Origin of the sequence: Pseudoalteromonas sp. CR1 (assembly GCF_019392235.1) — a bacterium.
GTDB lineage: Bacteria > Pseudomonadota > Gammaproteobacteria > Enterobacterales > Alteromonadaceae > Pseudoalteromonas.
Window position 1 is genome coordinate 1 of record NZ_JAHXRM010000018.1, and the last position, 96,702, is coordinate 96,702.

A 96,702-nucleotide genomic window follows, 5' to 3' on the forward strand; every position below is an offset into this window, starting at 1 on the left:
ATTAAAATCTGCCTTTGGCAGTTACCGAATCTTTATTGTGTGTGAAGATGTTGTCAGTGTGAAAAACAGTTCAAGTTAGGTGGTGACCTAGTTTGGGCTGTTTTATTTTTACAACTTAATTACACCCTATCCCAAATATTTGAAAGCCCTTAAGTAATTAAGGGCTTTTTTTATGCCTATTTACAAACGAGTAAAACATTATATAAATAAATAGTAATCCTTACCCACCTAGCGCCACTGCCAACGTACAAAACTCTCTTTTAAATAACTTAAGCGCAATTATTTACTAGGCAATGTTTTCATACCCTCACACCGTCACTTAATTCAGTGGACTAACTTTACTTATAGACCAATTGGTTTATATGTAATGTTAGCTATTATCGCGAGGTATAAAGTCTAATACGGTTGCATTGATACAATATCTGTCTTCCCCTTTTGGGCCTTCGCCCGGAAATAAGTGACCTAAATGAATTCCTGAACTTTTAGACCTCAACTCTATGCGCTGCATGCCCCAACTGTTGTCTTCATGTTCGGTTACACTATTTTTAACAGGGTGCGTAAACGACAGCCAACCTGTGCCAGAATTAAAGCGATCACGGGTATCAAACAAAGCCTCTCCACTGAGCTTGTCAACAAAGGTACCATCTGGAGTATTTTTAAATATTTTGTATTCTTTACAATAAGGACGATCTGTTTTGGCATTAAATGCGACCTTATAGGCTTCGCTATTTCCTAATTTAAATGCCCCTAGGGCTTTATAAAAAGTATCGCGGTTTGCATAGCCCTGGCGTCCGTATACTTCTTCGCCATTTTCTAAAAATAGAATAGTCGGTGTTGCCCAAGTAGCCGATTTAATCGTTAATCCGTCTAATTGATCGGCAAATCTAAATGATAAAGGAATCGTTCCTTTGTAGTCATTCGCCACCTCTTTTTTAAACTTCTCGCAGTAGGGGCAATAATCGCGTGAGTCTATAACCACAATTTGCTTACCTGCTAACAAGGCAGTGTTGTCTTTAGTTTCATCAGGTACTGGTTCAAAAAAAACACCAGTAGAATGATCAGGACAATAGCCATTAGGATTTTTCTGTAAATAATTTTGATGGTATTCTTCCGCGGCTATAAACCCCTCGAGTGGCTTTATTGCAGTGACTATATCTCCATACCCTGCATTGGTTAATAATTGTTGGTACTGCGCTTTAACCTTGAAAGCAGTGTCACTTTGCTCATTATTGTTCGTTAAAATAATTGAACGGTATTGCGTACCAATGTCGTTACCTTGTTTGTTTAATTGGGTAGGATCGTGACTTTCAAAGTAATTTTTAAGTAACGCTTGTGAGGAAATAATATTGCTGTTGTAAGTAACTTTGACTACTTCAGCGTAGTTGTTTTCGTCAAAACGACGTGATTGCTTAGTAATATTTCTGTAAGTAGCCTCAAAGCCTTTTCCATCAGCATAGCCAGACTCTGCATCAATCACTCCTTCTAGTGCTTCATAGCGTTTTTCTGCGCCCCAAAAACACCCCGATCCTAGTACAAGGGTTTCTACATGCATGCTCGCTTCTACATTGCTTTGTTCTACTTTTTCCATTGATAAAGCAAAAGTGCCTGCGCTAAATATAATGGCAGCGCCCGATAAATATAATAATTGCTGATAATTCATAATATACCTCTAAACAAGTCCGTACTCATTGAGACCATTTAATCTTGATTATTATTTCAAACTACGTGCTTATTTATTACGAGGCTTAAGATATAAAGTTTACTTTTAAACCTCATTGGCAATGAGATTACAGGATTAGTGTATTAACTATTTTGTATAAAATGTTTTTTGTTAGTCTCAAGGTTGTCAATAATTAACTAAATATGTGTTAGGTTTGCTTAATGATGTCCGAATTAGGTTTTACCAATGCAAAACCCTCACGTTTACGCTTTATCAAACAATAGCTTAATGTTTGATGCATCTCATTTAAGCGCTAACGACACTATCAGTATTCAAAAAAAAATTTGGTCTTTAGCAAGCCATTGTAATACAAGTGGGTCATTTATTGACGTTGTACCAGCTATGAACTCACTCACTTTGTATCTTAAGCAAGAAATAGAGTTAGCCAAATGGCATGAAGAATTACTAGATATTTGGAATAACATTAAGCCAAATGAGTTTGTTGCTAAACATCATAAAATTAAGATGCATTACAATGGAGCAGATTTAAACTACGTGGCCAACTTTCATAATTTAAGTATTGATGACGTCATTAATCTTCACAGTGAAGCGCAGTACGCTGTTTTATTTTTAGGGTTTCTACCTGGTTTTGCATACTTAAACGGGTTAAACGAACACCTTTTTACACCAAGACGTGCCGAGCCTCGCCTAAATGTGCCTAAAGGCTCTGTTGCTATTGGCGCTGAGCAAACAGCGATTTACCCTTCAGATTCGCCCGGAGGTTGGCATATTATTGGTTATACTGACACGCCCTTGTTTGATGCAAAGCTAAAAAAACCATGTTTAATACAGCCTGGTGATACGCTCGAATTTATACCTATTTCGGTGGGGAAATAAATCATGATTAAAGTGATTAAAAGTGGCCCATTACTGACCATTCAAGATTTTGGACGCAGCGGATACCGCCATTTAGGCGTTAGTCAGTCTGGTAGCTTAGACCCTTATGCACAAACCATAGCAAACTGCCTTTTAAATAATGATAAAAATGCCGCTGTGCTTGAGGTGACTGTTGGCATGTGCGAACTTGAGTTTGAATGCAACACAGTTATTGCCTTATTTGGTGCTGATTTAAATGCAACACTTGATGAAAAGCCTATTTACCCGGGTTGGACATACAATGTAAAACAAAAAAAAGTGCTTAAGTTTTCAACAGGGAGAGCCGGATTAAGAGCCTACATTGCCGTTAAAGGGGGAATTAAAAGCTCGGTTATTATGAATTCTAAAGCCACTGATTTAAATGCTGGTTTTGGCGGACTAAATGGCAAATCGCTCATAGCCGGTGACAATATTAAAATTACTCCTTACGAATCAAAATTTACTCAATGCGGCGCACTTATGCCGCCAAAACGTAAAATTGTGCGTGTATACCCAAGCCCATACGCAGAGCTTTTCTCCAAACAGATCATTAATGGGTTTACTCAGTCGTCGTTTAAAGTGAGTCACAATAGTAACCGTATGGGCGTAAGACTCCAAAGTGATGATTATTCTTTAACTCACTCACACTCATTACCTTCTCTTGCTGTGAGTCCAGGAAGTATCCAACTGCCCCCAAATGGAGAACCCATTGTATTGTTAAACGATGCACAAACAACGGGAGGTTATCCCTTATTAGGCACCGTCATTGAAGCAGATTTACATCAATTTGCTCAATATAAACCGCTAGATACAATTGAATTTGAATACGTGACGTTTGAACAAGCACTAAAAGCTAAACAAAAACTCAAAGGCCATTTAAACCAGTTAAGCATTGCACTTAAAAGTAGAGGCCTAGGCAATAATGGGGGACGTTAAACCGCGCGTAATTTAATGTAGTTCATTGCACTACTTAGTTACATAAACAAATTCGGCCTGCTTGATTGTCTAATTAATAGTTCAGAGTTTACACAGCAAATTGATGTAAAAATAATCAGAGTTTTGCCCTATTAACCAACAAGGTGCAACGAGTTAAACATTGGTGCATAAATTATTCTTAATTAATTGCAAAAGCTGTGTGACTTGAGTAATTATTTCTGATAAAACAAGGGTTCGCAGTTCAGCAAGTTGGCTGTTCTGCACACATAATAGGAATGAGGAGTTACTATGTGTTCAATCTTTGGGGTATTAGATATAAAATCTGATCCCGCTCAATTGCGTACCCAAGCAATTGAAATGTCAAAATTACTACGACACCGAGGGCCAGATTGGTCTGGTGTTTACGCGTCTGAAAAAGCAGTTTTAGTTCATGAGCGTCTTGCAATTGTTGGCGTATCTAGCGGTGCGCAACCTTTATACAACCCAGAAAAAACGAATATATTAGCGGTAAATGGGGAAATATATAATCACAAAGAGTTAGCTGCGAATTTAGACACTGATTTTACGTTCCAGACGCAGTCTGATTGTGAAGTTATCTTAGCGCTATACAAACAAAAAGGCCCTGAGTTTTTAGATGACTTAAATGGTATTTTTGCGTTTTGCCTATACGATGAAGAAAATGACGCCTACTTAATTGGTCGTGATCATATCGGTATTATACCGCTTTACACTGGCCACGATGAACATGGTAACTTTTATGTTGCCTCTGAGCTGAAAGCACTTTCTCCAATTTGTAAACACATTGAAGAATTCCCCCCTGGCCATTACCTTTACAGTAAAGATGGTGAACTTAAGCCTTATTACAAACGTGATTGGCAAACTTTCGACGCAGTTAAAGATAACAGCGCAGAGTCGGCAGATGTAAAAGACGCATTAGAAGCAGCCGTTAAACGCCAACTTATGTGTGATGTACCATACGGTGTATTACTGTCAGGTGGATTAGACTCATCAGTTATTTCTGCTATTACACAGCGTTTTGCTGCTAAACGTATTGAAGATAACGACGAAAGCGATGCTTGGTGGCCCAAACTTCACTCATTTTCAGTTGGCCTTGAAGGTTCGCCCGATTTAGCGGCGGCTCAAAAAGTTGCAGATATGATTGGTACGGTGCATCACCCTATCATTTTTACTATTCAAGAAGGTATTGATGCGCTTCGAGAGGTCATTTACCACATAGAAACCTATGATGTAACCACAATTCGTGCATCAACCCCTATGTATTTAATGGCGCGTCAAATTAAAGCCATGGGTATTAAAATGGTTCTTTCTGGTGAAGGTGCAGATGAATTATTTGGTGGTTACTTATATTTCCACAAGGCTCCTAATGCACAAGAGTTTCATGAAGAACTAAACCGTAAAGTTTCTAAACTTCATATGTTTGACTGCCTGCGCGCTAATAAGTCGATGGCCGCATGGGGCGTTGAAGCACGCGTACCATTCCTTGATAAAGAATTTGTTGATGTTGCTATGCGCATCAATCCTGAAGCAAAAATGTGCAAAGATGGCAAAATTGAAAAGCATATTTTACGTGAAGGTTTTGGCGGTTATTTACCAGATGAAGTTTTATGGCGCCAAAAAGAACAGTTTTCTGATGGTGTTGGTTACAGCTGGATAGATACATTAAAAGAGTATGTTGAAGAGCAAGTAAGCGATCAAGACCTTGCTAATGCAAAGTTCAAATACCCTATTAATACCCCTGATTCAAAAGAAGCTTACTACTACCGTACTATTTTTGAGTCGCACTTCCCAGGTGACGCATCAGCAAAGTGTGTACCACATGGCAAGTCAGTTGCTTGTTCAACTCCTGAAGCACTTGCTTGGGATGAGTCGTTCCAAAACAATGCAGACCCTTCTGGTCGTGCAGCGGGCGTTCACAACGACGCTTACACAGGTAAAAAATAAGCACTAATTTATACACTGCATAAATTTTATGCAGTGTATAAAACTCCCCCACCCCATTTATTACAGTTTACCTCCCAACCTTAATAGACCACTTAGTTTATAAATAACTCTTTGTTAAATTATAGTTTAAGTTCTAACCTTATAAATATTGCCTGCATATCATTAATTTCTAAAATCGCTATTTATATGGCTAACAATACCCAAAAAACACGATATTTTGACTATTTGTTACTTTAAACGTTTATGCAACCTCATATCATCTGTAAGATAGGAATATTATTAGTTAGTCTTCAAATTATTTTTCATTCTCTGTATATAGACTAATGTATTTAATGGGCGGCTGGATAAACCAGTTATTTATAATTAAAAAAGAGGTATTGCATGAAGGAAAATCATGACAAATATAGTATCGACAATACAGATTACACCGTAGGACAGGATAACGTTCAAAAGTGGGGGTTTGATATTCATAACCCTGTTTTTGGGATCAGTGCGGGCCTTATTATTTTATTTTTAGTTGCCTTACTTGTTACTGAGCCACAAACAGCTAAAACGGCACTAGATACAATTAAATTCGATATCATTAATAACTTCGATGCGCTATTTATGTGGGCTGCTAACTTTTTTGTCGTTTTCTGTTTAGCACTTATTGTATCTCCATATGGAAATATACGCTTAGGAGGAAGTGAAGCTAAACCATCTCATACACGTCTTTCATGGCTTGCCATGTTATTTGCAGCGGGTATGGGTATTGGCCTTATGTTTTGGGGTGTAGCTGAACCTGTTGCTTATTATACTGGTTGGTACGAAACACCGCTAAACGTTGCAGCAAACACGCCAGAAGCAGCAAAGCTAGCTATGGGAGCAACCATGTTTCACTGGGGGCTTCATCCGTGGGCAATCTATGCAGTGGTGAGTTTATCCCTTGCTTTTTTTGCTTACAATAAAGGGCTACCACTATCAATTCGTTCGATTTTTTACCCTATTTTAGGTGATAAGGCGTGGGGATGGCCGGGTCATATTATTGATATTTTGGCTGTTTTGGCGACTTTGTTTGGTCTAGCTACCTCTCTAGGATTGGGTGCCCAACAAGCCTCTGCAGGTATTAATCATGTCTTTGGTTTAGAAGGCGGTATTGGTTCGCAAATATTAGTGATTGTAGGGGTTACTTTATTAGCGGTTATCTCTGTTGTTCGCGGCATTGATGGCGGTGTAAAACTACTTAGTAATATAAACATGCTAATAGCGTTTGTATTGTTATTGTTTGTTTGCCTTGTGGGATTTGCTGTAGCTATGGGCAACATTCCAAATACCGTGATGGGCTATGTTGAAAACATTATTCCTTTAAGTAACCCACATGGCCGTGAAGACGAAACATGGATGCACGGTTGGACTGTATTTTACTGGGCATGGTGGATTTCGTGGTCACCTTTCGTTGGCATGTTTATAGCTCGTGTTTCACGTGGGCGCACTATTCGTGAATTTTTAATCGCTGTGTTACTAATCCCAACCTTAGTAACGGTATTGTGGATGTCTATTTACGGTGGTATTGCAATTGACCAAATTATAAACGGTGTAGGCGCGCTTGGGCTTAATGGCTTAACTGAGGTTCCTTTAGCAATGTTTCAGATGTTAGATGAGCTTCCGCTTGCAAATATATTATCGTTTATTGCGATTGTGCTTGTACTTGTATTTTTTATTACCTCTTCAGACTCTGGTTCGTTAGTCATCGACTCTATTACTGCTGGTGGTAAAATTGACGCCCCTGTTCCACAACGTATATTTTGGGCTACGGTTGAGGGCGCTATTGCCGCAGCATTGTTGTGGATTGGCGGAACACAGGCTATTGAGGCCTTACAAGCAGGTGCAGTTTCAACAGGCTTACCATTTACGTTTGTGCTTTTACTTATGTGTGTGAGCTTGTTGTTAGGTTTAAGAACTGAGCCTAGACCGACTAAATAATAAATTAATAATAATAAAACGCCGCATTTTTTGCGGCGTTTTTATTTGTATGTGTTCAGCTCCATATCTCACACAATGGGGTTTCTTCAGTGTAATGATGGCGTAATTGAGCTTGCAATAGTTCAGCTGTTGCAAGCGCATCAGTTAGCGCATGATGCCCTTCATAAACTGGTAGTGAATAACGTTTGCGACAGTCATTTAGCCTCAACGACCCCAATTTAGAGTTAAATAACTGCCCAATTAAGCCTTGTTTTGCCTTGAGCGCTCTGCGCTCAAGTTCCATGGTATCAACAACCATAAACTCAATATGCTCTCTTAATCGCAATACTAAGGCACTGTTTAAAAAGCCACGTTCGATTGCCGCATAGTGAACAACAATCACCTTAGCACGTAACGCATCAAGCAAAGGAGCAATAATGTTGTCAAAGTCGGGCGCGTTATCTACATCATTATGAGTAATACCGTGGATCACAATAGACGATTCACTTAGGTTTCGTCTTGGCTGAACAAGCCAGTGCTTGCTCTGTTTACAGTATATTCGCGTTAATGTAAAAGGAACTAATCCTACACTCACAATATCATCTGTTTGGCTATTTAGCCCTGTTGTTTCAAAATCTAATGCAACAAAAGAAATCTCTTTTACAGCGGCGTTAGCATTGCTAAATGCCGATAAATAAAACTCTTTTATTAAATTATTTTGCGCATCATCGGCAAGCTGTGCATAACGTATTTTCCAGTTTATTACTTCTTTAAAAAACATAGATTATTTCACACCTGAGTGTGCGCTATAACAAAATTTAAGGTAACTTTGCGCCTTATCTAAAATAGCAAAAGCATCTTTCAAATGTCGCTGTTCGAAAGGAGAAAGTAAATGAGGGTCAAGGTTATTATCGGGTGCTTCACCCTGTTCAATTTGCCATGCCTGATGGCGTATTCGCGTCATTGAAATGTACTCTAACGCATCACGTAAATCTTGCGCTTTACCTTCAGGTAAAACATTGGCTTCTATAATATCTTCTAAGCGATCAAATGAATTTTGCTTACGAGATCCAATTGCAAGTGCATGAACACGCACTACATCACTTAATGGCGCAGTACCGCGTCGTTTTAAGTTCATAGACTTTTGATGTTGTCCGTTGTGCTCGAGAACAAACCCTTTAAAAAAACCAAGAGGAGGTGTTCTATTTCGTGCATTTGATGCCATGTTAGCTAAAAACACTCTGTTACTTGCACTTTGCTTTGCAATAAATGTTTTTAACTCATCAGCCCACTTTGTTTTACCCCACACACCGTCTAAATCAAAAAATATAGAGCTATTAAGCAAAGCCTGTGGTTTAGGCTCAGCAATCCATTGGGAAAATTGCTCAAACCATTGGTCTTGTGTTTTTCGCCACTTTTTAAAGGATGCCATAATTTCACCGTCGCAATAGCTATAGCCACATTGAGCTAATCCATAACAAACAAAGTCACTTAAGTTTTGAAAATATGTATTATGTTTTTCATCGTCATAACTATTATCTAATATGAGTGCATTATCTTGGTCGGTAACAATAAGTTGTTCATCCCTTGCCATAGAGCCTAATGCAATAAAGCAGTAAGGTACTGGCGGCGGGCCGAACTTTTCTTCTGCAAGTATTAACAGTCGTTGTTTAAAGGTACGGCCAATGACAGCCATTGCAGTACCAACCATGTGAGAGTTAGCGTCTTCATTTACCATGCGCACAAATACACGGGGAAGTTGATTTGCATAGTGGGCTAAATCTTCCACAGACTGCTGTGCCAATATACCACGCACCAACAATAAGCTACTCTGCGATTCATAACGCAAAATATCTGATAAAGAAATAACACCTATCGGCCGTTTTTTTTGTACCACTGGAAGATGATGTAAGTTATCTCTGAGCATGGCCAACACAGCTTCAAAAATATAGTCATTTTGATCAAGTAGTACTAAGTTTGTGGACATAATAACGTGTGCAGGTGTGTTGAAAGCAAGCCCCTGCGCCACAACTTTAGTACGTAAATCTTTATCTGTTATTATGCCAACAACTTGCCCGTCATCTTCTTGGGGGTCGTTATTTACGGGCTTATTAACGTCGGTAACTAGCACTGACGATACCGATTCATCAGTCATTAGCTGTGCAATATTTTTTACTGTTTCAGTTGCGTCAACTGTGACAACCTCTCGGTGAAGTAACGATTTAACTTTGGCAGTCGTTAAATCGTTTCCATCGGCTTGTTCTACAATTGCCTGATGCAAACGCACGTTACCATCCGTTTCAAAGTAATCTGCAAATACTTCATATTCATCACAATACTGCAAAAAAATGTCAACGTTTATACAATAAACTAAGGTGTCTTCGAGCGCTGTAGCCGGAAAACGCACCTTTCGATTCATTAGTAACCCCATTTGCCCAAATATTCCTGCGGTGGCCAAACGATTATACAGCTCACCATCACGTCGGTACATTTCAACAGAGCCACTTCTTATTATGTATAAATCAGCTATGTCTTGGCCATATTGTAAAATATCGGTATTAGCCCTGAAGTAACTGACTTCAACTTGTTGGGCAAGTTCATCTAATGCTTTTTGAGGAAGATCATCAAAAGGAGGGTGTTGTGATAAAAATTGCGCTATTTCAATTTGCTCGCTTTGCATTATAGATCCCTACTAATATCCAGTAATGCAATTGTGGGCCTAATTAACCGTTTTTTAAAGAAAAAAGATTAATTAGGCTCATAAAGATTTACTCTGTATGTTCAAGCTCTTGAGCAAGCTGTTTAGTTTCATCCCCTCTTGGCTTAGTAAAACGTGCAAGCCCTAAATAGATGACTGGTGTTAAGTATAAAGTAAATAAAACAGCAAGCGACAGCCCACCAAATACAACCCAACCTATTGCATTACGCGCTTCGGCACCTGCCCCACTTGATAATATTAATGGTAATGCACCAAGCAACGTAGAAACGAGTGTCATAGTGATTGGACGTAACCTAACTAGCGCAGCCTCTTCAACCGCCTCACGCACAGATAAGCCTTGATCGCGAAGTTGGTCTGCAAATTCAACCAGTAAAATAGCATTTTTTGCAATCAGACCAATCAACATTACTAAACCAATTTGAGAATAAATATTGAGAGACGTATTCGTTAAATACAGCGCTAAGATGGCAGAGGTAATACCAAATGGAACTGTTAGCATTACCACTATGGCACTGTTAACACTTTCGAATTGAGCAGCTAATACAAGCAATACAATTAAGAATGCTAAAACGTAAGTTAGAAGGACTTCGTTTGCAGTTTCTTCGAAGGTCAGCGCTTCGCCTTTAAACGCAAGAGTAATGCCCTGAGGCAAAGATTGCTGAGACAAATTACGAATTTGCTCGACTATATCTGCAATCGTCATCCCATCGGGTAATTCCATATCCAATTCAATAGCACGACGCTGAGCATGACGCTCAAGCTCTGCAGCAACGCCCTCTTCACTAATATTAGCTAAGCTACTAATTGGGACTAACCTTCCTTGTGAACTTGCCACATAAAGGTTTGCTAAATCACTTGGATCTTGAATAACTTGGTTTTGCACTTGCAACATAATAGGTATTGATTGGTCACCAATGTTTAAATCAGCAATATCATCACCATTTATGGCGGCACGAAGTGTAATTGAAATATCACTTAGCGATACACCCAACTCTTCGGCTCTTCGTCTATCAATATTTACACGTAATTGTGGTTGTGATGGCTGATAAGATACTCGCACTGGCGCTGTACCTGGAATTGCATTTTCAATTTGTTTTGCAAAGTCTTGCGCAGCAATAAAAATTTGTTGGTAGTCTTGGCCTAATAAAGCAATTTCTATTCCGCCACCTTGGCCTCTTAAATTTAAACTGTTTGAACCCGATGCACGTCCGGCTGCGCCTGGAATTTCACCTAACGGACCACGAATTTTATTAATGATTTCTTGTTGAGTAAATTGGCGGTCATCCCAATGCTTAAGAGGAACCGTTATAAACACTATATTAGGGTCCCATTGCCCAACAACGGTGTAAATAGATTCTATTTCACCACTTTCTACGAAAGGCAACAAAATATCTTCCATCTGCATTGCTTGCCTGTCCATAAAGTTCAAACCTACACCATCAGGTCCTCTGGCAAAAATTCGTATTTTACCCCTGTCCTCTGTTGGTAAAAGTTCGTTATCGAGGTTTAGGTACAATGCACCAGAACCAAAGGCTATTAATATGCACGCTATGAGAACTAACCAAGCACGGTTCAAAACGCTTTTTATAGTTATACTGTAAAGCTTAACAAGCTTATTGCCTACTTTAGCAAACGGGTGGGTGCTTTGTTCTTTCAGTTTTAATTTTGAAGTCAATGCAGGAACAAGTGATAATGCGACAAAACTTGAAATAATAACGGCGCCGGCAAGCACCCCGCCAAACTCTCTAAATAATCGTCCTGCAGTAGAAGGTAAAAAAGCAATAGGAATGAAAACCGCTGCCAATACCGCAGTTGTGGCAACAACCGCAAAAAATACTTCTCTCGTACCTATGACAGCGGCAGCGCGCCGACCAAGTCCTAAGCCTCTTTGACGTTGTATGTTTTCACTCACAACAATTGCATCATCGACTATTAAACCCGTGGCTAGCACAAGCGCTAATAAAGTGAGTATATTGATAGAAAAACCAAGGGTCCAAATAAGAGCAAGTGAACCTATAAGCGCAACAGGTATAGCAAAAGCAGGCACAAGTGTAGCGCGCCACGAACCTATGAATACCCATAATGTTATTACCACTAACAAAACGGTAAGCACTAAGGAGTTGATGACTTCATCAACTGAGCTTCTTATAAATTGCGCGTCATCTGAGGTTAGCGTAAATTCGAGCTCAGGGAATCGTTTGCGCATGTTTTCGAGCAACTGAAGAACTTCATCCGATATTTCAATTGTATTAGACTGTGCTTGGCGAATAACCTCCATACCAATTACGGGTTTGCCATCTAAACGAACCATAGAGCGTGGATCTGCAGGACCAAAATAGACCGATGCAATATCACCTACTCGTGTATCACCGCTTACAATAATATCTGCAACTTCACTAGGTGTAATAGAAGTTGCATCGGCTCTAACAATTACTTGTTGGTCACTTGATTTAAGGCTACCCGCGGGTACATCAAAGGGCGCTTCTCGTAAAACGTCTGCTACATCAGGAATAGTAAGATTAAAACTGCTTAATTTTAGGGGATCTAAACGTACACGTAAAACGCGTTTACGGTCTCCGTTCAACCTTACATCGGCAACGCCTGGTATTGTTAGAAATTGAGGTGCTAAATCGGTTTCGACTCGCTCAGTAAGGGCTTCAAGAGCCAGACTACTACTTGACACAGTGAGCGATACAACCGCTTCTGCATCGTTATCGGCTTTGATAATGGCAACACGCTCCACCTCCTCTGGTAACTCTCGTTGTACACGAGCGACAGACTCTCTGGTTTCGTTAGCTGCATTGTCTAAGTCAACGCCAGGGCGAAATTCAACAACAATACGAGCACTTCCCTCTTCACTTTGTGCACGTATTGATTTAACTCCACTCACCCGGGCTATCGCCCCTTCTAGTTTGCTGGTTACTTCTGTATCAACCGTTTCGGGTGACCCACCAGGAAATGATGCTGAGACTGTTATACGCGGTCTATCAACATCTGGTAACTCTCTAACTTCAATGCCAGCGATTGCAGCTAAACCGGCAATTATAATTAATAGATTTAAAACAACAATAAGAACAGGTCGGCGGATTGCCATTGAAGGGAGATCTTGCATCATAGGGGAATTTTTCATTATTATTCCTCTAAATTACTGACATTGGCGAACGTTAATGCTTGGTTTTCGCGTAGACGTTGCACGCCTTCAACAACCAATATATCGTTCTCATTTAAGTTACCTGAAACTAGCAATCGCCCAGCTAAGCGTTGCTCTATTTTTACATCAATACGCGTAGCTTTTTTATTTATACTTTTCCAAACGTAGGGACCTGTTGCTCCCCACATAAGTGCAGCTTCAGGCACAACCGCGTATGACTCCCCTTGCATTGTAATATTAATTCGAAAGCTCATACCTGGCATAAACTGATCATTTGTATTTTCCAGTTTTGCTTTAACACGTAAGGTACGGGTTTGTGGATTTATTCGCGAATCTAAATATGAAACTTGAGCATTAATGGCTTTTGCACTTTGCCATGGTGTTACTTCCACAATGCCTTTATTTTTTAGCATAGAGACAGCTGACTCAGGTGCGTTAAAGTTGATATACAAACTGCGGGTATCATCAATAGTCGCTATGGCTGTTTGCTCAGTAATGCGATCCCCTTTTTCAACATCAGTAAGCCCCATCACACCATCGAATGGCGCAAGTACTGTTCTATCTTCTAGGTCTGTTTTTGCATTGATAAGTGCAACCTCGGCAAGTGCATGCAGAGTTTTCGCATCATCTAAGTCACTTTTAGGGATTGCCCCTTTTTTGTGACTTTCGCTGAGTCTGTTAAGTGTACGCTGAGTGTCTGCTAGGGTTATTTCTGCTTGTTGAAGGGCTGCTTTTTGCCTACGAGAGTCTAGTTCAACTAAAACATCTCCTTCTTTAACAAAGTTACCCGGTTTAAAGTGAACTGCTGTAACTCTATCACCAACAGCAGGGAATAATATAACGGAATGAATTGCTTCTGCATTTCCTACAGCTTTCACCTCTTCTTTTGTACGTTCCGTTGTTACTTTTTGTACCATTACATTTGCACTTGATGCTGCGGTGCTAAAAATGAATAATAACAAGTAGATATTTAATAGAAGTATGCGCAATTTCAAAGAACCACCTAATAGACAATTTTGTTAACCACTATACGCAGTGTAACAAAACTGTGATCAAAACTAGCCCGTGTTAACGCTGAATGCTCAACTATATAAGATGAATAACAAAATGAAGGCAAAAAAAAGAGCCGTGAAGCTCTTTTTTATTTAATAACTATTACCGATGAATTACTTTGCGCGTTGCGCATCTTTTTGTGCTTTTTTAGCTTCTTTGCGTTGTTGAAGAACAGTTTGTGCTTCATTACCTATATGCCCTTCACCACGAGCTTGAGCAAGTTCAATTTGTTTTTGGCGCTCTGCAAAGCGCGCGCGCTGCTCATCCGTTACGTTATCAATACAATGATGGCATGAAACACCTTCTAGATACTCAGGCTTTTGTTTTTCTTGTTCAGTAATAGGCATACGACACGCATGACACTGATCGTACGATCCCTTTTGTAGGTCATGGTTTACAGCAACGCGATTATCAAAAACAAAGCATTCGCCTTCCCACATGGTTTCTTCTTTTGGCACCTCTTCCAAATACTTAAGTATTCCGCCTTCAAGGTGATAAACTTCATCAAAGCCTTGTTCTTTCATATAGGCCGTTGATTTTTCACAGCGAATGCCACCTGTACAAAACATAGCTACTTTTTTATGTTTTTCTGGATCAAGATTTTCTTTTGCCCACTGCGGAAATTCACGAAAAGTGGTTGTATTGGGATCAACGGCATTTTGAAATGTACCAATTTCAATTTCGTAATCATTACGCGTATCAATTAAAACAACCTCTGGGTCAGAAATTAATGCATTCCAGTCTTGAGGTTTAACATAGCTCCCCACGACTTTAAGGGGATCAATTCCCTCTACGCCCATTGTTACAATTTCTTTTTTTAGTTTTACTTTTGTGCGGTAAAACGGGCATTCGTCGTCATAAGATTCTTTAGTGACAATATTTTTTAAATTTGGCTGCTCATCTAGCCATGCAAGGAGGTTATCAATGCCTTCTCTTTTTGCAGAAACAGTGCCATTTATCCCTTCTGCAGCTAAAAGTAATGTGCCTCGAACTTCGTTTGCTTCCATAACCTCTAATAAAGGTTTACGTAATGCCTCAAACTCTGGCAGACCTACAAATTTGTATAATGCGCACACTACAAAGTGTTCGCTGGTAAGATCGTCTTTATGAACAGCTGTCATTTTATTTCCTATTTTGCCTTAATAAGCCAATATTGGCGTTTACCGAATCGTAAATCCGGCGCATATGGGGCGCGTATTTTACGCTTTTTTAGATTAATTGCAAAAAATAGCAGCATACATTGCTTTTTGCTGTCGGGATAAGCCATGTGTACGCTATAATGCAGCAATTAATTTAAGTTGCACATTGGAGAACATTACATTGCACTTTACTGATCTTGGGATTGATACTCGCCTTGAAACACAATTAGCACATCAAGGGATCACCCAGCCCACAGACATTCAAGCACATGCAGTGCCTACCGCACTTGCAGGGCATGACATTTTTGCTCAGTCGAAGACTGGGTCGGGCAAAACCTTGGCGTTTTTATTACCAGCAGTTCAAAGGGTTATGAAACAAAAAGCACTCAGTAAACGCGATCCACGTGTACTTATTGTTGCCCCTACACGCGAACTAGCCACGCAAGTTTTTACTCAACTACGTTTATTAATAGCAGGCACTGCTATTAAGGCAGTTAAAGTATTAGGTGGTGAGAACTTTAACGACCAAATTAAAGCATTAAGAAACGATCCACAGTTTGTAGTTGCAACACCGGGTCGTCTGGCTGATCATGTGGCTAAACGCTCTTTACAGTTAAGTGGGTTAGAGCTGCTGATTTTTGATGAAGCAGACCGCATATTAGATCTGGGCTTTACCGAACAATTAAAACTAATTAATGACGAAGCAAATCACCGCCTTCGACAAACATTATTATTTTCAGCAACGCTTGACCATGCACAAGTAGATGCGCTTTCGCGTAATTTATTAAAAAAACCAAAACAAATTACGCTTAGCGCTGCAAACGAGCAACATAGCGATATAACGCAAACACTCTTCCTAGCTGACCACCTAGATCACAAGGAAGCGTTATTAGCACACTTTTTAAAGCAAGACGAAGTTGGCCAATGCATAATATTTACTGCCACCCGGGCAGATACAAGTCGTTTGAGCGAAGAGCTAAACAACAAAGGATTTAAATCAGTTGCACTTGCGGGTGATTTAACACAAAGCAAACGCTTAGACATTATGGACTCGTTTAGCAGAGGAAACTTTAAAATATTAATTACCACTGATGTCGCATCTCGTGGCCTAGATTTACTAAGCGTAACCCATGTGATTAACTTCGATTTACCAAAGCATGCTGAAGAATATGTACACCGAATAGGTAGAACTGGACGTGCTGGCTTTAAAGGTACTGCTATTTCGTTAGTCGGCCCTAAAGATTGGGCTAGTTATTTATCAATTAAATCTTTTTTAAATGATGAACTTAAGTTTGCAAGTATTGACGGACTTAAAGCTAAATTTAAAGGCATAAAAGAGAAAAAACCTGCTTCAACGCTTAAAGCTAAAAAAGTAACGCATGTTAAAAAGCCACAAATAAAACGTAAAGCAAAACCCAAAAAACCAGTAGCACCCATTAAAGCCCCTATGAATATCGATGGCGATTCACCAATGCGCCGTAAAAAAAAGCCTGAGCAGGAATAATTATGAGTTACCTTGGAACAACCCAAACACTATTTGTAAAAGAAGTAAGTAATGAAGGCGCTTACTTGGACGGTCATGATTTAGGTGAAGTTTTTTTACCAAAGAGCGAAATCAAAGATGAACTTGAAGCCGGTGATAGCATTAGCGTGTTTATATATTTAGATAACGCTAATTTGCCAACTGCAACGGTTAAAAAGCCACATGCTCAGGTAGGTGAGTACGCCCTTTTACGTGTCAAAGAAATAAATAGTATCGGTGCTTTTTTGGACTGGGGATTAGAAAAAGATGTACTAGCCCCATTTAATGAACAAAAGCCACGCATGCAAGAGGGACATTCTTATTTAGTTCGATTGTACCTTGATAATGCCAGCCAACGCATTTGTGCTTCAACTAACTTTAATCGCTTTTTATCTAAAGATGAACCTGAATACACTAATCTTCAAGAGGTTGATTTAATTGTTGCTGGTAAAACAGATATTGGCTACAAAGTGCTTATTGAAGAATCTCACTTTGGTGTTGTGTTTTACAACATGGTGTTTAAAAACTTATTTGTAGGGCAAAAGCTTAAGGGCTTTGTTAAAAAAGTAAGAGAAGACGGAAAAATTGACGTTGTGCTAGAAAAGCCAGGCATGGGCAAGGTAAGTGAGCTTGGCGATAAAATAATGGAAAAACTTAAAAACGAAGGCGGAATACTCGCTATTGGCGATAAATCTGATCCTGAACTTATCAAAAAAGTATTCTCTACGAGTAAAGCGAATTATAAAAAGGCAATTGGTGGTTTGTTTAAGCAAGAGCTTATTGAAATTGAAGCAAAATCAATTCGCTTGAAATCGAAATAATTAAACAACACTCATTCTATATTTTTATAATGAGTGTTTAACCTAAAATATACTTATAAGGCAATGTGCATTGCGTATATTGCCTTGAATAATCAAGTACTTCCCTTTCTGATTCTAAGTTCAATGGTGCTAGCCTGAACACCTTTTTTTCACACTCTAATTTTTTTTCGTCATGGTTTGTTAAACAAGCACTAACACTTATATCCTGGGCATTCAATGTGTCGGAGTTTCTGTAACAAAGGTGATGTGCGTAGTCTTTCATTGTTTTTTTAAAATCAAACATATTTACAGGATACGCTGAAATAACATCTGTTACTGTTGTAACTCCATCATATGCTTTACTCGAAAACACATATTTATTAAAAGAGAAGCCTGCGATGATAATGACCAATGAACCAATTAATACCTTCAAAATAAAACCCCTCACAACATTTTGATATTATAAATGTAACACAAATTACACATAACGTAAGGGGTTTAGTACTTATTTGCTGTTTTTTGTAAACTATTTTATAGACTCATTAACATCTTGCAGTACTTTTACTGGATTTGATGCATTAGTAATCGGCCTGCCTACTACTAAGTAATCACTACCTGCTTCAATTGCTTTTTTTGGAGTCATTATTCTTTTCTGGTCGCCTGCATCACTACCTTCAGGACGAATACCGGGTGTAACTAGTTTAAAATACTCACCAAGCTCAGCCTTTAAAACACTCGCTTCTTGCGCGGAACAAACAACACCATCAAGGCCTGCTTCCTTGGCTAGTTTTGCAAGGTATATTACCTGCTCCTGAGGTGATTTATTTATACCTAATCGCTTTAATTCTGACTCATCCATACTTGTTAATACAGTAACAGCAATAAGAATTGGGGCTTTATCACCAAACGGTTCTAAAGCAACTTTTGCTTTAGTCATCATTTCGAAACCACCCGATGCATGAACATTTACCATCCATACCCCCATTTTTGCAGCCGCTGTGACTGCCTTTGCGACTGTATTAGGAATATCATGAAACTTTAAATCTAAAAAAACATCAAAACCAAGTTCAATTAATTCTTTTACAAATTCAGGTCCAAAGTATGTAAACATTTCTTTGCCTACTTTTAAACGACAAGTATCGGGCGAAAGCTGTTTTACAAATGCTAACGCTGTTTCTTGATCGTCGTAGTCTAAAGCGATAAGTACTTTTTTTGAATTTTCGAAAGACATAGTTATCCTAATGTATAGCAGTAAAGAGTTTTTGTATATTTTACTTAGTTAGCTTAGCGAACTTACACAAAGTGAATAAAGAGGTTAATTAGTATATTGGCGCTAGTTAAACTTCTAGTCGAATTTGTAAGGGCTCTACAATAATTAAGTATTTAGGGGTTATTAAAATCCGTCTAAACCTCTGCTTGGGACAATGGTTTCCCAATGTTTACAAGAGGGGCAATTCCAATAGATTGTATAACTTGTGAAGCCACAATGCTGGCATTGAAAGTCTGGCTTAGTCGCTATATATGACGTAACAAGTTTGTCAATTTCATTGAGCACTTCTTTTGTATTTTTATTTTGGTCACCCATAAGCTGCAGTAAAAAACTAAAACCTCTGATTGTAGGTTGCCTTTTTAAACTATCAGTTAAAAAATCAAAAGCTTGCTTAGTGTGTCCTTGCTCTAGGAGCGCTTGGCAATGTTTTATTTTTATTAGAACACCACCTTTGTCTAGTAAATCGCTTACTAGTTCATGAAATTGATGCGTTAAGTTAAGTTGTTTATAACTATGCGCTAGCTCATCAATAAATAACGGCGCAAACAACGTAAACTGACAGATTAGTTCACGCCAGTAGTAAATAGCTTTAACGTAATCCTCTTTGGAAAAAGCGATGACACCTAGCTCGTACAAGGGCCTAACTGCTTTATAATTTAAACTAATCGCTTTACGCATAATTTGAGGATTATTATCACTAAGCGCAGCTTCACAATAAAAATTCGCTATGGCTTTAAATTGCTGCTCTTTAGAAAATAATTCGCTATGAGATTCAAACATATTAATGCCTTTATCCCATTCACGAGTTTGCGAATACAAAGTAATAATAGGATCGAGAGCTTCTACGTGCCCTGCTTTGACTAGCCAAACCAAATGTTCTTCTGCGCCATCTAGTAAGCCAGCCATAATGTAATCTTCAGCGAGTTCTAAACGGCTGGTTGCAGCTTGCTGCTCACTTAAGCTAGGGTGTTTTAAGAGGAGTTCATGTATTTTTATTGCACGATCTAGTTCGCCTCGACGACGAAACATTGTGGCAAGAGTGGAATAGTGTTCAACCGAATCAGCGGCAACTTCAAGTAGGTTTATTAAATGTTCTAAGCCTTGATCTTCTTCACGGTCTAATAAAAACTTTAAACCTTTACTGTATTCAGACGTAATTTGTCTATTTAGTTGATGGGCATGATTCTTAGCGCTGTTTTTTCCCATAACCCAGCCATAACCAGCTGCGACAGGTAGTAATAAAAACAAAAGCTCAATCATAATTAGGTGTCTTTATTAGCGTCAGGCTTATTTTTATTTTTTTCAGGTGACAATTGCTTTTTTAACCGGTAGTTTTGCCACTTCAACTGAGAAAACAACTTGAAGCTTATAAAAAAACCTATTAAAACACCTAACAAAAAGCAGATACTTATTATTACAGCTAATGGTAATGTATTACTGGCTATAATATAATTTACTTGTACTAACTGTGGATTTTGTGATCCTAATACAAAGGCACTAATTAGGCATAGTGCAACCAGAATAATTTTCAATACCTTGAACAAGTAACTACTCCGTTATATTAACTAGGCAATGCTCGCATTTACGCGGTCACGTAATTCTTTACCTGGTTTAAAATGAGGTACGTGCTTTCCATCTAACTCTACAGTATCGCCAGTCTTAGGATTGCGACCTGTGCGAGGAGCGCGGAAATGCAAAGAGAAACTACCAAACCCTCTGATCTCAATTCGATCTGAAGAAGATAATGAGCCGGCCATTTGTTCAAGAATTTCTTTTACAGCATTTTCAACATCTTTCACTGGAACGTGTGCATGTTGTTCCGCAAGTGTTTCTATCAGTTCTGACTTAGTCATAGCGTTTCCTTAAAAAAGATATAGGAAGGGCAATAATTGCCCTCCCAACTAAAAACTAATTATAAATTAGTCTTTTTGTGCATTTGCGAAAGCAGCTGCCATTGCGTTTTCAAACACTGGCTCTTCTTTCTTAAGCTTCTCTAGTACTTCTTTCTCTTCAGCTTCGAAAAGAGCTTTAACAGATAAGCTTAAAGTGCGGTTCTTACGATCAACACCAACATATTTAACTTCAACTTCGTCGCCAACAGAAACAACAGTAGTTGCATCTTCAACGCGCTCTTGAGCAATATCAGCTACACGAATGTAACCTTCAACGCCTTCGATAAGTTCAACAGTTGCGCCTTTCGCATCAACTTCAGTCACTTTACCTTTAACAATAGCACCTTTTTTGTTTGCATCAAGGTAGTTATTGAATGGGTCAGCTTCGATTTGTTTAACACCTAGAGAGATACGTTCACGCTCTGGGTCAACTTGCAATACGATAGCAGTGATTTCGTCGCCTTTCTTGAATTCACGCACAGCTTCTTCGCCAGGTGTATTCCAAGAAATGTCTGAAAGGTGTACAAGACCGTCAATACCACCGTCAAGACCGATAAAGATACCGAAGTCAGTGATTGATTTGATCTTACCAGTAACTTGATCGCCTTTGTTTTGTAGACGAGCAAATTCCTGCCAAGGATTAGCAATACATTGCTTAAGACCTAGAGAAATACGACGACGTTCTTCGTCGATTTCAAGAACCATAACTTCAACTGTATCACCTAGTGAAACAACTTTTGAAGGATGGATGTTCTTGTTAGTCCAATCCATTTCAGAAACGTGTACTAGACCTTCAACGCCTTCTTCGATTTCTACGAAGCAACCGTAGTCAGTAAGGTTAGTTACACGACCAGAAAGTTTAGAACCTTCTGGGTAACGACCAGCGATAGCTGCCCATGGATCTTCACCAAGTTGTTTAAGACCTAGAGATACACGAGTTTTATCTTTGTCGAATTTAAGAACTTTAACTGCGATTTCGTCGCCAACATTAACAATTTCTGAAGGGTGCTTAACACGCTTCCACGCCATGTCAGTGATATGTAGTAGACCATCAACACCACCAAGGTCAACGAATGCACCGTAGTCAGTAAGGTTCTTAACGATACCTTTAACTTCTTGGCCTTCAACAAGGTTAGCAAGAAGCTCTTCACGTTCTTGTGAGTTTTCTGATTCGATAACTGCACGACGTGAAACAACAACGTTGTTACGTTTTTGGTCAAGCTTGATTACTTTAAATTCAAGCTCTTTGCCTTCAAGGTGAGTTGTGTCACGTACTGGACGAACATCAACAAGTGAACCAGGTAGGAAAGCACGGATTGAATCAACTTCAACAGTGAAACCGCCTTTAACTTTACCGTTGATAACACCAGTAACAGTCTCTTGCTCTTCACATGCTTTCTCAAGACGGATCCACGCTTCGTGACGCTTCGCTTTCTCACGAGAAAGGATAGTTTCACCGAAACCGTCTTCGATTGCATCTAGTGCAACATCTACTTCGTCGCCAACAGCAACTTCTAGTTCACCAGCAGCATTTTTGAACTGCTCTGCAGGGATAGCACTTTCTGATTTAAGACCAGCATCTACAAGTACAATGTTGTTCTCGATTGAGATTACTGTACCTTTAACGATAGAGCCTTGCTCTGCTTCAAAACCCTTTAAGCTTTCTTCAAATAACTGCGCAAAATTTTCTGACATACGAATATACGTCTCATATATTAATACCAATAAGCAACCATGCTGCATGGGGTTGTTAAAATAGCACTGGCATCCTGCTGGTGCATAAAATGTGTTTAACTTCGTTTAGGAAGTTTTCCCTCAGAAATAGCTGCATCCAATAAAGTCATAACCTTATCAAATACTTGCTGTGCATTTAGCTCGCTAGTATCGAGTTCAATTGCATCTTCTGCAGGAACAAGCGGCGCAACGGCGCGATTCATATCACGGTCATCACGAGCTTGAATGTCCTCTAATAGACCACTTAGTGTAACATCAAGCCCACGCTCATTCAACTCAACAAAGCGTCTACGAGCACGCTCTTGTGCGCTCGCTGTTAAATAGATCTTTAATGGCGCATCTGGGAACACAACAGTTCCCATATCACGGCCGTCTGCTATTAAACCATTTTCGGTTCTAAAAGCGCGTTGACGGCGCAATAGCGCTTCACGAACGCGAGGAAGTGCAGCTACCTTTGATGCAGCTGCGCCCACTTCTTCATTACGAATAGTGGTCGTAACATCCTCTCCCTCTAAAATAACTTTTCCAGCATTAGTCTGGCTATCCACCAAAAACTGCACATCTAAATTTGCAGCCAGCGGTACAAGTGCCTCTTCGTTGTCTAGTGCGATTTGATGGTGAAGTGCTGCAAGGGACAAAACGCGGTAAATTGCACCACTATCCAATACATCCCAACCCAACTTATCGGCTAACAAACGACAAACAGTTCCTTTACCAGAACCACTTGGGCCATCAACGGTGATCACGGGCATTAATAACGCCTGCATTTAAACCTCCTGCAATGCACACCTAAATAATCCGCGGCATTATACGCCAGTTATTAAAATATATCTGCTATTAGTGTGTAACTTTTTATAAATAGTTATAAAAAGCCTATTCACTAACCGATGCTAATACATTGAAAAACGTAGGAAATGTTTTATAGGTACACTTAGGGTCATTGATTGTTATAGGCTTTCCGCCTACTGCAACCATTGCAAAACACATAGCAATACGGTGATCGTCGTAAGTATCAATGGCGACATCATTAAATGTTGATGGGGGAGTTATTTCAATAAAATCTTCACCCTCAACAACTTCTGCACCTACTTTACGTAGCTCTGTGCTCATGGCGTAAAGTCGATCAGTCTCCTTTACACGCCAATTATAAATATTACGAATAGCTGTTGGACCTTTAGCAAACAGTGCAACAGTGGCGAGTGTCATGGCAGCATCAGGTATAGCATTGGCGTCTATGTCGACCCCTTTTAAGTCGCCTTTTCTAACAACTAAACGCTCATCATACCAATCGATTTTTGCACCAACTTGCTCCATCACCTTTGCAAAGCCAATATCACCTTGAACTGATTTAGCGCCCACACCTTTAATTTCTATTTCACCACCAGCAATAGCTGCTGCGGCTACAAAATAAGAAGCTGATGAAGCATCACCTTCAACCATAATACGCTCAAGTGATTGATACTGCTGCCCGCCTTTGACTTTAAATGTTGAATAATCTGAATGTTCAACGATAATGCCAAAACGCGCCATAACGCCTAGTGTAATATCAATGTACGGCTTAGAAACTAAAGTGCCTTTAATTGTAATTTTTGTATCACCCGTGAACAAAGGCGCAGCCATTAATAAAGCGGTTAAAAATTGACTTGAAATACTGCCATCAATTTCAACTTCACCGCCATTAATTTGTCCACCAACAATTTTCAGCGGCGGGTAGTCTTTGTGCTTAGTGTAGGTAATATCACCGCCAAGCACTTGAAGAGCGTCTACTAAATGCCCTATTGGGCGCTCTTCCATACGTGCTTCACCAATTAATTCATACTCACCACTTACAGCCGCAAGCACTGCTGTTAAAGGGCGATATGCAGTGCCCGCATTACCTAAAAACAATGGCTCATTAGGTGTTTTAAATTTTCCACCGACACCGTGCACGGTTGCAACTGTACGGTCATCATTAAGTGTAACTGTTACACCTAAAAGTGCTAAGGCCCCCAACATATGACGAATATCATCACTGTCGAGTAAGTTCTCAACAACTGTTGTTCCGTTCGCTAAAGCAGCCAGTAGTAAAATCCGATTAGATAAACTTTTTGACCCAGGCAATGTCACAGTCCCATTAACACGGGATATAGGCTCTAAACGAAGTTGCTCCATTAGCTATTCTCCTTCGCAAAAGCTGCCATAAAATCAACAAGCGCTTGTACGCCCTCAAGTGGCATTGCATTATAAATACTTGCACGCATACCACCTACTATTCTGTGACCTTCAAGTGCCAATAAACCAGCTTCTTTAGATTGTGATACAAACTTTTCATTTAAGCTTTCATCATTAAGCCAAAATGGTACATTCATACGTGAGCGGCAATGCTTGGCTACTTTATTGGTATAAAAAGGAGACTCATCAATAAAATTATAAAGAAGTTCTGCTTTGGCGATGTTGTGTGCTTCCATCGCCTTTACACCACCTTGTGCTTCTAACCATTCAAACACCTCAGCAGCTAAGTACCATGCAAATGTAGGTGGTGTATTAAACATACTGCCCTGTTTAGCTTCAAGGGCATAATCTAAAATACCTGGTTTTGCTAGTCCTTCACGCTCAAGTAATGTTTTGCGCACAATAACAATAGCGATACCTGATGGACCGATATTTTTTTGCGCACCAGCGTAAATTAAATCAAATTGATTAACGTCGATTTCACGAGATAATATAGTCGAAGACATATCGGCAACAATGGGAGCTGTTGGATGACTTGGTACCTCAAAAATTTCTAAGCCATCTACGGTTTCGTTTGGACAGTAATGAATATATGAGGCATCTGCAGGTAACACCCAGTCAGCCACGTTTTTTATAGAAAATTGCCCATCTGTATCGTTGCGTACATCAACACTAATTGTTGAAGTAAACTTATTAGCTTCGTCTGTAGCGCTTTTAGACCACACTCCATTTTCACAGTAGACCGCTTTTTTATCGGCTTGATGGAGATTAAGGGGTACTGCGCTAAATTGACCTCGACCACCACCATGCATAAATAGAACTTCAAATTCATCACTAATATTCATTAAGCGTCTTAAGCTTGCTTCACATTTTGCAGTTAATGCTAGAAATTCTTTACTGCGGTGGCTAATTTCCATTACAGAAACGCCCATGTCTTGCCAATCTAAGAATTCTTTTTGTGCTTTTTGCATTACCGCTTGCGGAAGCATAGCCGGCCCTGCACAAAAATTATATTTACTCATTACCTTTGCCTCATTCCAGTAATTTATCTACTCAACATGAAAATATTAAATCCACGCTGTATTAATTTTTTTCAACAACATTAAAAAAAGCGGCCAAGGCCGCTTTTTCAATCTCAATTATTCTGAAGGAGGAGTGTCATCCACGACTTCATCTATAACTGTATCTACTGTTTCAACGTCTTCAGTATTAATTAAGTCACTTTCTGTAACTTCAATTTCTTCTATACGTTGTAAACCAACTACTTGCTCTTCGTCAATAGTTCTGATCAAAATAACACCTTGTGTGTTACGTCCAACCGTTGAAACTTCGTTCACACGAGTACGCACTAACGTTCCGCGGTTTGAAATAAGCATTATTTCGTCGTTGTCATCAACTTGAACAGCACCTACTACAGCACCATTACGCTCACTCACCTTAATTGATACAACACCCTGTGTTGCACGACTCTTAGATGGGTAATCTTCAAGCTGAGTTCGTTTACCATAACCATTTTCAGTTACAGTTAATATAGCACCATCAGTTTTTGGTACGATAAGCGATACTACACGTTGTTCGTCGGTCATTTTAATACCACGTACACCGGTTGCCGTTCTACCCATTGGACGAACACCTTTGAAACGAATCTCAGGGTTACCTTCTTCGTCAAGTACTGGGTTACCGTTTTCATCTACAACAGCAGATTCTTCAGCTTCTTTAAAGCGAACAACCTTACCCGCATCAGTAAACAGCATTATTTCGTTCGTACCATCGGTAATATCAACACCAATTAAGCTGTCGCCTTCATTAAGGTTAACAGCAATAATACCGCTAGCACGCTGACGGCTGTAGGCTGTTAATGGTGTCTTCTTAACGGTACCAAAAGCAGTTGCCATAAAGATGTATTTATCTTCTTCGTACTCACGTACTGGCAATATAGCAGTAATACGTTCGTCAGCTTCTAACGGTAACAAGTTTACAATTGGCTTACCGCGGGCTGCACGGCTTGCAAGTGGTAATTGATACACTTTTAACCAATATAAGCGGCCTGCTGTAGAGAAGCACAAAATAGTATCGTGCGTGTTTGCAACTAATAAACGCTCGATGAAATCTTCGTCTTTCATCTTCGTTGCAGACTTGCCTTTCCCGCCACGACGTTGCGCTTCGTAATCAGACAATGCCTGATACTTAACATACCCCTCGTGAGAAAGTGTCACTACAACATTTTCCTCAGTAATCAGGTCTTCAAGGCTAATGTCATGCGCAGCTGCATTAATTTCAGTACGACGTTCATCACCGTATTGCGCCTTAATTTCAACTAATTCATCGCGAATTACTTCCATTAAGCGCTCTGGACTTGCCAATATGTGTAACAGTTCAGCAATCAAATCAAGCAGTGTTTGGTATTCACTTAAGATTTTTTCGTGCTCAAGGCCTGTTAGCTTGTGTAAGCGTAAATCAAGAATCGCTTGAGCTTGTTGCTCAGAAATGAAGTACTGGCCGTCGCGTATACCTAAATCATCAGCCAACCAATCTGGGCGAGCAACGTTAGCTTCACCTGCTTTTTCAAGCATGGCTTTCACATTACCGAGTTCCCACGAGCGAGCAGTTAACGCTATTTTAGCTTCTGCCGGTGTAGGAGACTTACGAATAAGTTCAATAATTGGGTCAATGTTGGCGAGTGCAATTGCTAGACCTTCTAGCATATGAGCACGGTCACGCGCTTTACGTAAATCGAATACTGTACGACGAGTTACTACTTCACGGCGGTGAATAATAAACTCTTCAAGCATTTCTTTTAAATTAAAACACTTGGGCTGATTATTAATAAGCGCAACCATGTTCATGCCAAACACTGTTTGTAATTGTGTTTGCGCATATAGGTTATTTAAAATAACTTCACCTACGTCACCACGTTTAATCTCAATAACGATACGCATACCGTCTTTATCTGATTCATCACGTAATGCGCTGATCCCTTCAATCTTTTTATCTTTAACTAGCTCAGCGATTTTTTCAATCAAACGAGCTTTGTTAACTTGATAAGGGATTTCATGAACAATAATTGTTTCACGACCTGTTTTCTCATCCGTTTCAATATCGGCGCGTGCACGCATGTACACTTTACCACGGCCGGTTTGATACGCTTGTTCAATCCCTTTTTTACCGTTAATAATTGCGGCTGTAGGGAAATCGGGGCCTGGGATGTAATCCATTAATTCAATAATGGTTAAATCAGGATTAACAATAAGAGCTAAACAGCCATTAATAACTTCAGTTAAGTTATGGGGTGGTATATTTGTTGCCATACCTACCGCAATACCAGAAGAACCATTTACTAGTAAATTAGGTACTTTAGTTGGTAAAACATCAGGAATTTGTTCTGTGCCATCGTAATTAGGTACGAAATCAACCGTTTCTTTTTCAAGATCGGCTAATAACTCGTGTGACATTTTAGCCATACGTACTTCGGTATAACGCATTGCTGCAGCTGAATCACCATCAACTGAACCGAAGTTACCTTGGCCATCAACAAGCATATAACGAAGTGAGAATGGCTGTGCCATACGAACTATCGTGTCATAAACTGCGCTATCGCCGTGTGGGTGGTATTTACCGATTACGTCACCGACAACACGTGCCGATTTTTTGTAAGGCTTGTTCCAATCATTACTAAGCTCGTTCATTGCAAACAAAACGCGACGATGAACTGGCTTTAAGCCATCACGTACGTCTGGTAATGCACGTCCTACAATTACACTCATTGCGTAATCTAAGTAGGAGTTTTTTAACTCGTCTTCAATATTGACTGGCAGAATTTCATTGGCGAGATCAGTCATTTGATATCACATTCCTTCAGTAGCAGCTCTTAATAACCCGGTATTGGGTTTTAAAGAGTATTGTTATTATTACTAACGGACATGCTATCACAATTAATTTTAATTTACAGGCGCAAAACTTTGCGATTTATGAATTTAGGCCTATATAATGGCCTCAGATTGACGAGGAAGTATTTTATGACCGAACATCAAAATGTAGATCACGCAGAAATAGCAAAGTTTGAAGCCATCGCAGAGCGTTGGTGGGATTTAGAGGGTGAGTTTAAACCCTTACACGAAATTAACCCGTTACGCCTAGATTTTATTGCAAATAAAGCTCAAGGCTTATTTGACAAAGAAACACTCGATGTGGGCTGCGGTGGCGGTATTTTAAGCCAAAGCATGGCACGTATGGGAGCCAAAGTAACAGGCATTGATATGGGGCAAGAGCCTTTAACTGTCGCCAAGTTGCACAGCTTAGAAACAAATGTACCCGTTGAATATATAAAAGTACCTGCTGAACAATTTGCTGATGAGCACCCTGAGCGCTTTGATGTCGTTACCTGTATGGAAATGCTCGAACACGTCCCCGACCCTGCTTCGATTATTCAAGCGGTTGCTAAACTTGCAAAACCCGGTGCTGACGTTTTTTTTTCTACCCTTAACAAAACTCCTAAGGCCTACTTGTTTGCCATTGTAGGTGCTGAAAAACTATTGAAAATGGTTCCTGATGGAACACACGACCATAATAAGTTTATAAAACCTGCACAACTAATTTCATGGGCCGAAGAAGCGGGCTTAAAAGTACGTGCAAGCTCAGGGCTCTCGTATAACCCCTTTTCTAAACAGTACACACTCAATAGTGATGTTAGTGTTAACTATATTCTTCATTTTGAGAAGTTGGTGTAATGAAAAGCGGACAGTTACCTTCAGCACTTTATCAATATGATGCATTTTTGTTTGATTTAGACGGGACGTTACTCGACACAGCTGACGATTTAGGCGCTGCTCTTAATAGTGTACTGCGTGCAAATGAAACTACTGAAGTAACCAGTGAGGTATATCGTCCAGCAGCGTCTAATGGTGCAGCAGCATTATTAGAAGCTGGCTTTAAAGAGTTATGGCCCTCTCTTGCACAATCACAATTGATAAAGCAACTGGTCGATAACTATGCACAAAACATTGCAAAGCATACCCACTGTTTTGCCGGTATTGAACCACTACTCATTGCACTTGATCACAAAAAGATCAAATGGGGGATCATGACAAACAAGCCCGGTTTTTTAACCGAGCCGCTAGTCGCTGCGATCCCCGCTTTAAAAAATGCTTCGGTTATAATTAGCGGAGACACCCTTGAAGAAGCTAAACCCTCTCCGATGCCTTTACTTCATTGCGCTAAACTCATGGACGTGATACCAGCTCGCTGTTTATACATAGGTGATGCTGAGCGTGATATTCAGGCAGGTAAAGCAGCAGGTATGCCCACAGCGACTGCTTTGTGGGGTTACATTCCAAGTGAGTCAGAAGCATTGACTTGGAAAGCTGATTTTAACTGGTATAGCCCTATTGACGCATTTAACCATATATAGTGCCAATTATAGATATAAACACTATATGTTGTGATTGTGACACTTTATACACAAAGCTTGATGATAAAAAAAGCAGGCGAAATTTATTTTCAAAATGTGTAAATTTAGTCGATCCTGAGTTGATTTTTAAAAATTTCAACTCAAATGAATGATCAAAGGTTAATGCCTACTAACACAATTACGTTATCCCAACGTTATCCACAAATAGGGGCAATTATGCCCCTTGCAAATCAACTCAGACCACACTATCTTGTGATCTCTAAATTGAACAACACCAGATATTGTGGCCAAATGTTATTCAATTAAATTTACCTGATTTGGTAAAACTTATAAAAAATGAGCACTACTTCTCTTTTTGAGACGTACAACATTGGTCAAAAATACATTATCCCCAAGGAATACAGGCAAAGCTATGAACCAACAGTTATCTGTAAGCAAACGTGACGGGCGCAAAGAGCCTCTTGATCTTGATAAGATCCATCGCGTTATAGAATGGGCCGCCGAAGGTTTAAATAACGTTTCGGTTTCTCAGGTTGAATTAAAGTCACATATTCAATTTTATGATGGTATTCGTACTAAAGATATTCACGAAACGATTATTAAAGCGGCTGCCGATCAGATTTCTAAAGAATCACCTGATTACCAATACCTTGCTGCACGTTTAGCTGTATTCCACTTACGTAAAAAAGCATATGGTAAATTTGAGCCTCCGCGTTTATTTGACCATGTAACAAAAATGGTTGGCGATAAGCGCTATGACGCACATTTACTCGCTGACTACACAGAACAAGAATTTGATGAATTAAACGAATACCTAGACCATTCTCGTGATCTAAATTTTAGCTACGCTGCAGTTAAACAATTAGAAGGTAAATATCTAGTTCAAAATCGTGTAACGGGTGAAATATATGAAAGTGCGCAGTTTTTATATATTTTAGTCGCTGCAAGCTTATTTGCAGATTACCCACGAGAAACACGTGTTTCATATATAAAGCGCTTTTATGATGCGGTATCGCTATTTAAAATTTCATTACCTACGCCAATCATGGCGGGTGTTCGCACGCCAACTCGCCAGTTCAGCTCATGTGTGCTTATTGAATGTGGCGATAGCCTAGATTCAATCAATGCTACGTCATCGGCTATAGTAAAATACGTTTCTCAACGTGCTGGTATAGGTATTAATGCGGGTCGCATTCGCGCATTAGGAAGCCACATTCGTAACGGCGAAGCGTACCACACTGGCTGTATTCCTTTTTACAAGCACTTTCAAACAGCTGTTAAAAGTTGTTCGCAAGGTGGCGTACGTGGTGGCGCAGCAACTTTATTCTATCCTCTATGGCACTTAGAAGTAGAAAACCTTTTAGTTCTTAAAAATAACCGTGGTGTTGATGACAACCGCGTTCGTCACTTAGATTATGGCGTACAGTTTAATAAATTAATGTATTCTCGTTTAATTAAAGACGATTATATCACGTTATTTAGCCCATCAGACGTACCGGGTCTTTATGATGCGTTTTTTGAAGACCAAGACGAATTTGATGCGTTATACGTTAAATACGAACAAGACGACTCTATTCGTAAAAAGCGTATTAAAGCAATTGAGTTGTTCTCTGTGTTCGCACAAGAGCGTGCAAGTACTGGCCGAATATACTTACAAAACGTTGATCACTGTAATACACACAGCCCGTTTATAGCGAAAGTAGCGCCAATACGTCAGTCTAACTTATGTTTAGAAATTGCATTACCGACAAAACCGCTTAACAACGTTAACGATGAAGAAGGCGAAATTGCATTATGTACACTGTCTGCATTTAACCTTGGTGCGCTTGAGTCATTAGATGAACTAGAAGAACTTGCTGAACTAGCAGTGCGTGCACTCGATAATTTACTCGATTTCCAAGACTACCCGGTACCTGCTGCTAAAAATGCAACGATGGGACGCCGTACGTTAGGAATAGGCGTAATTAACTACGCCTACTACTTAGCCAAAAATGGTAAGCGTTATTCAGACGGCAGTGCAAATGCACTAACACACAAAACATTCGAAGCGATTCAGTACTACTTGATGAAAGCGTCAAACGAACTTGCAAAAGAACGTGGTGCATGTCCTAAATTTAACGAAACAACGTACTCTCAAGGTATTATGCCAACAGATACGTATAAAACAGACTTAGATAAAATTTGTGATGAGCCACTGCACCTTGATTGGGATGCATTGCGTAAAAGTATACAAGAACACGGTATGCGTAACTCTACACTCAGTGCATTAATGCCATCAGAAACGTCATCGCAAATCTCAAACGCGACAAATGGTATTGAGCCGCCACGTGGTCACATTAGTGTTAAAGCAAGCAAAGATGGTATTTTAAAACAAGTTGTACCTGAGTACGAACGTTTAAAAGACAACTACGAGTTACTTTGGGACATTCCTTCTAATGATGGTTACCTACAGCTTGTGGGTATCATGCAAAAATTTGTAGACCAAACTATTTCTGCAAACACAAATTATGATCCAAATAAATTTGAAGGCGGTAAAGTACCTATGAAAGTCTTATTAAAAGACTTACTTAGCGCCTACAAATTGGGTGTCAAAACTTTGTATTACCATAATACCCGTGATGGCGCATCTGATGCACAAGACGACACTCCAGAAGTGGAAGATGACGATTGTGCAGGCGGCGCGTGTAAAATATAGTCGTTAATTTTATCTTAAGCGGGCATACAGCCCGCTTTGTTCTGATAGTTTTTTGAGTGATAAACATGTCTTATACTACTTTTAGTCGTAATCATAATAACCAAATGCAAGAGCCAATGTTTTTTGGCCAGACCGTTAACGTATCGCGTTACGATCAACAAAAATATCCTATTTTTGAAAAGTTAATAGAAAAGCAATTGTCTTTCTTTTGGCGACCAGAAGAAGTCGATGTGAGTAAAGACCGTTTAGATTTTCAGGCGCTACCAGAGCATGAAAAACACATATTTTTAAGTAATTTAAAATACCAAACATTACTCGATAGTGTACAAGGTCGCTCTCCTAACGTTGCCTTGCTTCCTATTGTGTCTATTCCAGAGCTAGAAACGTGGATAGAAACGTGGGCATTTAGTGAAACAATTCACAGCCGTTCATACACCCACATTATTCGTAACGTAACACAATCACCAGAACTTATTTTTGATGACATAGTTAGTAACGATAAAATTAGCGAACGCGCCGATGCAGTAACAACTTACTACGATGACTTAATTAACTCTGTTTCACTTTACAATCTTTACGGTGAAGGCAAGCACGAAATTAATGGTAAAACAGTGGTTGTTAATTTATTCGAACTTAAAAAGAAACTTTACCTCGCGATGATGTCGGTAAACATTCTTGAGGCAATTCGTTTTTATGTCAGCTTTGCGTGTTCGTTTGCATTTGCTGAGCGTGAACTGATGGAAGGTAATGCTAAAATTATCAAGCTAATTGCACGTGATGAGGCACTTCACCTTTCTGGCACACAGCATATTTTAAATATCATGCAAGATGGTAAAGACGACCCAGAAATGGCAATTGTTGCAGCCCAATGTCGCGACGAAGCAATTAAAATGTTTGTACAAGCTGCTGAGCAAGAGAAAGAATGGGCAGAATACCTATTCAAAGATGGGTCAATGATTGGTTTAAACAAGCATATTTTATGTCAGTATGTTGAATACATTACTAATGCACGTATGACTGCTATTGGCTTACCGGCTCAATTTGAAAACAACAGTAACCCTATTCCATGGATTAATTCATGGCTAGTATCTGATAATGTTCAAGTTGCGCCACAAGAAGCTGAAATCAGTTCATACCTTGTAGGTCAAATAGACTCACAAGTTGATGCAGCTGAATTTGGTGACTTTGATTTATAATGAGCAATGAAACGACTGCAAGTGTAACACTTGCAGAAAACAGCCAGCGCATTGAATATAGCCCTGGCTGCCCCTCTCTTTTACACTGCTTAGAATCTCAAAAAATAGATGTTGCTTATCAATGTCGTGAAGGCTACTGCGGTGCTTGCCGAGCAACCTTAGTGTCTGGTAATGTTCAATATAACGAAGAACCACTCGCATTTGTTCGCGATGGTGAAATACTTTTATGCTGTAGTAAACCCAACGGCGATATACGTATTAATCTAAAATAATAAATACCTTTATAGCAGTAACATTCCTTACTGATCATTATAGTGTTTATTAGTAAAACGATAGTGACCAGTAATTTTATAATCAAATAGCATTTCGCTTAGTTCTGGCCCGCGCCCTATATTATGTACAATTTGAGCTTTTTTACCGCTGTTTGAAGCTTCTGTAACAACCATACCTATGTGAGGTAAGTTACCAGGCAGCTTCCAAGTAACTATATCGCCAACTTTATAATCACGTGAGTTTCTAGAAATGGCCAATTCTATGCCATTATGCTTAAAAAATACTTGAAGGTTTGGTACGCGCCGGTGGTCAATATTTTTATCCGGCTTTTTTAGACCCCAAATTCGCTGAGACGGATATCTAGCAAAATTTGCTCGAATATCTTCATGTACTCTTTGTTGTAAATCAACACCCAATTGACGGTAAGCGCGAATAATAACATCGGTACAAACACCAATATTACTTGGTACATCACCACCGGGATATTTTATTGAATGATAACTGCCGTCATACGTAATATTATGTGTGGTCCTTTCAATCAGCGCTGCGGTTATTTGCTGATTGAAAGAGTTAGCAAGCGTAAAGAAGGGTAAAAATGTAAATAAATATAAACCGTGTTTGAACATAATTCTCCTTTTAAAACGCTACCTTCATGACCATTAATTCTATATGCAAAAATTAAATTGCGCTTTCAATTAGCCTTCTTCTTCAACCAGTGATTCTAACAGGTCATGTATTTCGGCTTTAAGTTCTTTATCTTCAATTTTATTTGCACTAACTTTTGCACTTTGAAGATTTTTTATAGCCTCTTCTTTTTGGCCAAGTTCTAATTGTAATGTTGCCATAGAAAATGCAACCGACGACATATGGTCTTTATTATTAATAGCAATGGATTTTGCTAACGCCTTTTCGTAAGTGGTAATAGCTTCTTCTAACTCTTCTGTAAAATCAGCAAGTGTTTCCCACTGAACAGGGTGATCTTTAGATGTATTTTCGTTTTCTTCACAAATCGCTTTAAGTTTAGAAAAAAGTAACTCAAAGCGTTTACGATCATTTTTATTTGCCGCATTCATTAACTCTTCAGCCAAATCGTGTACCGCTTTGTATACTTTTGTATTCATCATTACGTATCACCCTCAATGTATTTATGCTTAAAATAGCAAAATATAGATTTAAATGGCTAATTAAATATGCCTTTAGGACGATCATACAACATTAAAGTGTGCAGCAAACAATTTAAATGCGAAATAATAACTAAAGTATAAGTGGTTTATAAAATTCTACCCTGTCACAAAAATTCACACTTTTTAAATAACCTTAATTACTTTTATTTTTAAAGCACACCACATGAATTAAATTTATCAACTGCTCATCCATAAGTATAAAATGTTTAAATTAATAAAAATAATAATTTCAAACAATTTGAAGATGGGCTGTTACACTCAAAACTATCAAAAAATATAAAGATAGATAGGCTATGAAAGCGTGTAACCAATGTGGCAAATGCTGTACCAAATATGGTGGTGGTGACCTCGACGTTTCAACAGAAGAAGTGGAAATGTGGGCACTATTTAATCCTGAAATTTATCAATATGTACAAGGTAATCAAATTTGGTTTGATCCCGACACAGGTAATAAACTAAGCGACTGCCCTTTTTTAGCAATTGAGCCTAAAAAAGACAAAAACGCTAAAGATAAGTTCATATGCAATATCTACTTAGATCGACCTGAAGATTGTCGCCAATACCCTAGCCTTATAGCCGAAATGATTCGCGATGAATGTGAAATGATAGAGCCCAGCGATTTAAAAAATCAAAAACGTGCCCAAGACAAACTCAATGTATTAATGATTGATAGTAGATGAATCACAATTTTACCTCAGTGACTTAACACTAATTTTAGTTAATTAAACGCAAAATCATAAGTTATAGTATAACATTGTTGATCCGCTAATTTTGAACTGTTATATTATATCACAACAAGCAATCACAAAATAATTTACTCATGACAAAGTTAACATTAATTTCTTCTGCAATTTTTTCTGTTTTATGCACGCAATCAGCGTTAGCTGCTACGGTTACTGGCACAATCTTAGATGATAAAAAAAACCCAATTAAAAATGCCTCCGTTCATGTTCATGGAAAAAATCAAACTGTTAAAAGCAATGAACTTGGTGAATTTTCAATAGACATTGATGCTGACAGCCAACTTCATATTAGTAAAGACAACTACATAGATTCAAGAATAGCGGTGACTGAATCATCAAACAATGTCACTGTTTCACTCTTACCAACATCTGTAGAAACCGTTGTGGTTTATGCGTCTGCCCTGCATAAAAGCAGCCTTGAAATGATTTCGCCAGTAAGTGTTCTCTCTGGTGATGAGTTAAGAAATAAATCAAAACCAACACTTGGAGAAACACTAAAAGGCTTACCTGGTGTAAATGCCAGTTACTTTGGCCCTGTATCTTCAAGCCCTATTATTCGGGGTTTAGATGGCCCTCGTGTAAAAATCACCCAAAATGGATTAGATGCCAGTGACGCTTCGCGTATTGGGCCCGATCACGCTATGTCAAGCGACAGCTTATCTGCTGAGCAAATTGAAGTATTACGTGGTCCAAGTACCCTTTTATACGGCTCAGGTGCTATTGGGGGAGTTGTAAATGTGGTTGATAATCGTATTCCTACAAACAACATTGATGACTTTACAGGTGCAGCTGAATATAGCCACGACACTGTCTCTAACTCAAATACCGAGGCCGCAAAACTAGAAACAGGGAATGACGGATTTAACTTTCATTTTGATGGGACTAAGCGCAGCGGCGATGACTATGAAACGCCTACATTTAGAGTAACTGACGAAGATGGCGACGTAGAAACTGAAAACTCAGTAGAAAACACGTTTATTGACAGTGAAACACTTAATTTTGGAACAAGCTACGTTGGCGAGCACCTTACTGTCGGATTTTCTTACGGTAGTATAAAAACCGACTATGGAATACCTGGACATGAACATCACCATGAGCATGATCACGAAGGTGAAACTGAAGAAGAACATGCAGAACATGAGGGTGAAGAAGAAGGCGAAGAGCTTGTTTTTGCACAGCTAGAGCAAGACCGCTGGCAAGGGTTGGTGAGCTATGCGCTTCACAACAACTGGATAGAAACAATAAACCTGCGTGTTGGTTATACCGATTACTCACACAGTGAAATTGAAGATGGTGAAATTGGCACAACGTTCACTAACGAAACTACCGAAGCGCGTTTAAACGTAGAACATAAATTTGCTGATTGGCATGGTATGCTGGGCTATCATTACAGCGACTCTGACTACGACGCAATTGGTGATGAAGCATTTACACCAGCAAGTATAACAACTTCACATGCCCTTTATTTATTAGAAGAACGCGTATTTGGTGATGTAACAGTAGAACTGGGTGCCCGCATTGAAGATTACAAAATTGACAGTAATATTTCATTAGCTGAGCATCATCATGACCATGATGAAGCGGAAGTTGAAGAAGAAGAGCACGATGAAGAATCTATTGCTTATAGCAAAAGCTTTACCAATGTAAGTCTATCTGCTGGTGCAATTTGGCAGTACAAACCTGGACATAGTATTGCTACAAGTATTTCTCACTCAGAGCGAGCCCCACTTTCTGCAGAGTTATTATCTAATGGCTTACACATTGCGACGGGGACTTATGAACTGGGCTTAGGTTACCATATTGAGGATAATGAAGCGCATTTCGAGCCTGAGAACATTAAACAAGAAACCTCAACAAACTTAGACATTAGCTTTAGGCGTTTTAGCGGTGCTTTTGGTTACACCGTGAACTTTTTCTATAACGATATTAAAAATTTCTATTTTCAAGAAAATACAGGCTTAGTCTTCGATGAAGAAGACGGTTTAGAATCAGCAGTTGGTGCACACGACGATGCAGTAGCCGTTTATCAATTTAGAAGTAAAGACGCTGAGCTTTACGGTATAGAGTTTGATGCTCACTACCAGATGACACCAAACGCCATGGTTAAAGTATTTGGTGACTCTACTCGCGCTAAACTTAAAAACGATGAAGGGAACCTTCCGCGTATACCAGCAAACAAATTAGGCTCTGAGTTACAGTATGATTTAGGTAACTTACAACTAACGCTAACCGGCACTCATTACTTCGACCAGAATGACATCACTGCGTTTGAAAGCCAAACAGATGGTTATACTTTATTTGATGCTCAAGCTAACTACCAATTAGGTTTAGGTCCTGTTGATGCTCAACTTTATATAAATGTTGATAACCTAACTGATGAACTAGGGTTTGTTCATACCTCATTTATCAAAGATAAAGCCCCTCTTCCAGGTAGAAATATTCGCTTGGGTGTTCGTGGCTACTTTTAATCACTAAACGTTATGTTCAGCCTGTTTGATTAATAACTCCCTTTTAAAACCGCATTTGTGAATGCGGTTTTTTTTATATAAATCGCGTTGTAATTAAGGTGAAAAGCTAATTGTTTTAAAAATTACCATTACGCATTACCTGAACATAATTAAAACAGATACAAAAAAACCGCGCTATTTATAAGCGCGGTTTTTAAATAACTTAATAGAATACTATTAAGAAATTATTTCGTGTAGCTCAACGTCAAATACAAGCGTTGAGAAAGGTGCGATTGCTGCACCTGCGCCGCGCTCACCATAAGCAAGCTCATGAGGAACGTATATACGCCATTTAGTACCTACTGGCATCATTTGTAATGCCTCAGTCCAACCTTTGATCACGCCACCAACTGGGAACTCAGCTGGTTGACCTCGCTCGTAAGAGCTGTCAAAAACAGTACCGTTAATAAGAGTACCGTGGTAATCAACACGAACTGTAGACTCTGCAGTTGGCTTTTCGCCTTCACCCGTTGCTAGTACTTCATATTGAAGGCCAGACTCAGTAACAGTGATTTCTGGACGTTTAGCATTTTCTTCTAAGAAAGCAATGCCTTCAGCAGAAAGTACTTTTGATTCTTCTTCACGACGAGCTTGAATCTCTTCGTTAATTTTTTCAAATGCTGCTTGGATCTCAGGGATCTCAACTTGAAAAGCGCCACCAGCGTACGCATCTTTCATGCCTTCAAACACTGAATTTAGGTTTAAGCCTTCAAAAGGATTAGACTTAAGTTGCTCACCCATTTGTAAGCCAATACCATAACTTGCTTTTTCAGCATCTGTAGTAAAATTATCTGACATAATGTGTTTTTCACGTTTTGTTAGTTAAAAGACATAGATATGCTATCACAAAATCAAGCCTGTTTGGTGCTAGTTTTTATCGAGTTTTACCTTTAATAGGCCAACAATAAAGCAACTAAGGACCAAACTGCATAAAAATCCTACAAGCAATGGAGAAGTTAATAAACTAGAGGTGCCCCCAAGGATAATTGGCACCGCAATAAGCCCTACTACACCAATAAAAATTGATGCGATAACAGGCCATTTTGTATCGTATTTAGTAATTAAATGAGCAACTATAATATTAAATCCAACACCATATACGAACGCTGTGATTAGTGGGTGATCGGGCTGCGCATCGGCTGCCATTTTTATTAGCACACTCAAACCGCTTTGATAGCAATAACCGAATACAGTCCACAATAAAATATGTTTTAACAGCTGTGCACTTAAAGGTAAATTTGCTTTGTTTGTCATTACTAAACCCCAGATAGCAAAAAACCGCCAATAAGGCGGTTTTTTAAATAATGGTGGAGAGATAGGGATTTGAACCCTAGATAGGCTACAAACCTATGCCGGTTTTCAAGACCGGTGCATTCGACCACTCTGCCATCTCTCCGTACGGCGCGAATAATAGGGTTTATCTCATTATTTGTAAAGCATTAAATGTAAAAAATATAAAATTTTGTTTAATGACTTAAAAAACTACATACCAATGGCAGCAACATCGTGCTGTTAATGAGATTAATAATATTGCTTAGGTCTACGAGCAATCCATGAGCATAGTAGGCATACCAGTAAACTCAATGAGAAAAAAGTGACCCCTTGAAAAATTAGATCAAAACGGTTTAATTCGTCGCTTGGTACAATTACAAACATAAAAGCAGGTAAAATACTTAACATAAGCACGTAACAGCACACTTTGAAGGCGCGCCCAAAATCGAATCGCTTTGATTGCTGCATCCACCAAGTAAGTAGAACTAATACACTTACGGCCGAACCTGCAATAAATGGAGTTGCATTTGTACTCATTGCTACATATAACGTAACAAACGCCCCCAAAAGACCCCATATAGACCAAGCAAGCCAATTTTCTTTTTCACGTAAAAATAAATTTCCCATAAATTAAGTCTTCTTTATCATTGTTATTTTGAGACTCTCCATACATTATCAAAAAACAACCGATTAAAAAACAATCTGCAGAAGAATTATTAGCTTATTTAGCTTCCGTGCACTTCTAACAGCATGTCACTGCAAAATAGTAGTGACTAAATTTTATACTCATTTATAAGTGACCATCACATTATCTAAAAGTTCACCCTTGTTTATAAATTAGTAAAATAACTTTCAGGCTTATGCCGTGGCGACTTTTTACAATCGACAGCTGGAGTACCTATGTATAAATATCCCACAATTTCATCTAATTCGTTTAAATTGAGTGCTTGCTTAACCGCATTACTTTGCGCAAAATAACCCGTGCGCCACACACCACCTAGCCCCTGTGCAAATGCAGCTTGTTGCATTGCAAGCACACTACACCCTGCACTTTGTATTTGTTCTATGCGTGGTACTTTTGGATGTTCTTCATATTTAGCAATAGCAATTACAATTACAGGTGCTCGAAGAGGAAGATCTTTAGCACGATTAACCACTTTTTCTGGTTGTTGCTCTGCTAAAGCGCATTGATAATATATTTCACCTAGCTTTATGCGTGCATCCCCTTGAACCATAATAAACTGCCACGGTGCAATACAACCATGATCGGGAACACGCAGTGCTGCCTGTTTTATTATATCAAGCTGTTCAGGTGATGGACCAGGTCCTGTAAGTTTAGAATCAGATTGGCGAGTAAGTAAAAGCTCAATAGCATCCATAAAAATAACTCAAAATTCAAAACGCTAGAATAGCATTTAAAACCTTAATATTACCAATTTGGTTATATCGCTCGTTATAATTAATTAAGCCTTTTCATAAAAAACTATTTTTGCTGAGGTGGATTCGATTTGTAAAATTGTGAAAAGATATGCATAAGCTATCAATACCCAATGAGGTTATATAGCATATACAAAAAACGGCCGTTTAAAATATTTATATGGCCGTTCAAGTATGTTAAAACACCCTATTCTTTGCTGATTGTTCGCTTTATCCAATAATCAACGCTTACAAAGCGCCCACCTCCAGTGAAAAATAAACTAAGCAGCATTGCAAAGTAAATGGCAGCAAATTCAATCCCATTGTTTAGAATTGAAGGTTTGCCTTTATCGTACAAATACTCAGGAAAACCGTGTTCTTCCAGTATTGCGCGAATTTTGCCAATTCGCTCTTGTACTTCGAGTGAGTTTTCGAGACTTTCTTTTGCACCAGGGATTGATAACCAATCGAGTACCTGAGCTGCACTCGTGTCAGGATTAGTAGGTGCTATTGCAAACCAGCCATTGTGCCAATGCACTGATGTTGCAGCAACAACCATAGTAAACATAAGCGGGATACTAACTAGGCGAGTAAAAAGGCCAAATAATAAAAACCAGCCTCCCAAAAATTCGCTCCAACCAGCTAAAAATGCGAGTAAATCAGGAAATGGTAAGCCTAAGCCCCATTCACTATTCCCAAACCATTGCACAATATCAGGTGACGCTAATAAGCTGTTTAAAAAACCGTCAGCTTCATCACTTATAGCAAGCTTATTGTATCCGGCAATAATCATCACTGGCGCTAAAATTAGTCTGAAAAGTAAAGAAGGTAAACCATCTAAAAAAAATAGTTTACCTATTGCTGATTCGTATAGGTGGGTTAGTGTGTTCATGCGTTTCCTGAGTGCTGTGTTTATTTAGTTATAGACTATAAACAACCAAGACCGCATGAACAGGTAAACTCTTTCAATCTATCTAAGGCTTAAATAGATCTCGCTATTTGAAGCGCTTCAAAAATAGCACGCTTAGCATCAATTGCAGCTGCGAGTTTTGCACCGCCAATCACGTGTACTTTTGCGTTTTCAGCATGGGGCTTTACAACTTCATCATTTGAAACTTGACCAATACACGCAATAACAGTGTCGACAGGTAACACCTGAGTTTCACCACCAACTGTAATAGTTAAACCATTGCTGTCAAAGCTCTGATACTGACAATCTGCAATTTGTTTTACACCATGTTGCTTAGCGACTTGACGATGGATCCAACCTGTTGTTTTACCAAGTTCACTACCAAATCGGCCTGAACTTCTTTTTAACATGTACAACTGGCGATCGTCTTTGTGTGGTTGCGGTTCACATTCAATTCCCCATTGTGTTTTAAATTCATCAATGGTTTGCGATTTATGCTCACTTAAAAATGCCACCATATCAAAACCAATACCGCCAGCACCTAATATAGCAATAGAATTACCTAACTCGACTTCGCCACGAATTACTTCATCGTATGCAAATACGCGTTTGTCATCGCTACATTTAATTGACGCCTCACGGGGGCGAACACCCGTTGCAAAAACAATGTCATCAAACTGTGTCAGCATTGACTCGTTGTAAGACGTTTCAAGTTGAACCGATACATCTAAACGTTCTAGCTCATTAATAAAGTATGCCAGTGTATGATTAAAGTCTTCTTTACCAGGTATTTGCATGGCTAGATTAAATTGGCCACCCATTTGCGATTTTTGGTCAATCAAAGTGACCTTATGACCTTTCTGAGCTAAATAACAACTTGCAGATAAGCCAGCCGGGCCAGCCCCCACAACAAGTACATTTTTTGAGATTGTGGCTTTATCGAGCGGGTAGTCAAGTTCAAAGGCAGCTTGCGGGTTAACTAAACAGGTTGCACGTTTATTTTTAAATACATGATCTAAACAACCCTGGTTACAGCCAATACAAATATTAATTTGTTTGGTTTGATCGTTTTGGTATTTATTAAAAAACTCAGGATCAGCTAATAAAGGTCTAGCCATTGATATAAGGTCGGCTTCACAAGCATTTAATATATCATTTGCAATGTCAGGTGTGTTAATGCGGTTAACCGCAATGACTGGAACGCTAACAACACTTTTTAAGCGCTTAGACGCTTCTTTAAAAGCCCCTGGTGGAACCATGCTAGCAATTGTAGGAACGCGTGCTTCATGCCAGCCAATACCTGTGTTAAAAATATCAACCCCGGCTTTTTCAAGCTCAGTGGCTTGAATAACAACTTCATCTGGCGTTGAACCATTAGGGATTAAATCCATTACAGATAATCTAAATATGATTAAAAATTTATCTGAAACTTTTGCCCTAACCGCTTTTACTATTTCCAGTGCTAAACGCATGCGGTTTTCTAGGCTACCACCAAATTCATCAGTACGTTTGTTTGTATGCGGCGCCATAAACTCGTTAATTAAGTACCCTTCAGAGCCCATTACCTCAACACCGTCGTAACCTGCTTTTTCTGCCATATAAGCAGAATGTGCAAAGTCTTTAATCGTTTTTTTAATTGAGCTCAGTGACATTTCTTTAGGCTTGTAAGGATTAATTGGAGCCTGAATAGCACTAGGTGCCTGATTGAAAGGATGATAAGCGTAGCGACCAGCATGCAGTAACTGTAAACAAATTTTCCCACCATGCTTATGAACAGCATCTGTGTATGCGCGGTGCTTAAAAACATCATAATAACTGTGAAAAGAAGAAGATATTGGCGTTAACTTACCTCGTAGGTTCGGGCTATAGCCACCTGTTATGAGCATGGCAGTACCACCCTTCGCGCGGGCCTCATAAAATGCACGTAAACGTTTTCTGTTATGCCATCCCTCTTCAAGGCCCGTATGCATTGAGCCCATAACTAATCTGTTTCGTAATTGTGTGTGTTTTAATTGTAGTTGTTGTTCTAACATCTTATGCCCCATTAACTGGTCTAACCTGTGTAGATTCACTAATTCTGCTTCAACGACAACGAATAAGCAATATTTGCATGTATTTAATTGATACTTTAGCCACGCTTAAAATACGTACTTATATCAAAATTACTATTTAATGCGTGCATGTATAGCATAATAAACCCATTGTTTTCGGTATCTTAAACGTATTTATAAACACTTCGTTACGATTTAGCAGTTAAATTTATATTTATTCTAGGATAAGATGAAACAAATGTATTAGCTGTACCAAATTAAGGAGCTATTTTGATAGCAAAAATTTTTAAAGGTATTTGGGCTGGAATAAACTTTTCTCGTCGATTAATTATTAACTTTTTGTTTGTGCTACTTGTTATTGTATTTATTGCAGGTATTTCAAGCGACGAAGACAAAATAATCGTTGATGAAGGCTCTGTTCTTCGATTAAACCTAAATGGTCCATTGGTTGAAGAAAAATTATATATAGATCCTATTGAAGCCGCTTTAAATGATGCAACCTCAGGTAACGACGAGCCAAGCGAAATTTTACTTGACGATGTTATTGAAGTTATAAATGAAGCAACAAAAGATAGCCGAATTAGTGTACTTCTTCTTGACCTGCAAGAAATGCCTAAAGCGCATTTAAACAAGCTTAAGCAAATTACCAGCGCGATTGAAGGCTTCAAACAGGCTGGTAAAAAAGCAATTGCTACGGGTTACTACTACACACAAGCTCAGTATTATATTGCTGCACATGCTGACGAAATAGCAATGCACCCTTACGGTAGTGTCGCTATTGAAGGCTACGGAATGTATCCGCTTTATTTTAAAGACGCACTAGAAAAACTAGAAGTAACGCAGCATATTTTCCGTGTTGGTACATTTAAATCAGCTGTTGAACCCTTTATCCGTAACGATATGTCTGATGCAGCTAAAGAAGCAAACCGAGTATGGTTGGGTGCGCTTTGGAGTGAATATAAGCAAGATGTATCGTCAGTTCGCCCATTCGATGAGTCAAACTTTGATGAAACTATGGATGCTTACCTAGAAAAAATGCAAGCAGCTAACGGTGATGCGGGTAAATACGCATTAGATAATCAATGGGTTGATTCACTTAAAACGACTCAACAGGTGCGCCAACAACTCATAGACTTAGTCGGTGCGCAAGAAGATGGTAAAACATTTAAGCAAGTGTCATTTCGTGAGTACCTAAGTTTAGTTAAACCGCCTGTTGTATTTGACAACCCTATTACTGAAAAAGTAGCGGTTGTGGTAGCGAGAGGCACCATTGTTGATGGTGAGCGAAGAGCAGGCGAAATTGGTGGCGACTCTACTGCAGCCCTACTTCGTAAAGCACGACTAGACGATAAAGTGAAAGCGGTAGTACTACGTATTGATTCAGGTGGCGGTAGTATGTTTGCCTCAGAAGTTATTCGTGCTGAAGTATTAGCGCTCAAAGCAGCTGGTAAACCTGTAATTGCATCAATGAGCTCTGTTGCCGCCTCTGGTGGTTATTGGATTGCATCTGCAGCTAATGAGATTTGGGCTGCACCAAGCACGATTACTGGCTCTATTGGCGTGTTTGGTACGTTTATGACATTTGAAAATACATTATCAAAAATTGGTGTGTATTCTGACGGTGTTGCTACTACCGAAATGGCTGGCTTTTCAGTTACTCGCCCGCTTAACGAAAAAATGGCTCAAGTCATTCAAATGAGTGTTGAAGAAGCTTATGGCCGCTTTTTAGATGTTGTTGCACAAGCGCGAGGCATGACACCAGAGCAGGTTGATGCAATTGCACAAGGTCGAGTTTGGATCGCATCTCAAGCTCTTGAACTGGGATTAATTGATAAGCTTGGTGACAAACAAGATGCAATTGATGCTGCAGCCGCGCTTGCTAAATTAACTAACTACGATGTGAAAACAATCACTCAAGATTTAAGCCCGCAAGAAAAAATGCTGCAAGATATCTTTGGCAGCGCATCGGTTCAGTCTATACTAGGAGCACAATCAACTACCCCATCGGTTTTAGCAACACAAGCTAATTTACAAAGCGTAGTGAAGCAGTTAAGTTCTGAACTAGAAAACCTTAAAGATTATAACGATCCACAAGGTGTATACGCACGCTGTTTAGAATGTAATGTTGCACAATAAAAGTGCATAAGCACCACTCGTTGCTTTATTTACTTTAGCGACAGGTTATACTAAGCCCAGTTTTTTTACTGGGCTTTTTTTATGAAACGTAAACGCATATATATCGCTTACACAGGCGGTACCATAGGGATGAAAAAATCAAGTCGCGGCTATATTCCCGCTGAAGGTTTTTTAACAGAAACGGTTATGAATAATGCTGAATTTAATCGTGATGAAATGCCCTTGTTTGATATTCACGAATACTGCCCTCTTATCGATTCTTCTGACATGTCTCCTGCACATTGGCAGCTCATTGCCGATGATATAAAAAGTAAATATCAGCAATACGATGGATTTGTCGTATTACATGGTACCGATACCATGGCCTATACAGCCTCGGCACTTTCCTTCATGTTTGATAATTTAACTAAGCCCGTTATTGTTACCGGCTCACAGATCCCGCTTTCTCAACTTCGTTCTGATGGACAGGTTAATTTATTAAATGCTATGTATCTTGCTGCAAACTACCCAATTGCAGAAGTAAGCTTGTTTTTTAACAACCAGTTATTTAGAGGTAATAGAGCCACTAAAGCGCATGCAGATGGTTTTGATGCTTTTGCTTCACCAAATTTAGAGCCTCTTGCATTATCAGGTATTAATATTCAACTTATCAAAGGCCAACTGAGCCCTTATGTTGAAAATGAACTTCAAGTTACCACTATAACGCCACAACCAATTGGCGTGCTTTATTTATACCCTGGAATAAGCACCGAGGTGGTCAGAAGCCTTGTAAACGATAACATTAAAGCCTTAGTGTTATTAAGTTTTGGCGTGGGCAATGCACCTCAGGACGATAAGTTTCTTTCTGTGCTAAGTGACGCAAGTAAAAAAGGGATGATCATTGTTAATCTAACACAATGCCTGAAAGGTCAGGTCAATATGGGCGGTTACGCAACTGGCAACGCATTGTTAAATATTGGCGTTATTAGTGGTTATGATATGACATTAGAAGCCTGCTTAACAAAGCTGCATTACCTATTCAGCCAAAATCTAGAAATCGAAACTATTCGTCATTTAATGCAAGATAATATGCGCGGCGAATTAACTCGATAAGCAATTACAGGCATCTGTAAATCAAAAAGGCACGCGTATAGCGTGCCTTTTTTTGTTTAATAATGAATTAGCGCACCTTAGCGTCAATCTCTACTAAATCAGTTAAGTGACATGTCTCGCCGCTGTGGGTTTTAATGCCGTGCTCACCAAAGTAATCACGCTGGGCTTGAACTAAGTGCCCATTACTTGGTGTTGTTAGCGTTGCTAAGTAAGTTTGTGTTGAGCTTAATACTGGAAACGCCAGGCCAGACATAACAGCTTGCCCTGTTACCTTACGCAATGCATTGGCTTCTTTATCAAGCGAGTCTATAAATTCGACACCTTGCGCTACGCTGTCAAGGTAATCAGCTCGAATGATACAACCTGCACGCCAAGTTTGTAATGTTTTCGAAAGATCTACCTTCCATTGATGTGTCCGAGAGGCTCCCTTAATTAACGCAAGGCCTTGGCGATAAGCTAAAAGACTCGCTAACGTAAACGCATCTTTAAGCTCTTCAAGGTCAATATCAACGGTATTAGTTGATTTTGAAGCATAGGTCATTTCTTGTGCCGCAGTTGTATCGCATGCATTGGTTAGATGTCGAGCTTGAACAGCAGCAACCAGTGAGGGTACTGCAATTCCTAACTCAAGTGCATTTTGTGCCGTCCACAAACCAGTACCTTTAGCGCCAACTTTATTATCAATCAGGTCTACTAGAGGCACATTTTTATCATTTTCAAGGGTTAATATATGACTAGAAATAGCGAGTAAGTAACTATTCAACTGCCCTTCTGACCATTCGTCAAATATTGCCGCGACTTCTTTTGGAGAACGGTTAGTACCTAAGCGGAGTAATTGATACATCTCTGCAATTAGTTGCATAAGCGCATATTCAATACCGTTATGAACCATTTTCACAAAGTGTCCACTGGCTGACTGGCCAACACGCGCAAAACAAGAGCTACCGTTATAGCTTGCAGCTACTTTTTCAAACCATGGCTCAATGCGTTCCCAGCCACCTTCTGATCCACTGGCCATCATTGCCGGACCATGGCGAGCGCCTTCTGCTCCGCCTGAAATACCCATAGTGGCAAACTCAAATTTGTTTTGAAACTTTAGCTTGCGAGTAATACCATCTTTATAATTACTGTTACCACAGTCGACTATAATATCATCACACTCTACGCCTGCGTCTACCAGTTCGTTACAAACGGTATCGACTAACTCACCTGCAGGAACAAGCAATAAAATAGAGCGAGGTGCTTCTAAACGCCTTACCATGTCTCCTAAATCAGAGACAATGTGAAGTCTATCAGCCATGCCTTGAGATTTAGCACAGCTTATTAACTCTTCACCCGCATGTGGGTTTTTGTCATAAGCAACAAGCGTTATCCCTTTATCTATTAAGTTTAGGGCAAGATTTTTCCCCATAACGCCTAACCCGACTAATGCAACTTGCATTTAGTGTCCTCCTCGGTAACAACTATTTGGTTAGAAAATTCAGTGTATTCATTAAATAATACCGCGTGCATTATACTCATGCAGTCATAAAATGCTAACCATGAGCCAATACAACATGCTTTTTTATTAAAGATAAATAAGCTATGTAATTATATCAAACATCAATGCTCTAGGGGTGACTTAAAGCACAGCTATTTGAAATTAAGATCATTGACGCATTTTGACACCGGTGTCATAATGATGACACAATAGTTTTGTATAAAATAGTGGCAATTCGTTCAGCTTTGCCTACAACTTAAGATATTGCTTTTTTAAGCTGTATTCTTCGTAAACAAAATAACCGTCAACCTGCTTTCACCAAGCACACAGGAGAAATTGATGCTAAGACGCACAAAAATAGTCGCTACCCTTGGGCCTGCTACCGATAGAGATAACAACCTAGAAAAAATCATTCGCGCAGGCGCAAACGTAGTACGTTTAAACTTCTCACACGGTGTGGCTCAAGATCATAAAGACCGTGCACAAGCAGTTCGTGATATTGCAAAACGATTAAACAAACACATTGCTATACTTGCCGATCTTCAAGGTCCTAAAATCCGAGTTTCAACGTTTAAAGAAGGCAAAGTAACCCTAGCAGTGGGTGCTAAGTTTATTCTTGATGCTAAAATGGAAAAAGGCCAAGGCGATGTAAACGCTGTAGGTATCGATTACAAAGAGCTTCCACAAGATGTATCTCCTAACGATTTACTTCTTTTAAATGATGGTTTAATTCAACTTACGGTTGATAAAGTAGTTGATCATCTCGTTCACTGTACTGTTACAGTAGGAGGCGTTTTATCAAACAACAAAGGGATTAACCGTTTGGGGGGGGGATTAACAGCTCCAGCGTTTACCGAAAAAGACAAAGAAGACTTAATCACAGCAGCAGAAATCGACGTAGATTATATTGCGGTTTCTTTCCCACGTAGTGGCGATGACATGCGTTACGTTCGTTCATTAGCAGAAGCTGCTGGCTCTAAAGCTCAACTTCTAGCAAAAATTGAACGCGCTGAAGCTGTAGAAACACAAGAAGCCATCGATGATATTGTGCTTGCTTCGGACGCTGTAATGGTTGCTCGTGGTGACTTAGGTGTTGAAATTGGCGATGCTGCGCTAATGGGCAAGCAAAAGCTTATTATTCGTCGTGCACGTTCGTTGAACCGTACTGTTGTTACAGCCACGCAAATGATGGAATCGATGATCGATAACCCAATGCCAACACGTGCTGAAGTAATGGATGTTGCAAACGCAGTGCTTGATGGGACTGATGCTGTAATGCTTTCTGCAGAAACAGCTGCTGGCGATTACCCTGAAGAAACGGTAGCAACTATGGCACGCGTTTGTTTAGGTGCTGAGTCACAAAAAGAAACGCATGTATCTAAACACCGTTTAGATAGTCGTTTCTCTAATAATGCTGAATCAATTGCTCTATCGGCTATGTATGCAGCAAACCATTTAGATTCTGTTAAGGCTATTGTAACGCTTACTGAATCTGGTAGCACTGCAAAACTCATGTCACGCATAAGTTCTGGCTTACCAATTTATTCGTTGTCACGTCATGCCAGTACCCTTGGTCAGACTGCACTTTATCGTGGTGTTTATCCGGTGTTTTTTGATTCAACACAAACAGAAAAAAATGCAATGGTTAAAGCAGCATTAGATACACTTGTTGCTCAAGGTTCATTGGCTTCAGGTGATACTGTGATTTTAACGCATGGTGATTCAATGGAAACTGTGGGCGCAACAAATACAATGAAAATTGTTACTGTTGAGTAATTAAAGTTTTCTAAAAAAAATGCGAGCTTAGCTCGCATTTTATATTCTTAAACTTATATTAACTAGCCAACGCTGCTTTTACTTTATCACGGTAACTACGGCTAACTTTTAGCTCTTGACCATTCTCTAAAACAAGTAAATATTCACCACTGACCTGTGTAACTAATTTACTGATTTGTTTTGTATTAACAATTGCGCTGCGATGAACCCTTACAAATAAATGAGGGTCTAGCTCTTGCTCAAGTTCTTTCATTGTTTTTCGTAGTATATGTGTTTGCCCATCTTGGCAATGTAAGCACATATAATCCCCGGCTGCGTCAACCCATTGAATAGTTGCTGCTGGAACACGGATAATTTCGCCCTGCTCTTTTACGGCTAAGGATTCTGGGTAACGTTTATCAACTAAAGTATCACCGGTTGCCAGTTTTTTGAGAATTTCTTCACAATTATTTCCGGTAATGCCAGCTACAAAACTCGCGAGTTTTTTCTTATGGGCGTTGTCTTGTTGCGTTTTTAAATAGGTATGCACTTTTTCTACCGCCTGTTTTAGTCTGTTATCATCAACGGGTTTTAAAATGTAATCCAATGCATGAATTTCAAATGCTTTCACCGCAAATTGATCGAATGCGGTAACAAACACGATTGCCGGAAGTATTTTAGTGCTTTCACTTAACGCGCGAGCAACTTCAAAGCCATTCATGCCTGGCATTTGAATATCTAAAAATACTAAATCTATTTTTTCGTTTTTACACGTCTCTATTGCATCTGCACCTGAACTGCATAATTTAATAACTTCAATGTCATCAAATTCTGAAAGCCTTACATCCAAGCCTTTGCGCGCTAATGGTTCATCATCAACAATAAGCGTTCTGATTTTCATCATTTCTTCACAGCCTTCTCAAACGGCACTCGCAGATTAACCTTTAATCCACTTGGCGTATTATGTGATAATACAAACGAATAATTATTTTCGTAGAGCGTTTTTAATCTATCTTTGGTATTTGCAATACCAACACCTTGTGCGTTAACAAGCTTGCCATTTTCTAATTCGGTGCCAGGCCCATTATCTCCCACTTCAAGGAGTAATTCGTTAGCAAACACTTGGGCTTTAATATCTATTACCCCACCTTCAGATAAGTGGGCAATCGCATATTTAATTGCGTTTTCAATAATAGGTTGCAGTATAAGGCTAGGAACTAATGCTTGCTTAGCTTGTTCGCTTACATCTATGTTTACTTTTAATCGTTCATCAAAACGAACTCGTTCAATATCTAAATATAATTTTAACGCATGCAACTCTTGCTCAAGTGGTACCTTTTTTATGGGATCTGTATTTAGGGTATACCTTAAAAAGTCACTTAATTTAGACACCATTAAGTTAGCATCTTTATTTTCTTTTACCAAAACTAATGTTGAAATAGCATTTAACGTATTGAATAAAAAATGCGGGTTAAGCTGGTATCTAAGCATTTTTAATTGGGCTTCGTGCGCCATTGTAGTTGCTTTTAATGCTTTTTGACGTTCACTTTGTAATAGCTGATAATATTTAACACCAAAGTATAAGCCACTCCAACATAAAATAATGTAGACCGAATCTAAACCTTGTTGAAGATAATAAAACCACTCTTCAGGTCTGTAACCATGGCGATATATCTCCCATAGATTAAACTTCTGTACAACAGCCCATAAGGTACCCGTAATATAAGATGCACCAAACACCACTAACATAAGCACTATAGGTGAAGCATTCCAAACAGTACGGTAAATATAGCGAAGTGGTACTGTCATCAAACAGCCAGCATAAGCATTTAATAATATAACGAATACGTAAATATCACGCATTTCAAATACTTTAGAACCAATGTAATTGACAAGCGCATACCCTATCCAGCCCGCAATCTGCAAAAGCCAAAAAAAGCGCTGACGGTTATCAATTAAAGATTGCCAATTCAAAATTTACATCGTCTCCAAAATAGTAACTACTTTAAAATCTATTTTTAGTGTGTATTTATTAATAACTAAATAGTTTTATAAATAAACTGAATAATATCGTCATCTATTATATAGATTTACGAGGATATTTAGCACTACCGCCTATCTTAGTTTTTAATACAATCAACGCAAACTATACTCACACGCAATAAAAAAGCGAAAGGTGTTATCCTTTCGCTTTCATAAATACGTTGATAGTTAGTGTTTAAGCTAGTTTATCTGACGCAACTTTATAAGTAGGATCTTCTATTACATTGACCTCAACTAAATCACGCGCTTTGTGCAATAACTGAGTACAGTCTTTACTTAAATGACGCAAATGAAGCTGCTTACCCGCTTTAGTATATTTATCAGCTAATGCGTCAATAGCCTCTATTGCACTGTGATCTGATACACGGCTATGTTTAAACTCTACAATAACGTTCTCTGGGTCATTTTTAACATCAAATAATTCAGAAAAGTTTTTAACTGAACCAAAAAATAATGGCCCATGTAACTCATATACTTTTGAGCCTTCTTCATCAATGTAGTTTGTTGTGTAAATATGTTTAGCATGTTGCCATGCAAAAACAAGTGCCGACACAATCACACCTACACACACTGCAATCGCTAAATCGGTAATCACGGTTACACCCGAAACTAACACAATTACAAAGGCATCTGACAATGGTACGCGCTTCATCATTTTAAAGCTTGCCCATTCAAATGTACCAAGCACAACCATAAACATAACCCCCACAAGTGCAGCGAGTGGGATCATTTCAATTAAGCTTGATGCAAAAATGATAAACGCAAGCAGCATTAAGGCTGCACTTATTCCCGATAAACGAGAGCGGCCGCCCGAATTAATATTAATCATTGATTGGCCAATCATTGCACAACCGCCCATTGCTCCAAAAAAACCACACGTTATATTTGCAGCGCCTTGGCCAATACACTCTTTGTTACTGTGACCACGCGTTTCAGTAATTTCATCAATTAAGCTAAGCGTTAATAATGACTCTATCAGGCCGATAGCAGCAAGTATAAGCGCGTAAGGGAAGATAATTTGCAGTGTTTCTAAATTAAATGGCACCATAGGAATATGAAACTCTGGCAACCCACCTGCGATTGTTGCTGCTTCATCACCTGTCATCCCTTTTAAAAAATCTAATACGGTATGTGCTTCAAGGTCTAAACCAATAACTAAGCCTGTCACCGTTACAATCGCAACCAAAGATGAAGGAATAGCCGTTGTTAACTTTGGAAGGAAATGAATAATAGCCATTGTTAACGCAACAAGCCCTAACATAATAAACAATGGTTCACCTGTCATCCATTGCTGACCGCCCATACCATCAGGTACTTTAAACTGACCTAACTGGGCTAAAAATATAACAATAGCTAAGCCGTTTACAAACCCCAGCATTACAGGATGCGGTACCATACGTATAAACTTACCGAGCTTGAATATTCCCGCGAGTATTTGCAAAATACCCATCAGAAGCACGGTTGCAAAGAGATACTCAACACCATGATCAAGCACTAAACTTACCATTACAACCGCTAAAGCACCGGTTGCACCTGAGATCATGCCTGGGCGGCCACCGAATATAGCCGTAATTAAACCTACGATAAACGCGGCATATAGACCAACTAAAGGTTCTACATTTGCAACAAAGGCAAACGCAACAGCTTCTGGCACTAGGGCTAACGCCACAGTTAAACCAGATAGAATATCGTTTTTAGCTGAGCTTGGCGCCCTGCTTAGTAAGTTAAACATTGAGATCCTCAGGTGTATTTTGGGTATAAAAAAAGCGCTAAATTTTAGCAAATTAGCGCTCATTTAACAATTACATTGTGTTTTTAAACTAAATAGCTTTAAAAAGTTATCTGTTTACAAAGGTAGAGATGTGCTGCGTTTTACACAGGTCATTGTCACGTTTGAATGCACTTCCTGTACGTACTCTAAACTTAATAAATTATCTCGAACAAAATGTTCGTAGCCTTCTATCCCTTGTGAGATTATTCGCAACATAAAATCCATTGTGCCTGCCATTGTATAACACTCAGTGACCTCATCGTAACTCATGATCAATTTTTCAAATTCAGCTAGATTTTTTTTACCGTGATTAGATAAACGCACATGTGCGTACACCAACATATCAAAGCCAAGTTTCTTCTCATCTAACAATGCCACTTTGCTTTTTATGTAGCCGTCTTGCTCTAGTTTAGCAATTCGACGCCAACAAGGTGATTGAGATAAGCCGACTTTATCTGCTATTTCAGCAGTTGATAGACTTGCGTCTTGTTGCAAAAGTGCCAAAATTTGGCGATCTACGTGATTTAGAGACATTTTATTTCTTATTTATCAAATAAACTGGTTAAATTATACAACCATTTTTAAAAACAGTCTGCTTATTTTTAATTTTTCTATGTATAAATTACTCATAATTAATACATTTAACTCACTAGCCGTACTGCCCACTTACAAAAGGATTCGTTTTAATTTCATGCTCAACGGATGTTTCACCGCCATGGCCAGACAAAATCGCGGTTTGTAAAGGTAAGGTTAGTATATGAGCCTTAATAGACTCTATAAGTTGTTGACTATTCCCTTTAGGAAAGTCAGTACGTCCTACAGAGCCTTTAAATATAACATCTCCAACAATGACACATTGTTCATTTTTTTCGTAAAATACAATATGCCCTGGTGTATGGCCTGGGCAGTGAAATACATCAAATGTTAACTTGCCTAGACTCAAAGTATCACCGTGCGATAACCATTCGTCAGGGTAAAAAGGTTTAATAGGTGAAAAACCAAACATTTGAGCTTGCATTGATAAATTTTCAAACCAAAAATGTTCATCCTTGTGTGGGCCAATAATCTTAGTATTGAAATGCTTACGAAGTACGTCTGCTCCACCAACGTGGTCTAAGTGCCCATGGGTTAACCAAACAGCTTTAAGGGTTAAATTATTACTCGTTAAAGCTGCAATTATTGTATCGCTGTCACCGCCAGGATCAACAACGACTGCTTCTTGGGTACTTTCGCAAGCTATTATTCTGCAATTTTGTGCAAAAGGAGTCACTGGTATTGTAATAATTCTCATCACTATATTTCTTTATCTTTTTGTTCTGGTATTGCTATTTCTTCTTCAAACGATATAAGTATTGGGTACTTTAGATATGCTTCATCATAAAATGGGCTGTGCTGATACAACCAATCTAAGCGAGCATCAGCATCACTTGCAAATGACTTTTCAGTTTTTAATTTTTGGTCAAATTGCAAAGCAAGTTTTGGCTGTTCTTTTAACATATTACGAGCAAAAGGGATCAGCGCGTAATTTTCCATATACTCAGTGCGCTGAAAAATCGTGTTAAATTCTCCCCATGAAAAAAACGAGTCAGGCGCCTCTGGATGCAGTAGATGGACAGCCAATTCCCCTGCTTTTTGTTGAGTTGTAACTTCAAACCAACCGTCTAAATTTACATTAATAGCAGGTTTATAATCGAAAGTAGCCGTTACCCTAAATCTTCCTTCAAACGGTGACTTAGCAAACGAGTGCTCATTTATTTTTGCCTGTTTTAATGGTTGTGTGTTTTCACCAACTAATTTATTCACAGACACACCATGAAGCGACAGTTTTTCAATTAAATCGGTGTAAACAGGTGGTATAAAAAATGCCTTAGGTACTTCAATACGTTTTTGTACATCTTTTTGCCAATATACAGGTAAATTTGTATAGTCTTCTTTCTCACCAATATATTGAACTTCTGTTTGACCCGATAATGTACTCACTTTTGACGTATAACGAATACCTTTAAATGCAATTTCTACAGGGTCTTTACTATAGCCTCGTTGAACAATAAGCTGCTTTGGTACAAATGCGTGTTCTTTTTTTACTGCATTAGCTAGTTCATGTCCATGCTTTGATAAAGCATCAATTGCTCCGTCAATAAACACGTAAGTCCCCAATACACGCTGCTTATAGGGTTTTAATGAGTGGTTTTCGACTAAAATTGTAGGTAATGATTTTAAGTCACCCCAACCGTTCGAAAAACGGGGTGTAGCAACCCAACCCGCAAGCCCTTCTTTAAAGTTTCGCTTATTCATAACAAATACAAGAGGCCCAGGAATATGCCCTTGCGATGCTAACTTATTATCTATAACCGGTTTAAAGTATCTATCTAACGTATCAGCAATAGCAGGAGATTCACTTGCAAACACCGGATTATATCCATAGGTCACATCGTATTGATAATCGGCACCGTCAGTAACATGCACATCAATATAAAGGTTTGGGTTATAGTCATTAATAACCTTTAAAACACTTTTAACTTCGGGTGTTTCAAGTTTTGTGAAGTCACGGTTTAAATTTAAATTATTTGCATTGGTTCTAAAACCCATTTTACTCGGGCCGCGTTGATTAATACGATTAAAATGGCTGCTTCTTTCATGTCCGTCAACGTTTAATATTGGGATAAATAAAATATTTACTTTCTTTAAAATATCTCTACGTTTGCCTGTAGCTATGTCGCGTAACAACATAAACATGGCGTCTTTACCGTCAATCTCGCCAGCGTGAATTCCCGCTTGAATAAGCACTGTTGGCTTAGTGCTATTGGCAAGCTGATCTGCATCAAAAAAACCTTGCTCAGTCGCTACCACCATTTTAATAGCACGCTTACTATTACTAAAACCTATTATTTGCGATTTAAATTGAGTCGGATTTGCAGCAACTAAACGCTCTACAAAAGCCATTGTGTTGTTGTAATCAGGAGATATATAACCATCTGAAAGCTCAAAATCCGTTGTCAGAGGCCCCGCCTGTTGTATCAGCGATAAACTTTCGCCTTCCCAAGGTAGCAAAGGGGGTAAATGGCTATCGTAAGTCATACTTGCAGTTAAAAAGAGTAAGCTGGCTAACATATTATTCTCAAAAAACGCTTTAATACCCAAATTATAACAACTTAACTGATCGTTACGAAAAAACTGCGGTAGTTCAACAAAAAACACAGCCTAAGGTAAGCTAATAATGTATCAGGAATGTTTTATTGAGAATAAAGCATAATTAGCATCCAATTAAATACAGCTGAGCCTTTAAATTAATAACGGATTATTTTGCTTGGGAAGTTAGAATAGCTCTTGTATGTTGGGGTTTTATTTCAAATTTTAGGCACAAAAAAAGGAGCCAATGGGCTCCTTTTCAGTTCTTATAAAAAAGCTTAAGCGGCTAGGCCTTCTTTAGCTTTTTCTACAAGCGCTGCGAATGCAACTTGGTCGTAAACAGCGATATCTGCAAGGATCTTACGATCGATTTCTACAGACGTCTTTTTAAGACCATTGATAAAACGGCTGTAAGACAGACCATTTTGACGTGAAGCGGCATTGATACGTGCAATCCATAATTGACGGAAAGTACGTTTCTTCGCACGACGGTCACGGTAAGCGTATTGACCCGCTTTAGTAACAGCCTGGAAAGCTACGCGGTAAACACGTGAACGTGCTCCGTAGTAACCTTTTGCTTGTTTTAAAACTTTTTTGTGACGTGCACGTGCGACAACGCCGCGTTTAACTCTTGCCATTTCTAAAAACCCCTATTAAGCGAACGGTAACATACGTGAAACTAGACCATGGTCATTTTTATGAACCATCATCTTAGGACGTAGGTGTAACTTACGCTTAGAAGTTTTCTTAGTCAGAATATGACGAAGATGCGCTTGTTTACGCTTGAAACCGCCAGAAGCAGTCTTTTTGAAACGCTTAGCAGCGCCACTGTGACTTTTTAGCTTATAAGCCATTGCAATAACTCCAATTGTATTGCTTTTAAATTAGTAAGCAGGCGTGAGATATATTTCTATAGCTCCACTTTTAGGCCTAACTTACTGCCATGTTCCGGTGAAAACCCAACATCAAATGCTGCAGCTTTACTTTAAAACCGGTTAACTCAGGTGAATATTTGCATATTGCTTGCAGACCTGAGCTAAATTCGGTGCGCATTATTACTTAAAAATTACTTTTTAGCAATAGGTGCCATCATCATAACCATTTGACGGCCTTCAACGCGATTTGGGAAAGACTCTACTACTGCTAAGTCTTCTAAATCGCCTTTAACGCGGTTTAATAGTTCGATACCAATTTCTTGGTGAGCCATTTCACGGCCACGGAAGCGGATGGTAATTTTAGCTTTATCGCCAGCTTCTAAGAACTTACGTAAGTTGCGAAGCTTAACCTGATAGTCACCTTCATCCGTACCAGGACGGAATTTGATTTCTTTAATCTGGATTTGCTTTTGCTTCTTCTTCTGCTCTTTCAGTTCTTTGCTTTTTTCAAAGATGAACTTACCGTAGTCCATAACCTTACAAACAGGCGGCTCAGCGTTAGGGCTAATCTCTACAAGATCAACACCCGCTGCATCAGCCATAGCTTGTGCGTCTTTTAATGACTGAATGCCAGCTTGTTCGCCGTCGATGTCGATTAAACGAACTTCTTGAGCTGTAATTTCTTCGTTAATACGATTTTTTTGAGCTGTTTGTTGCCCTTTCTTGCCGCCTCTAATGGTACGTTCCTCCAAGAATATCAATAATATAAGCGTGTAGATGGCTTTTAGTAATTGCCCTACACGCTCGATTTTTACTGTCGATTTTTAATCTCTTCGCTTATTTTAGCTACAAAATCATCGACATTAAATTTACCCAGGTCTTCACCTGTTCGCGTACGTACTGCTACTTCTTGTTGTTCAACTTCTTTATCGCCAACAACTAATAAGTAAGGTATACGCTTTAATGTATGTTCACGGATTTTAAAGCCAATCTTCTCATTTCTCAAGTCAGCAGCGGCTCTAATTCCAAGTTTATTTAATTTTTGTACAATTTCCTGCACATAAGGTGCTTGTTTATCAGTGATATTCATAATCACTACTTGCTTTGGTGCAAGCCACGTAGGGAATAAACCAGCATACTCTTCAGTCAAAATTCCGATAAAGCGCTCAATTGAGCCCAAAATAGCACGATGTATCATAACAGGTGTGCGTCGTTCGTTATTTTCTGCTACATAAGTAGCACCTAAACGACCCGGTAATGCAAAATCTAGTTGCACTGTACCACACTGCCACGCTCTGTCTAAACAATCGTACAAAGTAAATTCAATTTTAGGGCCATAAAACGCCCCTTCACCAGGAAGGTAATCAAATTCGATGTCGTTTGCTTTTAGTGCATCGGCTAATGCAAATTCAGCTTTGTCCCAAATTTCATCGTCGCCAATACGTTGTTCCGGGCGAGTTGAAAGCTTAACCACAATCTTTTCAAAACCGAATGTCTCATAAGTATCATAAACCATCTTAATACACGCTGACACTTCGTCCATTACCTGCTCTTCTGTACAGAAAACGTGAGCATCATCTTGTGTAAAGCCACGTACACGCATTAGTCCGTGTAAAGCACCTGATGGCTCATTTCGGTGACAACAGCCAAACTCGGCCATACGTAATGGTAAGTCGCGGTACGATTTTAAACCTTGGTTAAAAATTTGTACGTGACCTGGGCAGTTCATTGGCTTAATTGCATATTCACGCTTTTCAGATTCTGTAGTAAACATGGCGTCTGAATATTTTTCCCAGTGACCTGATTTTTCCCATAACGAACGGTCCATCATCATCGGACCTTTTACTTCTTCGTATTGGTACTCACGTAATTTTTCACGCACAAACTCTTCAAGCTCGCGGTAAATGCTCCAACCATCGTTATGCCAAAATACCATACCTGGCGCTTCTTCTTGCCAGTGCCATAAATCTAGAGCTTTTCCTATACGGCGATGATCACGTTTTTCAGCTTCTTCTAAACGCTTTAAATACGCTTTAAGTTGCTTTTTATCACCCCATGCTGTGCCGTAGATACGCTGTAACATTTTGTTTTCAGAATCACCACGCCAATATGCACCTGCTACTTTCATTATTTTGAAGTTTTGGCAGAATTTCATATTTGGTACGTGAGGACCACGACACATGTCTACATATTCTTCGTGATGGTATAATCCTGGACGATCATCTTTTGCAATGTTCTCATCCAAAATTTCAATTTTGTATGTTTCGCCACGCGCTTCAAACGTATCGCGAGCTTCTTGCCAGCTTACTGTTTTTTTCACTACGTCGTAGTTTGTTTTTGCAAGTTGTAGCATACGCTTTTCAATGGCATCTAAGTCATCTTGTGACAAAGAATGTTCCATATCGATATCGTAGTAAAAACCGTTATCAATAGTTGGACCAATAGCCATTTTAGCTTCAGGGAAAAGTTGCTTAACTGCATGCCCAATCAAGTGAGCACAAGAGTGGCGAATAATTTCTAGGCCGTCGTCATCTTTAGCAGTAATGATTTCAAGGCGAGAATCTTCACTAATTAGGTCACACGCATCAACACGATCACCATTAACACGACCTGCTATGGTTGCCTTAGCAAGACCAGGACCAATATCATTTGCTACATCAAGAGTACTTACAGGGTTTTCGAAACTACGCTGACTGCCGTCAGGAAGAGTAATAACTGGCATTATAAATCCTTACATACAGTGGTGACACCTACAATGTATCACGTGTATTTTTAAATAAAATTAAATGAGAATGACTCGACAACGCTCTTACGAATAAGCATTGACTATTTTTCGCCAAACAGGCTGATGTAGATGCTGAGTCTGCTCAACTACAAAAATATATTGTCGCGTGAGCGAGAAACAATTACAAGTTTAAAGGCTCTGTTAAAGGTGTTATTTTACTTAAGTTTGTAAATTTAGATAAAAACAATGACAATTTTGAGAAATGCGTAATAAAATTTCGTCTTGTTGCTTATTCTCGCAATTTAATAGATGTTGCGTATAATATACAACAATTAAGTTTTATTAGAGAACAGCAATGAGAACATGTGGTGTAGAAATTACCGGTAGTGACGTACTACTTTGTATTTTAAGTAAAGATAACGACGTTTTTGACATTCGCGATGTGCGCCAAACACGTTTTACCTTAGGTAATGGTAACGACACTGAAGTAATGCGCAAATTTCAATTTGATTTTGCAAAACTAATGCAAGATTACCAAATTGACTCTGTGGCTATTCGCGAACGCCTACCTAAAGGTAAATTTGCAGGCAGCGCTAAAGGTTTCAAAATGGAAACCGCTATTCAGTTAATTGAAAACCTAGATGTTCGCGTGTTCTCAACAACTGAAATTAAAGAACAAGTGAAACGTAACCCTATCCCTATTGCTTTTGAAGAAACCGGCCTTAAAAAATATCAAGAAAATGCGTTTGTTAATGCCTACGTATACATAATGAAAAAAACGTACCGTAGCGACGAAATGTAATTTAACAAGCTTTAAAGTAAAAACGCGCCTAAATGGCGCGTTTTTTATGCATAAAACCGAATGATTTTAATTGTAGTTACTCAGCTGGCTTTAAAAAATAAGTGTGTGCAAATTCATTATGAATACCCGCTAATTCAATTTGTATTTGGTCAATATATTTATGCAAAAAACCATTTTTTAATTGCCTTACTTCTTCTGATTTTAACTCTTTAATTGCAATCTCAATTAAATCGATAATACCTTTTGAATTTGGTAAAACACTGACCTGCTTTTTTAACTCCATTAAACAAAACATTATAGAGCGAGGAAACACTTTACTGTGCATTATAAATTCAAGCACATCTGAGCGCTGCACGCGTACACCCATCTCTTGTCGGTACATTTGGTACGCACTGAGTGAACGTAATAAACTTATCCATTGAATATTTTCAAATGGTTTTGCTTCATCGCTAGTAATAAGTGTTTCTGAGCGAATATCTAAAATTCGCGAGGTCATATCTGCGCGCTCTATTAATGAGCCAAAGCGTATAAAAGTAAATCCATGATCGTGGTTAATTGTCGCATCTAACGCACCAAAAATTAAATGAGCTGACTCAATGATTTGTTTTAAATAAGCAAATCGACCGCGCTTTGTTAACCCTTCTTTTTGGTTATCTTTTACATAATAATATAAAGAGTTAATTTCTTCCCATACATCACGCGGGATCACGTCACGAATGGTACGTGCGCTTTCGCGAGCACTAATAATCGAATTTAATATCGAGGAGTTATTATCACTACCTACCAATAAATAACGCAGCGCTTTTTGCTCGCTATAATCGGTATGGTTTTCTTGGTATGCTTTTCGCGCGCCAATAATATCTATTAACGGCTCCCACCCAGTACAAACACCTTTTGGTAAGTCCATCATTAGCATATTATTTACGTTGATTAAACGAGCCACATTTTCAGCACGTTCAACATAGCGAGCAACCCAATATAAAGTTTCACCTACTCTTGATAACATATTATTTAGCCTCCTCGTCCACAATCCATGTATCTTTGCTGCCACCGCCTTGTGATGAATTAACGACTAAAGAGCCTTTAACCATCGCAACTCGCGTTAAACCGCCTGTCGTTATTTGTGTGTCCTTACCTGATGATAAAATAAACGGCCTTAAATCAGCGTGGCGCCCATCTACCTGCGTTCCATCAAGCGTGGGGACAGTTGATAAATCAAGTGTTGGCTGTGCTACCCAGTTGCGCGGATCCGCTTTGATTTGAACAATCGTTTCTTGTTGTTCTTTTTTAGTCGATTTAGGGCCAATTAATAATCCATAACCGCCAGACTCGTTAGCTGGCTTCACAACAAGCTTATCAATGTTTTGAATGACATGGTCACACTCTTTAGGATCGAGGCATTTAAAGGTCGGTACGTTTTCAAGCTTAGCTTCTTCACCCAAATAATACTTTATTATTTCAGGTACATATGCATAAACAACTTTATCATCGGCAACACCTGCACCAGGTGCATTCACAAGGGCTACGTTCCCTTTAGACCATGCACGCATCAAACCAGGGACACCTAATTGGGACTCAGGTAAAAATGCTTCTGGGTCTAAAAATAAGTCATCTATTCGACGGTAAATTACATCAACTCGTTGTAATCCAGTTATGGTTCGCATGTATACACAGTCGTCTTTTTCGACGACTAAATCTCTACCTTCCACCAGCTCACACCCCATCTCTTGAGCAAGGTAACAATGCTCAAAATATGCCGAGTTAAATACGCCAGGTGTTAGTACAACCACTTCGGGTTTATCTTGCTTACGTGGAGACATAGCCGCTAACATATCAAATAATTGCGATGGATAATCATCAACAGGTAAAATAGTAGTTTGTTCAAATAGTTCAGGAAAAACCCGCTTCATTACAGAGCGGTTTTCAAGCATGTAGGATACGCCAGAAGGCACACGCAGGTTATCCTCAAGTACATACATAGTGCCGTTGCCATCGCGCACTAAATCAGAGCCACAAATGTGTGCCCATATTTTATTAGGTGGGTTAATGCCTACACACTGAGACCGAAAGTTAACGGACTTTTCTAGGAGTCCTTTTGGGAAAATCCCATCTTTTATAATTTTTTGATCGTGATATAAATCTTCAATAAATAAATTTAAAGCCTCAACGCGCTGTTTTAAACCAACCTCTACACTTTGCCATTCTTTTTTACCAATAGTGCGTGGGATAATATCAAACGGCCACGCTCTATCGATCATGTTACCTTCGTTGTAAACCGTAAAGGTAATACCCATTTCCTTAATCGCTAAATCAGCAACCGCTCTAGCTTTTATGAGTTCTTCTTCAGATAAACCAGCAAAAAATTGCGCAAGCTGTTTGCCATGCGATCGAATATTACCTTGTGCGTCTATTAATTCATCAAAAAAGCCATTCGTTTGGTACGTTTTCCAATCAATTTTCATACACCCTTCCGTCTTATCCATAATAACTATGAAGTTGTTAATTTATTCTAATCGAATCATATCTACAGCTACGTCAAGTAGTTGAGAACCCCCACCAAATACAACACCTTTAAGCGGTGTTACATCAGAAAAATCACGCCCTACTGCAAGTGTTATATGTTGCCCACTTGGTAAAATATTATTTGTTGGATCAAAGTCTACCCAACCAAAATCAGGAACAAACAGTGCAAACCATGCATGGGTTGCATCTGCGCCTTCAAGCTTTTCTTCACCTTCAGGTGGTAGTGTTTCTATATAGCCGCTAACATACCTAGCAGCTAAGCCAATGCTGCGTAAACACGCGAGTGCAAAGTGTGCAAAGTCTTGGCAGACGCCCCTTTTTTGTGCAAAAACAACACTTAAAGGTGTGCTTATAGTTGTAAAACCGGGATCATAGTGAAACTCATGAAATATTCGTGCCATTAAATCCTTACAGGCATCTATCAAATTAGCATTAGGTAAGAACGACACTAACGCATAATCCTTATAGGCTTCTTCAATGGGTGTAAGCTGAGAGGGCAAAATAAATTCAGATATTTTTAATAATTGTGCTGTATTTGGTCTTGCTAAAAAATTACGCGCTTCTTCCCAGCTAATGACAGCAGTATTTAAGTTTTTATTTGCAGTCGTAATTAGTTCAACTTCACTTATCATAGTCACTGTTAGTTTTTTATGTTGCGTTACTATTTCAAACGTAGTGACTTTATTATCAAAGTAATCTATGAATTCTTGAACATAGTTAGCAATAGGCTCTATCTCTATGCGGCTACTATGACAAATTTGCCCACGATTAGTTTTAGGTGTTAAACGTGCTTGGTTTTGGCACAAACTTACAAAATCAGTATAGTTATAGGTTGTCGAGTGCTTAATTTTATATTTCACGATTGAGCTTGCTCAATATTGGTCCAATTCAATTTATTAGCCGTTTGTGTGTGAGAAAAATACTGCATTAATAATACATCACAAAAAGTATCTAGGTTTACTCTTATGTTATGGTTAAATTCAATTAAATGTTTGCGCTGTCCGCTTTCTGTTGTTTGTAGATAATCTTTTTCGGTTACATAACAACTCGTTTTGGAGAGTAAAATAGCTTTTTCATGAGCTGCAATTACGCCTTGCCTGCGTTTATTGGGTAAATGTTGGCAAAGCTGATTTATTTGCTCAAGTTGAAATAATAGTGAGCGAGGATACTCTGCATCTAATAATAGTAACTCAAGCCCCGTACCTATTGTTTGATACATTCTATAGCGGCGTTTATGAGTTACTAAACTCACTTGGCTGCTTAGTACGGCCTCTAATAAACCTAGCTCTTCAGGTTCATCTAGTTTTTGGGTGAGTAATGTATTTCCCAAAGAGATTATTTGAAGACTGCGCTCGATGCGCCTACCTATCTCAAGTAAAAACCAACCATTACTGTTTGGCATACAATCTGCCAGAGAGCCGTTAAAAGCCATAATAAGGCCAATCACTTTATCTAAAATACTTTGAATGGTGCGCGTAGATATATTGATATTAACGTGCTTAAGTATTTTTATTTGCTCGTTCATTTCATCAATAATACGACGACTATCATGTGATAACAGCTCTTGTACTTGTACCGATGCATTAGCTAAATATTTAAGCGTATTAATAATACTGCCAGCACATTGCTCATCTGCAAGTAACACAAAAGCACTTTGCTTAGCATCGCGGGTTTCAAATTCCTCATTTGTAATACTTTGCTCAATATACGGGTATACAATATGTTGCGACTTAATAGCAGTGAGTAACCTAGTAACAATATTACGCCTTATTAAATCGGGATATATAGCAAGTTCTGTATAGCGGTCGATAAAAATACGTAGGATCCTAATCGTATTTTCACAGCGTTCTAAGTAACGTCCAAGCCAAAATAAATGCTCAGCGGTCCTACTTGAAATAATTCCTTCTAGTAGGGTAACGTCCATTCTTTTACGAATAGGTACCGGTGCATTTTGTTCTTCTAATTCAATATTATCGACCGTGTTTACCCATGTATCTTTGAGGCCCCCTGATTTACCAGCTGAATTTCGTGCCTGTGTAGATAAACACAACGCCGAAGGCAGAACCTCTATACCTTGCTCTGTTGTTAACGCATAGCATCTAAAAATAACAGGTTTGGCTATTAGCTTACCGTCTTGCCAAAAGGGGGCACTACTAAATACAGGCTTTTCTTGAAAGTAGTACGCATCTGGATTTTGTTGAATATGTTGTTTAATTTTTTTTTCGTCTAATACACCATCGAGCTTAAAATCGGGGTTTTTGAAGCTTGTGAATTCAAGTGTGCTCCAATCTAAGTCATCAGCTTCAGTGGCTTTATAATACTTAGCCCCTGGAATTAATAATGGCTCACCTAAAAGCTGCTCACATAGCTTATTTAAGTTAAATTGAATAGCTGCAGATGACAATACACCACTACCAAACGGATTTAAAACTTTAACGGTGCCCTCGCGTACAGCTTGTAATAACCCTGCAATACCGTGTAATGAATATTCAGTTTGTTCCAATGAGTCAATACTATTGTCGGGGATCCAACGCAAAATCACGTTGATTTTTCCAAGCCCCTGCAATGACTTTAGCCACACTTCGCCGTTTCTTACCGTTAAGTCGGCGCTTTGTACTAAAGTATAGCCAAAGTAGGTTGATAAAAACGCATGCTCATTATAGTTTGGATCGTCTATACCTTGGGTTAAAATAACAATTCGAGGGTCATCCATATAATGAATATATTCATTAATACCCTCTTGAAATAGGTTTAAAAAGTCTTTTATTTGCTGCACATTGCATTCGGCAAATTCTTCAGCCATTACACGGCGCGCAATAATCCTACTTTTTAGTAATAACCCAAGCCCAAGTGGGCATTGGCAGTGATCTTTTAATACTTTAAATTCGCCAGAAGGCGTTCGATACACATCAAGTGCCGTAAAAAATAGTTTAAGCTCGTCTTTAGGTAAGCTAAAGCCCTCACGCATAAAGTGACTGTCTTGATACAGGTTTTCGGCACTAATGTGCCCATTTAAAAGTAGCTTTTGCTCAGAATAAATATCATTTTGAACTTTGTTAAGTAGTGAGGTGCGTTGCTTGATCCCTTTTTCAAGGGCTTTCCAATCATTGCCGGAGAACATAAATGGCAGTGGATCTAAGTCCCATTGTTGATTGTTTTCACTTTTAATATTGCCATTTTGCAGAAGCTGACGAATTTCAATTGCTCGGCTGCTTAAGTCTTCGCTCGTTAAGGTTGATAAACGATTAAATAATGTATCCCAATGCTCAGGCCTCAAACCACTGTGATTTGCTAACTCGTCATGCCCGTGGCCTTTTTCAAGATACACAGACAACCACTGTGGTAACTCAGGCATTGCGTTATTATTTATATACAAATTAAAGTGCTCCATCTTAAAGTTATATCGTTAACTTTAAAGCTAGGATTGAATATAGGTTATCCCACTTTAATTAATTTAAAAGTGGAATAACATCATTATTAAGCTTATTTATGCTTTATTTGAATCGTGGTTGACGTCTTAAATCAAGCGTATTTGGGTAATCCATATTAACGTTTTCTTCATCAGGTACAATAAAGTCACTCACCGTTTCTGCGCTCGTAAACGTACGCGTTGCCGCTGAAGGGCTCCAACTTGGTTGATCGGATGCTAACAACGATGGCGTATGACCGTGTTCCCAAAAACGTGCAACTCTGCGCCCTTCAGCTTCAAATGCATTAACAGGTAAAGTTTCAGGGTTGCGTCCTCCAGCATGGCTTACATGATAAACAAATCCGCCTAGTGAGCGCCCTTCCCACGTATCAATTAAATCAAAGACTAAGGGGGCATGTACGCCAATAGTAGGATGTAGTGCTGTAGGTGGCTGCCAAGCTCGGTAGCGAATCCCCGCCACAAGTTCATCATGCCCTTTTCCTTTAACCCGTTTTAACGGCACTCTACGGCTATTACAAGTAACAATGTATCTATCGCTTATAGCGCCTTTTACTTTTATTTGTACACGCTCAAGGGATGAATCTACATAACGTGCAGTACCTGATGCACTAGCCTCTTCACCTAGAACATGCCAAGGCTCTATTGCGGTTCTTAATTCTAGGGTTACGTTATCGAGTTCGCGTGTGCCACAAACCGGAAACCTAAATTCAAAAAATGGATTAAGCCAGCTTAATTGAAACGCAAAACCTGCTTCTTGTAAGTCACGCGTTACTTCAGCTAAGTCGTCTTCGACATACTGAGGCAGTAAAAACTTATCATGAAGCTCTGTACCCCACCGTACCAATGGTTTGTGGTAAGGTTTTTTCCAAAACCAAGCAAGTAAGGTACGCAGTAATAACATTTGCACCAGGCTCATTCGCGAGTGCGGCGGCATTTCAAAACCTCTAAACTCGACAATACCTAAGCGCCCCGTTGGCGAATCAGGTGAATACAGTTTATCAATACAAAACTCTGCCCTGTGCGTATTACCTGTTAAATCGACCAATAGATTGCGTAGTAGTCGGTCCACTAGCCATGGCTCAGGCACTTCGCCCTCAGGCATATGCGAAAAGGCAATTTCAAGTTCATAAAGCAGCTCATCACGCGCTTCATCTACACGGGGTGCTTGGCTTGTAGGGCCTATAAATAAACCTGAAAATAAATAAGATAACCCCGGATGATGCTGCCAATAGGTAATAAAGCTTCTTAATATATCTGGACGGCGTAAAAATGGGCTTTGATCAGGCGTTTCGCCTCCAAGTGTTACATGATTGCCACCACCAGTACCTGTATGGCGACCATCTGCCATAAACTTATCGGTACCTAAGCGCGTTTGTTTAGCAAGCTCATACAGTGTTGTTGTTCTATCAACTAGCTGCTTCCATGAGGTTGAAGGATGTATATTTACTTCAATAACACCTGGGTCAGGTGTGACTGCATATTTTTCTATACGGCTGTCTTTAGGTGGGCTGTAGCCTTCTATAACAACGGGTATTGAAAGCGCTTTAGCCGTGCTTTCTATTGCATTTAATAATGCGATGTAATGTTCAAAATGACTCGTTGGCGGCATAAAAATATATAAACGCCCTTCTCGCACTTCAAGTGCCATAGCCGTTTTGATCATTTCGCTACCAATAAAGCCTTTTTTAAGTTTTTTAGTTTTCTCAAAACTTGTTGGTATATCAAATGGGTCACGGTCAATTATATTGCCGCTCCACTGTAAACTATCAAGTGGTAGTCGATAGCCCAGCGGTGATTCACCGGGTAGTAAAAAGCAGTGTTCACGTTTAAATTCCCACAGGCAGGATTGCCAGCAGTGTCTACCTTCATTAAATTGTAATGGCAGCACATAACCTACAGGGTTTTCTATTCCTTTTTCCATTTTTGCTAAAAAGCCTTTTCGGCTCATGGCATTTAACAACTCAGGCTCTTTTGGACCGACCTCTTTAGGTAACGAAGCCTCTTGCCATAAATGATATAAAATATCCTCATAGGCAGTTGTAATTGCTTTTGTTTCTAAGCCTATTTGCTCGCAGAGCTTTTCGGTAAAGCGCTTAGTGTCTGTGTGATCTAATTTATAGTTTTTATTAGGATCAGCGAGTAAGTTTGTATCTTTCCAAAGCGCTTGTCCGTCTTTGCGCCAGTAACATGCATATTGCCAACGAGGTAATGGTTCGCCTGGGTACCACTTGCCTTGTCCGTAATGTGTAAAGCCGCCTTTTGTATATACCTTATTCATAGCAACAAATAAGTTTTGGGCAAGTACGCGCTTTTCTTTGCCGTCTGCTTCTGTATTCCATTGCGGGTGCTCCATATCGTCTATTGAAATAAACGTAGGTTCACCGCCCATTGTTAAATGGATCCCTTCTTGATTGTAAATATCATCAACTTGTAAACCTAAACGGTTTATAGCGCTCCACTGTGTTTCAGAGTATGGCTTAGTTACACGCGGGTCTTCATGAACACGCGTCACTTTATTATAAAAACTAAATTCAGATTCACATTCATCAATACCACCCGATACCGGTGCAGCAGAGCTTGGCTCAGGCGTGCACGCAAGCGGGATATGCCCTTCGCCTGCAAATAAGCCTGACGTTGGATCAAGCCCTATCCAACCAGCACCAGGAATGTAAACCTCGGTCCATGCGTGTAAGTCGGTAAAATCCTCTTCAGGGCCGCTTGGACCATCTAATGATTTTTGATCTGACGTTAGTTGAATTAAATAACCAGAAACAAAGCGAGCAGCTAAGCCTAAATGGCGAAAAAGTTGCACTAATAACCATGCAGAATCTCTACACGAACCAGTACCTTTAGTTAGTGTTTCATTTGCCGTTTGAACGCCAGGCTCTAAACGAATGCCATACCCTACCAAGTTATAAATAGCTTGGTTAACCGCTACTAAAAAATCAACACTTCTAATAGGCTTTTCAGGGCGTAAAGACTCAATTAAATCGACGAATTTAGGGCTTGGCTTTCGCTTTTTTAAATAAGGATTAAGCTCTGCTTTTGACGCTTTATCGTATTCAAAAGGGAACTCTTCTGCGTATTCTTCTAAAAAGAAATCAAAAGGGTTAATTACGGTCATTTCAGCAACAAGGTCGACCGTAAAGCTAAACTCCGTTGTAGGCTTATTAAACACAACCCTTGCTTGATAATTGCCAAAAGGGTCTTGTTGCCAATTTATATAGTGATCTTCAGGGACTATTTTAATCGAGTAGCTTTTTATTTTTGTGCGGCTATGCGGAGCAGGACGTAAACGAAAGATATGTGGCCCCATGTTTACCGCTCGGTCGTACTTGTATTGAGTATGGTGCGCTATACCAACAGTAATTGTCATTGATTAATTCCCCTTTAATAATGTATAGCCAGTTAGGTATCACAAAATATGACTTATCCTAAGCAATATTGTGCAATTTATATTCCATAAAATTTTTACTTATACGAGGCCTTAAAAACTGCTAAAAAACACACATTGGCCATTCACATAGATATTAGTTTTCACAAATTTACGTAATTAAAAAAATTTTGCCTTTGTTTTGGTGCAAACGCTGCACCAAAAAAGACTAAAATTTAGTCTTTATTAAATTACAACAATTTAAAATATTGAATATTAACAAAGAAAAATATCCATTAATGTTTTACTAACTGTATTCTATAAAACCATTAATGGCTAAATAAAAAACAACTGATTTAAATTATTTCACTTTAAATAAGCACGCCGAGCATTAAAAAATAGTTCATACTAAATACTGCTATTTAAATTTATAAAGCTGTTATAGTGGAGCGATTTTTAACCATTTATGTTTTAAGAATTAGTCAAACTCAGATTAAAGCAAAACGATTAAAGTAATATTAATCTTCACGCTTTTATTATCATCAAATGCACCATGGAAATGTGCAAATGACACACCCTTAATTAAAGGACACCTATTTATGCAAACGCTAACTGATACTGGCGATAATTTAGTAAAAGATATATCTGCGCGTTATGGCCTTAGCTACGATGCCGTAGTGCATATGCTAATAGCAGTAAATCATGGTGGCGGCTCAATGGCTCAGTTTAATTGCCCTGAGCTTGGTGGTTCGGGTCAATGGATGCGAGGTGGTATGACCATGGTTGGTGATATGTTTAATAACGGGTTAAAAAATACCGTCGATAACTTATGTAATGAACTAGCTAACCTTTTAAGTGCTAATCAGGTATTTCCTGTAATACCAGCAGGTACACCAGGTAACGATCAATGGTGGCCAACTGATTTGGGAAGCCCTTTTAGTAGTGGCGCGCAAAATAATATCCGTTATGCGGTATTCCAAAACAGGTTAGCCATTGAGCTAAATGGCCAAATAACTATTTACGATACGCTTGATCACCAAATTAGTGGTGTAAGCCAGCAACAAGGTAGCGATACTTCTCTTACGTTTAACAGCCAGTGGGGAAACATTAGCGTAAATAGTTTGCCATTAATTTCACAACCAACAAATACTATTATTCAACCTGAGCAACAAAATTTTGCACAAGCAACACAAGTCCCTATTGAGCAACCTGTAAATAACCCAGCAAGTGATCAACAAGCTCAGCAAACGCAACAAAAAGCGGTAAATAATATAATAAATTCACAAGGGAATGTTTTGCCATTTTCGGTAACTGAAACTCTCGAAATAATCGAAAAGCTTGCGCATTTAAAAGAGTTAGGTGCGCTAAGTGAAAGTGAGTTTAATACTAAAAAGACTGAATTATTACAACGCATATAATGCGTAACTTTGCGACTGTTCACGTGCATAACCCATTTTGTTGTTTATACCCTTTTTTGCTAGTTCGGTAAAAATATGAAAACCTTTAAATGTAACTGTAAAGATAACCACACCATTTTTTTTGAAAGTAGTCATTGTTTAGCCTGTGGTCGTACTTTAGGAATTGACGACAATTTTAACCTTGTTGAACCCTACGAATTTAACGAGAAAACAGGGTTATATTTCAAGACAGAGCAACCCACTGTGCCTTATCAAAAATGCGATAACAACGCACACTTTGGCGCATGTAATGGCATGGTTAATTTAAATACGTTTGCCCCCCCCGTAGATAAAGACGAAACGCTCTGTTTTGCGTGTCGCTTTAATGAAACAGTTCCCGATTTAACTATAGACAAACATATTCCGCTTTGGCGCAATATGGAAACGGCTAAGCGCCGTGCTTTATATACTTTAAAGGCACTTTGTGTTCCGCTTAATAACTTAAACCAAGACCCTGTAAATGGTTTAAGTTTTGACTTTATAACAGACAGAAACGTAAACGATCACTTTGTTACAAAGCTCGCTGGTCATGAGGATGTTTTTACCGGACATAATTGTGGGCATATCACTATAAATTTAGCCGAAGCAGATGATATAGCGCGCTCACATACAAAACATGCAATGGGTGAGCGCTACCGTACGTTACTTGGTCATTTTCGACATGAATTAGGCCATTATTATTTTGATCAACTCATAGCCAACTCACCAGAAAAACACGCTTTATGTAAGCAATACTTTGGCGATGATGCGCTTGATTATCAAGCAGCGCTCGACTTACATTATAAAAATGGTGCACCCGCTAATTGGCATGAAAACTTTATTAGCGAGTATGCCACTATGCACCCATTTGAAGACTGGGCTGAAACATGGGCTCACTACATGCATATTATTGACACACTAGAGACTGCAAAAAACTTTTCAATTACAGGCTCTATTACCGGTAGTGAACACGAGATAGATGAAGCCAATGAGCTAAGACTGCCACAAAATTCACACTATTTTTATGGGCAAACTTCAATAACATCAATTTTAGATAGTTGGATGGAGTTTTCGATTATATTAAATTCTCTTAACCGCAGCATGGGTTTAGCCGATGCCTATCCGTTTGTGTTAACGCAAGCAGTAAGAACAAAGCTTGAATTTATTCATCATGCAATTCATAACAGACTTAACTTAATGCCCAATTTAGTTAACACATCTACTGACTAACTTAGCGTATTTGGCATAAGGTTTTAAGAAACTTATGCCTCGCTTTAGATGCAACCCTTATATACTACCTCAAAATTATGACTAATACATTAGTCTAACCACCCTTCTCTTTGTCGACAATATATGTTTATTTAAACTTTAGTTTATGTACGTCACACACATCGACACGGAGAAAACAAATGCACACACAACATAAAGCGGTTAAAGAAGTAGAACTTATAAACACATTACCGTTGTCACAAAGCTATTTTAAAGGCTCACAAAATACACCTTTAACCAATAAAACCATTGGGGCCTACTTTGATTTTATTGTCGACAAAAACCCTGATTCGCTCGCGGTAGTAGTCAATCATCAAAACATCCGTTTAACCTATAGAGAGTTTCAAAAAGAAGTAAATCAACTCGCGATGGGGCTATTAGCCATAGGCGTTAAACCAGGTGAACGGGTAGGAATTTGGTCACCGAATAACATTCAGTGGTGCCTAACTCAAATTGCTACCGCAAAAATTGGTGCCATTATGGTATGTATAAACCCTGCATATCGCCCGAGCGAACTGACTTATGCGCTAAATAGCGTAGAATGTTCCACTTTAATTACTGCAAACAGTTTTAAAGGCAGTAATTATATAGAGATGCTAACTAGTTTAGCGCCAGAGCTTAACCAATCCGACCCAGGTAAGCTTGAGTCAAAAGTACTACCGAGCCTTAAAAACGTTATTAGTATTGGTGATGATCCCATCCCTGGTATGTTTACGTTTTCACACATTATGCTGTTAGCTACACCCGCCCACCAGCTCGAATTACAGGCTATAGCGGCTAATTTAAACGCCGATCAGGACATAAATATACAATTTACATCAGGCACAACGGGCAACCCCAAAGGCGCTACACTGACTCATAAAAATATTTTAAATAATGCGCTTTTTGTTGCCGACTCTATGCGGTTTACACATCAAGACAAACTTTGCATTCCTGTTCCTCTTTATCATTGCTTTGGTATGGTTTTGGGGAGCCTCTTGTGTATTACCAAAGGTGCTGCAGCTATTTATCCAAGTGATGCATTTGATGCAAAAACAACACTTGATGTAGTTGAACAAGAAGGCTGTACAGCACTACACGGTGTTCCCACTATGTTTATTAGCCAACTTGAGCTCAGTAGTTTTAATAAATATGACTTAAGGTCACTTAGAACCGGTGTTATGGCAGGCTCTACTTGTCCTGAACAAGTCATGCGTAAAGTTCAAACCCAAATGAATATGCATCAGGTTTTAATTGCCTATGGGCAAACTGAATGTAGCCCTATAAATAATATTACTGAAACTGACTCATCAATAGAGCGCCAAGTAACCACTGTTGGGCGCGCCCTTGCTCATACTGAGGTTAAAATTATTGATGAACTGGGCAATATTCAAAAAATAGGTTTACCTGGTGAAGTATGTTCAAAAGGTGCAGGCATAATGCGCTGCTATTGGAATGACGAAGAAAAAACAAAAGCCACAATAGATAGTGACGGCTGGCTTCATTCAGGCGATTTAGGTGTTATGGATAGCGAAGGGTTTGTAAGTATTGTTGGGCGAATTAAAGACATGATTATTCGTGGTGGTGAAAACGTTTACCCTCGAGAAATTGAAGAGGTGCTTTATACATACCCCGGCGTACAAGACGCTGCTGTATTTGGTATTAGCGATGAAAAATATGGTGAAGAAGTGTGTGCGTGGATTCAGCCAAAAGAAAATACAACACTCGATGAACAGGCAATTCGTGCATTTTTAAAAGACAAGTTAGCCTACTTTAAAATGCCTCGGTATGTTCGTTTTGTAGAGAGTTACCCAATGACAGTCACAGGCAAACTACAAAAATTTAAAATGCGCGAGCAAATGTACGAAATATTATTAGGTAAATCATTTTCATAACATATACTTGCCCAACACCACGAAATACAGATGTTGGGCAACGCTATGATATATAATCTTTAATTACCTTATTCTTCCCTGTATTTTTTGCTGCGTACATCGCTTTGTCGGCAGATGCTAGTAATACTTTCATATCCGGACGAAGGGAGCAAAAATCAGCTACAACCACGCCAGCAGAAACTGTTATACGTTTAAATGTTGAGTATTCGTGGCTTATCGGACTTGAGGCAAAGCGAATAGGTAAGTCGTCAAGCCAGTCTAAGTTGTTTTGGCCTAAAATTTTAACTAAAATGAACTCCTCGCCGCCAAACCTGACAACGATATCTGCCTCGCAATTTTGCAATCTGCTTGCAACATCAATGAGTATTTTATCTCCATCTAAATGACCGTAATTATCGTTGTATTTTTTAAAATCATCGATATCGATCATAGCAAGCGCTAGCGATTGTGATGGCTTAATTTGATTCATTAAGCGTTTACATTCTGAGTCAAAACTGTGTCTATTATGCAACCCTGTTAGCTGATCTACATTCGCTTTTTGTGTTTCCACGAGCTCTGCTTCATATTGTTTACGTAAAAGTATATCAAGTTGATATTGAATACACGCCATCACAATTACAATACTAATGTAAAAGTAAATACTCCATATTATTGGCGTGGATGAAAACAAATGAACACTTAAAAGGCTTAGCCCCGTAATTGTCCATAAAATAAGTTTATGGCCTAAATGAAGCATGGGTATTGCAGAAAAGGAAGCCACTACAAGCATAGGCCCTCCCTCGTTTAAATAACCATATAGCCCAACAAAGGACCAAAATAAATACCCAAATAAAACGCAAAATAAAATACCATAAGCAAAACAACGATAATGTAAGTATTTTGCCTTTAATTTATTGTTTACATAAATCAATACAAACGACAAACAAACCATCGAAAGCCTAAGAATATTAATAACAGAGGATATAGATTGTTCATCGTTTAACCACGAAAGAATAACCAAAATCGTTAAAAATAAAGCAGCTAAATACAAGGCTATATTAGCAAAGTGAACGGTGCTTTTATTAAGTTGATGCTGGAAGTCTTTTTCTTTGTCAGGCGGAAAATAAAATGTTGCGGGTATTAATTGCATTTTAAATTCCTTTTATACTTTCGTTGGCTTGAAATAATGTGCTTAAAAGCCGATATTTATGTGATGGTTGCTTTTTAAGCCATTTAAATTGGTCTAGTAAAGCTAGCCTTTAAATATTATCGCTATGTTTGATTAATTACAATATTAGTAAACACTTAAAGATGACTGTCTAAAAAACGTTGGTTATTACAACGTTTTTGGACAAAATATTTATTAGTAATTACTCAGGGCGGTATTGCTGCTGAACGCCTGTTAAGAATAAACGCAGTATTTGATCGTTACACACTCGGTAATGCTTGTTGTCTACTTTACGAGAAAACGCACTTAATTCGTGTTTGCTTAAATCAAAATCAACCAATGCAAGCGTGGCTATTACATCTTCTGCCTTCATGTTTAAAGCAATGCGTAACTTCATAAAGATAATATTATTATTTAACTTACTCTCTGGTATTGGTTGTTGGCCGTCACGCTTACCACGTTTAGCGTTGATAAAACCGTTTAAAAACGATGCAAACTCAGTGTCTGAAATTTCAACAAAGCCTTGCTCGCCCTCTTTTATTAACCATGCAAAGACTTGATCTGTGGTTACTGTGGCCTCTGCTGCAGCAAAAATATCAACCATGGCAGTATCTGTTAAATTAAAAGTGTAGCGAAGGCGGCGTAAAATATCGTTATTTGTCAAAGTAATTTCCTGAGTAAAGGATTGTAAAGCTAAGCAATAGCGCTCAACATTATATAAACGCGTAGTTTAGCAGCTTTACAAACCCGACCCTATTATTTTAATGAGGTTAATTACCAAGCACCTTTGCGGGATCGACTCGTGTAGCTTGCCAGGCAGGGTAAATAGTCGCAAAAACTGCGAGTATAAAGGTCGCTATTACTGTAATTCCTATGTCCTCGAGTACAAGTTTACTAGGTAAAAACTCAATAAAGTAAACGCCCTCAAGAGGATTAGCCCCCATTAACTGGCTTAGCCAAGCAAATAATTCACTTATATTTAATGCCAATACAACACCTATAAAAGTACCGAGCAATACCCCTACAAACGCTTGCGTTAACCCTTGCATTACGAAGGTGGCTAAAATAGTGCTGTCTTTCGCGCCCATGGTTTTTAAAATGGCGATATTGCCTTCTTTTTCACGCACTTCCATGACTAGCGACGACACAATATTAAAACTCGCAACAGCAATTATTAAAAACACAACAATATACACAATGGTACGAACCATTTGTATATCTTGGTATAAACTGCCTTGTGTTCTAAACCAACTAGAGATATACACATAATCGCTAATGGTTTGTCCTACATTGAGCGCTATCTGGTGCGCCGAGAACACGTCATCAACACTTAATCTTAAACCTGTTACTTGGGTTTCGTCGTAGCCAAGTGTTTGCTGTGCTTTTGTTAAATGTATAAACGCAGCCGTGCTATCAATGGGGCCACCCATTTCAATAACACCAGCAAGGCTCAATGTAACGCGTTTAGGTGCTAATAACTGCCCTCCCGTTTGCCCAACTTGAGGTATTAGCAAAGTAATATTATCACCCACTTTAGCATTAAGTTGCTTTACTATTTGCTGGCCTAAAATAACCTCTTCAGTGGATAGTTGGCTCACCAATTTGCCTGTTACAAACTGATTCACTGCAGAAACCTTACCCTCAAACAAAGGGCTAACACCCCGTATTTCAACCGCTTTTAATTGGCTTTTATACTGTGCCATACCATTCACCGCTATAAATGGAGCAGCCCCAGTGACATGCGGCTGACTTTCTAAATTAGCTATTTTTTGTTGCCAGTTAGCAATAGGACGGCTTGGCGCTACATATTCAACCTGTGGTACTACGCTTAATAAACGATGGACTAATTGTTGCTCAAAGCCATTAATTACTGAAAGTGCAACAATTAATACAGCTACCCCCAATAAAATACCGATAGTAGAAGCCTTAGCAATAAAACTAACAAAGCCGTTTTTTTCGTCTTTATGGCCAGAGTAAGCTCTAAACCGTTTACTTAAAAATGCACTAAGCAACATGGCTAGACTCTTTTACTGCTAATTTACCGTCATCTAAATACGCAATTTTACCTAGCTTATCAGCAAGCTCTAAGTCGTGAGTTACCACTACAAAACTGGTGTTTAAACTTTGGTTTAGCTCGTTTATTAAATCATAAATTTTAATTGCGTTTTGCTTGTCTAAATTACCGGTTGGCTCATCAGCAAGAACCAACGCAGGTTTGGTTACCAAAGCACGGGCAATAGCAACACGTTGGCGCTCTCCTCCTGAAAGTGCTGAAGGTTTATGCGCACTTCTATGCGCAAGGCCAACTTTTTCGAGCATGTCGAGCGCCTGTAATTTGGCTTCTTTTGCAGTTAAACCTTTTATTAATAGTGGCATTGCTACATTTTCAACAGCACTAAACTCCATTAATAAATGGTGAAACTGATAAATAAACCCTAAGTTTTGATTTCTAAATGCTGCTTGTTCAGTGCGAGATAACTTAGCCACTTCTTGATTTTTGATTTTAGCAATACCTGCAGTGGCAGTATCAAGTGTACCGAGTATATGCAAAAGCGTACTTTTACCCGAGCCAGAGCTACCTACAATAGCCAGCATTTCACCTTGTTGAAGTGATAAGTCAACGCCTTTTAACACTTCTACTTGGTTATTACCGTCTTGGTATACTTTGCTTAAATTTTCACAACTAATTACTAAATCATTCATAACGCAACACCTCTGCTGGTTTAACTTTTGCGGCTTTGCGCGCAGGATATAAGGTAGCTAAAAAGCTCATAGCAATACTGGCAAACGCAATTATTGCTAAACTAATCACATCAAATTTCACAGGTAATTCAATGCCAGCAAGTAGATTCAAGCCAACTAACTCAAGTAGTTCATTAATGTATAAACTCAGTAGTACACCCACAAAAGCACCAATTAATGTGCCAATAACTCCGTTATAAAGCCCTTGAACCATAAATACTTTTTGCACTTGCGATGGTGTAAGGCCAAGAGTTTGCAGTATCGCAACTTCCCCTTGTTTTTCACTCACCATCATTGTTAAGGCTGATACAATATTAAATACAGCCACCAGCACAATAAGTGCAAGTAACATAGACATGATCCGCTTTTCCATTGCTACTGCGGCAAATAAAGTACCTTGGGTACTTCGCCAGTCTGAATAGTTGTGACCCTTTAAAATAAGTTGGCTCGCGTCTGTAAATTCATCCAATTCAAAGGGTTCATAAAGTGACACGCTTAAATTTGGGGCAACATTTTTATTTAACTTTAAAACACGCTGAAGCGATGCCCCACTTGTAAAGGCAAGTGCCATGTCAATTTCAGAGCCTGTTTCGTATATTGCTGCAACTTTAAATAAACGCTGGCTAGGCACACGCCCCAAAGGCGTGTAAGTAGATGCATTTGGCATGATCACACGGAGTTTATCACCTAAACCAATGCCCAGTTTTCGACTTAAATAGCGACTTATAGCAATGTTATAGTTTGTATTTAGTACTGTTTGCCAATTACCTTGCACTATTTTGTCAGTCACTTTGTATAACGCACCGTTATTGTCATATAAGCCTTGCAGCAATACGCCGTGAAGATCTTTATTGGTTTGTAAAATAGCTTCGCCATGGCGATATAAATTAACGTGTTCTACGTAAGGAGATTTAGCTAAATTTGATTTAAGAGCTGACATTTCATCTGGTTTATGGTTTCCAGATTCAACTTCAATATGAGGAATGAGGCCTAACATATTGGTTTTTAAACTGTGCTCAAAGCCGTTCATTACACTGCTTACAGTAAATAAAGCCATTAAACCAATAGCAATACCGGCAATAGAAAAAAACGAAATAAACGATATAAACGCGTTCCCTTTAGAGGAGCGGCTGTATCTAAGTCCTATAAATAAGCTAACCGGTTGAAACATATTTTTTAAAACATTTATGCTAAAAGTGTAGGGTTATAGTAGCACGAAGTTAGCGCGATTGAATATGACCATAAATGTAAGAAATAATTTATAAATCTGAGACTTGGCTGATTTTTCAGCAATCTATTTAGCGCAATTTACGCTTTGAGGCCAGCAACTAAATAATCTAGCAATACACGTACATTAGTAGCTACAAACTGGCGCGGCGGGTAAACGCCCCACACACCTTCTTGCTTAGGTTGATATGACGTTAAAATAGGCACAAGTTCACCACTGTTAACCTCGTTCCCTATGTAATAGTCAGGCAGCTGTACAATACCTAAGCCTTTTTTAGCGCCATCAACAAGTGCCCAGCCACTATTACACTGCAGCCTACCAGCAATTTTAATGTGTTTTTCACGCTCATTTTCGTTTACACGCCAATAACTACTATTACCTATTAAGCACTGGTGATTATTTAATTCCCCCAACGTATGTGGTTCACCAAAACGCCTTAAATATGAAGGCGATGCACACATAATAAAGCGCCGAGCACTTAGCCTTCGTGCTTTTAAACTTGAATCTTTTAAATGCCCCAACCGTATTGCTAAATCAAACCCTCCTTCTAGTAAATCTTCTTGTTCGTTACTTAGGGTGGCAATAACTTCTACTTCGGGGTGATCGTGCATAAAATTGTGCACAATAGGCATAATAAATGTCTCCCCATACATGACAGGGGCCGTTAACTTAATTTTTCCTTTAGGCGTAGTTTGATGTTTCGCTAGGCCTTGCGTAGCATCGTCCATTGCATGCTGTAAATGCTTTATTTGATGTAAAAAAATCTCACCTTCTTTGGTAAGAACAACTTTTCGGGTGGTACGCGTTAAAAGCTGGGTATTTAAACGTTGCTCAAGGGCGGTTACATGCCGGCTAATATGCGCAACCGAAAGCCCTAACGTTTTTGCCGCAGCAGTAAAGCTCCCTTCTTCACCGACTGCTATAAATTCGTCAATCCCGTCCCAACGTGCCATTATTACCATACTGTAAAAGTGTTTTAATAAATCAGAGATTATCATTATATGAGAAACAAATACAATAGTCGCATCACCCAAACAAATTGGGTCTACAATTGATATTTAATACCACTACAAAGGATAAACACATGTCTGAATTTATAAAATCAAAAGCGGCGATAGCTTGGGGCCCTAACCAACCTTTAAGCGTTGAAGAAGTTGATGTGATGATGCCTAAAAAAGGCGAAGTAATGGTAAAAATTACCGCTACTGGTGTGTGTCATACCGATGCATTTACGTTATCGGGTGAAGATCCTGAAGGTATATTTCCAGCTATTTTAGGTCACGAAGGCGCAGGCGTTGTATACGCAGTTGGCGAAGGCGTAACAAGTGTTGAAGTGGGCGATCATGTTATTCCTTTATACACAGCGGAATGTGGCGTTTGTAAAATGTGTACATCTGGCAAAACTAACTTGTGTTCAGCAGTACGTGAAACCCAAGGTAAAGGCCTTATGCCAGACGGCACAACACGCTTTTTTAAAGACGGCCAGCCAATTTACCACTATATGGGTTGCTCAACGTTTTCTGAGTACACAGTACTTCCAGAAATTTCATTAGCCAAAGTAAACAAAGAAGCGTCGCTTGAAGAAATTTGTTTATTAGGGTGTGGTGTAACAACGGGTATGGGTGCTGTAACAAATACTGCAGACGTAAAACCTGGCGACACAGTCGCAATTTTTGGCCTGGGTGGTATTGGTTTATCAGCAATTATTGGTGCAAAAATGGCAGGTGCAGGTCGTATTATTGGTGTTGATATTAACACCAGCAAATTTGACCTTGCAACGAAACTTGGCGCAACAGATTTAATAAACCCTAAAGATTTCGACAAACCAATTCAAGAAGTAATTGTTGAAATGACTGACGGTGGTGTTGACTACTCGTTTGAATGTATTGGCAATGTTGATGTAATGCGCTCTGCCCTTGAGTGTTGTCATAAAGGTTGGGGTGAATCTGTAATTATAGGTGTAGCCGGTGCTGGCCAAGAAATTTCTACACGCCCTTTCCAACTGGTTACTGGTCGTGTATGGCGTGGTAGCGCATTTGGTGGCGTTAAAGGTCGCTCGCAACTTCCTGAAATAGTTGAGCGCTACATGGCGGGTGAATTTGCGTTAAACGACTTTATTACTCATACAATGAGCCTTGAGGAAATTAACGACGCATTTGATTTAATGCACGAAGGTAAAAGTATTCGTACCGTAATTCATTACTAATAAGCACTTAGTAAACGACTTAATAAAAAGCCGTAAAACCAAAAGGTTTGCGGCTTTAAGGATTATTATGTTAGAGAATATCTCAAGTACAAAAGTAGCCGGTGGTTGGCATAAGCAGTATACCCACGCTGCAACAAGTACCCATTGCACTATGCGTTTTGCAGTATTTTTACCACCCGATGCAAGTGAAAAAAACAAAGTCCCTGTGCTTTATTGGCTATCGGGCTTAACCTGCACCGACGAAAATTTTATGCAAAAAGCAGGCGCGTTTAAAAAAGCCGCCGAGCTGGGTTTTGCAATAGTGGCACCCGATACGAGTCCGCGTGGCGATAATGTACCCAATGATGATAACTACGACTTTGGGCAAGGTGCAGGCTTTTATGTTAATGCAACGCAAGCGCCTTACAACACACATTTCAATATGTACGACTACGTGGTTAGTGAGCTACCTGCGCTTATTGAACAGCATTTCCCAGTAACCAGCACAAAAGCCATTAGTGGTCATTCTATGGGTGGGCACGGTGCTTTAATGCTTGCACTTAAAAATCCACAAGCCTATGTAAGTGCCTCTGCGTTTAGCCCAATCGTTAACCCAATAAATTGCCCTTGGGGGATAAAAGCATTTACTGGTTATTTAGGTGACAATAAATCACTTTGGGCGCAATACGATACCTGCGAACTTATGAAACTAGCAAAGCAAGCGGATTACCTACCTATGCTGGTATCGCAGGGTGATGCCGATGGTTTTTTAGAAGAGCAACTCAAACCACAAAACCTAGTGGCAGTTGCTCACGATAAGGGTTACCCGTTAACGCTTGAAATGCAAGAAGGCTACGACCATAGTTACTTTTTCATCAGTAGCTTTATTGACCAACACTTATTATTTCATAGTCAGTTTTTAACAGCGTAGCCTCGTTAGTGTGTAGTTCTGGATTCTCTAGTTCTACGCACTCTTTTAAACTTTTACCTACCTTTCTACAAACTTTGCGCTGTTGATTATTCTCCACACTGACAAAGTCGACTAATGCAGAATCAATTTTTAAACCTAATTTTGTAAAAGAAAACCCTTCTCTATCTTTTGCAATGGATTTAAAGGGATCTTTGTAAGGATCTGAACGAGCAGTGCTATTCATATTTTGATTTACTTTTTCGTTATTTTGAGCATGCCCATCTATTAAAACTCCTGCCACCGTGCAACCACTTAAAAACACACTTATTAAAATAGTTACTAATAATTTCATAATCCCCTCCTCTAAAATATTTATAAATACTAAACGATTATAAAATTAAGACTGTAAAAAGTTGTAAAACCAATTTAAATACACCTATAAACACATGAAGTAAAAGTGATAAACCAATGTGTACATTTTACTAAATATGCTCTCAACTAACCTGGTGTAAAAAGCAACGCATTGATTTTTAATGTTTTTACATTTGGCGCGGCACTTGCTTTTGTAACTTAAATTTATTTAATTGAGAATAGCAATGGAATTTGATTTACAGTGGAACGAAATCTTAGATAACTTAATTCACTTAGGCATTGCCTACGCTCTCGCATTGCCAATGGCATACGACAGAGAGCGCAGTAAAGATGGGGCTGGGCTAAGAACATTTCCGTTAGTCGCGGTTGCATCGTGCGGGTACGCACTTATAGCTATGTCGGTGTTAGACTCATCTGAAGCACAATCTAAAATGCTCCAAGGAATTATTACCGGGATCGGATTTATTGGTGGTGGCGCAATTTTGAAGAATAACCAGTCAACATCAGGTACTGCAACCGCAGCGAGCATATGGAACATGGGTTTAATTGGTATTGCTGTGGCAAATAACCGATATGAAGTAGCCATTTTGCTGGCTATAATTAACTTTATAACGCTCAGGTATGTAAAAAAATTAAAGTAATATAGCTTAAGCATAAAAAACCCCAATTATTGGGGTTTTTATTAAGACTATGTTGTTAGCTATTTACAAAAAAGCATAACCACTTTGTTTTAAAGTGACCGTTTGTGCTTGCGCACTTTTAATTAATAATCCACAGCGTAAATCGTCTTTAGAAATAGTAATTTTATCAATAGCGCTTGTGTTGTAATTTACCACTTTATTTTCACAGCGCAGTTGAACCTTGCTAAGTGGCATTGCTGATTCAAGCACCACCTCACTTTTAGACAATAAAGGCATAACAGCTTGATCTGTCTCAATAGCTATTTGTTGGTTTATATCGCCTGAGTTTTTATAAATATCATTAACTTGAGCTAGCAGCTGCTGCTTGTTTTCATCTGTAAAAACAAAGGCTTCAATATTTCCAAGGGCATCAATTGCATCATAAGCGCGCACGTAATCCTGTTTAGAAATAAACCATTGCAAAGCATTTTTAACCACTCGCACTTTTATCTGATCTGGTAAATTATCTCTGAACAAAAATGCATTGTTAATATGTTTATCAAAGCCAATCCAATCTTTCGTAAAATAGCTATGCTGACTTTGTAGCCATGAAAGTAATACTATTTCAACAGTATTTTTGGCATGGTCGCGTTCTAGCTCTATTATTTTACTTTGCGCTTCGTCTAGTTTTTTTTCATTAATTAAATTACTTGCCGCTTCATAATCATTAAAAAAGCCATGCGTTGCTTTGTCATTAGTGTATCCCAAGTGTAAATTTTGAGACGTTACAGTAATAAGCTTTGCACTTGGCACTGATTTACCATCAACCTGAGCACTCTTGTAATTTAGTTTTGACACATACTCTACAACTTCTCTTTTGTATTTGTCTTGCCCGATAGATGCAACAATTTCAATATCACTAACCTGACCACTTTCATTCACAACATAACTACTTAAATTTAAGCCTTCAAAGCGTGACACACGAGAAGATGTATTTGTTTGTTGATTGTAGTTGTCTTTAACAACTTCAGCTGGAACAAAATCTGCCATTACTGGCACACAAGTTAATGCAGGTATTATAGAAAGAGCTATAGAGAGTTTTTTCATTTGATTATCCATCCTAGAACGCAAAGTAACTATTATAGAAACAAACATTATAAAAAGATGCAAGCTTATATTAATAACTAACCAAAATTTAATTATAGACTAATAAACTCATAAATATAAAAAAGGCGCTTAATAAAGCGCCTTGGGTTTCAAGTATGTGTGCTTAAAACATATCTTGATAGGAGTGGGTTGTACTAAACGAAATTGCTTTATCAAAACCAGGAAGCTCTATCCCGTCTTCGCCAATTACAATATCGTTATCGTCAATGGCGCCATCGCCAAAACGGTATACTAATTCGTACTTGCCAAGATCTGCTTGTGCTCTATAGGTATTTTGCGCAGCAACAACAGATGTATTTTTATCTGCATAATGACTCATAACCTCATCACCATGGCGCTTAGCAAGCATTTGTAGTGTTACTTTTGCGCTAAGTACAGTCGCTGTGGCGTTATTACCGCCAAAGCCTTTTGAGTTTATAAAGGCTATGTCCATATCGCCGCAATCGTAATGACTGTTTCGTATATCTAAGTGATCGGCATAAACATCGTCGGCAACTTTATCTATGGTAGTAATACCCGGCATAATATTATGGCTAAATACACCCAACGCAATCGCTAATTGATCGCCACTGGCAGGTGCAATTGTATGCCCTACATAAGCTTTTGGCGCCGTTACTTTCCAGTTATCAATAGCAAAGGTTTGCGCTACTTTGTGATAAATAAGTGACTCAGTTACTCTGTTTTGCGGCGTACTTGAACCGTGCGCTAAAATAAAGCTGCGGTTTTGTAGCGCGTCTTTACCTAATAAGCTTGTTGCCAATGCCACAGATTTAGCCATGGTAATATAATTACCTGGGCCCGGTGAGGTGATTGATTTTTTAATACCATCGGCATTAACAAATACATCAGGTACTGAGCCCATAATGTCTGCACCAAGCTCTAGTGCTAATGCATCATCCATTAAAATAGTCACTTGTGCGCCTTCACCTAATGTAAAACCACAGTTTTCGCCAAATGGGCGGCTGCTTGTACGGTAATCGGGCTCTTGTTCACTACTTAAGTTATCTAAACGGCGCAGGCCTTCAACATTTGCAAGGGCGCTCATATTACCAAACCCTTCGACTACTTCAGGCGTTATAGCGCATTCAACACTTGCCACAACCGCAACACGGGTACGCCCTGCTTGAATATCGTTTACTGCAGCGCGTAAGTTATATAAAAAAGTGGCACATGCCCCTGAGGTAGAAAACGTAGTGCCTACATTACCGGTAACGTACGCGTTTATAAAGTCAGTCGACATCGTGTTTAAACCCAGTGCTAATTGCTTAGTACTAACACGATCGCCCTGCTGACGCGCTTTAACTAAACCACCTAATCCTTTATCGTCCATTTGACCAATAACAGAGGCTGAATAGGTACCAATTTTATCTGGCTCTACGCTATTCATTATGCGTTGCCAGTCAAGGCCTGTTGATTTAATCGCGTCGTTTGCAGCAAATATAGTGGCTTGCAAACCGCGAGGCTGATAACGGCTGTTATACATAATTGATGGATCAAACCCAGTAGGAAACTGCCCCGCCGATTTAATTGGGTTATCACGGGTAGAATCAAGCTTTACGTCTAGCTCTGCGGCTATGGTTACTTTTACTTTTTTACCGTCAAGCTCTTGCACATTCCAGCTTGCAGGCACAGGGGTTGGTAAATCGCGTGCGCGAGTTTCAAATACAATATCGTTTTCGTCAGATGTCTTTAAGGTCATTTTTTGCTGCCAAGGCGTGGCATCTGCATCAAAATGTTCTTTTTCAATTTTACGAATAAGTGTGCCAGCAATAATTTGCTCACCAAAGCGTGCTTCTATGTCGCTTTGCTCAACATTATTACCATTTGAATCTTGAAGGTTACCATCAACAACGCTTACCAAGTTCATTAATGTGGCGAGGCCTAAAAATGTTTCACTACGATCTTGTGCGTTTAATGCATCTAATACGATACGGCGGTAACCTTGATGAAAAGAAGTTCGGCCTGCGGCGTTTATACCGCCCATGCCTACTATTACGGGTAATGCTGTCATTATTAACCTTTAATGCGTGTTATTGGAGAAGCAAACAGTTTAATTGGATTAATAACAACTCTTTATGCTTTAATAGCCAAATATTCTGCATAAAAGGCCAAAAAGTACTGGTCGGAGCATTGAAATGAATAAAAAATCGCTTAACCCCGCGCTAAACATTGCAATCACTGTGTACCCACACCTACTTATTACCAGTTTAACGCTCCCCATTGAAATGCTGAGAGCGGGCGAAGCCTATGCAAAAGGCCACTTAAACCCAGCTGACTTTAGACCACTTAGTATAAATTTAATTGCTAAAAATAATGAGCCAATACAAACCCGTACAGGCCTTGCTATAGTTCCCGACTTCACGACTACCAACGCACCATATAACGATTTAATTATAGTCCCCGGCATTTGGCGAAACCCTCGCCCTGTCGTTCGTACTAATAAAGAGATAGTTGAGTGGCTACAAGAAAGCTTTGAAACTGGCAGCCATATAATTGGTGTGGGCACTGGTAACTGCTTAATTGCAGAGGCAGGGTTACTTGATGGGCACCCTGCAACAACCCACTGGCATTATGCAAAACAATTTAGCCACGACTACCCATTAGTAAGCCTAAAACCCGACTTTTTTATAACCCAATCTGAGCGCATGTATACGGTGGCAAGCTTAAATGCCCTTGCCGATGTGATTGTACATATTATAAGCCAATATTACGGCAAAGCCGCTGCACAGCACGTAGAACGTAACTTTTCGCACGAAGTACGTAAACCGTACGAAGATCAGCGCTACCTTGAAGGCGCGGTTGACCGTCACCCAGATGAACTCATAGCGCAAATTCAGTTTTGGCTTAAAACTAATTTAGCAAGCGAGTTAAACCTGCAAGAAGTAGCTACACAATTTAGTTTAAGCTACCGTACCTTCACACGGCGTTTTAAGCTTGCCACTAATCAAAGCCCTATAGAATATTGGCAGCAATTACGGGTTGAAGGTGCTAAAGAATTATTAGCGTCGTCTAATTTAACTATTCAAGAAGTGGCGCTTGAGGTTGGCTATAACGACCAAGGTCATTTAACTCGCGTGTTTAAAAAAGTGCTAAGCCAAACGCCAAGCGAGTACAGAAAAGTAGTAAGAAGAAAGTTATTTGGCTAAAAAATAAGCTTTTTTAATTACCTAATATTGAATTATTTATACTACAAACAGCACAATTTCTTCCGTTATTTTTTGCTATGTATAAATAACCGTCAGCTGCTTTAAGTATTTTAGATAAATCAACAGACGAATCAGTAACCAGTTCTTCCAAACCAATACTTATTGTAATTTTTAAACAGTTTTTTTCATAAGTAAACTCATGACTTTCAACCGTTTTAATTAAACACTTTGCTAAGTCATAAGCAGCTTTCTGATCAGCATTTATAACAACAACAAATTCCTCACCGCCCATTCTAAATACATTATCTTCTTTAAATTGTTCTACAAATAAGTCAGTTAGTTGCGTTAAAACAGCATCACCTGCGTCGTGCCCATATTTATCGTTCACTTTTTTAAAAAAATCAATATCAATAAGTGCTACGCATACAGGCTCATCAATAACTGTTTGTTTACTAAAACGGCTTTGTAATGCACGTCTATTAAACGCTTTTGTTAATGGGTCTCTTAGTGCCAAATTTAAAATTGTTTCTTGGTTAGAATACCTCATCGCTTCATAAATGTGCGAAACCGTCCATATAGTCATATACGCAAGGCCAAGGTTAAGAATTAAGTGCAAACTATTAGCACCACCTAAACTGAGGAAAGAAGATAAAGGAATCATCGACGCGAACAGTAAGCAAAAACTACTTATAAGCCCGTGTTTTTTACCAAATAACAAATACGCTAAAATGGGAAATGTACAAATCCAATGCGTTATACCCTCATCTGTTTTTAAAATATAAACAGCTAAAAATACAACAAAAAAATAAGCATAGGCTACCGCCCATCTATGCCAAACCTTTGAAGCAGATACACACGTTTTGTAATACGTGTAAAAACAAAACACAGCGAGTAAAACCTCTATCGCTCCTAATATGTAAACCTTTGAAATAATAATATTTACATAAGCTACAACAAGCGCAACTAACGCTATTATTAAACTCATTCCTTGAAGAACTTTTATTCTTACCTCTTGTGTTTTATCGAATGAATGACGGTTCATAAAATCCTTTTATATTGCTAACTATATGTTCATAAATATATTTATTAATATTAGATTAGATACAAGTAAATTAACAGCACGCATATGATTAGACTTTAATCGAAAAGTTATCCGCTGAATAATAGGCTAGTTATAATTCTAAAAACATGATGTTCGCTTAAGTCATTCTAAAACAAAACGCCACTAAATTAGTGGCGTTCTATGTCGTTAAAGTCTTTTCGATAGTAACGTTTTTGATAATTTTTTACTTTAGCGTGTACACCTTTACTTAAGCTTTTAAACTTAGCCTCAAGTACATCAACACCGTATAAAATACCGACCACCAGCACAGAAAGTTTAATAGCAGCAGCTAGATTATCAGTGGCTATCATTACGCCAATTGAGGCAAGTACCCAAATGGTTGCAGCTGAGGTAACCCCTACAACGGCTCCGTCTTTTGCAAGCATGACCCCAGCGCCTAAAAAGCCAATACCTGTAATTATTTGCCCCACTACACGAGAATGATCAATCACATCCCCTTGTAAGTTAAACGCGGTCGATAAAAATAAATACGTGCCCAGCGTTATTAAAGCTGAGGTACGAATACCCACTGGTTTGCCGCGTAACTGGCGCTCTATACCAATTATGGCACCGCAAAAAGCGGCGGTGCCAATGGCTGCCCATGAATAAGGGGCTACATCAATTAAATCTAAAAAAGTCACTCTTTACATTAAACCTATTAATTATTTGCAATGGCCACTGCGGTTCTTAGCCGTTGGCCACCAAATGCTGACATTTTACTAAAATCACTGCGCGCTATAGGCACGTACTGGCAATCTATTGCGAGTTGTTTGTCGCTTCCTGGCTCACAAAATGGGTCGTGAACATACACGCAGTGCTCATCAAGGTGGGTAACGCACACCCAATGCGGTGATTTTTTACCATCAAAACTGTATGTACTAATCAATAACAGTACGCTAAAGCCTTGGCTTAACCACTGTTCAATATGCTCAAGCTCTACGTCTTTGTGCATCAGCGGTATATTTGCCTGTGCAATGCCATCAACAAATTGTTCATGAACAGTAGCTAGTACCACTTTTTTGTTCTCATTGCGTACGCCATCTAAAAACAAAGGCTCTGTGGTATTTACCATAACCTCGCTTTTAAAGCCGCGTTTATTAGCCGCAAGTGCTAAACCAAACGGATGGCAACCACCATGCCCTGAGGTCATAAAAATGGTGGTACCTTCACGCCAAAGTGCCAGCTCGTGTGATTGGCTAAGCTCCGTTGTTGGCTTAAGTGCCCCCATTGCCATTAATAACGCCGCAGGCCCGCAGGTAAACTCGGTAGTTTGCTGATACCATGGGGTTAATCGCGCTACTTTTAGCTCATTCGTTTGGCGAATATTTTTTTGCATTCGCAATGCATCACTGTGATCGTCATAATAATCGCTATATTGACCAAATACTCTGTAGCCCAAACTTTTATAAAGCCCAATCGCACTGTCGTTATTTACGGCCACTTCTAATCGTAAGTAAATACGCCCACGCTCACAGGTTTGTTTTTCAAGCGCAGCTAATAGCATTTTGGCAATGCCTTTACCTTGCATTGTGGGTTTTACAGCTAGCGAATATAAACGCGCTAAACGTGTACCTTTATGGCACCACACAAGCCCATAGCCGCATACTTGCTCGCCATTTTCTGCAATTAGTAAAATACCGTGCTTAGCACTTAACCAGCGCTTTAAACTACGCGGGCTCAATTTGTCGTTATTAAAGCAGGCATTTTCAATGTCAATCAGTGCGTTTAAATCACTGTTAAGTGCCTTTCGAATAACAAGGTTACTCATGTTATTATCCACGGCCTCGCGCTTCTAAACGTTGTTTAAATTCGTCCATAATGAGCATGTATAGCTCGTCGCCTAAATAGCCGTCTTCTACCTTGTGATCAATACTTGGATTGTCATTTACTTCAAGCACGTATGCTTTGCCTTGATGCTCTTTAACATCTACGCCATATAATCCTTTACCCACTGTTTTACATGCTTTTAAAGCGGCATCTAATACGGCTTTTGGTAACTCAAAGGTAGGTAGCGTCTCAAAGTCACCCGAGAAAAACCGCTTAGCGTCATGGTTATAAATTTGCCAATGGTTGCGTGCCATTAAGTAGCGACACGCATAAATAGCACGGCCATTTAACACACCCACTCGCCAATCGTATTCTGTGTACATGTATTCTTGTGCAAGTACCAATGCGCTATATTCAAACAGCTCAGTTAATTTAGCTTCAAGCTCACCTCGGTTTGCAACTTTAAACACCCCTTTTGAGAAAGACCCTTCAGGCATTTTTAACACAAGCGGATAGGTAAACGCCTCTTCTAATTGCTCAAGCGTTTGCGCTGATTGATCAGCCACTACAACCGTTTTTAAACTGGGCACTTTTTGGTAATTAAACGCATCGTGTAAATACACTTTATTACAACAACGTAAAATAGATTCGGCGTCATCAATAACCACTAAACCAAGGCTTTGCGCTTTGCTTGCAAGGCGATACGTTGGGTGGTCAATCGCTGTAGTTTGACGAATAAATAACGCATCAAACTGGGCAATATTGTCTATTTCGTCAAAGCTCAATGCTTGTGCATTAATACCATGTTTAGCCGCTGCTTTTATAAAACGGGCAATGGCGTCTTTATCACTCGGTGGTACTTTTTCGTTATGATCAACAAGTATTGCCATATCCCATCTAAAACGGCGCTGCACATTGCCAATGCGCCATTGAGTTTGGGTAAACATATTTAATTTAGCTACAAAATTGCTATATTGCTCCTCGTTTAAAGAGCTAAGCGAACCTTGCTGTAACAAACCTTGCTCATCTACATATAAAATAGGCGCTGGGTATTGTTTAAATACCGATTTAGCCGCTTTACTTTGTAATTCGTTTAAGGCATTACCAAAATATACTGCGCCATCAATTTGACCCACATTTAACATAGGTGCGTGGCCGCCTCGAAGCGCGTTTATTGTTTTTACACTTGGTAATACTTGGTGTTTGCGGGCCTCTGCAAGCAATGAGCAATAGTAACCCTTACTCAAGTATTGGCTTGAGTCGCATAAATTAATAATGCGGGTTTTAGGTTCATTATGTTTTGGGTAATCACGCAAGTAACTATTAAACGTAATTACATTTTCGAAAGATTGAGCAAGTGTTTGCTCGTTGTTATCAACCACTATTAAGGTTTTAAACACGACTTTTCCTAGTTATACCAATCGGTAGTAAGCCAAATATAAATGCGTGCGATCTTTAAATTATCGCACTATAAATAGAAACACCCATCGTACTAAGTGTGCATTGCGCGTATCACTTAATCCGATGGGTGCTTTAACAAATACCTACTGTAAGTGTTAGCGCCTAAATTGCTTAGGCGACATCTGCTTTATATGCCCTTTTTAAAAACCACACAAACGAGATATTTTTAGCGTAAAGATAAAAAATATTGATTAACTATATTTTTCAATTAATGCAGATTAAAATACGCAAAATTACTATTTTATGAGCGTTAAAAATGTCACATCCTGCCTGCCCACAGTGCCAATCTGAATATGTCTACGAAGACCAGCAACTGCTTATTTGCCCTGAGTGCGCCTATGAATGGAACCCAAATAGTACAAAGGATGAAAACGCAATTTTAGTTAAAGATGCCAACGGCACCCTACTTACTGATGGCGATAAAGTAACCGTAGCCAAAGATTTAAAAATAAAAGGCAGCTCACAAGTTATTAAAATTGGCACCAAAGCGGTCGTAAGGCGAGTGCTTGATAAAAAAGATCACGAGCTAGATTGTAAAGTAGATGGTATTGGCGAAATGATGGTAACAGCGAAGTTTGTGAAAAAGGCTAACTAGTTTGAGTAGGTCTGATAAATGGCGAAGCCATCCTGCATGTCTCGCCAAAACGATCGAAATAATTGATTTTATTCAGTTATTGGTGAGCATTCGTTAACAACCGCTAAACCCAGGTCTATATGAGCAACAATATAGCCATATTCCTTCTTTGACAGTTTGCCGGTTTTATACAGCTTTTTTACCGACTTATGGTTCCATGATTCACCACATTTTGACTCTGGAATTTGAAGCTCTAGGGTAAGTAGGTATTCCTTTTCTTTATCTATGGAATACCCTTTTTTCACAGAGCTTTTCGCGCAGAGACTAAGTGCATATTCAACCGCGAACTTATCCACGCTTGGTATACCAACAAACTCCACATAACACCCTAAAACACGTTCGCCAGAAGCCTTCGTGTAATAAAGCTTTCCTGTTGTGCAAGCTGATAATAAAAAGATCATCGCAGATATTGATAAAAACCTATGAATCAAAGTACTTCCTTGTTTCTGAGCAGCCTCAAATTCAGGCTTTCTGTTTTCAACTCCCAACACTAATTTTTTATAATTTTCTGGATGTGCATCTTTATCTATATTATTAAGGGAATCCATTAATTCATTGAATGAATACTTCGAGTAATCCATATGTCTCCAAAAAAGCTAACACCCTAATCACCCGAGCCGTTGTTTAGCGTCGGCTGCATTTGCTTGTTAGCTTGAATATACTCTAGTCCCAATTCTTTTTTGCATATATCTACGCTCTCAAACTTTTCATCAGAATAAAATAGTGCACCAATTATCTTATTATTTGTTGGATTTAAAGACACATTTAACGAATCAACTCCCTTCGTTTCATTGCGATTAATTTTTAAAGTCAAAGAGGTTTCGTTTTCTGTGCGTTGCATTTTCGCGTGTGTAATAGAAGAAACTTGGTAAAAAGCAGGATACAGAATTAAGGAAGAACTGAACGCGTTAATTAAGGCTTGTTTATCATTCCACTCCGGAATTGATTTCTGATACCTTTCCATTGCGGTTAAGTAATCATGATATTCATCTATTCGATCAGCAGAGTGATAACTTTTAGATAGGTTCTTAACGTCATAAATATAATTATTGATTTGAATAAGCTCATCACTTGAGCATACGTTAGCGAAACTCCCTGCTGTAAAAGTCGAACCTAGTAGCAAAACTAAATGACTAAGTTTCATATTTGAAAACATACGCTTCCCTTCAAGCTAAAAGGCAAAATTAAATAAGCTAAAATCGAGCGAAGCGACGAGCTTATTTAATTTTGTCCTAATTTGGCGCCTTATTAGACATTTTTAAACAACTGCTAACTAGCCGCTCTCGATTTGTTAATGTAAATCTATCTAAATGAAAAAAGTATTTCCCTTCATCTCCGGAGGTGATGACTAATTGATTATCAGTTAAATCTACATTCTTAAACTTCATGATTGAAGAGGTTATTAGCCCTAACCTATGGCACTTCATGCTTTTGTCTTGGTAATTAAAACTTACCTGCAAAGAACTGGAAAATTTATAAACTATATATAAGAAACAAAAAACAAGCCAACTATCAAAAGGATTAACGTCAGCCCAAAATTCAGAACCAAGAAGTATGGCGAATAATAAATCTATAAATAGAGCTATTGCGAGCCAAATAGCTACATATTTTATTAAAAGCTTAGCTTTGAATTTCTCAGAATAGTTAATTTGCTTACAATAGCCAGTTTCAACATCTTGAACCTTATAAAGAGTAAATATTGCAGCAAGAAATATTACAACTTGCACAACAATAAACCCAATAGCCGAACTATCCATTAAAATCGTACTATTGTTACGACCTACTAAGAAAATTCCACCAACATAGTCAGCAAAAAGAACGTAGAATAAAATATAAGTTCCAGTTTTTAACATCATTACTCAATTGAATGCATTGTATGGATAATAAACCCATAAATTAATTAATACTTTAACCTAGTTCGGGTAATGTGAGGCCCAAGCTTTGGCTGC

The 96,702-nt window shown here is 39.0% G+C and carries 81 protein-coding genes and 1 tRNA gene; 25 read left to right on the forward strand and 57 right to left on the reverse strand.

The annotated features are described in order from the left end of the window. Positions 1-370: 370 nt before the first annotated feature. The gene (msrA, locus tag KZZ04_RS14915) at positions 371-1,660 is read right to left on the reverse strand and encodes a peptide-methionine (S)-S-oxide reductase MsrA (RefSeq protein WP_219423061.1); all 1,290 of its coding nucleotides are present in this window, start codon (positions 1,658-1,660) and stop codon (positions 371-373) included. 246 nt (positions 1,661-1,906) lie between these two features. Here msrA and pxpB point away from each other — a divergent pair, with 246 nt between their 5' ends. The 4 genes from pxpB to KZZ04_RS14935 all read left to right on the forward strand — a co-directional run bounded on the left by pxpB (position 1,907) and on the right by KZZ04_RS14935 (position 7,435). Beyond that, positions 1,907-2,557: a 5-oxoprolinase subunit PxpB gene (gene pxpB, locus KZZ04_RS14920; RefSeq protein ID WP_219423062.1), complete on the forward strand. Its 651-nt coding sequence runs from the start codon at positions 1,907-1,909 to the stop codon at positions 2,555-2,557. A 3-nt stretch (positions 2,558-2,560) separates the two neighbouring features. Then, on the forward strand, positions 2,561-3,511 hold the full coding sequence (locus KZZ04_RS14925; protein WP_219423063.1) for a biotin-dependent carboxyltransferase family protein: 951 nt from the start codon (positions 2,561-2,563) through the stop codon (positions 3,509-3,511). A gap of 288 nt (positions 3,512-3,799) precedes the next feature. Then, positions 3,800-5,473, forward strand: a complete 1,674-nt coding sequence (gene asnB, locus KZZ04_RS14930; protein WP_058403964.1) for an asparagine synthase B — start codon at positions 3,800-3,802, stop codon at positions 5,471-5,473. 381 nt (positions 5,474-5,854) lie between these two features. After that, a complete protein-coding gene (locus KZZ04_RS14935) occupies positions 5,855-7,435 on the forward strand; it encodes a BCCT family transporter (protein WP_138530181.1) in 1,581 nt (526 codons plus the stop codon). 55 nt (positions 7,436-7,490) lie between these two features. On the opposite strand, the gene KZZ04_RS14940 is transcribed toward KZZ04_RS14935, so the two are convergent. The 5 genes from KZZ04_RS14940 to KZZ04_RS14960 all read right to left on the reverse strand — a co-directional run bounded on the left by KZZ04_RS14940 (position 7,491) and on the right by KZZ04_RS14960 (position 15,458). Then, a complete protein-coding gene (locus KZZ04_RS14940) occupies positions 7,491-8,195 on the reverse strand; it encodes a 3'-5' exonuclease (protein ID WP_219423064.1) in 705 nt (234 codons plus the stop codon). A gap of 3 nt (positions 8,196-8,198) precedes the next feature. After that, positions 8,199-10,094, reverse strand: a complete 1,896-nt coding sequence (locus KZZ04_RS14945) for a putative nucleotidyltransferase substrate binding domain-containing protein (RefSeq protein WP_058403961.1) — start codon at positions 10,092-10,094, stop codon at positions 8,199-8,201. A gap of 88 nt (positions 10,095-10,182) precedes the next feature. Then, positions 10,183-13,263 carry an efflux RND transporter permease subunit gene (locus KZZ04_RS14950; protein WP_219423065.1) on the reverse strand — a complete coding sequence of 1,027 codons (3,081 nt, stop codon included), beginning with the start codon at positions 13,261-13,263 and terminating at the stop codon, positions 10,183-10,185. Positions 13,264-13,265: 2 nt separating this feature from the next. Further along, complete coding sequence (locus tag KZZ04_RS14955; protein WP_219423066.1) at positions 13,266-14,279, reverse strand: efflux RND transporter periplasmic adaptor subunit; 1,014 nt, start codon at positions 14,277-14,279, stop codon at positions 13,266-13,268. Between the two features lie 171 nt (positions 14,280-14,450). Then, complete coding sequence (locus tag KZZ04_RS14960) at positions 14,451-15,458, reverse strand: rhodanese-related sulfurtransferase (protein ID WP_058403958.1); 1,008 nt, start codon at positions 15,456-15,458, stop codon at positions 14,451-14,453. Between the two features lie 199 nt (positions 15,459-15,657). Between KZZ04_RS14960 and KZZ04_RS14965 the strand changes: the two genes are divergently transcribed. Together KZZ04_RS14965 and KZZ04_RS14970 are read left to right on the forward strand one after the other, a co-directional pair. Beyond that, positions 15,658-16,980 carry a DEAD/DEAH box helicase gene (locus KZZ04_RS14965; protein ID WP_219423067.1) on the forward strand — a complete coding sequence of 441 codons (1,323 nt, stop codon included), beginning with the start codon at positions 15,658-15,660 and terminating at the stop codon, positions 16,978-16,980. Between the two features lie 2 nt (positions 16,981-16,982). Next, on the forward strand, positions 16,983-17,819 hold the full coding sequence (locus KZZ04_RS14970; protein WP_219423068.1) for a S1 RNA-binding domain-containing protein: 837 nt from the start codon (positions 16,983-16,985) through the stop codon (positions 17,817-17,819). Between the two features lie 37 nt (positions 17,820-17,856). Here the strand turns inward: KZZ04_RS14970 and KZZ04_RS14975 are convergent, their stop codons facing one another. The 10 genes from KZZ04_RS14975 to gyrA form a co-directional block, all read right to left on the reverse strand. Further along, positions 17,857-18,231 carry a hypothetical protein gene (locus KZZ04_RS14975; RefSeq protein WP_058403955.1) on the reverse strand — a complete coding sequence of 125 codons (375 nt, stop codon included), beginning with the start codon at positions 18,229-18,231 and terminating at the stop codon, positions 17,857-17,859. A 93-nt stretch (positions 18,232-18,324) separates the two neighbouring features. After that, positions 18,325-19,029: an orotidine-5'-phosphate decarboxylase gene (pyrF, locus tag KZZ04_RS14980; protein WP_219423069.1), complete on the reverse strand. Its 705-nt coding sequence runs from the start codon at positions 19,027-19,029 to the stop codon at positions 18,325-18,327. 162 nt (positions 19,030-19,191) lie between these two features. After that, the gene (gene lapB, locus KZZ04_RS14985; RefSeq protein WP_219423070.1) at positions 19,192-20,328 is read right to left on the reverse strand and encodes a lipopolysaccharide assembly protein LapB; all 1,137 of its coding nucleotides are present in this window, start codon (positions 20,326-20,328) and stop codon (positions 19,192-19,194) included. A 2-nt stretch (positions 20,329-20,330) separates the two neighbouring features. Next, on the reverse strand, positions 20,331-20,612 hold the full coding sequence (locus tag KZZ04_RS14990; protein WP_058403952.1) for a lipopolysaccharide assembly protein LapA domain-containing protein: 282 nt from the start codon (positions 20,610-20,612) through the stop codon (positions 20,331-20,333). A 21-nt stretch (positions 20,613-20,633) separates the two neighbouring features. Then, positions 20,634-20,921: an integration host factor subunit beta gene (ihfB, locus tag KZZ04_RS14995; protein WP_006794165.1), complete on the reverse strand. Its 288-nt coding sequence runs from the start codon at positions 20,919-20,921 to the stop codon at positions 20,634-20,636. A gap of 66 nt (positions 20,922-20,987) precedes the next feature. Then, on the reverse strand, positions 20,988-22,655 hold the full coding sequence (gene rpsA, locus KZZ04_RS15000) for a 30S ribosomal protein S1 (protein ID WP_006794164.1): 1,668 nt from the start codon (positions 22,653-22,655) through the stop codon (positions 20,988-20,990). A gap of 95 nt (positions 22,656-22,750) precedes the next feature. Beyond that, positions 22,751-23,461 (reverse strand): (d)CMP kinase, encoded by a 711-nt coding sequence (gene cmk, locus KZZ04_RS15005; RefSeq protein ID WP_138530164.1) that lies wholly within the window; start codon positions 23,459-23,461, stop codon positions 22,751-22,753. A gap of 106 nt (positions 23,462-23,567) precedes the next feature. After that, entirely contained in the window at positions 23,568-24,845 is a 1,278-nt protein-coding gene (gene aroA, locus KZZ04_RS15010; protein ID WP_058403950.1) for a 3-phosphoshikimate 1-carboxyvinyltransferase, read from the reverse strand. Next, the gene (gene serC, locus KZZ04_RS15015; protein ID WP_058403949.1) at positions 24,845-25,927 is read right to left on the reverse strand and encodes a 3-phosphoserine/phosphohydroxythreonine transaminase; all 1,083 of its coding nucleotides are present in this window, start codon (positions 25,925-25,927) and stop codon (positions 24,845-24,847) included. Before serC ends, aroA begins: the two co-directional genes overlap by 1 nt. 117 nt (positions 25,928-26,044) lie before the next feature. After that, a complete protein-coding gene (gene gyrA / locus KZZ04_RS15020; RefSeq protein ID WP_219423071.1) occupies positions 26,045-28,744 on the reverse strand; it encodes a DNA topoisomerase (ATP-hydrolyzing) subunit A in 2,700 nt (899 codons plus the stop codon). A 177-nt stretch (positions 28,745-28,921) separates the two neighbouring features. Here gyrA and ubiG point away from each other — a divergent pair, with 177 nt between their 5' ends. The 5 genes from ubiG (at position 28,922) to yfaE (ending at position 34,475) form a co-directional block, all read left to right on the forward strand. Beyond that, on the forward strand, positions 28,922-29,632 hold the full coding sequence (gene ubiG, locus KZZ04_RS15025) for a bifunctional 2-polyprenyl-6-hydroxyphenol methylase/3-demethylubiquinol 3-O-methyltransferase UbiG (RefSeq protein WP_058403947.1): 711 nt from the start codon (positions 28,922-28,924) through the stop codon (positions 29,630-29,632). Further along, complete coding sequence (locus KZZ04_RS15030) at positions 29,632-30,312, forward strand: HAD family hydrolase (protein ID WP_058403946.1); 681 nt, start codon at positions 29,632-29,634, stop codon at positions 30,310-30,312. Before ubiG ends, KZZ04_RS15030 begins: the two co-directional genes overlap by 1 nt. Before the next feature lie 412 nt (positions 30,313-30,724). Further along, positions 30,725-33,007 (forward strand): class 1a ribonucleoside-diphosphate reductase subunit alpha, encoded by a 2,283-nt coding sequence (gene nrdA / locus KZZ04_RS15035; RefSeq protein ID WP_219423072.1) that lies wholly within the window; start codon positions 30,725-30,727, stop codon positions 33,005-33,007. Between the two features lie 65 nt (positions 33,008-33,072). After that, entirely contained in the window at positions 33,073-34,203 is a 1,131-nt protein-coding gene (gene nrdB / locus KZZ04_RS15040; protein ID WP_006794448.1) for a class Ia ribonucleoside-diphosphate reductase subunit beta, read from the forward strand. Further along, positions 34,203-34,475 (forward strand): class I ribonucleotide reductase maintenance protein YfaE, encoded by a 273-nt coding sequence (gene yfaE, locus KZZ04_RS15045; RefSeq protein ID WP_058403944.1) that lies wholly within the window; start codon positions 34,203-34,205, stop codon positions 34,473-34,475. The genes nrdB and yfaE overlap by 1 nt, the downstream gene beginning before the upstream one ends. Before the next feature lie 27 nt (positions 34,476-34,502). Here the strand turns inward: yfaE and KZZ04_RS15050 are convergent, their stop codons facing one another. After that, positions 34,503-35,102, reverse strand: a complete 600-nt coding sequence (locus KZZ04_RS15050; protein ID WP_219423073.1) for a DUF1287 domain-containing protein — start codon at positions 35,100-35,102, stop codon at positions 34,503-34,505. 69 nt (positions 35,103-35,171) lie between these two features. Further along, positions 35,172-35,600: a tetratricopeptide repeat protein gene (locus tag KZZ04_RS15055; RefSeq protein ID WP_058551899.1), complete on the reverse strand. Its 429-nt coding sequence runs from the start codon at positions 35,598-35,600 to the stop codon at positions 35,172-35,174. Between the two features lie 353 nt (positions 35,601-35,953). On the opposite strand from KZZ04_RS15055, the gene KZZ04_RS15060 reads away from it, so the two are divergent. Further along, positions 35,954-36,340 carry a YkgJ family cysteine cluster protein gene (locus KZZ04_RS15060; RefSeq protein ID WP_138530158.1) on the forward strand — a complete coding sequence of 129 codons (387 nt, stop codon included), beginning with the start codon at positions 35,954-35,956 and terminating at the stop codon, positions 36,338-36,340. Positions 36,341-36,480: 140 nt separating this feature from the next. Beyond that, positions 36,481-38,871: a TonB-dependent receptor gene (locus KZZ04_RS15065; RefSeq protein ID WP_219423074.1), complete on the forward strand. Its 2,391-nt coding sequence runs from the start codon at positions 36,481-36,483 to the stop codon at positions 38,869-38,871. A 216-nt stretch (positions 38,872-39,087) separates the two neighbouring features. Here the strand turns inward: KZZ04_RS15065 and KZZ04_RS15070 are convergent, their stop codons facing one another. The 7 genes from KZZ04_RS15070 to KZZ04_RS15100 form a co-directional block, all read right to left on the reverse strand. Then, a complete protein-coding gene (locus KZZ04_RS15070) occupies positions 39,088-39,708 on the reverse strand; it encodes an FKBP-type peptidyl-prolyl cis-trans isomerase (RefSeq protein ID WP_058403940.1) in 621 nt (206 codons plus the stop codon). Between the two features lie 69 nt (positions 39,709-39,777). Further along, positions 39,778-40,164, reverse strand: a complete 387-nt coding sequence (locus KZZ04_RS15075) for a hypothetical protein (RefSeq protein WP_138530154.1) — start codon at positions 40,162-40,164, stop codon at positions 39,778-39,780. A 51-nt stretch (positions 40,165-40,215) separates the two neighbouring features. Next, positions 40,216-40,306: transfer RNA gene (locus KZZ04_RS15080), tRNA-Ser, on the reverse strand. A gap of 125 nt (positions 40,307-40,431) precedes the next feature. After that, entirely contained in the window at positions 40,432-40,809 is a 378-nt protein-coding gene (locus tag KZZ04_RS15085; protein ID WP_058403938.1) for a hypothetical protein, read from the reverse strand. Positions 40,810-41,012: 203 nt separating this feature from the next. Then, positions 41,013-41,561 carry an NAD(P)H nitroreductase gene (locus KZZ04_RS15090; protein WP_138530152.1) on the reverse strand — a complete coding sequence of 183 codons (549 nt, stop codon included), beginning with the start codon at positions 41,559-41,561 and terminating at the stop codon, positions 41,013-41,015. A 245-nt stretch (positions 41,562-41,806) separates the two neighbouring features. Continuing rightward, on the reverse strand, positions 41,807-42,490 hold the full coding sequence (locus KZZ04_RS15095; RefSeq protein WP_138530150.1) for a DoxX family protein: 684 nt from the start codon (positions 42,488-42,490) through the stop codon (positions 41,807-41,809). Positions 42,491-42,579: 89 nt separating this feature from the next. Beyond that, a complete protein-coding gene (locus tag KZZ04_RS15100) occupies positions 42,580-44,541 on the reverse strand; it encodes an FAD-dependent oxidoreductase (protein ID WP_219423075.1) in 1,962 nt (653 codons plus the stop codon). 288 nt (positions 44,542-44,829) lie between these two features. Between KZZ04_RS15100 and sppA the strand changes: the two genes are divergently transcribed. Both sppA and ansA read left to right on the forward strand, forming a co-directional pair. Then, the gene (gene sppA, locus KZZ04_RS15105; RefSeq protein ID WP_219423076.1) at positions 44,830-46,695 is read left to right on the forward strand and encodes a signal peptide peptidase SppA; all 1,866 of its coding nucleotides are present in this window, start codon (positions 44,830-44,832) and stop codon (positions 46,693-46,695) included. A gap of 81 nt (positions 46,696-46,776) precedes the next feature. Next, on the forward strand, positions 46,777-47,787 hold the full coding sequence (ansA, locus tag KZZ04_RS15110) for an asparaginase (RefSeq protein WP_058403933.1): 1,011 nt from the start codon (positions 46,777-46,779) through the stop codon (positions 47,785-47,787). Between the two features lie 67 nt (positions 47,788-47,854). Here the strand turns inward: ansA and gndA are convergent, their stop codons facing one another. Continuing rightward, positions 47,855-49,228, reverse strand: coding sequence for an NADP-dependent phosphogluconate dehydrogenase (gene gndA / locus KZZ04_RS15115; protein WP_058403932.1), 1,374 nt, complete (start codon positions 49,226-49,228; stop codon positions 47,855-47,857). Positions 49,229-49,606: 378 nt separating this feature from the next. Between gndA and pyk the strand changes: the two genes are divergently transcribed. After that, a complete protein-coding gene (gene pyk, locus KZZ04_RS15120) occupies positions 49,607-51,043 on the forward strand; it encodes a pyruvate kinase (RefSeq protein ID WP_058551892.1) in 1,437 nt (478 codons plus the stop codon). 58 nt (positions 51,044-51,101) lie between these two features. Here pyk and KZZ04_RS15125 read toward each other — a convergent pair whose 3' ends face one another. The 10 genes from KZZ04_RS15125 to thrS all read right to left on the reverse strand — a co-directional run bounded on the left by KZZ04_RS15125 (position 51,102) and on the right by thrS (position 61,562). After that, positions 51,102-51,926 carry a LytTR family DNA-binding domain-containing protein gene (locus KZZ04_RS15125; protein ID WP_219423077.1) on the reverse strand — a complete coding sequence of 275 codons (825 nt, stop codon included), beginning with the start codon at positions 51,924-51,926 and terminating at the stop codon, positions 51,102-51,104. Beyond that, positions 51,923-52,996 (reverse strand): sensor histidine kinase, encoded by a 1,074-nt coding sequence (locus KZZ04_RS15130; RefSeq protein ID WP_058403929.1) that lies wholly within the window; start codon positions 52,994-52,996, stop codon positions 51,923-51,925. The genes KZZ04_RS15125 and KZZ04_RS15130 overlap by 4 nt, the downstream gene beginning before the upstream one ends. A 244-nt stretch (positions 52,997-53,240) precedes the next feature. Beyond that, positions 53,241-54,797: a SulP family inorganic anion transporter gene (locus KZZ04_RS15135; RefSeq protein ID WP_058551890.1), complete on the reverse strand. Its 1,557-nt coding sequence runs from the start codon at positions 54,795-54,797 to the stop codon at positions 53,241-53,243. Positions 54,798-54,911: 114 nt separating this feature from the next. Then, positions 54,912-55,370 (reverse strand): Lrp/AsnC family transcriptional regulator, encoded by a 459-nt coding sequence (locus tag KZZ04_RS15140; protein WP_002960703.1) that lies wholly within the window; start codon positions 55,368-55,370, stop codon positions 54,912-54,914. 115 nt (positions 55,371-55,485) lie between these two features. After that, positions 55,486-56,127, reverse strand: coding sequence for an MBL fold metallo-hydrolase (locus tag KZZ04_RS15145; protein ID WP_219423078.1), 642 nt, complete (start codon positions 56,125-56,127; stop codon positions 55,486-55,488). Between the two features lie 2 nt (positions 56,128-56,129). Beyond that, positions 56,130-57,947, reverse strand: a complete 1,818-nt coding sequence (locus KZZ04_RS15150; RefSeq protein ID WP_219423079.1) for a M14 family metallopeptidase — start codon at positions 57,945-57,947, stop codon at positions 56,130-56,132. A 296-nt stretch (positions 57,948-58,243) separates the two neighbouring features. Continuing rightward, a complete protein-coding gene (rplT, locus tag KZZ04_RS15155; protein ID WP_002960711.1) occupies positions 58,244-58,603 on the reverse strand; it encodes a 50S ribosomal protein L20 in 360 nt (119 codons plus the stop codon). A gap of 15 nt (positions 58,604-58,618) precedes the next feature. Continuing rightward, on the reverse strand, positions 58,619-58,819 hold the full coding sequence (gene rpmI, locus KZZ04_RS15160; RefSeq protein ID WP_002960713.1) for a 50S ribosomal protein L35: 201 nt from the start codon (positions 58,817-58,819) through the stop codon (positions 58,619-58,621). 212 nt (positions 58,820-59,031) lie between these two features. Beyond that, positions 59,032-59,592 carry a translation initiation factor IF-3 gene (infC, locus tag KZZ04_RS15165; RefSeq protein ID WP_006794470.1) on the reverse strand — a complete coding sequence of 187 codons (561 nt, stop codon included), beginning with the start codon at positions 59,590-59,592 and terminating at the stop codon, positions 59,032-59,034. 59 nt (positions 59,593-59,651) lie between these two features. Then, positions 59,652-61,562: a threonine--tRNA ligase gene (thrS, locus tag KZZ04_RS15170; protein WP_219423080.1), complete on the reverse strand. Its 1,911-nt coding sequence runs from the start codon at positions 61,560-61,562 to the stop codon at positions 59,652-59,654. Positions 61,563-61,920: 358 nt separating this feature from the next. Between thrS and KZZ04_RS15175 the strand changes: the two genes are divergently transcribed. After that, complete coding sequence (locus KZZ04_RS15175; RefSeq protein WP_219423081.1) at positions 61,921-62,367, forward strand: DUF3010 family protein; 447 nt, start codon at positions 61,921-61,923, stop codon at positions 62,365-62,367. Positions 62,368-62,443: 76 nt separating this feature from the next. Here KZZ04_RS15175 and KZZ04_RS15180 read toward each other — a convergent pair whose 3' ends face one another. The 5 genes from KZZ04_RS15180 to KZZ04_RS15200 all read right to left on the reverse strand — a co-directional run bounded on the left by KZZ04_RS15180 (position 62,444) and on the right by KZZ04_RS15200 (position 71,696). Beyond that, positions 62,444-63,373 carry an alpha-E domain-containing protein gene (locus tag KZZ04_RS15180; protein ID WP_219423082.1) on the reverse strand — a complete coding sequence of 310 codons (930 nt, stop codon included), beginning with the start codon at positions 63,371-63,373 and terminating at the stop codon, positions 62,444-62,446. Between the two features lies 1 nt (position 63,374). Continuing rightward, a complete protein-coding gene (locus KZZ04_RS15185; RefSeq protein WP_219423083.1) occupies positions 63,375-64,829 on the reverse strand; it encodes a circularly permuted type 2 ATP-grasp protein in 1,455 nt (484 codons plus the stop codon). A gap of 42 nt (positions 64,830-64,871) precedes the next feature. Continuing rightward, positions 64,872-65,750, reverse strand: coding sequence for a transglutaminase family protein (locus KZZ04_RS15190; protein ID WP_058403923.1), 879 nt, complete (start codon positions 65,748-65,750; stop codon positions 64,872-64,874). Beyond that, entirely contained in the window at positions 65,747-68,266 is a 2,520-nt protein-coding gene (locus KZZ04_RS15195) for a circularly permuted type 2 ATP-grasp protein (protein ID WP_219423084.1), read from the reverse strand. The genes KZZ04_RS15190 and KZZ04_RS15195 overlap by 4 nt, the downstream gene beginning before the upstream one ends. A gap of 118 nt (positions 68,267-68,384) precedes the next feature. Beyond that, positions 68,385-71,696 carry a DUF2126 domain-containing protein gene (locus KZZ04_RS15200; protein ID WP_219423085.1) on the reverse strand — a complete coding sequence of 1,104 codons (3,312 nt, stop codon included), beginning with the start codon at positions 71,694-71,696 and terminating at the stop codon, positions 68,385-68,387. Between the two features lie 596 nt (positions 71,697-72,292). Here KZZ04_RS15200 and KZZ04_RS15205 point away from each other — a divergent pair. The 3 genes from KZZ04_RS15205 to KZZ04_RS15215 all read left to right on the forward strand — a co-directional run bounded on the left by KZZ04_RS15205 (position 72,293) and on the right by KZZ04_RS15215 (position 76,272). Beyond that, positions 72,293-73,111: an SHOCT domain-containing protein gene (locus KZZ04_RS15205; protein WP_219423086.1), complete on the forward strand. Its 819-nt coding sequence runs from the start codon at positions 72,293-72,295 to the stop codon at positions 73,109-73,111. 75 nt (positions 73,112-73,186) lie between these two features. Beyond that, on the forward strand, positions 73,187-74,359 hold the full coding sequence (locus KZZ04_RS15210; protein ID WP_219423087.1) for a putative zinc-binding metallopeptidase: 1,173 nt from the start codon (positions 73,187-73,189) through the stop codon (positions 74,357-74,359). 179 nt (positions 74,360-74,538) lie between these two features. After that, a complete protein-coding gene (locus tag KZZ04_RS15215) occupies positions 74,539-76,272 on the forward strand; it encodes an AMP-binding protein (RefSeq protein WP_219423088.1) in 1,734 nt (577 codons plus the stop codon). A gap of 43 nt (positions 76,273-76,315) precedes the next feature. Here KZZ04_RS15215 and KZZ04_RS15220 read toward each other — a convergent pair whose 3' ends face one another. From KZZ04_RS15220 to KZZ04_RS15245, 6 genes are all read right to left on the reverse strand, one after another. Continuing rightward, entirely contained in the window at positions 76,316-77,401 is a 1,086-nt protein-coding gene (locus KZZ04_RS15220; RefSeq protein ID WP_058403920.1) for a GGDEF domain-containing protein, read from the reverse strand. Positions 77,402-77,621: 220 nt separating this feature from the next. After that, positions 77,622-78,083: a DUF1456 family protein gene (locus KZZ04_RS15225; RefSeq protein ID WP_219423089.1), complete on the reverse strand. Its 462-nt coding sequence runs from the start codon at positions 78,081-78,083 to the stop codon at positions 77,622-77,624. Between the two features lie 106 nt (positions 78,084-78,189). Next, positions 78,190-79,434, reverse strand: coding sequence for a lipoprotein-releasing ABC transporter permease subunit (locus KZZ04_RS15230; protein ID WP_058403918.1), 1,245 nt, complete (start codon positions 79,432-79,434; stop codon positions 78,190-78,192). Continuing rightward, positions 79,424-80,122, reverse strand: coding sequence for a lipoprotein-releasing ABC transporter ATP-binding protein LolD (gene lolD, locus KZZ04_RS15235; RefSeq protein WP_219423090.1), 699 nt, complete (start codon positions 80,120-80,122; stop codon positions 79,424-79,426). Before lolD ends, KZZ04_RS15230 begins: the two co-directional genes overlap by 11 nt. Then, positions 80,115-81,332 (reverse strand): lipoprotein-releasing ABC transporter permease subunit, encoded by a 1,218-nt coding sequence (locus KZZ04_RS15240; RefSeq protein WP_219423091.1) that lies wholly within the window; start codon positions 81,330-81,332, stop codon positions 80,115-80,117. Before KZZ04_RS15240 ends, lolD begins: the two co-directional genes overlap by 8 nt. A 137-nt stretch (positions 81,333-81,469) precedes the next feature. Next, positions 81,470-82,342 carry a LysR family transcriptional regulator gene (locus KZZ04_RS15245; protein WP_219423092.1) on the reverse strand — a complete coding sequence of 291 codons (873 nt, stop codon included), beginning with the start codon at positions 82,340-82,342 and terminating at the stop codon, positions 81,470-81,472. Between the two features lie 131 nt (positions 82,343-82,473). Between KZZ04_RS15245 and KZZ04_RS15250 the strand changes: the two genes are divergently transcribed. Further along, the gene (locus KZZ04_RS15250) at positions 82,474-83,595 is read left to right on the forward strand and encodes an S-(hydroxymethyl)glutathione dehydrogenase/class III alcohol dehydrogenase (protein ID WP_219423093.1); all 1,122 of its coding nucleotides are present in this window, start codon (positions 82,474-82,476) and stop codon (positions 83,593-83,595) included. Between the two features lie 67 nt (positions 83,596-83,662). Next, a complete protein-coding gene (gene fghA / locus KZZ04_RS15255; RefSeq protein WP_219423094.1) occupies positions 83,663-84,505 on the forward strand; it encodes an S-formylglutathione hydrolase in 843 nt (280 codons plus the stop codon). On the opposite strand, the gene KZZ04_RS15260 is transcribed toward fghA, so the two are convergent. After that, positions 84,459-84,836, reverse strand: a complete 378-nt coding sequence (locus KZZ04_RS15260) for a hypothetical protein (RefSeq protein ID WP_219423095.1) — start codon at positions 84,834-84,836, stop codon at positions 84,459-84,461. The genes fghA and KZZ04_RS15260 overlap by 47 nt on opposite strands. Positions 84,837-85,080: 244 nt before the next feature. Here KZZ04_RS15260 and KZZ04_RS15265 point away from each other — a divergent pair, with 244 nt between their 5' ends. Next, a complete protein-coding gene (locus tag KZZ04_RS15265) occupies positions 85,081-85,497 on the forward strand; it encodes an MgtC/SapB family protein (RefSeq protein ID WP_006794759.1) in 417 nt (138 codons plus the stop codon). Between the two features lie 63 nt (positions 85,498-85,560). Here KZZ04_RS15265 and KZZ04_RS15270 read toward each other — a convergent pair whose 3' ends face one another. Next, the gene (locus KZZ04_RS15270; protein ID WP_219423096.1) at positions 85,561-86,583 is read right to left on the reverse strand and encodes an energy transducer TonB; all 1,023 of its coding nucleotides are present in this window, start codon (positions 86,581-86,583) and stop codon (positions 85,561-85,563) included. Positions 86,584-86,746: 163 nt separating this feature from the next. Beyond that, positions 86,747-88,654 (reverse strand): beta-ketoacyl synthase, encoded by a 1,908-nt coding sequence (locus KZZ04_RS15275; RefSeq protein WP_219423097.1) that lies wholly within the window; start codon positions 88,652-88,654, stop codon positions 86,747-86,749. Positions 88,655-88,778: 124 nt separating this feature from the next. Here KZZ04_RS15275 and KZZ04_RS15280 point away from each other — a divergent pair, with 124 nt between their 5' ends. Next, positions 88,779-89,789: a GlxA family transcriptional regulator gene (locus KZZ04_RS15280; protein ID WP_219423098.1), complete on the forward strand. Its 1,011-nt coding sequence runs from the start codon at positions 88,779-88,781 to the stop codon at positions 89,787-89,789. Between the two features lie 13 nt (positions 89,790-89,802). On the opposite strand, the gene KZZ04_RS15285 is transcribed toward KZZ04_RS15280, so the two are convergent. The 4 genes from KZZ04_RS15285 to KZZ04_RS15300 all read right to left on the reverse strand — a co-directional run bounded on the left by KZZ04_RS15285 (position 89,803) and on the right by KZZ04_RS15300 (position 94,058). Next, positions 89,803-90,831, reverse strand: a complete 1,029-nt coding sequence (locus KZZ04_RS15285) for a GGDEF domain-containing protein (RefSeq protein WP_219423099.1) — start codon at positions 90,829-90,831, stop codon at positions 89,803-89,805. A 188-nt stretch (positions 90,832-91,019) separates the two neighbouring features. Continuing rightward, positions 91,020-91,532, reverse strand: coding sequence for an MgtC/SapB family protein (locus KZZ04_RS15290; RefSeq protein ID WP_219423100.1), 513 nt, complete (start codon positions 91,530-91,532; stop codon positions 91,020-91,022). Between the two features lie 17 nt (positions 91,533-91,549). Continuing rightward, positions 91,550-92,659: a ribosomal protein S18-alanine N-acetyltransferase gene (gene rimI / locus KZZ04_RS15295; RefSeq protein ID WP_219423101.1), complete on the reverse strand. Its 1,110-nt coding sequence runs from the start codon at positions 92,657-92,659 to the stop codon at positions 91,550-91,552. Positions 92,660-92,663: 4 nt separating this feature from the next. Beyond that, on the reverse strand, positions 92,664-94,058 hold the full coding sequence (locus tag KZZ04_RS15300) for a RimK family protein (protein ID WP_219423102.1): 1,395 nt from the start codon (positions 94,056-94,058) through the stop codon (positions 92,664-92,666). A 317-nt stretch (positions 94,059-94,375) separates the two neighbouring features. Between KZZ04_RS15300 and KZZ04_RS15305 the strand changes: the two genes are divergently transcribed. Further along, positions 94,376-94,714: a zinc ribbon domain-containing protein YjdM gene (locus KZZ04_RS15305; protein ID WP_219423103.1), complete on the forward strand. Its 339-nt coding sequence runs from the start codon at positions 94,376-94,378 to the stop codon at positions 94,712-94,714. Positions 94,715-94,782: 68 nt separating this feature from the next. Here the strand turns inward: KZZ04_RS15305 and KZZ04_RS15310 are convergent, their stop codons facing one another. The 3 genes from KZZ04_RS15310 to KZZ04_RS15320 form a co-directional block, all read right to left on the reverse strand. Beyond that, positions 94,783-95,334 carry a hypothetical protein gene (locus KZZ04_RS15310; RefSeq protein WP_257903641.1) on the reverse strand — a complete coding sequence of 184 codons (552 nt, stop codon included), beginning with the start codon at positions 95,332-95,334 and terminating at the stop codon, positions 94,783-94,785. A 23-nt stretch (positions 95,335-95,357) separates the two neighbouring features. Further along, on the reverse strand, positions 95,358-95,909 hold the full coding sequence (locus tag KZZ04_RS15315) for a hypothetical protein (RefSeq protein WP_219423104.1): 552 nt from the start codon (positions 95,907-95,909) through the stop codon (positions 95,358-95,360). Between the two features lie 76 nt (positions 95,910-95,985). Then, on the reverse strand, positions 95,986-96,606 hold the full coding sequence (locus tag KZZ04_RS15320) for a hypothetical protein (protein ID WP_257903642.1): 621 nt from the start codon (positions 96,604-96,606) through the stop codon (positions 95,986-95,988). Between the last annotated feature and the right edge of the window lie 96 nt (positions 96,607-96,702).

Excerpts from the sequence above, each read along its gene's own strand:
- msrA (WP_219423061.1), bottom strand. The coding sequence starts at position 1,660 with ATGAATTATCAGCAATTATTATATTTATCGGGCGCTGCCATTATATTT.
- pxpB (WP_219423062.1), top strand. The coding sequence starts at position 1,907 with ATGCAAAACCCTCACGTTTACGCTTTATCAAACAATAGCTTAATGTTT.
- KZZ04_RS14925 (WP_219423063.1), top strand. The coding sequence starts at position 2,561 with ATGATTAAAGTGATTAAAAGTGGCCCATTACTGACCATTCAAGATTTT.
- asnB (WP_058403964.1), top strand. The coding sequence starts at position 3,800 with ATGTGTTCAATCTTTGGGGTATTAGATATAAAATCTGATCCCGCTCAA.
- KZZ04_RS14935 (WP_138530181.1), top strand. The coding sequence starts at position 5,855 with ATGAAGGAAAATCATGACAAATATAGTATCGACAATACAGATTACACC.
- KZZ04_RS14940 (WP_219423064.1), bottom strand. The coding sequence starts at position 8,195 with ATGTTTTTTAAAGAAGTAATAAACTGGAAAATACGTTATGCACAGCTT.
- KZZ04_RS14945 (WP_058403961.1), bottom strand. The coding sequence starts at position 10,094 with ATGCAAAGCGAGCAAATTGAAATAGCGCAATTTTTATCACAACACCCT.
- KZZ04_RS14950 (WP_219423065.1), bottom strand. The coding sequence starts at position 13,263 with ATGAAAAATTCCCCTATGATGCAAGATCTCCCTTCAATGGCAATCCGC.
- KZZ04_RS14960 (WP_058403958.1), bottom strand. The coding sequence starts at position 15,458 with ATGACAGCTGTTCATAAAGACGATCTTACCAGCGAACACTTTGTAGTG.
- KZZ04_RS14970 (WP_219423068.1), top strand. The coding sequence starts at position 16,983 with ATGAGTTACCTTGGAACAACCCAAACACTATTTGTAAAAGAAGTAAGT.
- pyrF (WP_219423069.1), bottom strand. The coding sequence starts at position 19,029 with ATGTCTTTCGAAAATTCAAAAAAAGTACTTATCGCTTTAGACTACGAC.
- lapB (WP_219423070.1), bottom strand. The coding sequence starts at position 20,328 with ATGATTGAGCTTTTGTTTTTATTACTACCTGTCGCAGCTGGTTATGGC.
- ihfB (WP_006794165.1), bottom strand. The coding sequence starts at position 20,921 with ATGACTAAGTCAGAACTGATAGAAACACTTGCGGAACAACATGCACAC.
- rpsA (WP_006794164.1), bottom strand. The coding sequence starts at position 22,655 with ATGTCAGAAAATTTTGCGCAGTTATTTGAAGAAAGCTTAAAGGGTTTT.
- cmk (WP_138530164.1), bottom strand. The coding sequence starts at position 23,461 with ATGCAGGCGTTATTAATGCCCGTGATCACCGTTGATGGCCCAAGTGGT.
- aroA (WP_058403950.1), bottom strand. The coding sequence starts at position 24,845 with ATGGAGCAACTTCGTTTAGAGCCTATATCCCGTGTTAATGGGACTGTG.
- serC (WP_058403949.1), bottom strand. The coding sequence starts at position 25,927 with ATGAGTAAATATAATTTTTGTGCAGGGCCGGCTATGCTTCCGCAAGCG.
- gyrA (WP_219423071.1), bottom strand. The coding sequence starts at position 28,744 with ATGACTGATCTCGCCAATGAAATTCTGCCAGTCAATATTGAAGACGAG.
- ubiG (WP_058403947.1), top strand. The coding sequence starts at position 28,922 with ATGACCGAACATCAAAATGTAGATCACGCAGAAATAGCAAAGTTTGAA.
- KZZ04_RS15030 (WP_058403946.1), top strand. The coding sequence starts at position 29,632 with ATGAAAAGCGGACAGTTACCTTCAGCACTTTATCAATATGATGCATTT.
- nrdA (WP_219423072.1), top strand. The coding sequence starts at position 30,725 with ATGAACCAACAGTTATCTGTAAGCAAACGTGACGGGCGCAAAGAGCCT.
- nrdB (WP_006794448.1), top strand. The coding sequence starts at position 33,073 with ATGTCTTATACTACTTTTAGTCGTAATCATAATAACCAAATGCAAGAG.
- yfaE (WP_058403944.1), top strand. The coding sequence starts at position 34,203 with ATGAGCAATGAAACGACTGCAAGTGTAACACTTGCAGAAAACAGCCAG.
- KZZ04_RS15050 (WP_219423073.1), bottom strand. The coding sequence starts at position 35,102 with ATGTTCAAACACGGTTTATATTTATTTACATTTTTACCCTTCTTTACG.
- KZZ04_RS15055 (WP_058551899.1), bottom strand. The coding sequence starts at position 35,600 with ATGATGAATACAAAAGTATACAAAGCGGTACACGATTTGGCTGAAGAG.
- KZZ04_RS15060 (WP_138530158.1), top strand. The coding sequence starts at position 35,954 with ATGAAAGCGTGTAACCAATGTGGCAAATGCTGTACCAAATATGGTGGT.
- KZZ04_RS15065 (WP_219423074.1), top strand. The coding sequence starts at position 36,481 with ATGACAAAGTTAACATTAATTTCTTCTGCAATTTTTTCTGTTTTATGC.
- KZZ04_RS15070 (WP_058403940.1), bottom strand. The coding sequence starts at position 39,708 with ATGTCAGATAATTTTACTACAGATGCTGAAAAAGCAAGTTATGGTATT.
- KZZ04_RS15075 (WP_138530154.1), bottom strand. The coding sequence starts at position 40,164 with ATGACAAACAAAGCAAATTTACCTTTAAGTGCACAGCTGTTAAAACAT.
- KZZ04_RS15085 (WP_058403938.1), bottom strand. The coding sequence starts at position 40,809 with ATGGGAAATTTATTTTTACGTGAAAAAGAAAATTGGCTTGCTTGGTCT.
- KZZ04_RS15090 (WP_138530152.1), bottom strand. The coding sequence starts at position 41,561 with ATGGATGCTATTGAGCTTTTACTTACTCGCCAATCTGATTCTAAACTT.
- KZZ04_RS15095 (WP_138530150.1), bottom strand. The coding sequence starts at position 42,490 with ATGAACACACTAACCCACCTATACGAATCAGCAATAGGTAAACTATTT.
- KZZ04_RS15100 (WP_219423075.1), bottom strand. The coding sequence starts at position 44,541 with ATGTTAGAACAACAACTACAATTAAAACACACACAATTACGAAACAGA.
- ansA (WP_058403933.1), top strand. The coding sequence starts at position 46,777 with ATGAAACGTAAACGCATATATATCGCTTACACAGGCGGTACCATAGGG.
- gndA (WP_058403932.1), bottom strand. The coding sequence starts at position 49,228 with ATGCAAGTTGCATTAGTCGGGTTAGGCGTTATGGGGAAAAATCTTGCC.
- pyk (WP_058551892.1), top strand. The coding sequence starts at position 49,607 with ATGCTAAGACGCACAAAAATAGTCGCTACCCTTGGGCCTGCTACCGAT.
- KZZ04_RS15125 (WP_219423077.1), bottom strand. The coding sequence starts at position 51,926 with ATGATGAAAATCAGAACGCTTATTGTTGATGATGAACCATTAGCGCGC.
- KZZ04_RS15135 (WP_058551890.1), bottom strand. The coding sequence starts at position 54,797 with ATGTTTAACTTACTAAGCAGGGCGCCAAGCTCAGCTAAAAACGATATT.
- KZZ04_RS15140 (WP_002960703.1), bottom strand. The coding sequence starts at position 55,370 with ATGTCTCTAAATCACGTAGATCGCCAAATTTTGGCACTTTTGCAACAA.
- KZZ04_RS15145 (WP_219423078.1), bottom strand. The coding sequence starts at position 56,127 with ATGAGAATTATTACAATACCAGTGACTCCTTTTGCACAAAATTGCAGA.
- KZZ04_RS15150 (WP_219423079.1), bottom strand. The coding sequence starts at position 57,947 with ATGTTAGCCAGCTTACTCTTTTTAACTGCAAGTATGACTTACGATAGC.
- rplT (WP_002960711.1), bottom strand. The coding sequence starts at position 58,603 with ATGGCAAGAGTTAAACGCGGCGTTGTCGCACGTGCACGTCACAAAAAA.
- rpmI (WP_002960713.1), bottom strand. The coding sequence starts at position 58,819 with ATGGCTTATAAGCTAAAAAGTCACAGTGGCGCTGCTAAGCGTTTCAAA.
- thrS (WP_219423080.1), bottom strand. The coding sequence starts at position 61,562 with ATGCCAGTTATTACTCTTCCTGACGGCAGTCAGCGTAGTTTCGAAAAC.
- KZZ04_RS15175 (WP_219423081.1), top strand. The coding sequence starts at position 61,921 with ATGAGAACATGTGGTGTAGAAATTACCGGTAGTGACGTACTACTTTGT.
- KZZ04_RS15180 (WP_219423082.1), bottom strand. The coding sequence starts at position 63,373 with ATGTTATCAAGAGTAGGTGAAACTTTATATTGGGTTGCTCGCTATGTT.
- KZZ04_RS15185 (WP_219423083.1), bottom strand. The coding sequence starts at position 64,829 with ATGAAAATTGATTGGAAAACGTACCAAACGAATGGCTTTTTTGATGAA.
- KZZ04_RS15200 (WP_219423085.1), bottom strand. The coding sequence starts at position 71,696 with ATGACAATTACTGTTGGTATAGCGCACCATACTCAATACAAGTACGAC.
- KZZ04_RS15205 (WP_219423086.1), top strand. The coding sequence starts at position 72,293 with ATGCAAACGCTAACTGATACTGGCGATAATTTAGTAAAAGATATATCT.
- KZZ04_RS15210 (WP_219423087.1), top strand. The coding sequence starts at position 73,187 with ATGAAAACCTTTAAATGTAACTGTAAAGATAACCACACCATTTTTTTT.
- KZZ04_RS15215 (WP_219423088.1), top strand. The coding sequence starts at position 74,539 with ATGCACACACAACATAAAGCGGTTAAAGAAGTAGAACTTATAAACACA.
- KZZ04_RS15220 (WP_058403920.1), bottom strand. The coding sequence starts at position 77,401 with ATGCAATTAATACCCGCAACATTTTATTTTCCGCCTGACAAAGAAAAA.
- KZZ04_RS15230 (WP_058403918.1), bottom strand. The coding sequence starts at position 79,434 with ATGTTGCTTAGTGCATTTTTAAGTAAACGGTTTAGAGCTTACTCTGGC.
- lolD (WP_219423090.1), bottom strand. The coding sequence starts at position 80,122 with ATGAATGATTTAGTAATTAGTTGTGAAAATTTAAGCAAAGTATACCAA.
- KZZ04_RS15240 (WP_219423091.1), bottom strand. The coding sequence starts at position 81,332 with ATGTTTCAACCGGTTAGCTTATTTATAGGACTTAGATACAGCCGCTCC.
- KZZ04_RS15245 (WP_219423092.1), bottom strand. The coding sequence starts at position 82,342 with ATGGCACGTTGGGACGGGATTGACGAATTTATAGCAGTCGGTGAAGAA.
- KZZ04_RS15250 (WP_219423093.1), top strand. The coding sequence starts at position 82,474 with ATGTCTGAATTTATAAAATCAAAAGCGGCGATAGCTTGGGGCCCTAAC.
- fghA (WP_219423094.1), top strand. The coding sequence starts at position 83,663 with ATGTTAGAGAATATCTCAAGTACAAAAGTAGCCGGTGGTTGGCATAAG.
- KZZ04_RS15260 (WP_219423095.1), bottom strand. The coding sequence starts at position 84,836 with ATGAAATTATTAGTAACTATTTTAATAAGTGTGTTTTTAAGTGGTTGC.
- KZZ04_RS15265 (WP_006794759.1), top strand. The coding sequence starts at position 85,081 with ATGGAATTTGATTTACAGTGGAACGAAATCTTAGATAACTTAATTCAC.
- KZZ04_RS15270 (WP_219423096.1), bottom strand. The coding sequence starts at position 86,583 with ATGAAAAAACTCTCTATAGCTCTTTCTATAATACCTGCATTAACTTGT.
- KZZ04_RS15275 (WP_219423097.1), bottom strand. The coding sequence starts at position 88,654 with ATGACAGCATTACCCGTAATAGTAGGCATGGGCGGTATAAACGCCGCA.
- KZZ04_RS15280 (WP_219423098.1), top strand. The coding sequence starts at position 88,779 with ATGAATAAAAAATCGCTTAACCCCGCGCTAAACATTGCAATCACTGTG.
- KZZ04_RS15285 (WP_219423099.1), bottom strand. The coding sequence starts at position 90,831 with ATGAACCGTCATTCATTCGATAAAACACAAGAGGTAAGAATAAAAGTT.
- rimI (WP_219423101.1), bottom strand. The coding sequence starts at position 92,659 with ATGAGTAACCTTGTTATTCGAAAGGCACTTAACAGTGATTTAAACGCA.
- KZZ04_RS15305 (WP_219423103.1), top strand. The coding sequence starts at position 94,376 with ATGTCACATCCTGCCTGCCCACAGTGCCAATCTGAATATGTCTACGAA.
- KZZ04_RS15310 (WP_257903641.1), bottom strand. The coding sequence starts at position 95,334 with ATGGATTACTCGAAGTATTCATTCAATGAATTAATGGATTCCCTTAAT.
- KZZ04_RS15315 (WP_219423104.1), bottom strand. The coding sequence starts at position 95,909 with ATGTTTTCAAATATGAAACTTAGTCATTTAGTTTTGCTACTAGGTTCG.
- KZZ04_RS15320 (WP_257903642.1), bottom strand. The coding sequence starts at position 96,606 with ATGTTAAAAACTGGAACTTATATTTTATTCTACGTTCTTTTTGCTGAC.